This window comes from Streptomyces sp. NPDC020958 (assembly GCF_055562175.1).
The window spans coordinates 56,870-169,573 of sequence record NZ_JBVHFU010000015.1 but is presented as its reverse complement, the minus strand read 5'-3'; the positions used below and the strand labels follow the sequence as shown (position 1 = coordinate 169,573).

General features: G+C 71.6%; 103 protein-coding genes and 3 pseudogenes (1 of these 106 running past the window's edge). 46 read left to right on the top strand and 60 right to left on the bottom strand.

What is annotated here, in order from left to right; all coding sequences use genetic code 11:
• Positions 1-1,243: the 5' portion of a UDP-glucose dehydrogenase family protein gene (locus tag ACZ3KP_RS33400; RefSeq protein WP_467504080.1), read on the bottom strand. It extends 62 nt beyond the left edge of the window; 1,243 of the gene's 1,305 nt are visible here — the first part of the coding sequence; its start codon is at positions 1,241-1,243; its stop codon lies off the left edge, out of view.
• Between the two features lie 402 nt (positions 1,244-1,645).
• On the opposite strand from ACZ3KP_RS33400, the gene ACZ3KP_RS33395 reads away from it, so the two are divergent.
• On the top strand, positions 1,646-2,965 hold the full coding sequence (locus tag ACZ3KP_RS33395) for a glycosyltransferase family 2 protein (protein WP_467504079.1): 1,320 nt from the start codon (positions 1,646-1,648) through the stop codon (positions 2,963-2,965).
• Complete coding sequence (locus ACZ3KP_RS33390) at positions 2,958-4,151, top strand: glycoside hydrolase family 26 protein (RefSeq protein WP_467504078.1); 1,194 nt, start codon at positions 2,958-2,960, stop codon at positions 4,149-4,151. The genes ACZ3KP_RS33395 and ACZ3KP_RS33390 overlap by 8 nt, the downstream gene beginning before the upstream one ends.
• A 4-nt stretch (positions 4,152-4,155) precedes the next feature.
• Here ACZ3KP_RS33390 and ACZ3KP_RS33385 read toward each other — a convergent pair whose 3' ends face one another.
• Positions 4,156-5,154 (bottom strand): glycoside hydrolase family 26 protein, encoded by a 999-nt coding sequence (locus tag ACZ3KP_RS33385; protein WP_467504076.1) that lies wholly within the window; start codon positions 5,152-5,154, stop codon positions 4,156-4,158.
• Between the two features lie 254 nt (positions 5,155-5,408).
• Complete coding sequence (locus ACZ3KP_RS33380) at positions 5,409-6,011, bottom strand: TetR/AcrR family transcriptional regulator (RefSeq protein ID WP_467504074.1); 603 nt, start codon at positions 6,009-6,011, stop codon at positions 5,409-5,411.
• Between the two features lie 107 nt (positions 6,012-6,118).
• On the opposite strand from ACZ3KP_RS33380, the gene ACZ3KP_RS33375 reads away from it, so the two are divergent.
• Positions 6,119-7,054 carry an alpha/beta fold hydrolase gene (locus tag ACZ3KP_RS33375; RefSeq protein ID WP_467504073.1) on the top strand — a complete coding sequence of 312 codons (936 nt, stop codon included), beginning with the start codon at positions 6,119-6,121 and terminating at the stop codon, positions 7,052-7,054.
• Positions 7,055-7,678: 624 nt separating this feature from the next.
• Here ACZ3KP_RS33375 and ACZ3KP_RS33370 read toward each other — a convergent pair.
• The 3 genes and pseudogenes from ACZ3KP_RS33370 to ACZ3KP_RS33360 all read right to left on the bottom strand — a co-directional run.
• Positions 7,679-7,981 carry a condensation domain-containing protein gene (locus ACZ3KP_RS33370; RefSeq protein WP_467504071.1) on the bottom strand — a complete coding sequence of 101 codons (303 nt, stop codon included), beginning with the start codon at positions 7,979-7,981 and terminating at the stop codon, positions 7,679-7,681.
• A 40-nt stretch (positions 7,982-8,021) separates the two neighbouring features.
• Positions 8,022-8,294: pseudogene (locus tag ACZ3KP_RS33365) on the bottom strand (hypothetical protein); the annotation flags it as partial.
• 11 nt (positions 8,295-8,305) lie between these two features.
• A pseudogene (locus ACZ3KP_RS33360) lies at positions 8,306-8,596 on the bottom strand (condensation domain-containing protein); the annotation flags it as partial.
• Between the two features lie 654 nt (positions 8,597-9,250).
• Here ACZ3KP_RS33360 and ACZ3KP_RS33355 point away from each other — a divergent pair.
• A complete protein-coding gene (locus ACZ3KP_RS33355) occupies positions 9,251-11,002 on the top strand; it encodes a non-ribosomal peptide synthetase (RefSeq protein ID WP_467504070.1) in 1,752 nt (583 codons plus the stop codon).
• A gap of 117 nt (positions 11,003-11,119) precedes the next feature.
• Positions 11,120-12,319 carry an MFS transporter gene (locus ACZ3KP_RS33350; RefSeq protein ID WP_467504068.1) on the top strand — a complete coding sequence of 400 codons (1,200 nt, stop codon included), beginning with the start codon at positions 11,120-11,122 and terminating at the stop codon, positions 12,317-12,319.
• Between the two features lie 159 nt (positions 12,320-12,478).
• On the opposite strand, the gene ACZ3KP_RS33345 is transcribed toward ACZ3KP_RS33350, so the two are convergent.
• A complete protein-coding gene (locus ACZ3KP_RS33345) occupies positions 12,479-12,766 on the bottom strand; it encodes an acyl carrier protein (RefSeq protein WP_467504067.1) in 288 nt (95 codons plus the stop codon).
• Between the two features lie 343 nt (positions 12,767-13,109).
• Between ACZ3KP_RS33345 and ACZ3KP_RS33340 the strand changes: the two genes are divergently transcribed.
• The 3 genes from ACZ3KP_RS33340 (at position 13,110) to ACZ3KP_RS33330 (ending at position 15,358) form a co-directional block, all read left to right on the top strand.
• Complete coding sequence (locus tag ACZ3KP_RS33340) at positions 13,110-13,700, top strand: HAD family hydrolase (protein ID WP_467504130.1); 591 nt, start codon at positions 13,110-13,112, stop codon at positions 13,698-13,700.
• Positions 13,701-13,741: 41 nt separating this feature from the next.
• The gene (locus ACZ3KP_RS33335) at positions 13,742-14,506 is read left to right on the top strand and encodes a hypothetical protein (RefSeq protein ID WP_467504065.1); all 765 of its coding nucleotides are present in this window, start codon (positions 13,742-13,744) and stop codon (positions 14,504-14,506) included.
• A gap of 150 nt (positions 14,507-14,656) precedes the next feature.
• The gene (locus ACZ3KP_RS33330; RefSeq protein ID WP_467504063.1) at positions 14,657-15,358 is read left to right on the top strand and encodes a sigma-70 family RNA polymerase sigma factor; all 702 of its coding nucleotides are present in this window, start codon (positions 14,657-14,659) and stop codon (positions 15,356-15,358) included.
• A gap of 123 nt (positions 15,359-15,481) precedes the next feature.
• Here the strand turns inward: ACZ3KP_RS33330 and ACZ3KP_RS33325 are convergent, their stop codons facing one another.
• The 11 genes from ACZ3KP_RS33325 to ACZ3KP_RS33275 form a co-directional block, all read right to left on the bottom strand.
• Positions 15,482-16,285: an ABC transporter ATP-binding protein gene (locus ACZ3KP_RS33325; RefSeq protein WP_467504061.1), complete on the bottom strand. Its 804-nt coding sequence runs from the start codon at positions 16,283-16,285 to the stop codon at positions 15,482-15,484.
• Complete coding sequence (locus ACZ3KP_RS33320) at positions 16,282-17,247, bottom strand: FecCD family ABC transporter permease (protein WP_467504128.1); 966 nt, start codon at positions 17,245-17,247, stop codon at positions 16,282-16,284. Before ACZ3KP_RS33320 ends, ACZ3KP_RS33325 begins: the two co-directional genes overlap by 4 nt.
• Positions 17,248-17,321: 74 nt before the next feature.
• The gene (locus ACZ3KP_RS33315; RefSeq protein ID WP_467504060.1) at positions 17,322-18,350 is read right to left on the bottom strand and encodes an ABC transporter substrate-binding protein; all 1,029 of its coding nucleotides are present in this window, start codon (positions 18,348-18,350) and stop codon (positions 17,322-17,324) included.
• Positions 18,351-18,421: 71 nt separating this feature from the next.
• On the bottom strand, positions 18,422-22,738 hold the full coding sequence (locus tag ACZ3KP_RS33310) for an amino acid adenylation domain-containing protein (protein WP_467504058.1): 4,317 nt from the start codon (positions 22,736-22,738) through the stop codon (positions 18,422-18,424).
• Positions 22,725-22,982: a phosphopantetheine-binding protein gene (locus ACZ3KP_RS33305; protein WP_132889514.1), complete on the bottom strand. Its 258-nt coding sequence runs from the start codon at positions 22,980-22,982 to the stop codon at positions 22,725-22,727. The genes ACZ3KP_RS33310 and ACZ3KP_RS33305 overlap by 14 nt, the downstream gene beginning before the upstream one ends.
• Positions 22,983-23,016: 34 nt before the next feature.
• Positions 23,017-24,609: a fatty acid--CoA ligase gene (locus ACZ3KP_RS33300; RefSeq protein WP_467504057.1), complete on the bottom strand. Its 1,593-nt coding sequence runs from the start codon at positions 24,607-24,609 to the stop codon at positions 23,017-23,019.
• Between the two features lie 85 nt (positions 24,610-24,694).
• Positions 24,695-25,228, bottom strand: coding sequence for a (2E)-enoyl-ACP glycyltransferase (scoD, locus tag ACZ3KP_RS33295; RefSeq protein WP_467504126.1), 534 nt, complete (start codon positions 25,226-25,228; stop codon positions 24,695-24,697).
• 5 nt (positions 25,229-25,233) lie between these two features.
• Positions 25,234-26,118: a (3R)-3-[(carboxymethyl)amino]fatty acid oxygenase/decarboxylase gene (gene scoE, locus ACZ3KP_RS33290; RefSeq protein WP_467504055.1), complete on the bottom strand. Its 885-nt coding sequence runs from the start codon at positions 26,116-26,118 to the stop codon at positions 25,234-25,236.
• A gap of 33 nt (positions 26,119-26,151) precedes the next feature.
• Positions 26,152-26,388, bottom strand: a complete 237-nt coding sequence (locus ACZ3KP_RS33285; RefSeq protein ID WP_358978867.1) for an acyl carrier protein — start codon at positions 26,386-26,388, stop codon at positions 26,152-26,154.
• Positions 26,385-27,470: a beta-ketoacyl-ACP synthase III gene (locus ACZ3KP_RS33280; protein WP_358978868.1), complete on the bottom strand. Its 1,086-nt coding sequence runs from the start codon at positions 27,468-27,470 to the stop codon at positions 26,385-26,387. Before ACZ3KP_RS33280 ends, ACZ3KP_RS33285 begins: the two co-directional genes overlap by 4 nt.
• A gap of 64 nt (positions 27,471-27,534) precedes the next feature.
• Entirely contained in the window at positions 27,535-28,938 is a 1,404-nt protein-coding gene (locus ACZ3KP_RS33275; protein ID WP_467504053.1) for an MFS transporter, read from the bottom strand.
• 523 nt (positions 28,939-29,461) lie between these two features.
• Between ACZ3KP_RS33275 and ACZ3KP_RS33270 the strand changes: the two genes are divergently transcribed.
• The 3 genes from ACZ3KP_RS33270 to ACZ3KP_RS33260 are packed head-to-tail and all read left to right on the top strand — an operon-like array spanning position 29,462 to position 32,495.
• On the top strand, positions 29,462-29,683 hold the full coding sequence (locus ACZ3KP_RS33270; RefSeq protein WP_358978872.1) for a hypothetical protein: 222 nt from the start codon (positions 29,462-29,464) through the stop codon (positions 29,681-29,683).
• Positions 29,680-31,986: a heavy metal translocating P-type ATPase gene (locus ACZ3KP_RS33265; protein ID WP_467504051.1), complete on the top strand. Its 2,307-nt coding sequence runs from the start codon at positions 29,680-29,682 to the stop codon at positions 31,984-31,986. Before ACZ3KP_RS33270 ends, ACZ3KP_RS33265 begins: the two co-directional genes overlap by 4 nt.
• Complete coding sequence (locus ACZ3KP_RS33260; protein WP_467504049.1) at positions 31,983-32,495, top strand: copper chaperone PCu(A)C; 513 nt, start codon at positions 31,983-31,985, stop codon at positions 32,493-32,495. Before ACZ3KP_RS33265 ends, ACZ3KP_RS33260 begins: the two co-directional genes overlap by 4 nt.
• A 19-nt stretch (positions 32,496-32,514) precedes the next feature.
• Here the strand turns inward: ACZ3KP_RS33260 and ACZ3KP_RS33255 are convergent, their stop codons facing one another.
• The 3 genes from ACZ3KP_RS33255 to ACZ3KP_RS33245 form a co-directional block, all read right to left on the bottom strand.
• Positions 32,515-33,267 (bottom strand): aspartyl/asparaginyl beta-hydroxylase domain-containing protein, encoded by a 753-nt coding sequence (locus ACZ3KP_RS33255; RefSeq protein WP_467504048.1) that lies wholly within the window; start codon positions 33,265-33,267, stop codon positions 32,515-32,517.
• Positions 33,268-33,789: 522 nt separating this feature from the next.
• A complete protein-coding gene (locus tag ACZ3KP_RS33250) occupies positions 33,790-34,092 on the bottom strand; it encodes a hypothetical protein (protein WP_467504046.1) in 303 nt (100 codons plus the stop codon).
• Between the two features lie 98 nt (positions 34,093-34,190).
• The gene (locus tag ACZ3KP_RS33245) at positions 34,191-34,883 is read right to left on the bottom strand and encodes a lytic transglycosylase domain-containing protein (RefSeq protein WP_467504044.1); all 693 of its coding nucleotides are present in this window, start codon (positions 34,881-34,883) and stop codon (positions 34,191-34,193) included.
• Between the two features lie 167 nt (positions 34,884-35,050).
• Between ACZ3KP_RS33245 and ACZ3KP_RS33240 the strand changes: the two genes are divergently transcribed.
• Both ACZ3KP_RS33240 and ACZ3KP_RS33235 read left to right on the top strand, forming a co-directional pair.
• Complete coding sequence (locus ACZ3KP_RS33240; RefSeq protein WP_467504042.1) at positions 35,051-35,437, top strand: BlaI/MecI/CopY family transcriptional regulator; 387 nt, start codon at positions 35,051-35,053, stop codon at positions 35,435-35,437.
• Positions 35,438-35,445: 8 nt separating this feature from the next.
• Positions 35,446-36,378, top strand: coding sequence for a M56 family metallopeptidase (locus ACZ3KP_RS33235; protein ID WP_467504040.1), 933 nt, complete (start codon positions 35,446-35,448; stop codon positions 36,376-36,378).
• A 35-nt stretch (positions 36,379-36,413) separates the two neighbouring features.
• Here the strand turns inward: ACZ3KP_RS33235 and ACZ3KP_RS33230 are convergent, their stop codons facing one another.
• The gene (locus ACZ3KP_RS33230) at positions 36,414-36,824 is read right to left on the bottom strand and encodes a (2Fe-2S) ferredoxin domain-containing protein (RefSeq protein WP_467504039.1); all 411 of its coding nucleotides are present in this window, start codon (positions 36,822-36,824) and stop codon (positions 36,414-36,416) included.
• A complete protein-coding gene (locus ACZ3KP_RS33225; protein WP_467504038.1) occupies positions 36,821-39,415 on the bottom strand; it encodes a heavy metal translocating P-type ATPase in 2,595 nt (864 codons plus the stop codon). The genes ACZ3KP_RS33230 and ACZ3KP_RS33225 overlap by 4 nt, the downstream gene beginning before the upstream one ends.
• A gap of 133 nt (positions 39,416-39,548) precedes the next feature.
• On the opposite strand from ACZ3KP_RS33225, the gene ACZ3KP_RS33220 reads away from it, so the two are divergent.
• From ACZ3KP_RS33220 to ACZ3KP_RS33205, 4 genes are all read left to right on the top strand, one after another.
• A complete protein-coding gene (locus ACZ3KP_RS33220) occupies positions 39,549-39,941 on the top strand; it encodes an ArsR/SmtB family transcription factor (RefSeq protein WP_467504037.1) in 393 nt (130 codons plus the stop codon).
• A 127-nt stretch (positions 39,942-40,068) separates the two neighbouring features.
• Positions 40,069-40,728, top strand: coding sequence for a zinc ribbon domain-containing protein (locus ACZ3KP_RS33215; protein WP_467504035.1), 660 nt, complete (start codon positions 40,069-40,071; stop codon positions 40,726-40,728).
• Between the two features lie 112 nt (positions 40,729-40,840).
• Positions 40,841-42,532 (top strand): adenosine deaminase family protein, encoded by a 1,692-nt coding sequence (locus tag ACZ3KP_RS33210; protein WP_467504034.1) that lies wholly within the window; start codon positions 40,841-40,843, stop codon positions 42,530-42,532.
• Positions 42,533-42,541: 9 nt separating this feature from the next.
• Entirely contained in the window at positions 42,542-45,784 is a 3,243-nt protein-coding gene (locus ACZ3KP_RS33205; protein ID WP_467504032.1) for an ATP-binding protein, read from the top strand.
• Here ACZ3KP_RS33205 and ACZ3KP_RS33200 read toward each other — a convergent pair.
• From ACZ3KP_RS33200 to ACZ3KP_RS33190, 3 genes are all read right to left on the bottom strand, one after another.
• On the bottom strand, positions 45,762-46,556 hold the full coding sequence (locus ACZ3KP_RS33200; protein ID WP_132889533.1) for an ABC transporter permease: 795 nt from the start codon (positions 46,554-46,556) through the stop codon (positions 45,762-45,764). The two genes, ACZ3KP_RS33205 and ACZ3KP_RS33200, sit on opposite strands and share 23 nt — an antisense overlap.
• Entirely contained in the window at positions 46,553-47,575 is a 1,023-nt protein-coding gene (locus tag ACZ3KP_RS33195) for an ATP-binding cassette domain-containing protein (protein ID WP_467504030.1), read from the bottom strand. Before ACZ3KP_RS33195 ends, ACZ3KP_RS33200 begins: the two co-directional genes overlap by 4 nt.
• An 84-nt stretch (positions 47,576-47,659) precedes the next feature.
• Positions 47,660-48,163, bottom strand: a complete 504-nt coding sequence (locus tag ACZ3KP_RS33190) for a hypothetical protein (protein ID WP_467504029.1) — start codon at positions 48,161-48,163, stop codon at positions 47,660-47,662.
• Positions 48,164-48,351: 188 nt separating this feature from the next.
• Here ACZ3KP_RS33190 and ACZ3KP_RS33185 point away from each other — a divergent pair, with 188 nt between their 5' ends.
• The 4 genes from ACZ3KP_RS33185 to ACZ3KP_RS33170 all read left to right on the top strand — a co-directional run bounded on the left by ACZ3KP_RS33185 (position 48,352) and on the right by ACZ3KP_RS33170 (position 52,051).
• Complete coding sequence (locus ACZ3KP_RS33185; RefSeq protein ID WP_467504028.1) at positions 48,352-49,716, top strand: alkaline phosphatase; 1,365 nt, start codon at positions 48,352-48,354, stop codon at positions 49,714-49,716.
• A 106-nt stretch (positions 49,717-49,822) separates the two neighbouring features.
• The gene (locus ACZ3KP_RS33180) at positions 49,823-50,218 is read left to right on the top strand and encodes a peptidoglycan-binding domain-containing protein (RefSeq protein WP_467504027.1); all 396 of its coding nucleotides are present in this window, start codon (positions 49,823-49,825) and stop codon (positions 50,216-50,218) included.
• 104 nt (positions 50,219-50,322) lie between these two features.
• Positions 50,323-50,808 (top strand): cation:proton antiporter regulatory subunit, encoded by a 486-nt coding sequence (locus ACZ3KP_RS33175; RefSeq protein ID WP_467504025.1) that lies wholly within the window; start codon positions 50,323-50,325, stop codon positions 50,806-50,808.
• 7 nt (positions 50,809-50,815) lie between these two features.
• The gene (locus ACZ3KP_RS33170; RefSeq protein ID WP_467504023.1) at positions 50,816-52,051 is read left to right on the top strand and encodes a cation:proton antiporter; all 1,236 of its coding nucleotides are present in this window, start codon (positions 50,816-50,818) and stop codon (positions 52,049-52,051) included.
• Between the two features lie 61 nt (positions 52,052-52,112).
• Here ACZ3KP_RS33170 and ACZ3KP_RS33165 read toward each other — a convergent pair whose 3' ends face one another.
• The 8 genes from ACZ3KP_RS33165 to ACZ3KP_RS33130 all read right to left on the bottom strand — a co-directional run bounded on the left by ACZ3KP_RS33165 (position 52,113) and on the right by ACZ3KP_RS33130 (position 61,051).
• Positions 52,113-53,141, bottom strand: a complete 1,029-nt coding sequence (locus ACZ3KP_RS33165; protein WP_467504124.1) for an alpha/beta hydrolase — start codon at positions 53,139-53,141, stop codon at positions 52,113-52,115.
• Positions 53,142-53,455: 314 nt separating this feature from the next.
• Positions 53,456-53,989: a Pycsar system effector family protein gene (locus ACZ3KP_RS33160; RefSeq protein WP_467504021.1), complete on the bottom strand. Its 534-nt coding sequence runs from the start codon at positions 53,987-53,989 to the stop codon at positions 53,456-53,458.
• Positions 53,990-54,066: 77 nt separating this feature from the next.
• Positions 54,067-55,413, bottom strand: coding sequence for a DUF4407 domain-containing protein (locus ACZ3KP_RS33155; RefSeq protein ID WP_467504019.1), 1,347 nt, complete (start codon positions 55,411-55,413; stop codon positions 54,067-54,069).
• Entirely contained in the window at positions 55,406-56,479 is a 1,074-nt protein-coding gene (locus tag ACZ3KP_RS33150; RefSeq protein WP_467504017.1) for a hypothetical protein, read from the bottom strand. Before ACZ3KP_RS33150 ends, ACZ3KP_RS33155 begins: the two co-directional genes overlap by 8 nt.
• Positions 56,476-58,764 carry a hypothetical protein gene (locus ACZ3KP_RS33145; protein WP_467504015.1) on the bottom strand — a complete coding sequence of 763 codons (2,289 nt, stop codon included), beginning with the start codon at positions 58,762-58,764 and terminating at the stop codon, positions 56,476-56,478. Before ACZ3KP_RS33145 ends, ACZ3KP_RS33150 begins: the two co-directional genes overlap by 4 nt.
• Positions 58,757-59,533 carry a hypothetical protein gene (locus ACZ3KP_RS33140; RefSeq protein ID WP_467504014.1) on the bottom strand — a complete coding sequence of 259 codons (777 nt, stop codon included), beginning with the start codon at positions 59,531-59,533 and terminating at the stop codon, positions 58,757-58,759. Before ACZ3KP_RS33140 ends, ACZ3KP_RS33145 begins: the two co-directional genes overlap by 8 nt.
• Positions 59,534-59,668: 135 nt before the next feature.
• The gene (locus ACZ3KP_RS33135) at positions 59,669-60,382 is read right to left on the bottom strand and encodes a Crp/Fnr family transcriptional regulator (protein ID WP_467504012.1); all 714 of its coding nucleotides are present in this window, start codon (positions 60,380-60,382) and stop codon (positions 59,669-59,671) included.
• 213 nt (positions 60,383-60,595) lie between these two features.
• Positions 60,596-61,051 (bottom strand): ATP-binding protein, encoded by a 456-nt coding sequence (locus ACZ3KP_RS33130; RefSeq protein WP_467504010.1) that lies wholly within the window; start codon positions 61,049-61,051, stop codon positions 60,596-60,598.
• A gap of 153 nt (positions 61,052-61,204) precedes the next feature.
• Here ACZ3KP_RS33130 and ACZ3KP_RS33125 point away from each other — a divergent pair, with 153 nt between their 5' ends.
• The 3 genes from ACZ3KP_RS33125 to ACZ3KP_RS33115 all read left to right on the top strand — a co-directional run bounded on the left by ACZ3KP_RS33125 (position 61,205) and on the right by ACZ3KP_RS33115 (position 63,338).
• Positions 61,205-62,119, top strand: coding sequence for a helix-turn-helix domain-containing protein (locus tag ACZ3KP_RS33125; protein ID WP_467504008.1), 915 nt, complete (start codon positions 61,205-61,207; stop codon positions 62,117-62,119).
• Positions 62,076-62,198 carry a DUF397 domain-containing protein gene (locus ACZ3KP_RS33120; RefSeq protein WP_467504007.1) on the top strand — a complete coding sequence of 41 codons (123 nt, stop codon included), beginning with the start codon at positions 62,076-62,078 and terminating at the stop codon, positions 62,196-62,198. The genes ACZ3KP_RS33125 and ACZ3KP_RS33120 overlap by 44 nt, the downstream gene beginning before the upstream one ends.
• A gap of 264 nt (positions 62,199-62,462) precedes the next feature.
• The gene (locus ACZ3KP_RS33115) at positions 62,463-63,338 is read left to right on the top strand and encodes a hypothetical protein (RefSeq protein ID WP_467504006.1); all 876 of its coding nucleotides are present in this window, start codon (positions 62,463-62,465) and stop codon (positions 63,336-63,338) included.
• A gap of 24 nt (positions 63,339-63,362) precedes the next feature.
• Here ACZ3KP_RS33115 and ACZ3KP_RS33110 read toward each other — a convergent pair whose 3' ends face one another.
• Both ACZ3KP_RS33110 and ACZ3KP_RS33105 read right to left on the bottom strand, forming a co-directional pair.
• On the bottom strand, positions 63,363-64,082 hold the full coding sequence (locus ACZ3KP_RS33110; protein WP_467504004.1) for a TIGR03943 family putative permease subunit: 720 nt from the start codon (positions 64,080-64,082) through the stop codon (positions 63,363-63,365).
• Positions 64,079-65,125 carry a permease gene (locus tag ACZ3KP_RS33105; protein WP_467504002.1) on the bottom strand — a complete coding sequence of 349 codons (1,047 nt, stop codon included), beginning with the start codon at positions 65,123-65,125 and terminating at the stop codon, positions 64,079-64,081. Before ACZ3KP_RS33105 ends, ACZ3KP_RS33110 begins: the two co-directional genes overlap by 4 nt.
• 171 nt (positions 65,126-65,296) lie before the next feature.
• Here ACZ3KP_RS33105 and ACZ3KP_RS33100 point away from each other — a divergent pair, with 171 nt between their 5' ends.
• Positions 65,297-67,246 carry an NAD-binding protein gene (locus tag ACZ3KP_RS33100; protein ID WP_467504000.1) on the top strand — a complete coding sequence of 650 codons (1,950 nt, stop codon included), beginning with the start codon at positions 65,297-65,299 and terminating at the stop codon, positions 67,244-67,246.
• A gap of 133 nt (positions 67,247-67,379) precedes the next feature.
• Here the strand turns inward: ACZ3KP_RS33100 and ACZ3KP_RS33095 are convergent, their stop codons facing one another.
• Positions 67,380-69,197, bottom strand: a complete 1,818-nt coding sequence (locus ACZ3KP_RS33095) for a S9 family peptidase (RefSeq protein ID WP_467503998.1) — start codon at positions 69,195-69,197, stop codon at positions 67,380-67,382.
• 120 nt (positions 69,198-69,317) lie between these two features.
• On the opposite strand from ACZ3KP_RS33095, the gene ACZ3KP_RS33090 reads away from it, so the two are divergent.
• Positions 69,318-70,109, top strand: coding sequence for an SURF1 family protein (locus ACZ3KP_RS33090; RefSeq protein ID WP_467503996.1), 792 nt, complete (start codon positions 69,318-69,320; stop codon positions 70,107-70,109).
• A gap of 40 nt (positions 70,110-70,149) precedes the next feature.
• Here ACZ3KP_RS33090 and ACZ3KP_RS33085 read toward each other — a convergent pair whose 3' ends face one another.
• The 5 genes from ACZ3KP_RS33085 to ACZ3KP_RS33065 form a co-directional block, all read right to left on the bottom strand.
• Positions 70,150-71,286 (bottom strand): hypothetical protein, encoded by a 1,137-nt coding sequence (locus ACZ3KP_RS33085; RefSeq protein WP_467503995.1) that lies wholly within the window; start codon positions 71,284-71,286, stop codon positions 70,150-70,152.
• 116 nt (positions 71,287-71,402) lie between these two features.
• Entirely contained in the window at positions 71,403-72,077 is a 675-nt protein-coding gene (locus ACZ3KP_RS33080) for a SigE family RNA polymerase sigma factor (RefSeq protein ID WP_467503993.1), read from the bottom strand.
• Between the two features lie 544 nt (positions 72,078-72,621).
• Positions 72,622-73,692 (bottom strand): aspartate-semialdehyde dehydrogenase, encoded by a 1,071-nt coding sequence (locus ACZ3KP_RS33075; protein WP_467503991.1) that lies wholly within the window; start codon positions 73,690-73,692, stop codon positions 72,622-72,624.
• Entirely contained in the window at positions 73,689-74,960 is a 1,272-nt protein-coding gene (locus ACZ3KP_RS33070) for an aspartate kinase (RefSeq protein WP_046732250.1), read from the bottom strand. The genes ACZ3KP_RS33075 and ACZ3KP_RS33070 overlap by 4 nt, the downstream gene beginning before the upstream one ends.
• A gap of 187 nt (positions 74,961-75,147) precedes the next feature.
• Positions 75,148-75,816, bottom strand: coding sequence for a TetR/AcrR family transcriptional regulator C-terminal domain-containing protein (locus tag ACZ3KP_RS33065; protein ID WP_467503989.1), 669 nt, complete (start codon positions 75,814-75,816; stop codon positions 75,148-75,150).
• A 72-nt stretch (positions 75,817-75,888) separates the two neighbouring features.
• Here ACZ3KP_RS33065 and ACZ3KP_RS33060 point away from each other — a divergent pair, with 72 nt between their 5' ends.
• Complete coding sequence (locus ACZ3KP_RS33060; protein ID WP_467503987.1) at positions 75,889-77,274, top strand: FAD-dependent monooxygenase; 1,386 nt, start codon at positions 75,889-75,891, stop codon at positions 77,272-77,274.
• Positions 77,275-77,305: 31 nt separating this feature from the next.
• On the opposite strand, the gene ACZ3KP_RS33055 is transcribed toward ACZ3KP_RS33060, so the two are convergent.
• The 3 genes from ACZ3KP_RS33055 to ACZ3KP_RS33045 form a co-directional block, all read right to left on the bottom strand.
• Positions 77,306-77,968 (bottom strand): DUF5063 domain-containing protein, encoded by a 663-nt coding sequence (locus ACZ3KP_RS33055; protein WP_467503985.1) that lies wholly within the window; start codon positions 77,966-77,968, stop codon positions 77,306-77,308.
• Positions 77,961-78,560 carry a recombination mediator RecR gene (gene recR / locus ACZ3KP_RS33050; protein WP_358978940.1) on the bottom strand — a complete coding sequence of 200 codons (600 nt, stop codon included), beginning with the start codon at positions 78,558-78,560 and terminating at the stop codon, positions 77,961-77,963. Before recR ends, ACZ3KP_RS33055 begins: the two co-directional genes overlap by 8 nt.
• Positions 78,561-78,667: 107 nt before the next feature.
• On the bottom strand, positions 78,668-79,012 hold the full coding sequence (locus ACZ3KP_RS33045) for a YbaB/EbfC family nucleoid-associated protein (protein WP_467503983.1): 345 nt from the start codon (positions 79,010-79,012) through the stop codon (positions 78,668-78,670).
• A 296-nt stretch (positions 79,013-79,308) separates the two neighbouring features.
• On the opposite strand from ACZ3KP_RS33045, the gene ACZ3KP_RS33040 reads away from it, so the two are divergent.
• Positions 79,309-80,061: an SLATT domain-containing protein gene (locus ACZ3KP_RS33040; protein ID WP_467503982.1), complete on the top strand. Its 753-nt coding sequence runs from the start codon at positions 79,309-79,311 to the stop codon at positions 80,059-80,061.
• Positions 80,062-80,298: 237 nt separating this feature from the next.
• Positions 80,299-81,453, top strand: a complete 1,155-nt coding sequence (locus ACZ3KP_RS33035; protein WP_358978943.1) for a Gfo/Idh/MocA family protein — start codon at positions 80,299-80,301, stop codon at positions 81,451-81,453.
• 19 nt (positions 81,454-81,472) lie between these two features.
• On the opposite strand, the gene ACZ3KP_RS33030 is transcribed toward ACZ3KP_RS33035, so the two are convergent.
• Together ACZ3KP_RS33030 and ACZ3KP_RS33025 are read right to left on the bottom strand one after the other, a co-directional pair.
• The gene (locus ACZ3KP_RS33030; RefSeq protein ID WP_467503981.1) at positions 81,473-83,002 is read right to left on the bottom strand and encodes a substrate-binding domain-containing protein; all 1,530 of its coding nucleotides are present in this window, start codon (positions 83,000-83,002) and stop codon (positions 81,473-81,475) included.
• Positions 83,003-83,136: 134 nt separating this feature from the next.
• Positions 83,137-84,927 carry a serine/threonine-protein kinase gene (locus tag ACZ3KP_RS33025; protein ID WP_467503980.1) on the bottom strand — a complete coding sequence of 597 codons (1,791 nt, stop codon included), beginning with the start codon at positions 84,925-84,927 and terminating at the stop codon, positions 83,137-83,139.
• 208 nt (positions 84,928-85,135) lie between these two features.
• On the opposite strand from ACZ3KP_RS33025, the gene ACZ3KP_RS33020 reads away from it, so the two are divergent.
• From ACZ3KP_RS33020 to ACZ3KP_RS33000, 5 genes are all read left to right on the top strand, one after another.
• The gene (locus ACZ3KP_RS33020; RefSeq protein ID WP_467503978.1) at positions 85,136-86,491 is read left to right on the top strand and encodes an aminotransferase class III-fold pyridoxal phosphate-dependent enzyme; all 1,356 of its coding nucleotides are present in this window, start codon (positions 85,136-85,138) and stop codon (positions 86,489-86,491) included.
• Positions 86,492-86,616: 125 nt separating this feature from the next.
• The gene (locus ACZ3KP_RS33015) at positions 86,617-87,315 is read left to right on the top strand and encodes a GntR family transcriptional regulator (RefSeq protein ID WP_467503976.1); all 699 of its coding nucleotides are present in this window, start codon (positions 86,617-86,619) and stop codon (positions 87,313-87,315) included.
• A complete protein-coding gene (locus ACZ3KP_RS33010) occupies positions 87,312-89,795 on the top strand; it encodes a dolichyl-phosphate beta-glucosyltransferase (RefSeq protein WP_467503974.1) in 2,484 nt (827 codons plus the stop codon). The genes ACZ3KP_RS33015 and ACZ3KP_RS33010 overlap by 4 nt, the downstream gene beginning before the upstream one ends.
• Positions 89,796-89,873: 78 nt before the next feature.
• Positions 89,874-90,524, top strand: coding sequence for a hypothetical protein (locus ACZ3KP_RS33005; RefSeq protein WP_132889559.1), 651 nt, complete (start codon positions 89,874-89,876; stop codon positions 90,522-90,524).
• Positions 90,525-90,663: 139 nt separating this feature from the next.
• Entirely contained in the window at positions 90,664-90,918 is a 255-nt protein-coding gene (locus ACZ3KP_RS33000) for a hypothetical protein (protein ID WP_467503972.1), read from the top strand.
• Positions 90,919-91,020: 102 nt separating this feature from the next.
• Here the strand turns inward: ACZ3KP_RS33000 and ACZ3KP_RS32995 are convergent, their stop codons facing one another.
• The 3 genes from ACZ3KP_RS32995 to ACZ3KP_RS32985 form a co-directional block, all read right to left on the bottom strand.
• Positions 91,021-91,434, bottom strand: a complete 414-nt coding sequence (locus tag ACZ3KP_RS32995; protein WP_467503970.1) for a PIN domain-containing protein — start codon at positions 91,432-91,434, stop codon at positions 91,021-91,023.
• A complete protein-coding gene (locus ACZ3KP_RS32990) occupies positions 91,431-91,694 on the bottom strand; it encodes a hypothetical protein (RefSeq protein WP_361336105.1) in 264 nt (87 codons plus the stop codon). The genes ACZ3KP_RS32995 and ACZ3KP_RS32990 overlap by 4 nt, the downstream gene beginning before the upstream one ends.
• Before the next feature lie 74 nt (positions 91,695-91,768).
• Positions 91,769-92,101, bottom strand: coding sequence for a hypothetical protein (locus ACZ3KP_RS32985; RefSeq protein ID WP_467503968.1), 333 nt, complete (start codon positions 92,099-92,101; stop codon positions 91,769-91,771).
• 502 nt (positions 92,102-92,603) lie between these two features.
• Between ACZ3KP_RS32985 and ACZ3KP_RS32980 the strand changes: the two genes are divergently transcribed.
• Together ACZ3KP_RS32980 and ACZ3KP_RS32975 are read left to right on the top strand one after the other, a co-directional pair.
• The gene (locus ACZ3KP_RS32980; protein ID WP_467504122.1) at positions 92,604-93,005 is read left to right on the top strand and encodes a Scr1 family TA system antitoxin-like transcriptional regulator; all 402 of its coding nucleotides are present in this window, start codon (positions 92,604-92,606) and stop codon (positions 93,003-93,005) included.
• Positions 93,002-93,247 (top strand): DUF397 domain-containing protein, encoded by a 246-nt coding sequence (locus tag ACZ3KP_RS32975; RefSeq protein ID WP_467503966.1) that lies wholly within the window; start codon positions 93,002-93,004, stop codon positions 93,245-93,247. Before ACZ3KP_RS32980 ends, ACZ3KP_RS32975 begins: the two co-directional genes overlap by 4 nt.
• Positions 93,248-93,293: 46 nt before the next feature.
• Here ACZ3KP_RS32975 and ACZ3KP_RS32970 read toward each other — a convergent pair whose 3' ends face one another.
• On the bottom strand, positions 93,294-93,695 hold the full coding sequence (locus ACZ3KP_RS32970; protein ID WP_467503965.1) for a hypothetical protein: 402 nt from the start codon (positions 93,693-93,695) through the stop codon (positions 93,294-93,296).
• Positions 93,696-93,819: 124 nt separating this feature from the next.
• On the opposite strand from ACZ3KP_RS32970, the gene ACZ3KP_RS32965 reads away from it, so the two are divergent.
• Entirely contained in the window at positions 93,820-94,458 is a 639-nt protein-coding gene (locus ACZ3KP_RS32965; protein ID WP_467503964.1) for a helix-turn-helix transcriptional regulator, read from the top strand.
• 32 nt (positions 94,459-94,490) lie between these two features.
• Complete coding sequence (locus ACZ3KP_RS32960) at positions 94,491-94,973, top strand: DUF3291 domain-containing protein (RefSeq protein WP_467503962.1); 483 nt, start codon at positions 94,491-94,493, stop codon at positions 94,971-94,973.
• Between the two features lie 188 nt (positions 94,974-95,161).
• Here the strand turns inward: ACZ3KP_RS32960 and ACZ3KP_RS32955 are convergent, their stop codons facing one another.
• Entirely contained in the window at positions 95,162-96,982 is a 1,821-nt protein-coding gene (locus ACZ3KP_RS32955; RefSeq protein WP_467503961.1) for a bifunctional metallophosphatase/5'-nucleotidase, read from the bottom strand.
• Between the two features lie 184 nt (positions 96,983-97,166).
• A complete protein-coding gene (locus ACZ3KP_RS32950) occupies positions 97,167-98,450 on the bottom strand; it encodes an adenylosuccinate synthase (protein ID WP_358978978.1) in 1,284 nt (427 codons plus the stop codon).
• Positions 98,451-98,647: 197 nt separating this feature from the next.
• On the opposite strand from ACZ3KP_RS32950, the gene ACZ3KP_RS32945 reads away from it, so the two are divergent.
• Complete coding sequence (locus ACZ3KP_RS32945; protein WP_467503959.1) at positions 98,648-99,493, top strand: diacylglycerol kinase; 846 nt, start codon at positions 98,648-98,650, stop codon at positions 99,491-99,493.
• Between the two features lie 179 nt (positions 99,494-99,672).
• Here ACZ3KP_RS32945 and eutC read toward each other — a convergent pair whose 3' ends face one another.
• Both eutC and ACZ3KP_RS32935 read right to left on the bottom strand, forming a co-directional pair.
• On the bottom strand, positions 99,673-100,506 hold the full coding sequence (gene eutC, locus ACZ3KP_RS32940; protein WP_467503958.1) for an ethanolamine ammonia-lyase subunit EutC: 834 nt from the start codon (positions 100,504-100,506) through the stop codon (positions 99,673-99,675).
• 5 nt (positions 100,507-100,511) lie between these two features.
• Positions 100,512-101,894 (bottom strand): ethanolamine ammonia-lyase subunit EutB, encoded by a 1,383-nt coding sequence (locus ACZ3KP_RS32935; RefSeq protein WP_467503956.1) that lies wholly within the window; start codon positions 101,892-101,894, stop codon positions 100,512-100,514.
• Between the two features lie 160 nt (positions 101,895-102,054).
• On the opposite strand from ACZ3KP_RS32935, the gene ACZ3KP_RS32930 reads away from it, so the two are divergent.
• Positions 102,055-103,566, top strand: a complete 1,512-nt coding sequence (locus ACZ3KP_RS32930; protein WP_467503955.1) for an APC family permease — start codon at positions 102,055-102,057, stop codon at positions 103,564-103,566.
• Between the two features lie 28 nt (positions 103,567-103,594).
• Here ACZ3KP_RS32930 and ACZ3KP_RS32925 read toward each other — a convergent pair whose 3' ends face one another.
• A complete protein-coding gene (locus ACZ3KP_RS32925; RefSeq protein WP_467503954.1) occupies positions 103,595-104,089 on the bottom strand; it encodes a GbsR/MarR family transcriptional regulator in 495 nt (164 codons plus the stop codon).
• 73 nt (positions 104,090-104,162) lie between these two features.
• Between ACZ3KP_RS32925 and ACZ3KP_RS32920 the strand changes: the two genes are divergently transcribed.
• Genes ACZ3KP_RS32920 through ACZ3KP_RS32910 form a run of 3 tightly spaced genes read left to right on the top strand, consistent with a single transcriptional unit; the run spans position 104,163 to position 106,891 of the window.
• Positions 104,163-105,050 carry an ABC transporter ATP-binding protein gene (locus tag ACZ3KP_RS32920; RefSeq protein ID WP_467503952.1) on the top strand — a complete coding sequence of 296 codons (888 nt, stop codon included), beginning with the start codon at positions 104,163-104,165 and terminating at the stop codon, positions 105,048-105,050.
• Positions 105,047-106,615, top strand: coding sequence for an ABC transporter permease (locus tag ACZ3KP_RS32915; protein WP_467503951.1), 1,569 nt, complete (start codon positions 105,047-105,049; stop codon positions 106,613-106,615). The genes ACZ3KP_RS32920 and ACZ3KP_RS32915 overlap by 4 nt, the downstream gene beginning before the upstream one ends.
• Before the next feature lie 57 nt (positions 106,616-106,672).
• On the top strand, positions 106,673-106,891 hold the full coding sequence (locus ACZ3KP_RS32910) for a hypothetical protein (RefSeq protein ID WP_467503949.1): 219 nt from the start codon (positions 106,673-106,675) through the stop codon (positions 106,889-106,891).
• On the opposite strand, the gene ACZ3KP_RS32905 is transcribed toward ACZ3KP_RS32910, so the two are convergent.
• From ACZ3KP_RS32905 to ACZ3KP_RS32895, 3 genes are all read right to left on the bottom strand, one after another.
• Entirely contained in the window at positions 106,881-108,083 is a 1,203-nt protein-coding gene (locus ACZ3KP_RS32905; protein WP_467503948.1) for a cytochrome P450, read from the bottom strand. The two genes, ACZ3KP_RS32910 and ACZ3KP_RS32905, sit on opposite strands and share 11 nt — an antisense overlap.
• A gap of 169 nt (positions 108,084-108,252) precedes the next feature.
• Complete coding sequence (locus tag ACZ3KP_RS32900) at positions 108,253-108,435, bottom strand: DUF397 domain-containing protein (RefSeq protein WP_467503946.1); 183 nt, start codon at positions 108,433-108,435, stop codon at positions 108,253-108,255.
• A complete protein-coding gene (locus tag ACZ3KP_RS32895; protein ID WP_467503944.1) occupies positions 108,435-109,286 on the bottom strand; it encodes a DUF5753 domain-containing protein in 852 nt (283 codons plus the stop codon). The genes ACZ3KP_RS32900 and ACZ3KP_RS32895 overlap by 1 nt, the downstream gene beginning before the upstream one ends.
• Positions 109,287-109,509: 223 nt before the next feature.
• Here ACZ3KP_RS32895 and ACZ3KP_RS32890 point away from each other — a divergent pair, with 223 nt between their 5' ends.
• From ACZ3KP_RS32890 to ACZ3KP_RS32880, 3 genes and pseudogenes are all read left to right on the top strand, one after another.
• Positions 109,510-109,926, top strand: coding sequence for an ATP-binding protein (locus ACZ3KP_RS32890; RefSeq protein WP_467503942.1), 417 nt, complete (start codon positions 109,510-109,512; stop codon positions 109,924-109,926).
• 33 nt (positions 109,927-109,959) lie between these two features.
• A complete protein-coding gene (locus ACZ3KP_RS32885; protein WP_467503940.1) occupies positions 109,960-110,874 on the top strand; it encodes a hypothetical protein in 915 nt (304 codons plus the stop codon).
• A 67-nt stretch (positions 110,875-110,941) separates the two neighbouring features.
• Positions 110,942-111,683 (top strand): annotated as a pseudogene (locus tag ACZ3KP_RS32880) (pyridoxal-phosphate dependent enzyme).
• 37 nt (positions 111,684-111,720) lie between these two features.
• Here the strand turns inward: ACZ3KP_RS32880 and ACZ3KP_RS32875 are convergent.
• Positions 111,721-112,566, bottom strand: a complete 846-nt coding sequence (locus tag ACZ3KP_RS32875) for an MHYT domain-containing protein (protein ID WP_467503939.1) — start codon at positions 112,564-112,566, stop codon at positions 111,721-111,723.
• Positions 112,567-112,704 lie beyond the last annotated feature (138 nt).

Genomic DNA, 112,704 nt, shown 5'->3' with positions numbered 1-112,704 from the left:
CGTTGCGGCCGTCGATGACGTACGGCTGCGCCACCGTGTCCCGCAGTACGGCGGGGTCCAGGGCCTGGAACTCCTGCCACTCGGTGAGGTGGAGGACGACGTCGGCCTCGGACAGGGCGTCCTGGGCGGAGTGCGCGTAGGCCAGGGTCGGGAACGCCTTGCGAGCGTTGTCCATGGCCTTGGGGTCGTAGACGCTGACGCTGCCGCCCTGGAGCTGTATCTGCGCGGCCACGTTGAGAGCCGGGGAGTCCCGGATGTCGTCGGAGTCGGGCTTGAAGGCGGCGCCCAGGACGGCGATCCGACGGCCGAGGAAGCTGCCGCCGGCCGCTTCGCGTGCCAGATCCACTACCCGGCTGCGGCGGCGCATGTTGATGTGGTCGACCTCGCGGAGGAAGGTCAGTGCCTGGTCCACGCCCAGCTCTCCCGCCCGGGCCATGAAGGCGCGGATGTCCTTGGGCAGGCAGCCGCCGCCGAATCCGACGCCGGCGCGCAGGAAACGGCCGCCGATGCGGGTGTCGTGGGACAGCGCCTCGGCGAGGAGGGCCACGTCGGCGCCCGTGGCCTCGCAGACCTCGGCCATGGCGTTGATGAAGGAGATCTTGGTGGCCAGGAAGGCGTTGGCCGAGGTCTTCACCAGCTCCGCCGTCGGGAAGTCGGTGACGACGACCGGGGTTCCGTTCGAGATGACGGGGGCGTAGACCGCCCGCAGGCGGGCCTCCGCGGTCGCCGACCGCACACCGAACACCAGCCGGTCCGGCCGGAGGGTGTCCTCGACGGCGAAGCCCTCCCGGAGGAACTCGGGGTTCCAGGCGAGTTGGGCGTCGTCGGGCAGCATCGCCGCCAGTCGCTCGGCGGTGCCGACCGGGACGGTGGACTTGCCGACCACGAGCGCGTTCCGACCGGCCAGAAGGGGGGCGAGGCGCTCGATGACAGCGTCGACGTGGCGCAGGTCCGCCGCGTTGCCGCCGGGAGACTGCGGGGTGCCGACGCAGGAGAAGTGGATTTCGCCGAATTCGGCGACTTCCTCATAGGAGGTGGTGAAGCGCAGCCGCCCGGTGGCCACGTGTTTGGCCAGAAGCTCTTCCAGGCCGGGTTCATAAAAAGGGACCCGACCGGACCGCAATGCCGCGATCTTGTCCGGGTCGGCGTCGAGCCCGAGAACCTCGTGGCCTATTTCCGCCATACAGGCGGCATGCGTGGCACCGAGATATCCGGTACCGATGACTGTCACACGGGCAGACACTGAATCGCCTTCCGCACATGGTGCTCAGCGACCCCTTCGGGGGTCTGTGGAGAGCGGAACCATAACCCGGGGAAGAGAGCGAATCGACCGCGTCGCCCCAGGTCACGCAAACGTCACCCGAGCGTGATCTTCCACGCCTTGAACGTGTAACCCTCACACATCTTTCACATCTCCATTGAATAACGAATGATCTTCATGTGCCTATTTGAGGTGTTTTTCATGATTTAGCACACTGTAACTCCTGCTAGTTTCCCGCCAGTTGGCGAGATCGCCGTCGATGTCACCGACACCAGGGGTAGGAGGGCGACCGGGGCCGCACAGCGCCGGCGGACCAGTCGGCACACCCTGCCGGCACACGACCTTCCGTGCCTGAATCTCCGATTCCACGGCTCAGGGAAGGTCATGCTCGCGTATCTGCTCGAATTGAGGGAATGGCGGAACAACGGGGTCGTCTACCCGTTCGCCGTTTTCATGACCATGGTCTGGTCGCTCTGGATCATTCGTATTCTGCTGGCCCGCCGCTACAAACCATGGAAGCGGCCCTGGCAGACGACGACCTCTGTCATCATTCCCGTCGTCGACGAGCCGGAAGACCTTTTCCGTTCCGTGCTCCAGCGCATAACCGAGCAGCGGCCGACCGAAGTCATCGTCGTCATCAACGGCCGACGCAACCCGGTCCTGGAGGACATCTGCACCGACATGGGTGTCGACTGGCGCTGGACCGAGACACCCGGCAAGCGCAACGCGCTGCGTGTCGGCCTGGCGGAGGCGACCGGTGAGATCGCCGTACTCGTCGACTCGGACACCATCTGGACCACGGACACCCTGGCCGAACTGGTGAAACCTTTCCGCGATCCCGAGGTCGGCGGTGTCACCACCCGGCAGCGGATCCTCGACCCCGGGCGCTCGGTGCTCACCCGCTGGGCCGACTGGCTGGAGAGCGTCCGCTGCCACTACTCGATGCCCGCGATGAGCGTGGTCGGCACGGTGGGCTGCCTGCCCGGCCGGACCATCGCCTTCCGCCGGAGCATCCTGGAGAACTGCATGGGGGACTTCCTCAGTGAGAAGTTCCTCGGCGTCTTCCTGGAGGTCAGCGACGACCGGACGCTGACCAACTACACCCTCAAGGCCGGGTACAAGAGCGTCTACCAGTCCACCTCGCTGGTCTACACCGACGCCCCGCTGGAATTGCGGAAGCTCGCCAAGCAGCAGTACCGCTGGGCGCGCGGCTCGCAGTACAACACCCTGCGGATGTTCTGGTGGATGCTGCGCCACGCGAAGATGCTCTGGCTGTTCTACATCGCCGACATCCTGGTGCCCTTCGTGCTGCTCGGCACCTTCGCGTCCTGGGCAGTCGCCGCCTGGCAGCGCGACAAGCCCGGCATCTACAACCAGCTGCCGCTGCCCCACACCCCATGGCACGCGCTTCTGTTCGTCCTCGGCCTGGCCGCCCTCATGTCCCTGATCTCCATGGCCATCCGCTTCGGCCGGCACTTCGCCTACCGGCCCAAGGACATGCTCTTCCTGCCGGTCTTCATGATCATCAACACGCTGCTCCTGCTTCCTGTACGCCTCCTCGGCTTCTTCCGCATGGCCCACAACGCGAGCTGGGGAACCCGCGCCGACAGCTTCGCCGGTGAACGCACCCGCAGCCCGCTCGTCGTGGTCCCCTACCTGCTGGGCGCCGCCCTGCTCTTCGGATCGGTGATGATGAGTGTCTAGCGCAGACGCAACCCCCGGCCGGGCTCACGCCAAGCCCCTGCACTGGTGGAACCGCGGCAGCGGTGTCCGGCTGCGGCTGTGGATGGCCGTCAACGTCGTCGTCCTGTCGCTCCTCAGCTACGGCGTCTACCTCCTCGTCAACTCCAGCTCCGAACCGGTGTACCAGGGACTCGGTGTCCCCGCGGCGGAACCCGGCATCAAGGACCGGCTCACGTCAGGTGCGTCCGCGGCCGGCACCCCCGTTCCGAAGAAAGGTTCCTTCATCGCTCCCGAAGGCAAGTACTTCGGGCTCAGCAGCACCCAGATCCCCTGGTCTTCCAAGAAGACGGACACCCTGGCGAAGGCAGCCGGGCAGCGGCCGACCATGTCCGAGTACTTCGTCAACTGGGACGAGGACTTCGACCCCACCGCCGTCGACGCCTCCTACCGGCAGGGCATGCTCCCCGTGATCTCCTGGCAGCCCTGGGCCGGCCGGAAGTACGGCACCGACCAGCCGAAGTACGCCCTCGCGAAAATCGCGGACGGCACGTACGACGCGTATGTCACGCGCTTCGCGAAAGCCGTCGCCGCCCACCAGTGGCCCGTGGTCATCCGTTTCGCGCACGAGATGAACGGCGCGTGGTACCCGTGGTCGGAGCGGCGCAGCGGCAACCACAAGGGCGACTACGTGAAAGCCTGGCGACACGTCCACGACCTGTTCCAGCAGGCCGGCGCAGACAACGTCATCTGGCTGTGGAGCCCCAACATCCTGCGCCCGGTGCCCAAGGTCAGCCTGGCCGACCTGTACCCCGGCGACGATTACACCGACTGGATCGGCACGGTCGGCTACGCGGTGCACGAGAAGACCGCGGCCGCCGTCTTCGACCCGACGCTGAAGAAGCTGCGCAAGCTCACCGACCACCCCATCGTCATCACCGAGGTCGGCGCGCAGCCCGGCGCGTCGAAGGCGGCGTGGATCAGTGACTTCCTCGACTGGCTCGGCAAGAGCGGGCAGGACGACGTCATCGGCTTCATCTGGTTCGAACGCGACCGGGAACAGGGCGGCGGTGCGGACTGGCGCTTCACCGAGAACGCAGCGACGCTCAAGGCGTTCCGGCACGGGCTCGCGGACATCACCCTGACCGGGGTGGCCGACACGTCGGCGCCGGGAGCACCGACGGCCGCCACCACCGTTACGACCGGGTGATCCGCTACGGCTGGGGGATTTTCGCCAGCCGTACGGTGTCCAGGCCGCCTGCGAACGCGCGGGTGGTCCCCGGGGTCTGGGTGAAGCGCCAGTCCTGGTGACCGCCGTCGGCACGGCTGCGCTCGAACCACACGAAGCCGATCACCTCCCGGTGCGCGACGAACCAACGGAAGAAGGCTGCTATCCAGGCAGCCTTCTTCCGGCCCGGTCGCGCACCGGTCTCGGCGATCACCACCGGGCGATCGGTCAGACCGCGCAACCGGGCGAGTGTCGCGTCGAACACCGCACCCGCCGTGGACTCGTCGTCCTGATAACCCGTCATCCCCACCAGGTCGACGTACGCGTCTCCGGGGTACAGCTCGCGCAAGGACACCGCGGGCGCGTCCCGCACCACGTTCGGACTCCACAGCCAGACGACGTTGTCGGCCCCGGCCTGCTGGAACAGGTCATGGACGTGTCGCCAGGCCCTCAGGTAGTCGCCGCGGTGGTTGCCGTTGCGCCGCTCCGACCACGGGAACCACGTGCCGTTCATCTCGTGGGCGAAGCGGATCACCACCGGTCGCCCCTGCGCGCGTACCGCCTGCGCGAAGCGCGTCACGTAGGCGTCGAAGCCGCCCCCGGCGATCCGTGCCAGCGCGTACCGCGGCTGCCGTGTCCCCGCGCCGGAGCCGGCCCAGGGCTCCCAGGTCAGCAGCGGCGCCGCCCCCTGCGCGTACGACGCCCTCACCGCAGCCGGACGGAAGTCCTCCGTCCACTTGACGAAGTACTCCAGCATGTTCGGCGCGCTCCCTGCCTTCCGGGCCACCGCGGCCGTCTCCGCCCGGGACCACGGGGCCTGCAGGGTGCTCACCCCGAAGTACCGGCCTTGCGGTGCAGTGATCAGCCGTACCGCGTCATCCACCGGTTTCGCGGACCGGGCCTGCCCGGAGACACAGCCGGTGAGCAGCAGACCCAGGGCCAGCATCGGGACCGCCACGAACCGCGCTGCATGTCCTGCCGTCACCACGACATGGTTGCATCTCAGTCCCCCGTTGCTCGCACCGCCTTCCTGCGGAGACCGTCGGTCGTGCAGGCGGTGACCGCCCGGCGGGCTGCACAGCACGGCCCCCCGGGTGCCTCGCGACCCGCATCATGCGGAGGCCACTTCACAGGCAAGGTCCGTCTACGTCTCGTGGGCGTAGCAGAGTCTCCTGGCACGGCCGGCAAGGCGGGATTTCCATGCGCGTGTTCTGGCCCCGGGGTGTCGGCGTCCGCGCGTCAAGGCCGGAAGATGCGGTCCAGGTGGTAGTGGAGGACGGCCGTGGCCGATTCGGCGTCGCGCTGGCCCACCAGGACGCTGGTGCCGAGCCCTGCGGACATGGCCAGCAAGCCGACCGCTTCGGCGTGGGTGTCCGTGCCGGCCCTGAGCAGTCCGGCGTCCGCCGCCTGCTGCAGTAGTCCGGTGAGGGCGGTCTCGGCGGTGTCGGGATCCTTGATGAAGGGCTGGGCTGCGAGGGCCTCGTCGGTGACCGACAGCACGGCGTACGAGGTGTAGAGGTGATGGAACAGGCGGCTCTCCTCGTCAACCGGTAGGGCCGCCGTCAGCAGTGCCTCGATCACCGCCCGCGGCCCGGGGTTGTCACCGGCGGCCTGCACCTGGGCGGTCACCCGTTCCCCGAACCTGTCGGCCAGATGCCGCAGTCCGAAGAGGAGCAGCTTCTCCTTGGACTCGAAGTAGTACTGCACCAGCCGCAGCGAGACGCCCGCCTCGGCCGCCACGTCCCGCATACCCACAGCGTGCAGCCCTTGTCGGCCGGCGGCCCGGACGAGGCCCTGCGCGATCTCGGTGCGCCGCTCTGTGTGATCCACGCGCTTGGGCATGGTTCGCCTCTCCGCTCCTCGGATCGTGTCTCCGGTTTTTGATGATACAGCCGTACCACGTTTGTGGTACGTTCGTATCACAAAGACCGACTGTCCAGGAGGTGGCCGTGCCCGAGCCCACAACAGCCCGTTCCCAGCCCGATGTCGGCCGCTTCGTCAGCGATGCCTGGCGTGCGCGCTACTTCGCGGCCTGCGACACGGTCTACGCCCTGGGCGCGCCCGCGTCCTGGGAGGAGGACGTGGAGACCTCCTTCGGGACCACGCACGTCTACCGCTACGACCCCCAGGACCCGGCCGCCCGCGAGCGCACCCCCCTCGTCCTCGTCCACGGAGCCGGCTCCTGCTCCGCCATGTGGTACCCGAACACTCCCGACCTCAGCGCCGAACGGCCCGTCTACGCCATCGACACCCCGGGTGACCCAGGCCGCAGCGTGCAGCGCGCACCCCTCCACGAGCCCGAGCGTGCCGCGCAGTGGCTGGACGAGACGCTCGTCGGCCTCGGGCTCGACCATGTGCACCTGCTCGGCTCGTCGTACGGCGGCTGGCTCGTCCTGAACCAGGCGTACCGTGCGCCGGAACGCCTCGCCTCGGTCACGCTGCTCGACCCCGGGGGCCTGGAAAAGGTGGGACTGCGCTTCTTCGTGTGGATCTTCGCCAGTCTGTTCGCCACCTTCGCCCCCAAGGCGCTGCGGCCACGGCTCGCGTCCTGGTTGGAACAACCCGTCCTCGTCGTCCCGGAACTGCGCACCATGATCCGCACCGGCGTCCGCGCCTACCGCATCCGCCGACCCGCGCCTCACCCCCTCACCGACGCCGAACTGGGGTCCATCCGCACGCCGTTGTACCTGATCCTCGGCAGGCGCAGCCTCCTGGTGCACCCTGACCGGCAGGTCGAACGGGTGCCCCGGCTGATCCCCGGCGCAAGGGCCGAGATCATCTCCCGGACCGGCCACGGCCCGCAGATCGACCACGCGGAGCTGACCAACCGGAAGATGCTCGACTTCATGAACGCCGCCGACCTCGGCCTGCCGACATCTCGCTGAGGACCGCCCCGCGGGTCACGAGCGAAGCCAGAGTCGGACCGCGGCACCGCCCCGCGCCCCACGAGGACGGCCGAATCACCCAGGGCGTGGGGCCCGATGCCTATCCACGGGCGGTCGCCCGAGAATCCCGACTCCTCGCTCTCCCGCCCGGGCATTGGCGAAGCGACCTCTTCGCCATCGACGGCCTGGACGAGTTCGCGCGGGCACACGGCATCATCCACGACAGGGAACGAACCGGCCTTGCCTACGACGTCCACGACGTCCACGATGTCCTCTGGAGCCTGGCGGACCGGACCAGAATCCCCGCAGCCAGTACGTGAGCATCGATCTACGCCTCGCCTGCGGATGTTCTGTCAAGGATCGCCCCACCTTCGCTGCGCAGATGCGAGAGCAACGGGGTTGGGACCCGGCGGTCAGCGGCGACTGGGGTCATCACACGGACGCGAACGGCACCGCGTACACGTTCCGAGCCCGGCGCAAGAGCCTCAGTTCCTGAACTGCCACGGCAGCGAATGTGCTTCTGTGAAGTACCGTGTGATCGCGACGGCGCGCCCTGCGCTGCGCGAACGCCATCATTCACAGGTAAGGGCTGTCCCGTAATCCCCGGCGGGCGCACGACGGCAGCTACGGTACCTCGCAGCGTTGTCGGGCTCGCCCGAATACGCCCAGTATGAGGACGACCCTCCGCCTTGGGGTGTGTCCGAAACGCCGGGGCGGCTTCAGCCGGGCGACCACATCGTCGAACTCGGCGCTCTGGTGCTCCAGCGCGTCCAGAGCCTGGTCGCGCATCTGCATCAACGCGTCCAGCAGCGTGCTGTCCGAGGTCACCCGGGAGCGCAGCACCACGGTGTTCAGACACGGACCGAGCAGTTCGGCGAACAGGGGCTCGTCCCGGTTCGCCGTCGGGGGAACCGAAGGTGACGTCATCCAGGCCGGCCCACCGGTGCAGGGTCACCGCCAGGGCGGTGGCGGCCACCATGAACCAGCTGACGCGGCGCTCGGACTGCACTTTCTGAAGCGAGTCCAGCAGCCCTGCGGGCAGCGAGACCTGGAACGCCCCGTTCGGCTCCGGTCGCTCCGGTACGGGCAGTGGGGTGTCCGGGGACGCTCCCCGCAGCGTGGACTCCCCGTACAGCAGGTCGGTGTTCCAGGCGTCGGTATCACGCTGACGCTGCTGGAAGGCGGCGAACTCCCGGTACTGGATGACCGGTCGAGGGCTGTCCGGCCTGGTGTAGGGCACAGCAGCAGCACCTGCCGATCGTCGCCCAGCCCGCCGAGGGCGGCGCGCAGCAGTTGTCCGGATTCGAGGTCGAACGGCCGGCGGACGGCGGCGTCCAGCCAGTCCATCATGCCGTCCGGGGCCTCGCGCAGGTCGAGTACCTCCAGCTCCGGCAGCCACGGTTCGCGCAGCCGCACCGACAGACCGTCGTCGTCTTCGATGAAACGGGTGCGGAGTATCTCGTGCGCGGCCACCAGCCGGCCCAGCGCAGCGCGCAGCCGACCGGGGTCCAGGCGGCCCGCCACCTCCCAGGCGAGCGGCACGTGGTTGCGCACCTCGGGATCGATCAACTCGGCCAGTCAGATGCGCCGTTGGAAAGCGGACATCGCCAGGGGCGCATCTACGGCGGCGGCATCGGGCGGCGACATCCTCGACACGGAGTCCATGAGCGCGGCTTCTCCTCATTCGGCGGCGTGAGATGCCTGCGCAGACACCCTGTCCGCAGGCCGGTCCGCAAGGGCACGCGGCCCCGGACAGACGTTCTCGTCGGCGGTGCAACCCTGCGCGATCAGGGGGGTGGCGTCCCGCCAGGTGGTGTAGCGGATCAAGGCGCCGGAATCCGCAGGCCATTGCCGCATCGGCGCGGCTCGGGACCGCGCATGGCGCTGACGGCAGGTCAGCCGCTTCGCGACCCGGGAGCCGTGTCCCACGGGGTGACCGACGCCCGGCTTACCGGAACACGTCGAGCAAGGTCGCTTACACCACGAAGCGGGACACGACCATCAGGATCCCCCCGAACCTGTGATCAGGTTACAACCCGGCTGCGAGCAGGGCATTGTCGTGTGCGACACGAAGACCGCCAACTACCGTTCACGCAGGAGCTTTTGATGATCATTTATTGACTAGGTCTCTCCTGCTGTGATCCGATCGAGTGTCTTTGACTGATCCACTTTGAGTGATCCACCCGCGGGATGAGCATGTCGGACGAGGGTTTGTTGCACGCCCAAGTTCTCGGTGGAGCGCAGGCGGCCACGGCCTGGCTCAACAGTGACGGCACGTCGCTGACCTACCAGGAGCTGGAGGAGCGGTCGGGGCGCCTGGCGAGACGGCTGGCCGAAGCGGGCGCGGGCCCTGGTGAGCGGGTCGCGCTGTTCCTGGAGCGCGGGGCCGACATGGCTGTCGCGATGCTGGGTGTGCTGCGGGCCGGCGCGGCGTTCGTGCCACTGAGTCTGGCGGAACCCGCTCCTCGGCTGGCACGGATACTGACGGACTGCGCGCCGGCCGCGGTGCTGGTGCACGACGCGACCGCGGCCCGGTTCCGGCACGACGGTGTCCGCACACTCGGCGTGGACGCGGACGGGGAGCACGGAGCGGCCGTGGCGGGCTCCCCGGAGGATCCCGCTTACGTCATCTACACCTCGGGCTCGTCCGGCGCGCCCAAGGGCGTGGTCGTCGAACACCGCAACCTGACGCCACATCTGGACTGGCTCGCCGAGCGGCTGCCGCTCGAACCGGGTGACCGGCTGTTGCAGGTGGCGCCCTACACGTTCGACGCCTCGCTGACCGACTTCTTCTGGCCGCTCCGGGCGGGTGCCACGGTGGTCTCGGTCGCCGAGGGCGACCACCTGGACCCGATCGCCATCGCCACCGCGCTGGTCGAGCAGGAGATCACCGCGGTCCGGCTCCCCCCGGCGATTCTGCCGTTGCTGCTCGACGAGCCGCGCTTGAGGGAAGCCCGCGGCCTGCGGTACCTGATCAGCGGCGGGGACCGGCTGCCGACGTCAACGGCACGCCGGGTCGCCGAACTGCTGCCCGGGGTACGGGTGTTCAACCGGTACGGGCCGACCGAGGCCGCCGTGGCGGTCACGTACCACGAGTTCGACGCCGGCACGGACACCGGGCCGGATGTGCCGATCGGCCTGGGTGTCACCGGGGCCGAGCTACATGTTTCGCCCGACGGGGAACTGCTGATCGGTGGCGCGTGCGTGGCGCGCGGCTACCTGGGCGATGCCGCGCTGACGGCGGAACGCTTCGCCTGGCTGCCGGACCTGGGCAGGGTGTTCCGCTCCGGAGACCGTGTCCAGAAGAACGCCGCGGGCGTGTTCGAGTTCCTGGGCCGGGATGACGAGCAGGTTCAGATCAACGGGCACCGGGTGGAGATCGGCGAGGTGCAGTCGGCTCTGCGCACGCATCCGCACGTCGTGGACTGCGTGGTCCTGCCGCAGGAACAGGCCCTGGCCGGGTACGTGGTGGCCGAGGTCGGCCCGCGGTCGGCCGATGAGATCCACGAGTATCTGCGCGCCAGGCTGCCTGGCCACATGGTGCCCAACGTCATCACGTTCGTTGACCGGTTGCCGATGACCGAGCGGGGCAAGGTGGATCTCGCGGCCCTGCGCGCCCTGCACGCCTCGCCCGCCGCGGCCCCGGTCCCTGCCGCTGACACGGTACCTGCGTCGGACCCGGTGCCTGCGTCGGACCCGGTACCTGCCTCGGACCCGGTGCGGGAGGTGGTCGTACGGGTGTGGTCCGAGCTTCTGGGCGGTATCGAACTGCGGGAAGACGACGACTTCTTCGAGCGCGGCGGGCATTCGCTGCTCGCAGTGCAGACGGCAGGCCGGATCCGTAAGGCGCTGGGCCACCGCATACCCCCGCGGATCATGTTCGAGAAGACGACCCTGGGCGAGTTCACCGAGGCGGTCACGGAGATCGTCTCCCCGGCCGCCGGGTGATGGTGCCCTCGGGGACTCGGTGGGCCGCCGGTTGTACGTCTGGGATCGGAGTCGAGGCACGGGCGGTGCGCGGGTGGTCCGCTCCCGGTCCGTGCCTGGGCCGGAGGGAGAGTTTCTGTGCCGACTGAGCTGAGTTCCGAGGCCGCCGAGACCACTGACAAGAGGTCCATTCGGTACGCACTGCTGATCTCGCTGGCCACGGGGATCGGTTATCTGCCGTTCGCCCTGACGATCCCGATCCTGCCCGGCCACGTGACGGACCGGCTGCACGGCGGTCCGGCGGACGTCGGTGCGGTCGTCAGCAGTTACGCGGTGACGTCGCTGCTGTCGCGGCCGGTGTCGGGCGCTTTGATGAACCGTCTCGGCACCCGGGCCCTTGCCATCGGCGGCGCGGTGCTGACGGCGCTGGCCACGGTGTGCTACCCGCTGGCCGGGTCGGTCGGCCAACTGGTGCTCCTGCGCCTGGTGGTGGGTGTCGGTATGGGAGTGATGCAGGCCGCGACCGGGGTCTGGCCGGTGCAGCTCGTCGCCAAGGACCGGCAGAACTGGGCGTTGGGGCTGGGCGGTACGGTCAACTACCTGGCCCTGGGGCTGGGCGCTCCGCTGGGAACTCTGCTCGCCGGCTGGACCGGCACGGCAGAGACGTTCGTGATCGCCGGGCTGGTCACCCTGATCGTCATCCCGATCGCCGCGTACGTCCCCGAAGTACCCATCCCTCCGAAGACGGAGAAGGTTGACGTCGATCGGCGCCAGGCGCTCCTGGGCACCGTGCTGCCGAGCGTCGCACTGGTCTTCACCGCGTTCGGCTTCGCGGCGGTCGCCAGCTTCGCGGTCGCGAAGTTCGACGCCCTGGGTATCGCCGGCGGAGCGGCCGTGGTCACCGCGTACTCCCTGACCGTGGTGGTGCTGCGCATAGCGGGTACGTGGATCCGCTGGGAGGTCACGCGGCCGGTGGAACTGGTGGCCCTGTTCGTGGTCGAGGCGGTAGGGATCGCGCTCGTCGGTCTGTCGCACGGGCTGGCCATGGGTGTGGTCGGCGGTGTACTCACCGGCGTGGGCATGTGGCAGATCTACCCGGCGCTGGGGGTGTTCGTGGTGCGCTCGGTCAGCGAGCGCGGGCGCGCCATGGCGCTGTCGGTCTTCGGCGCCTGCTTCACGGTGGGGGTCGCCATCGGCAGCGGTTCCCTCGGGCTGATCGCCCAGGCCGCCGGGTACCGGGCGATGTTCCTCGTCTGCGCGGCCTGCATCCTTCTGGGCCTGCTGGTGGCGGTGACGGCGTCCCGCGTGCAAGGACCGGCGGCAGCCGTTCGAGCGTGATTTCATGGCATCGGTCGATCGCCCGCCTTTTGCCCGTTCCATCACGCGAGTGCGTAAAACTACGCCAAGAAGGCTTTCAAAACCCACTCGGCCGCATTTAGTCAGTGTTATGCGGATCGATTTGCCACTGCATTCCGACGCTCGGATCACGTAAGCTGATCATGCTGACGAAGACGCAATATCCTTTGCACGTACAGCGTGTTTGTATCTGATTCTGAACCGATCACGGGGAAGCATCTTGAAGTACGTCAAGCTGGGCTCGCCCGGCATAGACGTGTCGCGGATCTGCCTGGGGCCCCTGAGCTTCGGCACACCGGGCAAAGGGGTCCACAATTGGGCTCTGGACCTGGATACCTTCACACCCAGAGCCTGTTCGACGCGTGCGATCATCCGCGTTGCCAGCAGAGAGTGCCCTCCGAGGAGGAAGAAATCCGCGTCCGGGGTCACCTCGGTACCCAGGATCTCGGTCGCAGCTGCATCCGCGCGACCTCAATCATCGAAATGGCGAGAAGTGACGATGTGTCGATTCGCTTACAAGATCGACGCGAGGCTAGCAAGATCAACATCTCGCCCGCAAGGCCGTTAAGGAAAAGGAGCCTTACATCTCAAGGCGAATGGATGGGACTGCCCGGTCCGGCAAGGACCCGGCGGCCCGATATCGCCGGTGGCCCGTCCGGTGTGCAGCCGAGGCTCCGGCTCCGCGCTGGGCAGCCGGACTGGGCGGGTGACGACACCACCAGTCTCTCCCGACAATCTCCGTGCTGTCCGCTTCGACTCCGGCGGGGTGCTGATGCGCCCGATCGGTGGCCGGCGGCGGCCATCAGCGCGGGCGACGACTTCCGGGCTCGGGATCGGCCAGTTCTTCGAGGCGTATGCAATCTCCGCCGTCCTCGGCTGCAACGACCCGGACCCACGCATGTACCACCACGCCAGCGCCGCGCTGGATCTTCTCCCCGCCCAGTGCCTGTTCGTGGATGACGATCCGGACCTGGTCGCCGCGGCTGTCCAACTCGGCTATGCAGGACGTGCGCTTTGCCGGGACTCGGCCGTCTCGGACGTGCCCTCCATCACCTCCCTGACGGAACTCCTGGATTTCTTCCGACGACGGAATTGCGGGTGGGCCGGCCCGGGTCCGCCCAGGTCGGCAGCGGCGAGGTCACCGGGGTCGGGGTGCGCGGCGGGTCGTCCACGTCCGCGCCCCAGCCTGTGCGCCACCCGCGCCGGGCGCCACCGCGTCACCTCCGAACGGGGGGCCTCCGGCGCAGTCGTCCGAAACGCCCCTTCAATAAGTCGGTCCCTGCGCGCGTTGAGTTCCCGGGTTTCGCCGAACGGTGGATCACACTTCGGATTGAGCATGAGGCCGGGCCATTTTGCGTACTGATCGGTGGGGGCACGACGTCGAATGCGAGGATGAAGCCTGTCATGGCTACCGGGTGGTGCACACGTTCGGTACGGGCCGCGCTGTTCGCGGCCGTCTGCGTGCTGCTCTCCGCCCTGGCCCACACGATGATGTCCGGTTCGTCTGTGCCCTGGTGGGCCCTGGGGGCGGCGTCCCTCGGGGCCGGCGGGGTCGGCTGGGCCCTGGCCGGCCGTGAGCGCGGGCTTCGGGTCATCGTGCCGGTGGTGGTCGCGGTCCAGGGGGCGCTCCACTGGAGCTTCTCCCTCGCACAGGGCGCGGGGCAGCCGACGGCGCCGCCCGGGGGGAACGACACGGGTTCCCTGGGCATGAGCTCGGTGGGCATGAGCTCGGTGGGCATGAGCTCGGTGGGCATGGGCTCGGCAGACATGGGCGCGATGGGCATGGGCTCCGCGGGTGGTCACTCCATGGGCATGCACATGCATGCCATGGGCATGGATCACTCGGTCCACCTGGGCTCCGGCACCCCCGCTGTCCTCCAGCAGTGGCTGGGCGGCACGTCGATGACCGGCATGTACGTGGCCCACCTCGTGGCGGCCCTGGTCTGCGGCCTGTGGCTCGGTTACGGCGAGCGGGTCGTCTTCCGGCTGATGCGCGCCGTGGCCGGCTGGCTGGCCGCGCCGCTGCGGCTGGTGCTCGCCCTGCCGGCGTTGCCGCGACGCCCGCGTGCCCTCGTACGGCGGCGCCGTACGCGCCGGTGGCCGCGGCGTCTGCATCTCGTAAACGCGATCACTTCACGGGGCCCGCCGCTCTCCTTCGCTGTCGCCTAGAACAGCCGGTTTCCCGGGGCCGTTGCCGACCGTCGTCGACGCGGGGCCGCCCCGGGCAGCGGTCGTGCCCGCGCGCGGCCGCGCCCCCCTCACTGCTGGAACGGCGGGATCCCGTGCCGCCGTTCCTCGCACGATCGCGAAGGACACGAGGTGCCTGTTCCTGCCCTGCCCGCATTACGCGGGACACGTGGAAAACGTAGGAAGCACAACAACACGCAAGAAACCGACGACCTGATCACCACCTGGGCGCTGGCCGCCCGCGGCGGGGACGAGGACGCCGTCGAGCGGTTCGTCCGGGCCCTGCACTGCGACGTACTGCGCTATGTCGCACATCTGAGTGCGGATCCCCAGTCGGCGGACGACCTGGCCCAGGAGACGTTCCTGCGGGCGCTGGGCAGCCTGCATCGGTTCGAGGGACGTTCCTCGGCCCGTGCCTGGCTGTTGTCCATCGCGCGCCGGGCGGTGATCGACGACTTCCGGCGTGCCGCCTCGCGGCCCCGGCTGTCGGACCGTCATGACTGGCGCCACGCCGCGGAAACGGCTCAGCCGCTCGATGTGCCGGGGTTCGAGGAGGGCATCGCGCTCCTCGAACTGCTGGGCATGCTGCCGGACGACCGCAGGGAGGCGTTCATCCTCACGCAGGTGACCGGGCTGCCGTACGCGGAGGCGGCCGATGTCGTCGGCTGTCCGATCGGGACGGTGCGCTCCCGGGTGGCTCGGGCCCGCGCCGCTCTGGTGGATCTGCTGGCCGAGCCGGAGGAGGCGGCGGGGACACCGACGGAGGGCCGGGTTCCGTCGGCGGCCGTTCTGCCGCGTTCGGCGGTGGGCGTTCCGGTCGCGGTCGCGGCCTGAACGGCAGACGCCGGTGTCCGCCGCGACCGCGGGCACCGGCCTCACCGGTACGGCGCGCGGACCGCTCCGCCCGACGGTGGGACGGTCCGCACGTCCTGCGGCCTGCCGGTGCCGCCCGTGCCGTCAGCCGGCCCTGGCCTCCGCCACGGGTTGCAGGGCGAGTGGCTGGGCGCCGTAGGTGATGCGGACGACACCGTCGGCGTGCCGTTCCGCGGTGGCGGCCACTCCGAAGACGTCACCCAGCAGGCCGGGGGTGAGCACGTCCAGGACCGGCCCGGCGGCGACCACCTGTCCCGCGTGGAGGGCGACGAGGTGGTCGCACAGGCGGGCCGCGAGGTCCAGGTCGTGGAGTACGGCGAGGGTGGTGATGCCGGTGGAGCGGATGAGGTCGAGCAGTTCGAAGCGGGCGCGGATGTCGAGGTGGTTGGTGAGTTCGTCCAGGACGAGGAGGCGGGGGCGCTGGGCGAGGGCCCGGGCCAGCAGGACCCGCTGGCGTTCGCCCCCGGACAGGGAGGTGACGTCCCGTTCGGCCATGTGCCGGATCGCGCACAGGTCGAGGGCCTCCGCCACGGCGTGGTGGTCGTCGGTTCCGTCCCGGCCGAGGAGGCCGTGGTGCGGGGTGCGGCCGAGCGCGATGAGTTCGGCGACGCTCAGGCCGGCCGGCTGGCCGCTCGCGTCCTGGAGGACGGCCGCGGTACGGCGGGCGGCGGTGCGCGCGGGCAGCGCCCAGACGTCGTCGCCGTCCACGCGCACCACCCCGCGGTGCGGGCGCAGGGAGCGGTAGACGGTGCGCAGCAGGGTGGACTTGCCGCTGCCGTTGGGCCCGATGAGGCCGACGATCTCGCCCGGCCGGGCTTCCAGGTGCACGTCGTGGAGGATCGGCCGGTGGCCGAGTTCGACGTGGATGCGTTCCACGGTGAGCTTCATACGCTGTCCAGGCTCTTGTTGCGGCGCAGCAGCCACAGGAAGAAGGGCGCCCCGAACAGGGCGGTGAGGATGCCGAGAGGCAGTTCGTCGGGGCGGTTGACCGTGCGGGAGAGCAGGTCGACGACGACCAGGTAGACGGCGCCGACCAGGGCCGCCCGGGGCAGCAGGCGGCGGTGGTCGGCGCCGGTGGTCAGGCGCACGAGGTGCGGGATCATCAGGCCGACGAAGCCGATGCCGCCCGCGACCGCGATCACCGTGCCGGTCACCAGCGAGGAGAGCACCAGCAGTACCGCGCGCAGCCGGTGCACGTCGACGCCGAGAGCGGTCGCCGACTCGTCGCCGACCAGCAGGGCGTTGAGGCGCCGCCCGAACAGGGTCAGGGCCACGGTCGTGGTGAGGACGGCGGTGGCGACGAGGGGCAGCTGGCCCCACCGGGCGCCCGCGACACTGCCCAGCATCCAGAACATCACCGTGCGCAACTCGGTGGGTGTGGCGCGCAGTTGGAGGTAGCTGGTGGCTGCCAGGAAGAGGTAGCCGACGGCCACCCCGGAGAGGACCAGACGGGTGGGGGCGAGCCGGCCGCCCTTGCGGCCGAGTAGGAAGACCAGGGCGACGGCCGCACCGGCACCGAGGAAGGCGGCCGATGACACGCCGAGGCCGCCGAGGGCGCCGCCGGTGGCCGTGATGACCACGACGGCCCCGAGGGAGGCACCGGAGGAGACGCCCAGGACGTAGGGGTCGGCGAGCGGGTTGGCGACGACCGCCTGCAGCACGACGCCGGAGACGGCCAGTCCCGCGCCGACCAGGGCGGCCAGGACGACGCGCGGGGTGCGGAAGTTCCAGACGATCTGGTCGGTGGCCGGGTCCGCGGCGGTACCGCTGCCGGTCAGGTGATGCCAGACGATCCGCCAGACCTCGGCGACCGGGATGGTGACGGCGCCGATGCTGATCGCCACGATCATGACCGCGATCAGCGTGGCCGCCAGCAGCGCCAGCACCAGCTCGGGGTTGAGCCGCTTCCGGTGGCCCGGCGGGGTCAGAGCGCGTCCGGGTGCAGCATCCTGGCGATCTTCTCGACGGCCAGGTCGTTGCTGGGGCCGAGATAGATCGAGTCGGAGAGCACGAGGGAGCGGTTGTTCTTCGCTGCCGGCCACTGGGGGAACTCCTTGAGCAGTTTGCGGGCGTACGCCTCGGCATGCGGGTCGTTGTAGCTGATGACCACGAGGGCATCGACCGGCTCGGCGGCGACCTTCTCCTTGCTGAGGTCCGCGAAGGTGGTCCGGGAAGCGGAGGCGAAGGCGTTGCGTGCGCCTGCCCGGGCGAGGATGTCGTTCCAGATGCCGTGGGCCGCGACGGAGCTGAAGTCGTTCCCGCCCATGCTCATGTTGGAGAAGACCACCATCACGTTCGGGGTGGTCTCCCCCTTCACCTTGGCCCGCACGGCGGCGATGTGCCTGCGGGACGAGGCGATGAGCTGCTCGGCGCGGTCGCCGACGTGGAAGATCTTCCCCAGGTCGCGCGCCAGCCGGTAGCTGTCGTCGATCGTCATGCGGGAGGTGTCCTGGTCGCATCCCTGCGGGGAGACGTAGGTGTTGGCGCCGACCGCCCTGAGGTCCGCGCGGGTGGCGAAGCCGTTCTTCGCGTCGAAGCCGTAGGACGTGGTGGACAGCACGAGGTCCGGGCGCAGGCCGAGCATCGTCTCGCGGGGGATGTCGGAGGCGTCGTTGAGCGTGACGTTCCCGGTCGGGAGTCTCCTGATGGCCGCGGCCCGGCCCGCGACCTCCGAGCGGCCGTAGGACTGCTCGTTGGCCACGATGCGGTCGCCGAGGCCCAGGGCCAGCAGCGTGGACACCTCGGCGACGGAGGCTCCGTTCATGACCACGACCCGCTTGGGTGCCTGGGTGTAGGTGGTGGTCTGTCCGCAGTTCTTGAGGGTGACCGGGTAACCGGGGGCGCTCGCGCCCGCCGCGGCGTTCGCCGCGGGGGGCGACGAGGCCCCGCATGCCGTGGCGGCCAGGCACAACGCCCCGGCCAGGGCCACGACAGCGGGCCTTTTCGTCTGCACACTTGCTCCTCGGGGGTGGAATGGACTCCGCTCAAGTAGTCGGAGCGGAACCCACCCGGGTTCCCGGGAGCTCAGACGTCCCCTCGCGCGGGGGGCGGGAGTACTCCCTTCTCGACGCAGTGGTCCAGGTACCGGAAGACGAGGGCACGGTCGGCCCGCGGGCAGACGATGCCGGTGCCTTCGAGGCCGCGCAGCACGTTGTCCGCCCGGACGTGGCCCAGCCCCAGCTCCGGTCCCTCCTCGCCGTCGGCGGGGAAGGAGTCGAAGAACGCCCCGGTCGTCACGGCCACGTCGGCGGCCCGCGGCAGTTCCCGGCGCCATTGCGCCGTCGGGATCCGCTTGACGGGGTAGCCGTACTCCTGCACCCAGTCGTACACGTCGGCCAGCCGCACCGGCGCGACCGGGGCGTGGTTGAAGACGGTGCCGGGAGCGGCGGTCAGGGACAGCCGTACGACGGCACGGGCGACGTAGTCCGCCGGGGTCCACACCTCCGCCTCGAACAGCTCCGGCACGATCCCGGCGGGGACTCCGGAGGCCAGCACGCTCCACAGGAAGTCCCGCGGGTTCACCTGCCCGGTGTCCGGCGCTCCCGTCACCCTGCCCAGGCGGTGCACGGTGACGGGGAACCCGCGCTCGGCCGCCTGTTCCAGCAGCCGCTCGGCCGCCCACTTGGACTGCTGGTAGCCGCTGACCAGCCCGGGATGCGGCGGCAGGAACGCCTCCGGGACCTCCGGGGCCCGGTCCCTGGCCGGGGCGACGGACAGCGTCGACACCAGGTGCAGCGGGATCGTGCGGGCGGAGGCCAGCGTCAGCAGTTGGCGGGTGGACTCGGTGTTGGCGGCACGCAGGCTGGCGTAGTCCCGCAGGATGCTGACGGTCGCCGCGTTGTGGACGATGGCGTCGCAGGTCCGGGCCAGTTCGGCGAACCGGCCGGCGCCGAGGCCCAGGTGTGGGCGGGCGAGGTCGGCGGGGAGGGCGGTGACGCGGTCGGCGCCCGCGGGCAGGGGGATCCGCTGGGCGGCCAGGGCCGCCCGGATGCGGTCGGCGGCCTCGGCCGGTGTCGCGGCCCGGACCGGGCAGACGATCTCGGCGTCGGTGACCCGGAGCAGCTCCGCCAGCAGGTGGGGACCGACGAATCCGGTGGCCCCGGTCAGCAGGACCGTGCGCGGGCCGCCGCTGGTGGGGGTCCGCCCGGCGGGCCGGACGTCGTCGCCGAGCACGGCGTCGGCCAGCACCGCGGCCGGCAGGGCGAGGCCGGTCACGGGGGTGGCCGCGTGGCCGGTCGCGGGGGTGGCCGCGTGGCCGGTCGCGGGGGTGGTCGCAAGGCCGGTCGTGGGAGCCTGCGCGTGGTGCTCCAGGCGGCGCGCGAGTCCGGCGGCCGTCGGGTGCTCGAACAGCCAGGCCACCCGGACGTCCCGGCCGAGTTCGACGCCGAGCCGGTTGGCGACCTGGATCGCCTGGAGCGACTGGGCCCCGAGGTCGAAGAAGTCGTCCTCGGGCGCCACCCGCTCGACGCCGAGGACCTGCGCCCAGGTGCGGGTGATGGTCGCTTCCAGGGAGCCGTCCCCCGCCGCCGGGGCCGCTCGGTCCTCGGCGACGGCGCTGAGGGCCCTCCGGTCGATCTTCCCCGTACCGGTGCGGGGCAGCCGGTCCGTGAACACCACGGCCGAAGGGATCATGGCCGGCGGCAGGGCCGCCCGGAGCCGCTCGCGCAGCTCGCCGGCGGTGGGCCGCGGGTCGTCGGCGACGATGTGGGCGGCCAGCCGTCGGGTTCCGTCCGGCAGCACCTGCCCGACCACGGCGGCCTCGCGGACGCCCGGCTGGGCGAGGAGGACGGTCTCCACCTCGGACGGGTGGACCCGATGCCCGCTGATCTTGAACTCGTCGTCCGCCCTCCCCAGGAACCGCAGTTGGCCGTCGCTGCCGAGCCGCACCAGGTCGCCGGTGCGGAACGCGCGCGGCGCTCGGGGCAGTTGGGGCAGCGGCCCGAAGCGGGCGTCGTCCGGCGCGTCCGCGTCCCGGTACCCCCGGGCCAGGGCGCCGCCGAGGAGGTGGAGCTCACCGCCGACGACCGCGGCGCGGGTGCCGGGCAGGGGGCGGCCGATCGGTACGTCGTCGGGCGTGTCCGGGTCCTCGTGGAGCGCGGCGACCGTGGCCACCACCGTCGCCTCGGTCGGACCGTAGGTGTTGAACAGCCGTACCGAGGGACCGACCGCACCCCGCCAGCGGGCCACGCGTTCGGGCAGGGCGGCCTCTCCGCCGATGATGACGGTGCCCACCCCGGCGGGGAGAGCGGCGGCGCCGGTGGAGACGGCGTGGGCGAGTTCGTGCCAGTAGGCCGTGGGGAGGTCCAGCACGCTGATCCGCAGCCGGTCGACCGCGCGCAGGAAGAAGGGCACGGACTCGGTCATCTCGTCGGTGCGCACCACGAGGGTGGCTCCGGTGCACAGCGTCAGGAAGATCTCCTCGACGCTGGCGTCGAAGTGCAGGGGGGCGAACTGGAGGACGCGGTCCTCACGCCGCAGGCCGTAGCGGTGCGCGGCGCCGGTGACGAAGGTGGCGAGCGCTCCGTGACCGATCTCCACGCCCTTGGGCCGGCCGGTGGAACCGGAGGTGTGGATGAGGTAGGCGAGGTCGTCCGCGGTCGCGGCCGGGGCGAGCGGGGCCTCTTCCCCGTCGTCCGGCGCGTCGAGCAGGAGGACCGGCCGTCCCGCGAAGGAGGGGGCGTGCGGGCCGCTAGTGACGACCAGGACGGGCTGTGCGCTGTCGAGGAGCGCCCGGGTGCGCGAGTGCGGCGCGGCCGGGTCGAGCGGGCAGTAGGCGGCGCCCGAGATCAAGGTGGCGAGGATGGCGGTGACGGCGTCGATGCCGCGTGGCAGGGCGAGTGCCACCACGGTGCCGGGGCCGGCGTGCCGGGCGGCGAGGCGTCGGGCCAGCCGCCGTGCCGCGCCGAACAGTTCGGCGTACGTGACGGTCCGTCCGTCGTGTTCCACCGCGGTGGCGCCACCGCGCCGCGCGGCGTGGTCGGCGACGAGGCTCAGCACGGGCCGGGCGGGCCCGGGCAGCGGTCCGCCGTCGAGGACGGTGACGGGCCGGCGCCCGATCGGCCGGTCCGGTGCCGCGACGGCTTCCCGGAGCAGGTCGAGCAGCCCTTCCTGGTGGGCCCGCACGTCGGTTTCGTCGTAGAGGTCGGGGTTGGCGTCCATGGCGATCCGCAGGCCCGTGCCCTCGGCCCGGTCGTACACGTTCACCGCGAGGTCGTCGACGGGGCCGGCGGAGACGTTGTGGACCGTGCTGCGGTGTCCGGCGAACCGGAGGTCGTACTCGAACGGCATGATGTTGACGCCGGGCCCGGACAGCCGCCGCCTGCCGCCGACCAGTTTCAGGTCGCGCCGCAGTTGCTCGTAGCGGTAGCGCTGGTGCGGGCGTCCGGCGCGCAGTTCCGCGGCGACCCTGGTGGCCAGGTCGCGCAGGCTGTCGTCCTCCCCCACCGCGACACGCAGGGGCAGGATGTTGCGCACCATGCAGGGCACCCGCAGGGACGCCGATCCGAGGCGGCCCATGGCGGGGAGGCTGAGGACGGCCTCCGGTGCCCCGCTGACCCGGTGGACGTAGGCCGCCGTGACGGCCAGCAGGGCGTCCGGCCAGGTCACCGACAGCTCACGGGCCACGGCCCGCAACCGCTCGGTCTCGGCGGTGCCCAGATCCACGGTCCGGCGCAGGAAGGTGCGGGCCGGCAGCGCCTGTCCGGGGGTGAGAGCGGCCACCCGCGGGCGGTCGCCGAAGCGTTCGGTCCAGTACGAGCGGTCCTCGGCGAAGCGTGCCGAGGCGCGGTAGGCGTCCTCTTCCTCCCGCACCGTTGCCAGGGCTCCGAAGCCGCTCTCGCCGAGCGGGGCGTCCTCGACCAGGGCCGTGTAGACCTGCGCGACCCGACGGGCGACCAGGGACAGGCCGAAGCCGTCGAGGGCGATGTGGTGGACGCGGTGGTACCAGAGGTAGGCGTCGGGGGCGATCCGCAGGAGGGCATGGCCGAAGACCGGGCCGCGCTCCAGGTCGACGGGGCGGTCCAGGTCCTGGGCCATCCAGTCCAGGGCGGCGCGGTGCGGGTCGGCCGCCGTGGTGAGGTCGGCGAGGTGCGGGGCCCACTCGATGCCGGGGACGCTCACCTGCCAGGGCCGGCCGGTCTCGTCGGTGGTGAAGCGGACGTTGAGGGCTTCGACCTCGCCGACCGTGTGGCGCAGCGCCTTCTCGAAGACCGTCGGCTCCACCGCACCGTGGATGTGCACGTACTCGGCCGTGTTGTAGGCGGGGCTGTCCGGGTCGAGTCGCTGGCCGGTCCAGATCCCTTCCTGGGCGGCGAGCAGGGCGTGCCGCTCAGGCGTCGGCATGGGGTGCTCCCGCCTGGCGTTCGGACAGCAGCTGCCACCACTGGGCGAAGGAGGTGCGCTCCGCGAGGTCCAGGAAACTCACGTCCACTCCGGTGCTTCGCCACTGTTCGGCCAGGGTGGTGATGCGGAGCGAGTCCAGACCCGCGTCCAGGGGGTTCTCGTCCAGGTCCACGTCGTCCGGTTCCTGGTGCAGGTACTCCGCCAGGTCCGCGCGGAAGGCTTGCAGCGTCAGGGGCTCAGGCATGGTGTTCTCTCTTGGTAGCCGCACGGGATGCGAGTCAGTTGACCTTGCGGTCGGTGCCGGTCCAGAAGCGTTCGCGCAGCTCGCGGCGGAGGATCTTCCCGCTGGGGTTGCGCGGCACGTGCTCGATGAACTCGTAACGGGCGGGGAGCTTGAAGGAGGCCAGGCGGTCGACGAGGAACCGGTGCAGTTCCCGTGGCGTGGGCTGCCGGCCGGCGGCGGGGACCACGAAGGCGTGGACGCGCTCGCCCCAGCGCTCGTCGGGGGCGCCCACGATCACGGCCTCGGCCACCCCGGGATGGCGTTCCAGGGCGTTCTCGATCTCGGCGGGGTAGACGTTCTCGCCCGCGACGAGGATGGCGTCCTTGATGCGGTCCTGGATGAAGACGTAGCCGTCGTCGTCGACGTATCCGGCGTCGCCGGTGTGGATCCAGCCGTCGACGAGGGTTTCGGCGGTCCTGTCGGGGAGTCCCCAGTACTCGACCATGCGGGCGGGGGTGGCCAGGCAGATCTCGCCCACGGTGCCCGGCGGCAGTTCCTTGCCGTCGCCGTCGACGACCTTGCAGCCCACTCCCGGGTAGGGGTGCCCGGCGGCCTTCATCCGGGGATGGCCGGGCACGTGGTCCGCCGGTGGCAGGCAGACGGCGGTGTTGCCGGTCTCGGTGAGGCCGTAGATCTGGGCGAACTCGCTGCCGAACAGGGCGAGGCTGGCTTCGAGCAGGGCCTCGGAGATGGGCGAGCCGCCGTAGACGATCTTGCGGAGGGTGGTGAAGTCGGCCGGGGTGACGCCGGGTTCGGCCAGCATCATGCGCAGCATCGCCGGGACCACGCAGGCCGTGGTGACACCCTTGCCGCGGATGAGGTCGATGGCGTCCCGGGGTGCGAAGGCGCGCAGGACCGCCACGGTCGCGCCGGCGTTGAAGTTCTGGGTGGCCCACCACAGGCCGCCGACGTGGAAGCCCGGGATGCCGACCAGCGCGATGTCACCGTCGCGCCAGTCGATCCAGTCCAGGTCCTCGCTCGCCAGGGCGTCGCGGATGGCGAAGAAACTCCGGTGCGCCAGGACCACGCCCTTGGGCAGGCCGGTGGTACCGCTGGTGTACAGCTGGGCGACGGGGGTGTCGGGAGTGGCCGGGACCGCCGGGTCGGTGTCGGGACCGGCGGCCTTCCAGGCGCCGAACCCGTCGGCGGTGCCGAGCCTGACCACCGTCTTCGGCGGCCCGTCCGGCAGCCGGTCCAGGACCGGGGCGAACCCTTCCTCCAGGAAGAGCACGGCGCTGCCGGAGTCCCGCAGGATGTGGCTGACCTCGGGTGCGGTCAGCCGCCAGTTGATGGGCACCAGGACGGTCCCGCTCTTGGCGCAGGCGAAGAGGATCGTGTAGTAGTCCTCGGACTCCTTGCCCAGGTAGGCGACGCGGGCGCCGGGGGTCGCACCGGCGGCGCGCAGCGCGTGCGCGACGCGGTTGCTCTCCCGGTGCAGTTGGGCGTAGGTGAGAGCGCGGTCCTCGCAGACCACGGCGGTGACGTCGGGTCGGTGCGCGGCGTGGAAGCGCGCGGTCTCCACGAGGGTGGTCAACTGCGGGTGGTGGAGCCGTTCGCCCGGTGTCCCGGGCGCGGACGGTTCGGCCATGTGCGGGGCCTGCCTCTCGGTCTGCTCGCGGACTGCCGGGCATGCCGCCGCGGGATGCGGCGGCATGCCGTGGATCAGGCGCTGCTCAGGGTGCGTTGACGAAGGCGAGCTTCACGGCGCCGTCGCACCGGCCGCCCGCGTCGTCCCAGTAGCGGTAGACGGTGTCGGCGACGAGCAGCGGCTGCCCGCCCGGCGCCCGCCGCTCCACGGAGAGGAACTCGATCTCCCCGGAGAAGGCACGGGCGTTGATGGGACGCCGGAAGGTGCCGCTGAACCGGGCGATGAGGATGTCGGGCAGCTGGTGGCGCCAGTAGTCGTCCATGGTCCAGCCCGCGAACTCGTCCAGCAGCCGTTCCTTCACCGTCTTGGCGACGGCGTAGTACATCATCTGGTTGTAGCTGATGTTGACTTCGACGGCGTTGAGGTGGCCGGTGTCGTCGATGTAGCAGGACTCCGGGATGGCCAGCTCGCAGCGGGCGGCCACGCGGCCCGTCCGGGTGCTCACCGTCGCGGACTTCAGGTACTTGCAGTGGGGTTTGTACGGCCGCAGCACCTGGGGCAGGAGTTCGCCGTCGGTGTCGTAGTCCCGTGGCGGGTGCTGCTGCAGGGGTGTTTCCACGGTGGTCACACGGCCTCGTCGTAGAGCTTGCGCTCGTCGTGGACGGTCACCCGGAAGGAGACGGTCGGCTCCGGGGTGGTGGTGTGCCGGGCGCGGTGGATCAGGCTGCGGTTGTCCCAGACCAGCAGGTCGCCCTTCTCGAAGGTCTGCAGGTGGATGTTGCGGTGGGCGAAGGTGTCGTCGAGCTGGCCCGTGGCCTCGAACAGCCGGTGCAGCAGGTCGCTCTCCAGCGGCTTGCCGTGCTCGTCCTGGAGGCCGAGGGTGAAGCCCTCGCTGATGTACAGGATCGTCTCGCCGGTCATCGGGTGGGTGAACGTGGTCGGCTTCACCGCCGGCGGGGTCTTGGTGTCGACCTCTTCGATGATCTCGGAGAGGGGCCGGTAGACGTCCGTGGGACGGATCTTGAAGTACTTCCGCACGGAGTGTTCGGCGAAGGTACCCGCCAGTTCCTTCTTGAGGTCCTCGGGAAGCGCCTCGTAGGCCTTGCCCATGTCGATGAAGTACGTGCCGCGGTTCTTCTCGGGGATGACCTGGGGGTAGATGAAGGTCAGGCCGAAGGGGTCGGGCATGAACTGGTAGTCGGCGTGCCAGAACTTCCCGGTCTTCGGGACGCCGATCTGCTTGCCGTCCTCGGGCACGTTGGAGGAGACGAATATCTCCTCGACCTCGGGGTGCTTGTACATGGGCTCGTAGTACGTCTCGGGCCGGCCGAACCGCCGGCCGAGTTCGAGGAACTGGCGGGGCGTCAGGTCCTGGTTCTTCAGCACGACGATCTTCTTGGTGTAGACCGCCGCCTTGACGGCGTCGATGTCCTGCTGGGAGGCGGCCGCGTGGTCGAACCCCGCGACGGTCGCGCCGATGTCCTGCCCGTTGCGTTCGGTGATCTCCATGTCCCTGCTCTCCGTGGGGTGTTAAGGGCTGGGTTACCGGTCGAGCTTCGATTCGATGAGCTTGGTGGTGGCGGCCAGGCTGAGGTCTTCCTGGAGTTCTTTGTCGTCGATGTGCACGCCCAGGTCGCGCTCGATGCGCAGGCTGATCTCGACCAGGGTCAGCGAGTCGACGTCGAGTTGGGCGAAGGTGACGTCGGGGCTGATCCGGTCCCGGGGCGCGTCGTGGAGTTGCGTGACGATCTCGACCAGTCGGTCGTAGGTGGTGCTCATACGGCCTGCGTTCCTCCTGAGTCGTGCGGGTGGCTGGTCCGGGGCGGGGCGGGCCAGGTCAGGAGGCAGGACCCCCAGGTGAGGCCACCGCCGAACGCGGTGAGGAGCAGGCGTTCGCCCGGCTGAAGGATGTGCTGGGTGTCCGCGTCCGCCAGAGCGAGCGGGATGGACGCGGCACCGGTGTTGCCCACGGAGTCGACGTTGACGACCAGTCGTTCCGCGGGCAGTCCGAGGTCGTCCGCCACCGTGCGCAGGATCCGCAGGTTGGCCTGGTGGGGGACGAGGTGGTCGACTTCGTCGACCTTGCAGTCGGCCAGGGCGAGGGTGGCACGGGCGGAGGCCGCCATGCGGGTGACCGCGTGCCGGTAGACCTCCTTGCCGCGCATGGCGAAGTACCGGTCCCGTGGATCGACCGGTCCGGGCGTGGAGCGCTGCCGGGAGCCGCCGGCCGCCACGGTGATCAGCTCTTCGCCGGTGCCGTCGCTGCCGAGGTCGAAGTGGCCGACGGCGCCGGCTTCGTCGGGGTCACCGGCGCGCAGGACGACGGCTCCGGCCCCGTCGCCGAAGATGATCGCGTTGGTGCGGTCCTGCGGGTCGACGATGGTGGAGTACGTGTCCGCGCCGATCAGCAGGACGCTGTCGGCCACCCGGGCCGTGATCAGGCCCGCCGCCGAGGCCAGGCCGTAGACGAACCCGGTGCACACGGCGCCGACGTCGAAGGCCGCCGCTCCGGTCAGGCCGAGTCTGCTCGCCACCAGCGGGGCGGTGGCGGGGCACGAGCGGTCCGGGGTCGTCGTGGTGACGATCACGGCGTCCACGTGGTCCCTGTGCGCGGCGGCCAGCGCCCGGCGGCCGGCTTCCACCGCCAGGTCCGAGGTGGCCTGTCCGGGGTCCGCGATGTGGCGGCGGCCGATTCCGGTGCGGGTCCGGATCCAGGCGTCGGTGGTGTCCAGCCGTTGGGAGAGTTCTTCGTTGGTCACGACCCGCGGGGGCAGCCAGCCCGCGAGGCCGCACAGCACCGCGGCACGGTCGGCACGCGGGCGTGTCGGGAAACTGACCGGTCGGTCAGTGAGAGTGGACACAGGGGCTCCTAGGGGGAATGGCCGGGAGGCGAGGGCCGAAGGCCCTGGGGAGGGGACGCGGCGGTCAGTGCGCCGGACGCCCCCGAAAGGGCAGCAGGGCTACGGCGCCGAGGCCGATTCCGGCCGTGATGACGTACACGGCCTGCCTGACCCCGTCGAGCAGTCCGCCCGTGGTCGGAGCGTGGGTTCCGGTGCCGGCGACGGCGACCAGGACGGCCAGTCCCACGGCGCCGCCCACCTGGAGCGTGGTCGAGGCGAGCCCCGACGCGACGCCCTGGTTCTCGGCCGGGACACCGGTGGCGGCCGCGATCCACATGCCGGTCCAGGTCGCGCCCTGGCCCAGGCTCAGCAGGACGATGCCGGGCAGCAGGCGCGCATAGGAACCGTGGTCGCCGAGCGCGAGCGCCAGCAGCAGGGCGCCGACGGCTCCCAGCGCCATGCCGCACAGCAGCGCGGTGCGCAGGCCCAGCGCGGACACGGCCCGCTCGCCCGCCTTCGTCCCCACGGCCACCACCAGGGCCGGCACCAGGAAGGCGGCTCCGGTGGCCATCGCGCTGTAGCCGTGCACGGTCTGGAAGTAGAGGGTCAGGAAGTAGGGGAGCGAGCTGAAGGTGGCGCTGAACAGTGCGGTCAACGCCATGGCGCCGAGCAGGCCGCGGTGGCCGAACAGGTGACCGGGCGTCAGCGGGGCGCCGACCCGGGTCTCGATGACGGCGAACAGGGCGAGCGAGACCGCCGAGAGGGCCGCGCAGCTCAGGACGGTACGGCTCCCCCAGCCGGCTTCCGGCGCGTGGATGAGGACGAACACGAGCAGGGTGATGCCCACGGTGGCGGTCAGCGCGCCCGGGAGGTCGAAGTCCCGCTGTCCGGGCGGCGGACCGTCCGCGGGGAAGAGGAGGGATCCCGCCAGGGCGACGGCACCGGCCAGCGGGACGTTGACCAGGAAGACCGCGGGCCAGCCGAAGGCGTCCACGAGCACACCGCCCAGCAGGGAGCCGAAGCACAGCCCGCCGGCGCCGGCGGCACCCCAGGCCGCGAGCGCCCGGTTACGGCTCGGCCCCTCGTCGTACAGGGTGTTGATCAGCGACAGGGCGGCCGGGAACAGCAGCGACCCGCCGATGCCCTGGACGGCGCGGACCGCGACCAGCACGCCCGCCGACTCCGCAAGGCCGCCGACCAGCGAGGAGACCGCGTACAGCAGGGCGGCCACGACGAAGACCCGCCGCCGGCCCAGCAGGTCGGTCGCCCGTCCGCCGAGCAGCAGGAACCCCCCGGTGGTCACGACGTAGGCGCTGACGACCCACTGGAGGTCCTGTCCGGAGAAGCCGAGCCCGCGGCCGATGCTGGGAAGGGCGACGTAGACGATGTTGTAGTCGAGCGAGATGACCAGTTGCGCGGTGGCCAGGACCAGCAGCGGCAGTCCGAGGCGCCGGCGTGACGGTATGGACGGTGATTTCACAGCAGGCATTGCGCGACCGTTCCCCCTAAGAATCCGTCCCATGATTCAGGACGGCGGCTCACCCCGGGATCGTGGCTCACTTCCGCCCGCCTCGACAAGCTCTCTCCCCCCGGTTTCGGACTGGCTTGCGAACCGGTTGCCGGAATCGCTCTCCTGTTCTTTGAAAGATGAACTTGCGAATCGTGGGTTCGTCGCGCGACGAAAGAGAAAGTACAGGTGAATACCGGGCCGCCCAGCTCACGAAGGTCGGCGGAGCGCTACCGGAACGGATGAGAAATCACCGCCCCCCATCGAGGGGTCGGCCGGGCGCGCCCTCCGGTTCCGGCCTTTCCAGCCGATCCGCCGGGCGTCACGGATGGCCGATTTCGGTATCGTGCCGGTCGACACCTGGTGCGATATTTCGAAAACCGAGAAACGGCCTCTTGAAAAGGAGTCGTACGACAGGCCTTTTCAGTTCCCGTCGACATCGAGGTTTTTTGTCACACTCGCGGGGGCGGTCATCCGGATCCATACCCCCCTACCGTATGGCCCCATGGAAAGTTCGAAACGCGGTCTGCCCCTCCCCCCGGCACTGCTCGGATTCCTCTTCCTGCTCGTCGCGCTGACGTCGTTGTCGTACGGCGTCGGCCGTGTGGCGGGCCCGGTGGCCCCGGGCATGCACCGGACGGCGCCGGCCGAGCAGGACCGGGAGCCGGGGATGTCCGACATGCACGGCCTGGGTGCGGTCGGGGCCGGGGCGGTGGTGAGCCGATGACGGACACCGACCGCCGTGCGACGTCGGACGGGACGGTGACGACCACCGATCTGCTGGTCGGCGGGATGACCTGTGCCGCCTGCGTGGGCCGGGTGGAGAAGAAGCTGGGCCGCCTGACGGGCGTGTCGGCCGCGGTCAACCTGGCCACCGGCCGGGCCCGGGTCACCCATCCCGGCACGGTGTCCCCGCAGGAGCTGATCTCCGTGGTGGAGGGCGCCGGTTACACCGCCCAGCTGCCAGCAGCGGAGAAGGCGGACGGGGCGGACCCGGGATCCAGTTCGCCGGGCGCCACGGGCCCGGACGACGTGCAGCGCCTGCTGATCACCGCGGCGCTCTCGCTGCCCGTCCTGGTGCTGTCGATGGTTCCGGCCCTGCAGTTCACCAACTGGCAGTGGCTGTGCTTCAACCTCGCCGCGCCGGTGGTCGGATGGAGTGCCGGCCCCTTCCACCAGCGGGCCCTGAAGGGGCTGCGGCACGCGACGGCGACCATGGACACCCTGGTCTCCCTCGGCGTCCTGGCCTCCTTCGCCTGGTCGACGTACGCCCTGTTCCTCGGGGGCGCCGGACAGCCCGGTATGCGCATGCCGTTCAGCGTGCTGCCCGGGGCCGGTTCGGGCAGCGCGCATCTGTACCTGGAAGCCGCGGTGAGCGTGCCGCTCTTCGTGCTGGCGGGCCGCTACCTGGAGGATCGCGCCAAGCGCGGCACCGGATCGGCCCTGCGCGCCCTCGCCGAACTCGGCGCCAAGGACGTCGAGCTGACCGCGGCGGAACGCAGTCGCCGGATCCCCGTCGCCGAGCTGCGGGTCGGGCAGGAGTTCGTGGTGCGGCCGGGCGAGAAGGTCGCCACGGACGGGGTCGTGACCGAGGGCAACTCCGCCCTGGACCTGGCCCTGGTGACCGGCGAGAGCACCCCGGCCGAGGTGGGTCCCGGCTCCGCGGTGGTGGGCGCCGCGGTCAACGCCGGCGGACTGCTGGTCGTACGCGCCACGGCGGTCGGCGCGGACACCCAGCTCGCCCGGATCACCCGGCTGGTGACCGACGCCCAGGCGGGCAAGGCCCGTATGCAGCGGCTCGCCGACGCCGTGGCGGGCGTCTTCGTACCGGCCATCGTCACCGTGGCGTGCACCGTCCTCGGCTTCTGGCTCGGCGCCGGCGCGGACGGCGCGGCGGCCGTGACGGCGGCGGTCGCCGTCCTCGTCGTCGCCTGCCCGTGCGCGCTCGGCCTGGCCATCCCGACGGCCTTCCTGGCGGCGACCGGGCGCGGTGCCCAGCTCGGCGTGCTCATCCGGGGCCCCGAGGCCCTGGAACGGCTGCACGGCATCGACACCATCGTGTTCGACAAGACCGGCACCCTGACCACCGGACACATGACGCTGGCCGAGACGACCGTGGTCGAGGGGGCGTCGGCCGACGAGGTGCTGCGGCTGGCCGGGGCGGTCGAGTACGGCTCGGAGCACCCCATCGGCCGGGCGGTCACCACCGCCGCACGTCAGGCGGCCGAGGACGGGAAGCTGCCACCGGTGACCGGCTTCTGTGCCGTGCCGGGGTCGGGCGTACGCGGCGACGTCGGCGGACACCGCGTGGCCGTCGGGCGTCCCGGGAGCCGCGCCACGCTGCCGAAGGCGCTGGAGGAGGCCCTCGACCGGGCGGAGGCCGCCGCGCGCACCGCGGTGGTCGTCGAGATCGACGACCGTCCGGCCGCCGTCCTCGCCGTCGGCGACACGCTCCGCCCCGCCGCCTACGCGGCCGTACGTCACCTGCGCGAGCTGGGCATCGAGCCGATCCTCGTGACCGGCGACAGCCCCGTCGCCGCGCGAGCCGTGGCCCAGCAGGTCGGCATCGACGAGGTGCACGCCGCCGTCACCCCGGAGGGCAAGGCCGACATCGTGGCCGGCCTCCAGGCGGACGGCTGCCGGGTGGCCGTCATCGGCGACGGGGTGAACGACGCGGCCGCCCTGGCCCGCGCCGACCTCGGGATCGCCATGGGCGACGGCACCGACGCGGCGATCGGCGCCGCCGACATCACGCTCGTGCGCGAGGACATGCGGGCGGTGGTGGCGGCCGTGCGCCTGACGCGCCGGACGCTGACCACCATCCGTGCCAACCTCGTCTGGGCCTTCGGCTACAACGTGGTCACCGTGCCGCTGGCGGCCACCGGCTGGCTCAACCCGATGTTCGCCGCCCTGGCGATGTCGTGCAGCTCCGTCCTCGTGGTGCTCAACAGCCTGCGGCTACGGGCCTACGCACCCACCACCCGGCGTTCCGGCACCCGCCCGACTCCCGCCCTGGAGGCCGCCCGATGAGCCCGGTACCGGACAGTCCGGCGTCCCCCTGGCGCCACGGCGTCACGGGCGCCCTGCGCGCGGCGCTGGTCCCGCTCGTCGCGTGCGCGGCGGCGCTGCTGCTCCTGACCGCCTACACCACCACGGGGGCGGCCGGCGATCCGCCCGCGAGGATCAGTGTCGGCAACGGCCGCATCTTCGCGCCGCTCAACGCCGCGACTACCGCGGCCTTCTTCGACATCACGAACACCGGGGCGGCGGCGGACACCCTGGAGTCCGTCTCCTCCCCGTCCCTGCGGGTGGCCATGCTCGGCCGGAACGTCTCGAAGGACGGCACCGGCCGCATGGAGCCGGTCCAGTCCCTCGTCGTCCCCGCACGCAGCGAGGTACGCATGACGCCGTTCACCATCGACGTGATGGTCCTCGACCCGCCCCTGCTGAACGTGGGCGACACGATCAGCGTCGACCTGTGGTTCCGGACCTCCGGACGGATAACGGTCGAGGCGGAGACGGTCCCGGCCCGGTGGTAGCCGCACGGACGGCGCTCCCTCACCCTTCTCCCATGAGCGTCCGGATGGCGGTGATCAGCGCGACGAGCGCCTGCCGTTCCGGAACCGTGGTCTCCGGGTGCCAGAGGTCTACCAGCAGGCAGGTGCGGGGACGGGTGCCGCGGTTCCACGCCTCGTGCTCGAAGGAGTAGTCGAACAGCAGGCACTTGCCCTCCTGCCACGTCCGTGTCTCGCCCGCGACGGTGATCCCGCACCCTTCGGGGATGTCGACGGCGAGATGCAGGTTGATGCTGAAGTTCCACAGGTCGCAGTGCGGGGCGATGGACGCGCCCGGCAGCAGGGTCGAGAAGTGGCACTCCAGCAGCGGGCACAGCTTCCCGGTGTCCACCGCCTCCCGCTTCAGCACGTCGAAGGCGGTCGGGACCGATTCCGCCGACTCGCCCACCAGGGCACCCTTGCGGAAGAGGTAGAGGGCCTGCCAGTCCGACTGGCGCGTGAGGTAGTGCTCGTAGTCGGAGAACGCCGTCCTGCGATCGGCCCAGGCGTCCTCCAACTCCTTTTTCACAGCCGCGTGATGGGCCTCGAAGGCGTGCACCACCGGCGCCAGCTCCGGGTGACCGTACGGGTCGTGCCAGGGTTGCTGGGAAATGCCGGGCAGGATCCATTTGGCGCCGCCCTGTAAGGGGTGCCGCAGCTGCTTCCCGGCCGCCATCATCTCCTCGACCCGGGCGATCGAGTCCGGACCGTACTCACTCCTGATCGCCGCGAAGGCGTTCTCCATCTCAGGCGTCATGACGTCCCTCCAGATTTCCGAAGCCCGCGGCTCCCGCGCGCCGTGCGCAAAGCACCCAGGACGTACCCCGCTCGTCCGGGTGGAAATCGCCGGAACCGCCTGCGCGGGGGCGCATTTCCGGCTGCCGTGCCGCAGGTCACTTCACGTGCTTCGAATGCTTCGGTAAATCACCGGAATACCGGAACCGGACGACACGGACAACCGACTTCCTGAGGGGATGTCCGGTGCGGCGCGCCCCGCCTCAGGCGACCTGTTCCGGGTGCCCGTGTCGGACCGCGCGCAGGAGGGTGCGCAGGACGAGTATGCGCGGGACGACCGGGCGAGGTCGCCTTCGAGGTCGTCCAGCGCCTGGCGGACCGCAGGACCGGAACTCGACGGCGTTCGTCCGGTGGTACTGCTCCGGCATCGCGCTGCCCCGGCTCCTTGTCGCGCCCGCCCGCCGTCGGTCGACTCGGCCGGACGGCAGGCCTGTTCGGTGATCACTCTCCAGGAGAACTTGAGCGAGCCGGAGGAGCGGGACGCTCAGGACCCGGGGCCGGGGCGGCCGTAGCGGGCGGTGATCCACGCGGCGCCGCGCTCGGCCAGAACCCGCCTGCGGCCCCACCGCGAGCGCCGCACCCCGGACGCCGCGGACGGCGGCCCCGGCGGAGCGGCGGCCACCTTCGCGAGCCTGTCGGCCGCCCGGGCCAGTTCCGCCCGCAGGCGTCGGCGACGGCCCGCGGAGCCCGCCCTCAGCAACGCCGAGTACAGGCCTTCGACTTCGGCCAGGGCGGCCCCCAGCCGCAGGTTCGCCTCACGCTCGCGCCGAATGTCTCTGTGCGGCATGCACGTCCTTCCTCCCCCGACATCAGGACCGGATCACGCCGAGTTACATCATTGCGCAACCTTGCAACCATAGCGGGTGGCGGGTCAGGGGTGGCCGGTCAGTCGGAGTTGACGGCCCGCCCGGCCTTGGCCCAGTTCGCGTGCAGTTCGTCGAGGTAGGACCGGGCCTGGCCGCCCGGGGTGGCGCCGCGGGCGAACGCGAGCATGTTGGCCGGGCCGGTGTTGTAGCCGAGGGCCAGCAGGTCGTTCCTGGTGTACGGGGCGGCCCAGGTGGCGGGCAGCCGGGCGGCCAGGTCGTGCAGGTACCAGGCCTCGGCCTCGATCGCGAGGTCCCGGTCGTCGGGCAGCCGCTCCCAGCTCCGGTCCGCGAAGTCGCGGCCCTGCTTGACCTCGTCGAAGGTGGCGCGGTGCATGTCGGCGATGCCGAAGGCCGCGTCCGGCTTGAGCTTCTGCCAGGCCCGTTCGAACGCCGGGTCGTGCGGTTTGTACGCCTCGTTGTAGAGGATCGCCATGACCAGTTGGCCGCTGACGGCGGCCTGCCGGGCCCGGCTGCGCACCTGGGGGGCGTAGTCGGCGGGGTCGTACGGGGAGGGGGAAGAGGCGGGAGAAGAGGTGGCGGAGGAGGAGGCGGTCGCCGCAGCGGACGGGGACGCGCCGGGCGTGGCGTGGCCGGCCGGGGGCGTCGAGTCGCCCTGCGGGGTGTGGGCGGCCCGGACGATGATGTACACGGCGAGGGCGAGGACCGCCACGACGATCCATCGCCTGCGTGTCGACGCCCGGGGACCGGACATTCCTGACCCTCCTCCCACCTGGTCCCGCACCCTTCTACCGGAGACGGACTAAGAACCGTGTGAGGCGCCCCGTTCACCGCTTTGTACGATGTGACGCTCCCCGGCACGAGAGCACGAGAGCACGCGGAGCTGGGCACGAGAGGCCGGGCGGGAGAGGGAGACTTCAGGTGGCGGAGCCGGATGATCCGCGCGGTCGGCGCAGGCCGCAGGGCGCGCTGGAGGCCCAGGTGCTCGCGGCGCTGCACCGGGCCGAGGGGCCGGTTCCGGCGAGCTGGGTGCAGGAGCGTCTGACGTCCGACCTCGCCTACACCACCGTGATGACGGTGCTGGCCCGGCTGCTGACGAAGAAGGCCGTCACCCGCAGGCGCGAGGGCCGGTCGTTCGTGTGGATGGCCGCCGCCGACGAGGCCGGGCTCGCCGCGCTGAAGATGCGCAGGGTCCTGGACGGCGAGCAGGACCGGCGGGCGGTGCTGGCGAGCTTCATCACCACGCTGCCGGAGGACGACGAGCAGCTGCTGCGGGACCTGCTGCGGCACGCGGACGGCGAGGACTGAGCGCGCCCGTGGGCATCTTCGTCTTCCTGCCGCTCGTCCTGCCCCTGACCGCGTGGCCGGTCGCGCGGCTGGCCGAACAGCGCCTGCACCCGCGCTCCGCCACCACCCTCCTCACCTGGGTGGCCGCCGTGACGGCCCTGTGCAGCACGGTGTGCCTGGCGCTGCTGATGGTGGTCGGCACCGCGCAACTCCCCGGCAATCCACTGCCCGACGGCTGGTCGGACCCCGAGGTGGGCGACAGCGTGCCGCGCCACGAGATCGTGGGGAAGGCGGCCATCCCGGCCCTGCTCGCGGTCCTCGCCGCCGGCGCCCGGGCGCTGCTGCGGCACCACCGGGTACGGGGAAGGGCCCACGCGGCGCTGAACGGCTTACCGGCCACCGAGGTCGCGGTGCTGCCGGACGCCCGGCCCTACGCCTACGCGCTGCCGGGCGGCCCCCGTGACCGCATCGTGGTGTCCACGGCGATGCTCGCCCACCTCGCCTCCCGGGAGCGCCGGGCCCTGTTCGCCCACGAACGCGCGCACCTCGCGGCCCGTCACCACCGGCACCTGCTGCTCGTCCGGCTGGCCGCCTGTGCCAACCCGTTCCTGCTTCCGCTGCGGACCGCGGTGGCCTACACGGCCGAGCGCTGGGCCGACGAGGAGGCCGCGGGGACCGTGCGCAGCCGCAGGACCGTCGCCCGCGCGATCGGGACGGCGGCACTCGTCTCGCGGGGCACGCCCGCCCCCACGCTGGCCGGCCTGGCCGCGCCGGGCCCGCTCCCGCGCCGGGTCGCCGCCCTGCTCGCCCCGGCACCCGCCGTGCGCAGCTGGCCGTCCCTCTTCACCACCGCGGGCCTGGCCGTGTGGACGGCCGCGGCCGGGGCCCTGCTGTCGGCCATGTTCTCCGCCAACTCGGCACTGACCCTGCTGCTCCTCCTGTACGCGGCCACGCCCCTGTAGCGGAGCACGACACCGGCACCGGGGCCGCTGCCGGTTCAGCCCTCGACGCCTCGGCGGATCCGGCGTGACGGGCTGAACCCGTACAGGTCGAGGATCTCCGGCGGGTCGCTCAGACCCGGGCCCCCGGCCCGGACCCAGGACACGATGTCGGCGGTCGCCCCGGGGTCGTTGACCAGGCCGAGCCACACCGGCCGCCCGCCCGCCGCGCGCCCTGCCGGTGACGGCTGGACGACGATGACGTCGGCCTGTTCGCAGGCGTCCAGGCAGTCGACCACCCGGACCTGGGCGGTGCCCGCCAACCCGGCGCGCAACGCGGCCAGTTGGGCGGCGTGGTCCACGCCGGGCACCTTGGCGGTGCCGCAGCAGCAGCCTCGGCACACGGTGACCGTGCACCGGGGCGCCGACGCGGGCACCGACCGGGCGGCGGGCGTCCCGCGGCGGCTCACCGGGCCGCCCGCTTCCAGGCGGCCTCGCGCAGCAGGCGCAGCCCGTTGAGGCCGACGATCACGGTGGAGCCCTCGTGACCCGCGACGCCGAGCGGCAGGGGCAGTGTTCCCGCCAGGTCCCAGACCACCAGGGCGGCGATGAACACCCCCGCGATCACCAGGTTCTGCACGACGAGCCGACGAGCCCGCCGGGACAGTCCGACCACGGCCGGGACGGTGGCGAGTTCGTCCCGGACGATCACCGCGTCGGCGGTCTCCAGCGCCAGGTCCGAGCCCGCCCGGCCCATCGCGATGCCGCTGTGGGCGGCGGCGAGCGCGGGCGCGTCGTTGACGCCGTCGCCCACGACCATGACCTTGCGTCCGGCTGCCGCCAGCTCCCGGACCGCGTGCACCTTGTGCTCGGGCAGCAGTCCGGCACGCACGTCCTCGATGCCGACCTCGGCGGCCAGCCGGGCGGCGGCCCGCGGGTTGTCGCCGGTCACCAGGAGCGGGGCCGCCCCGGTGAGCGAGGCGAGGGAGGCGACGGTGGCCGCGGCGTCCGGACGCAGCCGGTCGGCGACGCCGAGCACACCGACCGGCGCCCCGTCCAGGGTGACGAGAACGGCGGTACGGCCGCCGTCCTCAAGCCCGCCGGCGACTTCGACGGCCGCGGCGCCCCCGGCGACTACGGCGTCCTCAGCGGCCCCGGTGACTCCGGCAGCCCCTGCGACGCTGGCGACCCCGGCAGCCCCTGCGACGCTGGCGACCCCGGCAGCCCCTGCGACGCTGGCGACCTCGGCGGTCCTGGTGACCCTGGCGGCCCCTGCGACGCTGGCGACCCCGGCAGCCCCTGCGACGCTGGCGACCCCGGCGGTCCTGGTGACCCTGGCGGCCCCTGCGACGCTGGCGACCCCGGCAGCCCAGGTGACTCCGGCAGCCTCGGGGACCCCGGCAGCCCAGGTGACTCCGGCAGCCTCGGGGACCCTGGCAGCCCCCGCGGCCTCGGTGGCCTCGGTGGCCTCGGCGGCCTCGGTCACCGGGGTGGCATGGGTGACCCCGGTGACCCCGGCGGCCCGGGTGACCCCGGTGACCCCGGCGGCCCGGGTGACCCTGGCAGTCTCGGTGCCCCCGGCAGCCCCCGCGGACTCGGCGGCCGGGGTGACCCCGGCAGCTGCGACTCCGGGAACCCCGACCCCGGCGGCCCCGGTAACCCCAGGGGCCCCGGTAACCCCAGGGGCCCCCGTGGCCGGGGTGGCCTCCGTGGCCCCGGTGGTGGAGCCGTCGCCGTCCTCCACACCCGCCCCGGCGAGCAGTCGCGTCGGCGACCCGACCCCGATCCTGCGCCCGTCCACGGTGGCCCACACGCCGACCCCCGGGGCGGAGCCGAAGTGCTCGGCCGTCGGCAGGGCGAGGCCCCGCTCCCGTGCCGCGTCCACGACGGCGCGGGCCAGCGGGTGTTCGCTGGGGTGCTCGGCCGCGGCGGCCAGGGTGAGCAGCGCGGCCTCGTCCAGGCCGGAGCCCGGCAGCGGCCGGACGTCAGTGACGCGCGGGGTGCCCTCGGTCAGCGTGCCGGTCTTGTCCAGCGCGACCGCGTCGACCTCGCCGAGCCGCTCCATGACCACCGCGGACTTGACCAGCACCCCGTGCCGGCCGGCGTTGGCGATCGCGGACAGCAGCGGCGGCATGGTGGCGAGGACGACCGCGCACGGCGAGGCGACGATCATGAAGGTCATGGCCCGCAGCAGCGAACCGGTCAGCGCGGCGCCGAACGCGAGCGGGACCAGGAAGACGGCGAGGGTCGCGGCGACCATGCCGAGCGAGTAACGCTGTTCGACCTTCTCGATGAACAGCTGGGTGGGCGCCTTGGTCTCCGACGCCTCCTCCACCATGCGCACGATCCGGGCGATCACCGAGTCGGAGGCGTCGCGCTCGACCCGGACGCGCAGTGCGCCGGTGCCGTTGAGCGTGCCCGCGAAGACCTCGTCGCCCTTCTCCTTGGCGACCGGGAGCGGTTCGCCGGTGATGGTCGCCTGGTCGACGTCGCTCGCCCCGTCCAGGACCCTGCCGTCGGCGCCGACCCGCTCGCCGGGACGGACCAGGACCGTGTCGCCGACACGCAGTTCCGCGACGGCCACCGCGGCCTCGGTGCCGTCGGCCGCGACCCGGGTGGCCAGGGCCGGGGCCAGGTCGAGCAGGCCGCGCACCGAGTCGGCGGTGCGGGCGGTGGCCAGTGCCTCCAGGGCGCCGGAGGTGGCGAAGATGACGATCAGCAGCGCGCCGTCCGTGACCTGCCCGATCGCCGCCGCTCCGAGCGCCGCGACGACCATCAGCAGGTCGACGTCGAGGGTCTTCTCCCGCAGGGCCTGGAGCCCGGCCCAGCCCGGTTCCCAGCCGCCGGCCGCGTAGGTCAGCGCGTACAGCGGGCCCCAGGCCCAGGCCGGGGCGCCGGTCAGCTGGAGGGGCAGCGCGACCAGGAACAGCACCAGGGCCAGCGCCGCCCAGCGCGCCTCGGGCAGCGCGAGGACCCGCGTACGGCGCCGGGGTGCGGCGGTTCCGCGCGCGTCGGCGGTCCGGTCGGGCGTGACCGGCGGCGGGGCGAGGGTGGAGGTCATCAGGGGGGTCCTTCATGGGGGGGCATGACGGAGGTGCGGGCCGCCGGAGGCCGGGGACCGCTCCCTCCACCGTACAGGACCACATGAAGACTCATTCATGCGTTCATGTCTGCTGGTCCGTAGGATGAAACCCATGGGCCATGGAGCTGACGGACGGACCACCACCCCCGCCACCGCACGCGAGCGCCTGGAGGCCGTCGGCGCCGGCGATGTGGCCGCCACGCTCCAGGCGCTGGCCACCCCGTCCCGCCTGCGCATCCTGGCCCGCCTCCAGGAGGGTCCGTGCGCGGCGACGGAACTGGCCGACGCCGTCGGCATGGAACAGTCCGCCTGCTCCCACCAGCTGCGCCTGCTGCGCAACCTCGGCCTGGTCACCGGTGAGCGCCGGGGCCGCTCGGTCATCTACGCGCTGTACGACAACCACGTCGCCGAACTCCTGGAGCAGGCCCTCTACCACGTCGAGCACCTGCGCCTGGGCCTGCGCGACACCCCCGCCACGGCGGACCCGGCGGCCACGGTGGGCTGAGCGTCGGCACCGACGCCGGACACGAGTACCGACATGGCCTGATGTCATCGGCCATGGCCAGAACCAGTACCGTTTTCCCAGCGTCGTACGGCATGTGTGCCGTTGGACTGATCTGTGGGGGGACCACATGAGCGGCGAGATCTACTTCAGCAACAACTACCGGGATCTGTGCGAGCGGAACGGGACCGGGGCGGGGTTCCAGTTCGAGTTCTCGTGCGCGCGGTGCTACGACACCTGGCGCTCGCCGTTCGAGCCGTACGGCGGGGAGCGGGCGGCCACCTGGCTGCGCAAGGGCGTCGACGTCGCGTGGGGGCTGCTGGGGCGTACCGGCACCGGTCTGACCTCGGCCGCCGACGGGCTCGCGGGGGCCGGTTACGGGCGCGCCCGCGACCAGGCCTTCGAGCGGGCGATCGGCAACGCACAGGGGCACTTCAACCGCTGCGCACGCTGCACCGACTACGTGTGCGGCCGTTGCTGGAACGCGGCCCAGGGCCTGTGCCTGCGCTGCGCGCCGGACACCGCGGCCGAGGCCATGGCGGCCCAGCAGCGCGGCCTCAACGACATGGCCGCACAGCGGGCGTACGCCGCGGGACAGCAGGCCGGGCAGGGGTACGACCCCGACACGCCCCGGCAGTTGGTCTGCCCGCACTGCCGTACCGAGACCCACGGCGCCGCCTTCTGCTCCGGCTGCGGCCACCAACTGGCCCAGTCCGCACGGTGCGCCTCGTGCTCCGCGGCCGTACCGGACGGCGCGGCGTTCTGCCCGGGGTGCGGCTCCCGCCGGTAGTGGGCAACCACCGGCCCGTGCGCCGGGGGGGGTGCGCCCGCTCGGGTGGCGTCGGCGGGCGTGGGGCGTGGCTGGGGCGTCGCGGCCGGACCGGTCCGACGACCATCCTCACGTGACGACCCACGACGGTACGCGCACCGCGCCCACCGCGCGCTCCCCCCGCCGCACGGCCCTGGCCGCCCTGTCCCTCCTGCTCTCCCTGGGCCTCGCCCCGACGGCACAGGCACAGGCACAGGCACAGGCACAGACACGGGCACAGACACAGACACCGGCCCACCCCTCGGCCCTCCCCACTCCCCGCGCCACCCCCCGGCCCCCCACCCCCGCCGAAGCCCCCGCTGCCGCGTACCTGCGGTCCGTCCGGCGGGACCCGACCCTTCTGCGGCGCTTCTTTCTTCGGCTGCCCAAAGGGGGTGACCTGCACAACCATCTCTTCGGTGCGGTGCGTACCGAGTACCTGATCGAGCTGGCCGGCGACGACGGGCTGTGCGTCGACACGGTGACGCTGACCGCTGTCGTACCGCCGTGCGGTCCCGGCGCCCGCCCTGCCGTGGACGCCCGTACCGACCGGGGTTTTCACGACGCGATCCTGCGTGCCTGGTCGATGCAGGACTTCCCGCCGGACCGAAGCGGTCATGACCACTTCTTCGCCACCTTCGACAAGTACGGCCTGGTCGCCTCGCGGAACCAGGGCAGGGTGCTCGCCGAGGTCGCCGACTCGGTCGCGGCGCAGTACCAGTCGTATCTGGAGACGATGGTCAACCCGGCCTCCGACGCCGCCGCCCGGCTGGGCGACGAGGTCGGCTGGGACCCGGACCTCCGTGCCCTGCACGCGAAGCTCGTCGCGGACGGCGGGCTCGACCGGCTGGTGGCCGACGCGCGGACCGAGACGGACGGCGTCGACGCGGAGTTCCGTACCGCCGCCCGCTGCGGCACCCCCCGCCCGCGCCCCGGCTGCGCGCTGACCGTACGCCGGATCTACCAGGCCTTCCGCGGCGAGCCCCCCGAGCGGGTCTTCAGCCAGCTGGCACTCGGCATGCGGCTGGCGGAGCGCGATCCCCGTTTCGTCGCCGTCGACCTCGTCCAGCCCGAGGACGGGACGGTCGCGCTGGCGGACTACGGCCTGCAGATGCGCATGGTGAGGTATCTGCGGACGGTCTACCCGCACGCCCATGTCACCCTGCACGCGGGCGAGTTGTGGTCGGGCCTGGTCGAACCCGCGGACCTGCGGTTCCACATCGCGGCAGCCGTGCGCGTGGCGGGCGCCGATCGCGTCGGGCACGGCGTCGACCTCGTCCACGAGGCCGACTGGCGGGGCACGGCGCGTGCGATGGCCGCCCGGGGCACCGCCGTCGAGGTCCCGTTCACCAGCAACGCCCAGATCCTCGGCGTGCGCGGCGCCGAGCACCCCTTCGACACCTACCGGGCCTACGGCGTCCCGGTGGTCCTGGCCACCGACGACCCCGGCGTCTCCCGCACCGACATCAGCCGTGAGTACCAGTACGCCGCCGCGGCCTACGGCCTGACGTACCCGGACCTCAAGGACCTGGCCCGGGCCTCCCTCCAGTACGCCTTCCTGCCGGGCCGGAGTCTGTGGCGGGGCAGCCCGGCCCGGGACGGATACCGGCCCGTGGCAGCCTGCGCCGGGCGGCTCCCGGGCACCGGACTCCCGCCGGGGACCGGATGCCGCCGACTGCTGGACACCAGCGCGCGGGCCGCCGTCCAGTGGCGCCAGGAGGCCGCCTTCGCGTCGTTCGAAAGTACCTTCGGCCGGGGACGGCGGCAGAGACCGCGCCCGCACTAATCTGCACGGGTGACCACCGAGTTGATCCTGTTGCCCCGCGTCGTCTGCCGTGGCCGGGAGATCACCGCACCCCGGCTGCGCGGACTGCTGGCGCTGCTCGCGGCGGACCTGCGCGCCGGGTGCAGCACCGGACGGCTGGTGGAGGGGCTGTGGCCGGACGAGTTGCCGGAGCGGCCGGGCAAGGCGGTGCAGGTCCTGGTGTCGCGGCTGCGGTCGCAGCTGGGCGCCGAGCTGATCGTGAGCACGCCGACCGGGTACCGGCTGGCGCTGGACGGGACGCAGGTCGACGCCGTCGCGCTGACGCTGCACGAGGCGGCGAGCGCCGAGCGGGCACGCGCCGGGGACCACGACGGAGCCCTCGCGCAGGCGGAGGCGGGACTGGCGCTGTGGGACGGGAACGTCGGCGCCGGCGCCGACGAGCACCTGCACGATCCGGTGGTGGCGCTGCGCGTGGCACGGGTGCGGGTGCACCGGGCGCTGACGCGCGCGCGGGCGCTGGCGCTCGCCCGGGTGGGACGGCGGGCGGAGGCCGCCGCGCCGCTCGCCGAGCTGGCCCGGGAGCTGCCGCGCGACGAGGAGGTCCTCGCCGAGCTGCTGCGCTGCGAGGCGGCCACCGCGGGCCGGGCGCAGGCGCTGACCCGGTACGACGCCTACCGCCGCCGCCTGCGCGACGAGCTGGGGGCGGATCCGGGGCCCGGACTGCGCGCCGTCCACCAGGAGTTGCTGCGCGCGGAGGTACCGGCGGCCCGGCACGGCGTGCCGCACGAACCGAACCCGCTGCTGGGGCGGGACGCCGATGTGGCCGCCGTGGCCGGGCTGCTGCGGGCGGCCCGGGTGGTCACCGTCGTCGGCCCCGGCGGGCTGGGCAAGACCCGGCTCTCGCACGCGGTGAGCCGGGCGGCCGAACAGCCCGTCGTGCACTTCGTGACGCTGGCCGGTGTCACCGCGGGCGACGACGTGGCCGACGAGGTGGCCTCGGCCGTCGGCGGCCCGGACAGCCGGCCGGCCGCGGGCGGCAAGGACGCGGTGAGCACCGTCGTCGCGGCGCTGGGCACGGGTCCCGCGCTGCTGGTGCTGGACAACTGCGAGCATGTCGTCGCCGCCGCGTCCGCCCTCGTACAGGCGCTGGTGTCACGGTCGAAGGAGCTGCGGGTACTGGCCACCAGCCGGGCTCCGCTGGGGCTGACCTCGGAGTCCGTCTACGCCCTGCCGGAGCTGTCCCCGGAGACCTCCGCCGAGCTCTTCCGGCAGCGGGCGCGGGCCGCGCGACCCGGTGTGGAGCTGCCCGAGGCGCAGGTGGCCGAGATCTGCCGGCACCTGGACGGGCTGCCGCTGGCCGTGGAGCTGGCGGCGGCCCGGGTGCGGGTGCTGTCCGTCGCCGACATCGCCCGTCGGCTCCAGGACCGGTTCGCGCTGCTGCGCGGCGGCGCCCGGGACGCGCCCGAGCGGCACCGCACGCTCCAGGCGGTCGTCGAGTGGAGCTGGCACCTGCTGGAGCCCGAGGGCCGGGCGGCGCTGCGCGCGCTGTCGGTGTTCCCCGGCGGGTTCGACGCGCATGCCGCGGAGTACGCCCTCGGCGAGCACGAGAGCGGGAGCGGAGGCGAGGGCGGGGGCGAGAGCGGGGACGGGGACGGGGACGGGAGTGCGCTGGATCTGCTGGAGCAGTTGGCGGCCCAGTCCCTGATCAAGGTGGGGGAGAGCCCCTCCGGAGTCCGCTTCCACATGCTGGAGACGCTGCGGGAGTTCGGCGCCGCGCGCCGGGACGAGGCGGGCGAGGGCGCGGTGGTCACGGACCGTTTCCTGTCCTGGGCACGGGACTTCGGCCGGACGTACCACGACGCGTTGTTCGGCGACGACGCGGTGGCCTCCTTCGACCGGGTCCGTGCCGAGCAGGACAACCTCGTCCTCGCGCTGCGCCACGCCCTGGCCCGGAACGACGGCCCCGCCGTCGCCTCGCTCACCGCCGTCCTGGCCTCCCTGTGGTCCGTCGGCAACAGCTACACGCGGTTCGTCACGCTCGCCGCCGAGACCGGCGGGCCGCTGTCCCGGTTCCGCCCGGGGCCGGAGCACCCCGAGGACGTGGAGGCGCTGCGCAGCGCGGCGGCGATCTGCACGGCCGGGCTCTTCATGGGCTACGGCCCGCACGCCGTACGCCAGTTGGTCACGCTGCGCCGGCTGCCGCCCGCCCCGGCGGACACCGTGATGCGGGCACTGGCCACCGTGCTGTCCGCCGTCCCTGACATGCGTCCGCCCGACTGGGCCCGGCTGCGGGAGTTGTGCGACGCCGGCGAACCGCTGCTGGCGGGCATGGCGGCGGGCGTCGCCAGCTATCTCTGGGAGGCCGCGGACGACACGGACCGCGCGCTCCACGACGCGCGCCGGATGCTCGCCGCGGTGGCGCCGCTCGGCAATCCGATCATGCTGCTGCTCGCCCATGGACGGATCAGCGAGCTGTGCCTGAAGACGGAGCGCGGCGCGGAGGCGTACGACCACCTGCGGGCCGCGGACGGGATCGGCGAGGTCGGTGGCTGGTCGGACGCGATCGGCATCCGCTACGGGCTGGTGTCCGCGTGCCTGCAACGCGGGGACATCGACGAGGCGGAGTACTGGCTGGGTCTGGCCGCCCCGGACCGGCAGCCGGAGTCGGCCAAGCCCTTCGGCCCCGAACTGCTTCAGGCCCGTGCGGAGATCGCGCTGGCCAGGGGGCTGACCGAGGTCGGTCTCGGGCTGTGGCGGCAGGCGGCCGGAGGGATCCGGGAGGCCAGCCGGCTGGCGGCGGACGATCCCTTCCTGGAGTCCTGGGCGCTCCAGGTGCAGGCGGCGGCGCTCGCGGCGCACGCCCAGCACGACCGGCTGGAGCCGGTGACCCACCTGGCGGACGGCCTGCGGCAACGCCTGCTCGACATGCTGACCGGCTCCGGCTCCGGCTCCGGCTCCGGCATCGGCTCGGATTCCGGTGCGCCGGGCGCCGGGGATCTGCTGGAACTGCCCGTCTACGGCTCGGCGTTGCTGGCGCTCGGTTACGCCGGGCTGGCCCGTGGTGACAAGGCGGCGGTACGGCTCCTCGCGCTCGCGGAGCGGCTGCCGGTGATGCGGGACCTGCCCACGCTGTCCTCGGCGCGGTCCCGGCAGACGGCCGAGAACGCGGACGGGGCCGCGTACGCCGACGCGAGGTCGGAATACGCGGCCCTGGGGCGGGATCAGCTGCGGTCGGCGGCGCTGCACGCGCTCACTGCCGGGGCTCGCGGTTGAAGGTCGCCCTGGACCAGAGGTAGCCCAGCACGATCAGCACGGCGCACCAGCCGAGGGCCAGCACCGCGTTCTTCGTGCCGATCTCGCTGCCCAGCAGCAGCCCGCGCAGGGTCTCGATGCAGGGCGAGAACGGCTGGTACTCGGCGAACCAGCGGAACCAGCCCGGCATGGCGTCCACCGGCACGAACGCGCTGGACAGGAAGGGCAGCATCACCAGGGGCGTCCCGATGTTGCTCGCGCCCTCGGCGTTGGGGCTGATCAGGCCGATGCCCACGGCCAGCCAGGTCAGCGCGACGCTGACCAGGGCCATCAGCCCGGCCGCCGCGAGCCATTCCACCGGAGAGGCGTCGGGCCGGAAGCCGATGGCCAGCCCGATGCCGAGGACCAGCACCAGGGCCATCATGGTCTGGATCACGCTGCCGATCACGTGGCCGACGAGGACGGAGGCGCGGGAGATCGCCATGGTGCGGAACCGGGCCATGATGCCCTCGGTCATGTCGGTGGCCACGGACACCGCGGTGCCGAGCGAGGTCATGGCGACCGTCAGGAACAGGATTCCGGGGACGAGGTAGTCGACGTACTCGGACCGGTCGGCGTGGCCTCCGGTCATGCCGGCGCTCATCACGTTGCCGAAGACGTAGACGAACAGGAGCAGCAGGATGACCGGGGTGAGCAGGAGGTTCAGGGTGAGGGAGGGGTAGCGGCGGGCGTGCAGGAGGTTGCGCCGCAGCATGGTCAGGTTGTCGCGGAGCGCGAGGCCGGGGGTGCTCATCGGGCGGTCTCCTTGTCGGTGGTGGCGGCTGCGGTGGTGGTCGCTGCGGTGGTGGTCGCTGCGGTGGTGGTCACGTCGGCGGACACGGGGCTGCCGGTCAGGGCGAAGAACACGTCGTCCAGGTCCGGGGTGTGCACGGAGAGTTCGTCGGCCTCGACGCCGGCGGCGTCCAGCCAGTCGAGGATGGCGCGCAGCTCGCGCTGGCTGCCGTCGCTGGGGATCTGGAGGGTGAGCGCCTCGTCGTCCCGGGCGGCCTCGCGCAGTGCGGTCGCCGCCTGCTCGTGGGCGACCGGGTCCGAGAACCGCAGCCGTACGTGGCCGCCCGGGACGAGCCGCTTGAGCTCCTCGGCGCTGCCCTCGGCGACGATCCGGCCGCCGTTGAGCACCGCGATGCGGTCGGCGAGCTGGTCGGCCTCTTCCAGGTACTGGGTGGTGAGGAAGACGGTGGTGCCGCCGGAGACCAGTTCGCGGATGATCTGCCACATGGTGTGGCGGGAGCGCGGGTCGAGGCCGGTGGTGGGCTCGTCGAGGAAGATGATCCGCGGGCTGCCGACCAGCGTCATGGCGATGTCCAGCCGTCGCTTCATGCCGCCGGAGTAGGTGGAGGCGGCCTTCTTCGCGGCGTCCACCAGGTCGAAGCGCTCCAGGAGTTCGGCGGTCACCCGGCGGCCCTCGGCGCGGGACAGGTGGTGCAGGTCGGCCATCAGGAGCATGTTCTCCTCGCCGGTGATCAGCCCGTCCACCGCGGAGAACTGGCCGGTGACGCCGATCGCGGCCCGTACCGCCTGGGCCTCGGCGGTGAGGTCGTGGCCGGCGATCCGGGCCTCGCCGCCGTCGGCGGAGATCAGCGTGGAGAGGATGTTGACGGCGGTGGTCTTGCCCGCGCCGTTCGGTCCGAGGAGGGAGAAGATCGTGCCGGCCGGCACCTGGATGTCGATGCCGTCGAGGACGACCTTGTCCCCGTAGGACTTGCGCAACCCGGTGGCTGCGATGGCGAGTTCGTGCTCTGTCGAGGTCATGCCGCAGAGCTTGCGGCCGGGCAGATTCAGTTCGGCTTCAGTCCGGTTTCAGCACCTGTTCCAGGCCCTCGTGGTGGCCGCCCTCTAGGGCACGCTCGGGCCCGCCGGGCCGGTCAGCTGGACGATGTCGCCGCCCAGCTTCGGGCGGAACGCCTTGAGCGTCTCCGGCCGGCCGCTGACCACCCAGCGGGTGCCGACCAGGTAGGTGCCCCGGTACGAGCCGGCGCTGTCCAGCCACACCTCCAGGAGCCTGTCCTCGGGGAACGTGGTGATGAGGTAGTCCCCGGCCGCCGTGTGGCAACTGCCCTCGCGCAGCTCCTCCGCCTGCACGCGGATCGTGGCCGTGCAGCCCGTCAGCCCGGCGATGACCTCGACCTTGGCGGGCGCCACCACCCCGGCCTGCTGCGCGGAGACCGTGGAGGCTCCGGCGGACGGCTTGTCCTCGGCTCCCTCGTCCCCTCCCCCGCCGCAGGCCGCGGTCAGCGGCAGCAGGGCCAGGCTCCCGGCGACGGCGGCACCCCGGGCCAGCCGGGCGGACAGGGGCGTGGCGGCGGGACGGCCGGGGCGGGTACGCCGTTGCTGGGGCACGGGGCGGCTCCGTATCGGGGGGTCTCGTACGACCAGGTGTACAGCGAGGAGTACGCCCGGGAGGCCGACGGCGTTCACCGCGCGCGTTGCCTTTCCGATACTCCGTTACGACCAGTCATTTACCCGGACTTTGCGTCGCCATGGTGATCTGGCCGGACGTTGCACAGACGCCCCGAGGAGCCGTACCCATGCCCAGATCCACCCGCCGTCGCCTCATGACCGCCACCGCCGTGATCGCCGCGGCCACCGCTGCCGTGGCCGTGACCACCGCCGCCGGTGCCTTCGACAGCGCCCAGCAGGCCAAGAACGCCGTCCAGGGCGGCAAGGCGAAGAACGTCATCCTGCTCATCGGCGACGGCATGGGCGACTCGGAGATCACCCTCGCCCGTGACTACACGGTCGGCGCGAACGGCCGCCTGAACATGGACAGGTTCCCGCTCACGGGCACCTACACGACGTACGCCGTGCACGCGGACGGCACCCCCGACTACGTCACCGACTCCGCCGCCAGCGGCACCGGCTGGGCGACCGGCGTGAAGACCGTCAACGGCCGCATCTCCAAGACGCCCGGCACCGACAAGGCCGTGCGGACGATCCTGGAGCTGGCGCAGAAGAACGGCTACGCCACCGGCAGCGTGACGACGGCCGAGCTCACCGACGCCACCCCGGCCGTGCTCGCCTCGCACGTCACCGACCGCTCCTGCCAGGGCCCGGCCGACATGGCCAAGTGCGCGAAGGACACCATCGCGGCGGGCGGCCCCGGCTCGATCGCCGAGCAGTCCGTGAACCACAAGGTCGACGTCCTCATCGGCGGCGGCAAGCAGCGCTTCGACCAGAAGGTGACCGACGGCCGGTACAAGGGGCTGACCGTCACCGAGCAGGCGCAAAAGCTCGGCTACCAGGTCGTCACCGACAGCGCGGGTCTGAAGGACGCCAAGGCCGGCAAGCCGGTGCTCGGCCTGCTCGCCTCCGGCAACGTGCCGGTGGAGTGGACCGGCAAGGCGGCGGCCGTCGGCGGCACCGACCCGCAGCGCTGCGTCACCTCCAACCCGAACCGCCCGGCCACCACGCCGAGCCTCGCGGACTCCGCCAGCAAGGCGATCCAGCTCCTGGAGGCCAAGCAGAAGGCCGGGCACGCGAAGCAGGGCTTCTTCCTCCAGATCGAGGGCGCCTCCATCGACAAGCAGGACCACGCGGCCGACCCGTGCGGCCAGATCGGCGAGACCGCCGCCTTCGACAAGGCCGTCAAGGTCGCCCGCGCGTACGCGGCCAAGCACCCCGACACGCTGGTCGTCACCACCGCCGACCACGGCCACACCAGCCAGATCGTGCCGCTGGAGGCCACCCCGCCCGGTCTGTCCTCGACCCTGGTCACCGACGAGGGCCAGCAGCTGAAGGTCAACTACTCGTCCAACACCCCGGGCCTGTCCCAGGAGCACACCGGTACGCAGGTCCGGATCGCCGCGCAGGGGCCGCTCGCCTACCGCGTCCTCGGCGTCACCAACCAGACCGACCTCTTCACCACGATCCGCGAGGCCCTGCGCCTGCGCTGACCGCATCCGCCGGACCGGGGAGGGCGGCCACCACCGCTCTCCCCGACTCGCGGACCCCAGCACGTGCGCGCGACCATGGGCGGAAGCCGCCCTCGAAGGAGCAGGCATGAAACGGAACCGACTGCTCACCTCGGCCGCGACGCTCGCCGCGACCGCCGTGCTCGGCCTGGCGGCGCCGCACCCCGCCGGCGCCGCCACCCCCGGCCCCGGCCCCAGCCCCGACCCCGGCCGTTCCTGCGCCTACGTGCCCTCGGACGTCCGGCCGACCCTCAGGTACGGCGTCACGGGCGCGGCGGTCAGCCAGGCGCAGTGCCTCAGCAACGCGTGGGGCGGCCTGCCGCCCAAGCTCGCGCCCGACGGTGTCTACGGCACCGCCCTGCTGAAGAAGATCGAGTGGATCCAGACCTGCCACGGCCTGCCGGCGAGCGGAGTCGTCGAGGGCCGTACCTGGCAGTCCCTGTACCACCCGGCCCTGGACTGCTACGTCCCGTACCCGGCCTGAGGCAGTCACCCGCACCTCTCGTCGACCCCGCTTCGCGAACGCACCCGTTAGGGTGGTTAAAGAATTCGCAAAGGACGAGCTGGGACGAGACGAGGGAGACAGCCTTGGGGGCGCCACGCCTGAGCAGGACGCCGTTGCCGGGAATCGGGGTCCGCTACGACCTCACCACGAAGGAGCAGAACAGGCTCTCCGTGGTCGCGCACCGGGACGGCTCGCGCATCCTGAGCGCCTACCGCCAGGAGGACCCCGACGCCTGCGCCCTGTCGGTGCGGCTGTCCTCCGGGGAGACGGCCGCGCTCATCGACGCGCTGATGCCGACGCACCACAGCCCGAACCTGCTGTCCACCACCGACCTCGGCCTGGTCGCCGAACGCATCGAGCTGGGCGCGACCTCGTACTGGAACGGCCGGCTCCTCGGCGAGACGCGGATGCGGACCGAGACGGGCGTCTCCATCGTGGCGGTGCTGCGCCGCGCCGAGGCGGTCCCCTCGCCCGCGCCGGACTTCCGGCTCGCCGGCGGGGACACGCTCATCGTGATCGGCACCCGCGAGGGCGTCGACGCGGCCGCCGCGATACTCGGGCGGGAGTGAGGTTGCCGTGCACGACTCCGCCGTCTTCCTGATCGAGTTCGGGGCGATCATCCTCGGCCTCGGCCTGCTCGGCCGCCTCGCCGGACGCTTCAGCTTCTCGCCCATCCCCCTCTACCTGCTCGCCGGGCTCGCCTTCGGCAAAGGGGGCCTCTATCCGCTCGGTACCAGCGAGGAGTTCGTCGCGATCGGCGCCGAGATCGGCGTCGTCCTGCTGCTCCTGATGCTCGGTCTGGAGTACACCGCGAGCGATCTCGTCTCCAACCTGAAGACCCAGTACCCGGCGGGGCTGGTGGACGCCGCGCTCAACGCGCTGCCCGGTGCCGCCATGGCCCTCCTGCTGGGCTGGGGGCCGGTGGCGGCCGTGGTGCTGGCCGGGGTCACCTGGATCTCCTCGTCCGGGGTGATCGCCAAGGTCCTCGGCGACCTGGGACGGCTCGGCAACCGGGAGACCCCGGTGATCCTGAGCATCCTGGTCCTGGAAGACCTCTCCATGGCCGTCTACCTGCCGATCGTCACCGCGCTGCTGGCCGGCGCGGGCCTGGCCGCGGGCAGCCTGACCCTCGCCATCGCCCTCGGGGTGGCCGGACTGGTCCTGGTGATCGCGGTCCGCTACGGCAGGCACATCTCCCGTTTCGTCTCCAGCGACGACCCCGAGAAGCTGCTCCTGGTGGTGCTGGGGCTGACCCTCCTCGTCGCGGGCATCGCCCAGCAGCTCCAGGTCTCCGCCGCGGTGGGCGCGTTCCTCGTCGGCATCGCGCTCTCCGGGGAGGTCGCGGAGGGCGCCCACCACCTCCTGGCACCCCTGCGTGACCTCTTCGCGGCCGTGTTCTTCGTCTTCTTCGGCCTGCACACCGACCCGTCGAGCATCCCGCCGGTGCTGCTGCCCGCGCTCGCGCTCGCCATCGTCACCGCACTGACGAAGATCGCCACCGGCTACTGGGCCGCGAAGCGCGCCGGGATCTCGGCGAAGGGCCGCTGGCGGGCGGGCGGCACCCTGGTCGCACGCGGCGAGTTCTCGATCGTCATCGCCGGCCTCGCGGTCACGGCAGGCATAGAACCCTCCCTGGGCCCCCTGGCCACCGCCTACGTCCTGATCCTCGTCATCCTCGGCCCCCTCACGGCCCGCTACACCGAACCGGTGGCCCGCCGCCTGACCCGCCGCTCCGAGCCGACAGCACCCGCCCCGCTCCCGGAACCGAGGATCCCCGACCCGGACACGGTGGGCCGCCCCACCTCCGGCTAGAGCCCTGGCCGGACAGGTTCGCCGGGGCGGCCGCCCCTCGCCGACGCGGCCTGACCAGGCATCAGTGTCGTGCGAACCGGCGCAGGGCGTCGAGTACGGGCGGCGCGAGCGTGTTCGGGTGGTCGGTGTCGTGGAGCAGATGGTCCACTCCGGGCAGTGTCACCCGACCCGGTCCACCGGCATGCCTGTGACGGAGGGCGGTCGTCAGGGCGGTCGTTGTGAAACAGGGGACTTGGGCGTCGTTCGTGCCGCACGTCAGCAGCACCCTGGTTGCGGGCCGGAGTGCGGCGACGGTGTCCGGTGGGTAGACGGCGTCGTCGCTTGACACGAACCGGGCGTTGACGCCTTGGAACGCCTCGAAGAGTTGGGCGATCGCGGAGGGCAGGTCGGTGGTGTCGACCGGTCGGTGTGCACGCAGGGAGGTGATGGCAGCGTCGATGGCCGCGTCGATGGTGCGTTGCTGCTCCGGTGTGAACTGGCCCTGCCGGGTCGCTTCGGCGACCTGGGCCTTGAGTTGGAGTGCGACCACGTCAAGCAGCCGGACCGCCTGCGGTTGCAGAAGCGCCAGGCCGGCCGGGCGAGGGCGGGCGGTGCCGCCCAGCAGCAGTGCCGTCATCGCCCCCTCGCTGTGCCCGACGACCAGCAGCGCGCGCGGGTCGGTCTCCGGCTGATCGCGCAATGACGCATAGGCGGCCCGTGCCTGGCGGACGAATGCCGGGTAGTCGAGTTCTTCCGGATGGTCCCGGTAGGCGCCGAGTCCGGTGCGGCCGGTGCCGTACTTGTCGAACCGTAGCGTGGCGATTCCGTCCCCGCCGAGCGCGTCGGCCAGCTGTGCCAGGGTGTCCGGTGTGAAGCCGGGCGGCTGGTTGCCGTCGCGGTCGGTGGGTCCGCTGCCGGGCAGCAGCAGTGCCGCCCGCAGCCGTTTCCCGGGACGATGCTCGGGAACGTGCAGGGTGCCGTACACGGTCGTACCGTCGGCGGTGAAGACGACCTCGCGATCGGCAGCAGGGACGAGAGCGGGCGTCGCCTCGGCCGGGGTGGCGGTGACGACAGCCAGGGCCATCAGAGCCGCCGTTAAGTGGCGCAGCACGGGTCTACCTCCGGGTAAGGGCGTTCTAGACCAGGCGACCGTAGCGCGGGGGTCGTCCACTTGGAGCACGAGACGTGTGGTCGCGCCACGGACGTTGGCCTGCGGGATGGTCAGGTTGCCCTTGGTGGCGTTGTCGGGGTTGCCGCGCAGGAGGATGCCCAGTGCGGCGGCGGTGAGGGTGGCGGCCAGGTCGGCGGGAACGCCGAGGGCGTCGGCGATCGCGTGGTCGACGGCGGCCAACGCGGCCGTCACCGTGGCAGCGCAGAGCGACCAGGCAGAGGCCGCGCTTGCTGCCGACGATCGTTCCTTCATTGCTAGGACGACGCTCCGGTCACTATGCCCAGCAGGGTCAGCGTGAGGAAGGCGGTACCCCAGGCGACGGCATGGCGTACGCAGCGGTATTTGGTCCAGGCGATCTGGGACAGCGCGGCCAGTTGGCCGAGGTCCCGGGTCACGGGGTCGGTGCGGCGAACCGTCCGTTCGAGCTGGGCGACCGACACCGCGAGCCGCGCGTCGCCGAAGTAGTGGGTGCGGGAGCGGCGCGGGGTGCCGAGCCGTGGGGTCACCGCAAGTCCCAGCAGCGCGAGTGCCGGTACGCAGGCGCCGCAGCCCGACCAGAGGAGGAGCTGCGGGAGGAGCGGGTACTGCCGCGGGGTGACGAGTCCACTGCCGATCGCGCCGAGCAGGGCGGTCAGGGCCGCGCCCAGCGACGCCAGCATCAGCCCTGCCTTGCTGTCTGCCCGTACGAGTTCCTCACGGACCTCGGTGAGCAGGGCCCTGGCGAGTTCCGCGGCGCGGCCGTTCGCGGTGCCGGAGTTCGTGCCGGTGCCGCCTGTGCGTGTGGTCATGTCTCCCCCTCGTGTGCGTCGGTGCCGGACGGCCGCCCCGGCGTGCGGGGCGGCCGTGGTGCTGTGGTGCCGGGCGGTCAGACCGTCGAGGAACGGCGGATCTCGTCCTCCAGCGCGTTCACGGCCTGCCGGACCCGGATGTTCATCGCCGCCGTGTGCTCCCGCAGTGCCGCTTCGGACTCGGCGCGGTGGCGCCGGACCTCCTGTTCGATGGCGTCCTGGGCGATCTCCAGGTTCGCCATGGCCCGGCGCTCTGCGAGCCGGACCTCCTCGGCGTGGATCTTCACCGCGCTGTTGCTCTCGGTGGTGAGCATCCGGTCGTAGGAGGTTTCGCCGCTCAGGTACTTGACCAGCACGGGGAGCACGTCGAGGAGGACGAACAGCAGGCGGACCAGCCAGATGCCCACGAACAGAACGGGATTCCCGCTCGCGAGTCCGTCGAGCGCCCGGATCCGCTCCAGGACGCCGATCTCCTTCTGCTTGGCGCGCTCCTCGGCCAGCCGGTGCTCGATGGCGTCGGCGCGGGCCTTGAGGAAGGTGCCGCGCGACGAGGCCAGCTCGCTCTCGATCGTCGAGATCCGGTTGTTCATGCCGGCCAGGCGGGTCTCGTTCTCGCTGGTGCGGTGGGTCCTGCGGTAGTCCTGCGCCTTGTCGCGCAGGCGCAGGCACTCGGAGGTCCGCTGGTACAGGCCGGTGGCGGCGACGCGGATCAGCCGTCGGCACTCGTCCCGGACCTCGGAGTCGATGGACTCCAGCCGGGAGGTGTCCCGGTCCACCCGTTTCTGCAGGGCGCCGGCGTCCGAGCGCAGGGCGGTCAGTTCCTCGGCCCGTTCGCCGGGCGTCGCGCCGAAGGACAGGACGTAGGTCCGGTCGCAGCCCTGGGGAGTGACCGCACGCATCGTGGACGGCACGGGGTTGCAACGGACCAGGTTCGTGCGCAACGCGTCGATCGTGCCGCTGCGTTCGTCGGCGACGCGTTCCACGATGGCCGTCTGGAAGATGCGCAGTACCAGCGGCTCGGCGATCACCACGCCGAGCAGAAGGGCGATCAGCAGCCGGGTGACCAGCGGTCCGGTCCGGCGCCGCGTGTTCGGTGCGGGCGTGACCAGCCAGCGGTCGAGGTTGAGTACGACCAGCATCCAGATGGCTGTCGGGACCACGGCCATGAGGGAGAAGCCGCCGAGCGCCTCGGTGGCGAAGTTCCACATGGAGAACGCCGCGATGACGGAGGTGCCGAGCACCACGCCGCCGAGGGCCGTGTACTTGCTGCGCTCGTACCTCACCCTGCCCAGCAGTTCCTCGTCGACGCCGGTCAGGGCACGCAGCCCGCGCCCGACGTCGGCGGCGGAAGGACGACGGTGAAAACGTCCCGCTCCGGTGGTACGACCGGACGTTCTCGGGTGGTTCGTCGGGAAGTCAGTCAACGAGATCGTCCTCGTCCTTGACGAAACCGCCCTGCGGGTCGCGCGCACCGTTGCGGCCCGCCGCCCCGCGGCCGGAGCGCGCCTGGCCCGACTCGACCATGCGGGCCGCGTCGGCGGCGGCTCCCCCGCCGGATCCTCCGGGGCCGCCCATCATCCGCAGCACCTGGTCCAGCATCTGGTGGTGGTCGACGTACTCGCTGCCCGCCGACTGCCGCAGCACGGTCAGCAGCACCTCGCCGAACGTCTGCGCCTCCGCCGTCTCCCTCGTCCGCGCGTGGACCCGGTCGTCCGTATCGGTCCGTCGGCGGTGCGCCGTGTCCTCCTCGGCGATCCGGTGGATACGGGCCGCGACATCGGTGATGTCGATCTCCTGGCGGGCGATCCCGAAGGCGTCCACGTGGTCGGATCCCTGGGCGAGCAGTTCCGCGATCCGGCGCGCGTCCTGGGCCTCGAAGTCACGCCGGCCCCTCCGGAGTTCCCAGGAGCGCCGCTCGTCCCGCAGCTTCTGCTCCCAGACCCGCAGGTCGTCCGAGGCGTAGACCTCGGCGCTGACGAACTCGACGCTCATGCCCGCGACGCGCGGCGGCACGATCGCGCTGTAGGCGGTCATCCGGTGACCGACCTCGTCACGCACCGCGTTGATCTCCTCCACGCGGTGCCCGGCGCTCACCCTCGGCAGATCGCTGTCACCCATCAGGTAGGCGCGCAGCGGGACGGTCACGTCGACGATGCCCTGCCGCGCGACGACCGCCGGGTCGGTCACCTGGCAGGTGAAGGACGCCCGCATCGTGAAGTTGTCCGCCTCACTCAGCGACGGCAGCGGGCGCTCCACGTCGACCAGGCGGGCCCGGGTGTCGACCAGGCTGACCGAGGACGCGTCGAGCACGTCGGCGTGGGACGCGTCGAAGACCATGCCCTCCGGGAAGGTGCGGTAGTTCCCGCCGACCCTGAAGACGTGCACCGCGCCGGGCGGCAGCGGCGGCACGTCCTCGCGGCGACGGCGCCGAGACCACCAGGTGCCCTGGACCGGGGCCAGGATGTGCTCGGCTATGACCGGATAGTTCACTTGCTTCGGCCTCCTTGGGCGGAAGGGAAGGGGACGGTGGGCGACAGGGCCCCGGTGGTGCGCCGCGCGCTCGCCGGGCCGCGCCCGCGCAGTGCTCCGAGGAGCACCTGGGCGAGGTGGCCGGCGCCGGGGATCGCGTAGTCGGGATGTCTCAGGGCGATGGACAGGTGGCGGTGGAGCGCGGCCCACTGCCTCGGGGTGACGGCGGTCCGCAGGACGTCGCCGAGTTCGCCCACCGCGGCGGTGACGGAGGGGTCGTCCCGCAGCTGCACCAGCGTCCGGCACAGCGCGGTCACCGCCCGGCTCCGGTTGCTGCTGTGCAGGACCTCGGCCCACAGCAGGCCGAGGTGCCGGACGCTGTCGGGGACGGTGCGCAGCAGTGCGGCGGCGAGCGGTTCGGCGGCCTCCAGCCGGGTGGCCTCCAGGAGCTGGACGGCGATCCGCAGGGCGACCGACCGCTCCCGTGACTCCGGTGCCGCCCTGGCGATCAGGGTGCGGACGAACCGCAGGATCAGCAGCACGCGTTCGGGATCCTGCTCGGCGGTCTGGAGCAGCAGGACCAGGGACCGCCGGGCGGAGAAGGCGACCCGCTCGCCCCGGTTCGCCAGGAACCACAGCTGCTTGAGCGCCTCCAGACGGTAGAGCGAGCCCAGCCGGCCCGTCAGCGCCATGGCCGCCGTCACGGCCCGCCCGGCGCCGCGGTTGTCCACCCAGCTCAGGACGGTGTTCAGGGCCTGCGGAGCGAGATCCTGGCTGTCGCACATGAACTGGAGTGTCAAAGCGGTGGTCACCCGCTGACTGGTGACGCCGTCGGACCACGCCTTCAACAGGTTCTCGTCGACCTCGACCAGCGCGTACCGGGCCAGGAGGGCGACTCCCCGGGCCACTTCGGTCCGGGTGTCCAGGTCGCCCAGCAGGGCCAGTTCACCCAGCCAGCGGCGCAGCGGGTACCAGAGTTCGTAGCCGTAGAGCTCGTGGAGTTCACCGATGACGAGTTCGCGGACCCGCGGCGAGGTGAAGACCAGGCACCGTTCGGTGCGTCCGCTGTCCCGGCCGGGGCCGAGCCGGTACTCGGTGGTCACGAGTCCCTCGGCCCGTTTCCGCCACCGGGCCCGGGACTGGTCGGTCACCGCGCCGCTCAGCGGTGTTCCGGTCGGGACGTCCGGCTCCGCCACGGGGTCCTCGCCGCTCTGCACCCAGCTGCGCACATGGGCGGCGAGAGCGGCGTACTCCTTCTCGAAGGTCCGCTCGGGGATGCCCTCCAGGAAGGCCAGGGCCGCAAGCGACAGCAGGTCCTCCGCGCCCGGCGGCGTGCGGAACCACTCCCGGACCTGCTCCCTGTGCCGGTCCCGCAGGACGTCCAGCGCCTTCTCGACGCCGTCCCGGGACAGCGCCACGGCCGCGTCGACGACGTCCGCCGGCCTGCGCTGCTCGCCGACGCGGTCCAGCAGCTCCTTCTCGGTGCCGGGGGTGGGGCCGGGCGGTGGCGGGCACGGCAGGAGGTCGCGGCAGTGCCGGAACAGCGCCTCCGGGTCCGGGGCCTGCCACCGCACGCAGTGCTCCCGGAGCGCGAGCCTGCGACGGGTCGAGTCCGACGCCGTGATCACCAGGTACGACCTCTTGCGGCGCAGTTCGGCGCCGAGCCGCCCGATCTCGTACTCCTGTACGGCATCGGCGCCCAGTTCACCGACGTAGCCGAGGATGACGTACCCCTGCCCCGGCTTGAGGTCCTGCGCGGCGGCCAGCTCGGCGAGGGCGTTGGCGGGCGACAGGCTGCGCAGCCGTGCCGTCTCGCCCAGGATCCGCCTGAGCAGGGCGAGGGCGCCCGCGCCCCGGCCGCAGTTCTCCTGCCCGGTCAGGACCACGAAGGCGTTCTCACGCAGCTTGCCGAGTGCCTCGTCGAAGCAGGGCTGCGGCGGGAGGTAGAACCGCAGGGCCCGCTCCGCCTCCTCGGGTTCGATGGTGCCGGTGGCCAGTCCCGGGGACGGGGCGGTGCCGAAGCCGAACGCAGCTCCCGAGGCGTCCACGCCCCCGTAGAAGTTGTTGTTGACGAGCTGGTGCACGAGGCGGAGGTCCTCGTACCCCCGGTCGTCCTCCTCGCGCTCGTCGAGTTCCCTGCGCCGCTCGACGGCCGTGTCCCGTACGGAGTCCGCGCCGGGCCCCTCCGTTGCGGTTCCCGGTGCGGTGCCGCCCGCGCTCTCCTCGGCGGGCGGCACCACCTCCGCGTCAGGAGCGGGGGCGGGCGGTACAACAGCCCCGTCCTCCGGGCCGGAGGTGTCAGCCACCGGCACTCCCGAAGCCGAAGACGGCGCCCCGGGCGTCCACGGACCCGGCCACGTTGGTGACGTTGATCCGCTCCGCCCGGTACGCGTGCGAGGCACCGGTTCCCGCCCCGTCGCCCGCCACGCCCGCGGCGGCCGGCCCCGACCGGTCCGCCGCGGGCTCCCCCGGCACCGGAGCCACGGGCATCTCCGTCTCCGCGGCTCCGGGGTCATGTGCGGCACGTGCCGCGGTACCGAGCGCGGGCACCCGCAGCCAGGCCGACGCCTCGTACTCCTTCACGCGCACGGTGACGTGGGTGAAGTCGGCGGCGGACAGGGTGGTGTGACCGCCCGCCACCGTGGACCGGAAGAAGTCCTCGGACAGCAGCTGCACCAGGTCGGCGCCGGGGTTCGCGGCCAGGGCGTCGTAGAGCTGCTGCGCGCTCAGCAGCCGGGCCGTGGCCACCACGGCCGAACCCGCGAAGCCGTTTTCGGCCAGCTCCACCAGTCCCTGGTGGAGCACGGCCCGCAACCGCATCCGCGCCTCGGGCACCCGCTGCGCGTTGTACTCGCGCAGCTCGGCCACGAGATGGCGGATGTAGTCGTCCGCCAGCCGCGGCTCAGTACCGTCCAGGGGACGCACCGCGAGCTGTTCGTCGCCCTTGCGCTGGATCTGCCACCGCGCACGGTCCATACCGGCGCCCCTGGCGGCCCGGTCGAGCAGGCGCGGCAGGTCGTGCTGGATCTCGGACTGCCTACGGTCGTTCTTGCTGCCGTAGGACTGCGCGTCCACGGCTATACAGGCGCAATGACGGAACCCGGACCACTCAAGCACCGGATCATTCCTCTCTGGGCAGGGCGTGGGCGGACACCGCCCACTAAGTGCTGCTCAGAGAGGCTAGGAGAGCGTTCGCGAGGTGATCCCGTATCAATACGGGTTGTCGGCAACAACTTTGGCGAATTCGAGCAGTTTCGGAACGTCACAGATGGTTATGTTTCGGTAACTGCGCTCCACCAGTCCCATGGCCGCCAGTTCGGCCAGGCGCTTTTCGGCCGTGTTGAGTCGGAGGCCGGCGAGTGACGCCAGTTCGTTCTGGGTGAGCGTCACGCCGAGGTCGCACCGTTTGCGGTCGCCGTCCGGCGCGGGCTGCGCATAGGCCTGGCTCAGTTCGGCGAGGACCCGGGCGAGGCGGAGCAGCGAGTCGTACGCCTGGAAGTCGATCCGGCGACGGTTGGCCCAGCGCAGCCGGGCCGACAGCATGTGAAGGATCGCCCGCATCGCGTCCGGATGCCCGGTGAGGAAGGTCTCCAGGGCCTTGACCTGGATGATCCGGGCGGTCACATCGCTGCACGCCACCACCGTGCCGGATCGGGGGCGCTCCTCGAAGGCCGCCATCTCACCGACCAGCTCGCCCGCTATGCGGACCGCGAGCAGCATGTCGTAACCGCTCTCCGAGCTGGCCACCACCTTCACCACACCGTCGGTGATCAGCAGGACGTGCCTGCTCTCGTCGCCCTGCTGCAGCAGGGCGCGATGCGGCGGATAGGTCATCGGAGTGCCCTGCGCGAGCAACTCTTCGCGGGTCGCTTTTCGCAACCGACCGAGAAAGGTGGACGGCGCCCACGCATTGTTCACCAGCACCCCCGACGTTCTCCCTCGCGGCGCCCCCCGCCGCCCAGGTGACAGACCATGCTGCCGTCGAGTGGGGTACAGGCAAACAGAGAAGACAGCATGTGGCCTGTTTTCTCTCTCCGCAGCCGGAATTGACCGAGTGAGTGTTCTTTCATGGAACATTCGTTTGGACAATTCCGGTCGCCCCGGTTTTTTCTGAAGCCGCAAGCCGCCCGCTTCCGTTCATTCGTCCTGAGTGACGGCCGCCTCCGCCCACACCGTCTTGCCCACCGGCTGCCGGAGCACGCAGCCCCACCGCACCGCCACGGCGTCCACCAGGAGCAGGCCGCGCCCCGACTCAGCGTCGGGGGCGGACCGGGGCGCGGAGGCAGGTGGCCGCCTCTCAGCCGCGGCGTCCGCGACCTCGACCCGGACCAGGGCCGCGGCCACGTCGCGGACCAGCCGGAGACCGAAGGTGTGCCCCGGCACCCGGCCGTGCCGCACCGCGTTGGCGGCGAGTTCGGCGACGACGAGAGCGACCGCGCACGACGCGTCGGACTCGGCGGGGAACCCCCACTCCGCCATCCGTCGCACGGCATGGTGCCGGGCGTGCCGCGCCCCTCGCGCCGAGGACGCGAACTGCACGCTCCCCCGTGGTTCCTTGGGTTCCTTCTCCGATGTGACCGCTTCTGTCAGCACAGCGCGCCCGTCCTTGCCTGTACGCGAGTCGTTACGTTCTGTACTCAAGGGTCGTCACGGCGCCCTAGGCTTGGAAGGTGACACAGCCTTACTTCTCTGTTCGTAAGGGACGGAAGTGACGCCTTGGCCAACGGAATTGACTCCAGTACGTCGATGGCGGCGCTGTTCGGCGCACGGGTACGGAGACTCCGCGTCGCCGCCGGACTGACCCAGGCCGAACTCGGCGCCGCCGTGCACGTGGTGAGCACCCGGATCACCCAGATCGAACGGGCCTCGGGAGCGAAGCCGACGCTCGAACTGGCGCGGGCGCTGGACGCGGTCCTGGGCGCCGACGACCTGCTGGTGGAGCTGTGGCCGTACGTGTACCGGGAGGCGTTCCCGGACTGGTCGCGGAAGTTCATGGCGTATTCGGAGCGGGCGGTGGTCATCCGGCAGTACGCGGCGCACGTGGTGCCAGGCCTGTTGCAAACGGAGGATTACGCGCGGGCGGTGCTGAGTCTGGACGCGCTTCTCGACGGCGAAGAACAGTTGGAGGAGCGCGTCACGGCCCGAATGGCCCGGCAGGAGCGTCTGAGTTCGCTCGATCGACCGGAGTTGTGCGCGATTCTGGACGAGGCGGTACTGAGGCGCCCCATCGGCAGTCCCGGCGTGATGCGACAGCAGTTGACGCGCCTGATCGATGCCGCAGCGGAGCGCCACATCACCGTCCAGGTGCTGCCGTTCGACCAAGGCGGCCACGAAGCGATGGGCGGCTCGCTGACCATCCTGACTCTGCCGGACGGCTCGGAAGTGGCCTACACGGAAGGCTCCGACTACGGCCAACTCATCGAAGAACCGGCCAATGTCCGTCGATACAAGGTGATTTACGATCGGCTGCGGGCGGCAGCGCTGCCCCCACTCATGTCGCTGAACATGATCCGGTCCACCGTGGAGGGCAATTACCGTGGCGCGAATCTCCCGTCCCGATCTGAACGGCGTCGACTGGCGCAGGAGCAGCTACAGCAATCAAGCGGGGGGCGACTGCGTGGAGGTGGCCGACGGGTTCCCCGGCGCCGTCCCCGTCCGTGACAGCAAGGTCCCGCACGGTCCGGCTCTGTGCTTCGACGCCACCGCCTGGGCCGCTTTCATAGGCGGGTTGAAGGGCTGAGGGCCGCCGCCCCGGGCTCGCCGAACCCTTGTCCGCGAGGGTCCGGTGGGCCGCTGACCTCCCCAAAGAACCGGGGGAAAGAACTACCCGCCCACCCACCCTCCCCGGCCGCACGGCCCGCGTCACCCGTCCGGGTGACCGGCTTGCAGGGGCGGGACACGGACCGTTACGTTCGCCGCGACAACCGCACACAGACGACGGCCCCCGGCCGGGACTGGCATCCCGAACGAGGGCCTGACCGATCAGGAAGTGAACACCTTCCCGATGGCTGACCCGCAGTCTAACGCGCCCTCGCGCGCCTGCGCCGGACTCCCGACCTCCGGCGTGATCCACGTCCGCACCCGGCTCTCCGCCGACTTCACCGTGATCTCCAACGCCCTCGCCCAACGGCCCGGCAGCGCGGTCACGGTGGGCGTCGCGCTGTACGTCCTCTCCCTGCCCGACGGCGCCCCGGTGAGCATCGCCGCCCTGTGCCGTCACTTCACCGAGGGCGAGATCCTGATCTCCCGGGCCCTCAGGGAACTGGAAGCGGACGGCTACCTGGAACGCCGCCGCGAGCGAACGCCCACCGGCCAGATCCGCACCCGGACGTACTTCTACGACGTCCCCGGCGGCGATCCCGCCCCTCCCGAACCGCCGAAGCCGCGGCGCCCCCGGAAGCCACCCGCCGCCCGACCAGTCGTACCGGTGTCCGAAGCAGTACAGGAAGCGGTGCGAGCACCCGTACCGGCGAAGGCAGAGGCACCGGTTCCGCTCGCCGACGCCGACCCCAAGGCCGTCTCCGTACTCGCCGGCCTGCGCCGGATCGACCCCCGCCTCACCCTCTCCGAGCGGGATGCCGTCCGCCTCGCCCCGGCCGTCAGCCGCTGGCTCGCGGCGGGCGTGCAGCCCACACAGATCGTCGACCACCTCACCGCAGGCCTCCCGGCCCACCTCCTGACCCGCCCGGCCGGCATCCTCGCCTACCGACTCAAGGAGACCCCCCTGCAAGCACCGGCGAGCATCACGGCGCCGCCGACCGCCCGAACCGTCGTACCCATGTGGAACTGCGACGGCTGCGACCGAGGCTTCCGCGCACCGGAACCCGGCCACTGCCGGGACTGCCGACACCAGGGCCGGCACCTCTCCGACGTCGCCTGAGCCAGTGGCCCTGAGTGGGGCCCGTCAGTTGTTCCAGCTCTCGTCATACGGGTCGGCGGGGACCGGGATCGGTTTGGCCTGGGTGACCTTGAGGTAGGGGATCGGGCCGTTGTTCACCGGGTCGTGGGTCACGCGGGCGGTGTAGGTGCCCGTCACCTGGAGCCAGGCGTCCGGCTGGAGGACCGGGGGGATCTTGCCGGTCAGGGCCACCTTCACCGGCTGGGCGTCCGCCGCACAGCAGTTGAGGGCCATGCGGACCAGGTAGGGGGCGCCGCTCTTGTCCAGGGCCACGAAACCCGCGAAGCGCACGCTCCTGCCGCCGAAGGAACGGCCGTGGTCGTAGACCGCCCGTCCCGCGTAGTCGACCAGGTTCAGGGGGATGGGGTCCGACTTCGGCAACTTCATGTAGCCGTAGGGCTGTTGCAGGGCCGTACCGGCGCGCACCGCGCTGTAGGAGCCGAGGGCGGGCGGGGCGACGAGGATCAGGGCGAGGAGGGGGAGGACCAGGAGCCAGGAGATGCGCGGCTCGCGGTGAGCGTGGTCCTGGGTGGGCTTGGTGCGGGTTCGGGCTCGCCACTCGTACCACGCCGTCGCCAGCGCCGCGACGATCAGGACCGCGCCCGCCGCCAGGATCAGCGGTTGCAGGCCCGCCTTGACGTAGCGCAGGTACAGGTTGGTCATGCCCGCGTGCAGGAGGGCCGCCCCGACCAGGAACAGCACCGCCGCCTGAGCCTGCCGGTTCACAGCAGCACCGCCCCGGTGACCAGCGCGCCCGCGATGGCGGCGACGAACGTGGCGGGGGCGAAGCGCAGGGCGAAGCCGCGGCCGAAGGTGCCCGCCTGCATGGCGAAGAGTTTCAGGTCGATCATCGGGCCCACGATCAGGAACGCCAGCTTGGCGGTGAGGGAGAACTGGGTCAGGGAGGCCGCCACGAACGCGTCCGCCTCGGAGCAGATGGACAGCAGCACCGCCAGGATGGACAGCGCGAGGATCGCCACCACCGGGTTGGCGGCCGCCGTGCGCAGCCACTCCGCCGGTGCCACCGCCTTCAGCGTCGCCGCGGCCATCGCACCGAGCACCAGGAACCCGCCCGCGTGCACGGTGTCGTGGCGGACCGAGGACCAGAACGCCTCCATCTTCGTCTCGCCCTCGTGGTGCGCGTGCGCGGGCGGCCGCAGCCAGTCGGTGCGGCCAACCCGCTGCCACAGCCAGCCCATGACGCACGCGACCAGCAGGCTGCCGGCGAACCGGGCCAGCACCATCTCGGGGTTGCGGGGGAACGCCACCGCCGTCGCCGTCAGCACGATCGGGTTGATCGCCGGGGCGGAGAGGAGAAAGGCGATCGCCGCGGCCGGAGTGACGCCCCGGCGGACCAGGGCACCCGCCACCGGGACCGACGCGCACTCGCAGCCCGGCAGGATCGCACCGGCCAGGCCCGCGACCGGAACCGCGAGGGCGGGGCGGCCGGGCAGGGCGCGGGCGAAGAAGGACGGCGGCACGAACACCGCGAGGGCCGCGGAGAGCAGGACGCCGAGGACGAGGAAGGGGAGCGCCTGGACGACCACCGCCACGAACACCGTCATCCAGCTCTGCATCACCGGCTTCGCCAGCGCACCGCGCACCGGCCCCTGGAAGACCACGACCAGGAGCAGCACCAGGGTCAGGACGAGGGGGGAGTTGAGGTGCCAGCCCTCCTGCTCGGAACGGCCGGGGCGACCGGCACGGCCGGGGGGCTCGTCGTGGGCGGCGGCCGACCCGGGCGGGGCGGCTTTCTCGGTGATGGCCACGGGACGGATACCTCCGGCACTTCGGTCAGATCCGGGATGATGCTCCCTCCCCCTCCCTACGGGAGGCCGGGGGCGGCTGTTCACTTCGTTGCTGGAACCATGCGTCCCGTTGAGGCAGTCTTTTCCCTCGTGGCGAGCGTTCCGTATCAAGGTGGTGGGGGTCCGGCACCCATGGTGGTGTGCGGGGACGACGGGCTCGCGCACCGGCTGGCCGCCGAGTTGCGCACGGTGTACGGCGAACAGGTCACCCTGGTCGTGCCGCCGAACGGCCGCACCGCCCGGCCGCCGGTCGTCGGACGGGCCCGCGCCGCCTCCGCCGCGCTGATCGACCGGGTGGTGAGCGCCGCCGTCGGACGGGCGACCGCCAACGGCACCGGCAGCACCGGCAACGGGGGGAACGGCGGCGGCAACGGCGGGTCCGGGAGCACCGGCGGTTCCGGAGCGGTCGCCGGGGAAGGGCCGCGCGGGGAACGGGTGTTGGAGGCCCTCGAAGCCACCGAGTCCGTGCTCGCCGAGGCGGGCGTGGAGCGGGCCCGCGCGCTCGCCCTCGTCTACGACGACGACGAGACCAACATCCGCGCCGCCCTCACCGCCCGTCGGCTCAACCCCAGGCTGCGCCTGGTCCTGCGGCTCTACAACCGGCGGCTCGGCCAGCACATCGAGGAACTCCTCGACCAGGCCGCCACGTTGGCGGTCGGGGACGCGGACGGCGAGGCCGGGGACGCGGCCACGATCGTGCTTTCCGACGCCGACACCGCGGCCCCCGCGCTCGCCGCCACCGCGCTCGCCGGGCACGGCAAGGTCATCCAGACGGACGGACTGGTCCTGCGGGCGGTGGAACTGCCGCCCGGTTCCGGGGCCGACCGGCGGGACGCCGACCTGGGGCTGTTCCCGCTGGCGTTGCTCTCCGCGAACAGCACCGGTCCGCTGCCGTCGGGGCCGTCCGGGGGCGGCGCCGACCAGGGGCCCCGGCTGCTGCCCGACGAGGCGGAGGTACGGGCCGCGGACGGCCGGGGCGTGCTGGTGCTCGAACAGGTGTCGTCGTCCGCGGGGGCGGCGGCGCCCGGCGGCCGGGGGCGCGGCAACGGCGTCGGGGCCGACGTCGTACCGGCGCTCGCCTCCCTGTTCTCACGGCGGCTCAGGTGGTCGCTGGCCGGACTCGTGGGGTGTGTGGTCGCGCTCGCGGTCGCGCTGTCGATCGTGACGGGCATCCATCCGGTACGGGCCTTCTACTACACGCTCCTCGACCTGTTCGCCATCGACAATCCCGCGATCGGGGAGTCGCTCGGGCGGCAGATCCTGCAACTGCTGTCGGGGTTGATGGGGTTGCTGCTGCTGCCGGTGCTGCTGGCGGCGGTGCTCGAAGCGCTCGGCACGTTCCGGACCGCGTCCGCGTTGCGGAAGCCGCCGCGCGGGCTGAGCGGGCACGTGGTGCTGCTGGGGCTGGGGAAGATCGGGACGCGGGTGCTGACCCGGCTGCACGAACTGCACGTCCCGGTGGTGTGCGTGGAGTCCGATCCCGACGCGCGCGGCCTGGCGGTGGCGCGCCGGCTGCGGGTGCCGGTGGTGCTCGGGGACGTCACCCAGGAGGGGGTCCTGGAGGCCGCCAAGATCCATCGGGCTCAGGCGCTGCTCGCGGTGACCAGCGCGGACACCACGAACCTGGAGGCCGTGCTGTACGCGCGGTCCGTACGGCCGGACCTGAAGGCCGTGCTGCGGCTGTACGACGACGACTTCGCGACCGCCGTGTACCGGACGTTGCGGACGGCGCACCCGCGGGCGATCACCCGGAGCCGGAGTGTGTCGTATCTGGCGGCGCCGTCCTTCGCCGGGGCGATGCTCGGGCGGCAGGTCCTCGGGGCGATCGCGGTGGAGCGGAAGGTGTTGCTGGTGGCGGTGCTGGGGGTGAGTGGGCATCCGCAGTTGGAGGGGCGGACCGTGGCGGGGGCGTTTCGGGCGGGGGCGTGGCGGGTGCTGGGGTTGGAGGGGCGGGCGGGGGTTGCGGACGGGGGGTATGTGATGCGGGGCGGGGATCGGGTGGTGGTGGCCGCTACTCGCCGGGGGTTGGCGGAGTTGTCCGGCCGGGTGCCGCCCACCCACCCGCCCGACTCGCTCGGTTGAGAGGTGGGGGTGGGTGGGCGGGCGTTGGCGGATGGCTGCGGGTGAGTGGGGGCTGAGCGCGCAGTTCCTCCCCCAGCCTTCGGCCGGGGGTACCCCCAGCGCCCCTAAAAGGGGCGCTTCGGGCGGCGTGGGTCTAGAGGGGGGCCTCCGCCTTCTCCTTCAGGTGGCGTTGCGCGAACTCCATCTCCAGCCTCAGTTGCTTGATGCGCTCGTCCACCACCAGGGAGCCGTGGCCCGCGTCGTAGCGGTAGACCTCGTGGGGGGCCGAGCGGGCTGCCAGGCGGGTCACGTAGTTGTCGATCTGGCGGATGGGGCAGCGGGGGTCGTTGAGACCGGCCGAGATGTAGACGGGGGCCTTCACGTCGTCGACGTACGTCAGGGGCGAGGACGCGGCGAAGCGGTCCGGGACCTCCTCCGGGGTGCCGCCGAGCAGCGTGCGGTCCATCGCCTTCAGTGACTCCATCTCGTCGTGGTACGCCGTGACGTAGTCGGCGACCGGGACGACGGCGATGCCCACCGCCCAGGACGCGGGCTGGGTGCCGAGGCCGAGGAGGGTGAGGTACCCGCCCCAGGAGCCGCCGGTCAGGATCAGCCGGTCCGGGTCGGCGAGACCGGACTCGACCGCCCAGTCCCGTACCGCGGCGACGTCCTCCAGCTCGATCAGGCCCACCCGGTGCTTCAGGGCGTCCGTCCAGGCGCGGCCGTAGCCCGTGGAGCCCCGGTAGTTGATGCGGACCACCGCGTAGCCGTGGTCCACCCAGGCCGCCGGGCCCGCCGCGAAGCTGTCGCTGTCGTGCCAGGTCGGACCGCCGTGCAGGTCGAACACCGTGGGGAGCGGGCCGACGGCACCGGCCGGCTTCTGGATCAGGGCGTGGATGGGACCGCCCGGCCCCTCCACCCACGCGTCCGAGACCGGGACGGACGGGGGGCACTTCATACCGGGCGGGTCCAGGACGACCTCGCCCGTCGTGGAGCGGACCACCGGCGGCTCGGCGGCCGACGACCAGAGGTACTCGACCGTGCCGTCCGGGCGGGCCGTGGCCCCGGAGACCGTTCCCGGCGGGGTGGGGATCCGGGTCAGTTCCTGCGTGCCGAGGTCGTAGCGGAACAGTTCGCTGCGGGCCTTGTGGCTGTGCGCGATCAGCAGCGCGCTGCCGTCCGGGTACCACTCGGCGCTCACGTCACCGGGCAGGTCCAGGATCAGGTCTGTCTGCTCGCCGGTCACGACGTCCCAGACCAGCGGCTCCCAGCGGCCCCGCCGCTGATGGCCGATGAGCAGCCGCGGATCGCCCTCGACCGGGGCGAAGCCCAGCACCTCCAGGCCCAGTTCCTCGGCGCCGCCCCGGGTGTCGTCCAGCTCCGCGACGGTCGTGCCGTCGGGGCGGAGCACGCGCAGCGCCGAGTGCATCGCGTCACCGTGCTCGGTGTGCTCGATCGCGAGCAGCGACCCGTCGTGGGAGAGGTCTCCGACGCCCGCCGACTCGGCGTGCCGGTAGATCTCCGACGGCTCCTCGCCCGTCCTGACCAGGTAGATCGTCGTACCCTCGGCATCCGTCGAGCGGCCCACGACGGCTGTGCGGCCGTCCCGGCCGAGGGCCAGGCCCGAGGGGTACGACGGCTCCAGGCCCGGCGCCGCCTCCTCGTCCGCGCCGCCCTCGAAGGGCTGGCGGCGCCAGACGCCGAACTCGTCGCCGTCCTTGTCGTCGAACCACCAGATCCACGCGCCGTCCGGGGAGAGCAGCCCGTCCGTCGTGCCGTTCGGCCGGTTCGTCGCCTGGCGCTGCTCCCCGCTCGCGCGGTCCCAGGCGTACAGCTCGTACGTCCCCGTCGCGTTCGACACGAACAGGGAACGGTCGGGGGCGTCCTCCGCCCAGTCCGGCAGGGAGACCCGAGGGGCGCGGAAGCGCTTCTCCCAGTCCGGCATGTCGCTCTCACTCATGGCCGCAGTCATGGCCCCATAGTGCCTGCCCCCGCCCACAATGCGCTGCTCTCGCCCTCAGCCTGTGGATAACTTTGCGCGCGCCGACCCCCACTCCCATCCCCCCGCAAAGCGCCCCGTACCGTGGACAGGGTGTACCGGTTCCTGCTGACACCCCGCTGGTGGGGCATCAACGTCTTCGTGCTGCTCGCCATCCCGTTCTGCATCTTCATGGGGTCGTGGCAGCTGAGCCGCTTCGAGGCGCGGGTGGAAGCGCACCGCACCGCCGACGAGCAGGTCGTGACGGCCAGGACGGAAGCGGCCCGGCCGCTGGCCGACCTGCTCCCCGTCGACCAGTCCACCTCCGGCAAGCGGGCCACCGTCAGCGGCCGGTACGCCAAGCAGCTGCTGGTGCCCGACCGGCAGCTCGACGGCCGTGCCGGCTACTACGTGCTGACCCTGCTGCGCACCGACTCCGGCAGGGCCCTGCCCGTGGTGCGCGGCTGGCTGCCCGGCAAGGCCGACGCCGCCGAGGCGCCCGCCCCGCCCACCGGCGAGGTCACCGTCACCGGCGCGCTCCAGGCCTCCGAGACACCGGGGGACAACGGCGTCAGCGCCCAGGGCGGCCTGCCGTCCGGGCAGACGGCGGCGATCAGCGCGGCCTCCCTGGTGAACCTGGTGCCGTACCCGGTGTACGACGCGTGGATCACCCTGGACAAGGCCGACGCGGGGATGACGGCCGTACCGGCGACCGCGCCGGACAACTCGGGGCTCGACCTGAAGGCGTTCCAGAACCTCGGCTACACCGGTGAGTGGTTCGTCTTCGCGGGGTTCGTGGTGTTCATGTGGTTCCGGCTGCTGCGCCGGGAGGCGGAGTTCGCCCGGGACGCGGAGCTCGGGCTGATCCCGGAAGACGAGGCGCAGCAGCCGACGGCCACGGTCTGACCGGCCCCGGTACGGACGTCCGGGGCCTCGGCCGTGGGCGTCACTGCGCCGACAGGACCCCGGTCCAGTAGACCGTGCCCGCGCACGCGTTCGACACCGTCGCCGAGCCGGTCGGGGAACCGGCCTCCGGGGTGTACGAGACCGCGACGCTGCCGTCGGCCGTACCGTCCTCGGTGAGCATCTGGGTGGTGACGCCCTCCGTGCCCGAGGTGGTCGTACCGGTGCTGCTGCTCGCGTCCGCGGAGGGGCTCGGGGAGGGCGTGCCGCCGGGGTCGGTGGCGCCGCCGGTACCGGAACCGCCGGTCGGGCAGGTGGCGGACGGGACGAAGGCGAACTTCTCCGCGTAGGCGGCGCCGGGTGCCAGGACCAGGCCGGTGAGTTCGGTGGTCGGGTCCGGGAGCGCGGCCGCCGAGTCGCCCGAGGCGTGCCGGACGGCGACGACCTTGGTGGCGTCGGCCGCGCCCTGCGCGAGGACGCCGACGCTGCCGGGGCCGCCGACGGTACAGCTCGTCGACGAGACGTTGGCGACGCGGAAGGTGCCGTAGACGGCGCCCGTCGAGTCGGGGGCGCCGACGGTGGCCGTCGGGGTGCCGAGCTGGGCGGAGGTGCAGACGGGGGCGGTGCCGGCGGCGCTCGCCGTGGGGACGATCTTGGTGCCGCCCGTGCTCCCGGTGCTCTCGTCCTTGCCGCTGCCCTTGGTGCCGCCGGGGCTCCGGCTGGCCTCCGGGCCGCCGGAGCTGCCCGCGGTGCCGGTGCCGCCGTCCGGGTTCTTGCCACCGGCCGAGCCGCCCTGGGCCTGGGAGGCCTGGCCGGCCATGGAGGTGTTGGGGTCGGTGCCGCCGGAGTTGGAGACGTGGACGAGGGCGGGGATCGCGGTGCCGATGAACAGGGCGGCGGCCGCCATCCCGACGGCGGCCTGGCGCTTGCGGGCCCGGCGGGCGGGCACGGCACGGCGCAGCCGGTCGAGGGCGCCGTCACGGGGCGCGAGGTCGTCGACCGCGGTGTGCAGCAGCCGCCGCAGCGCCAACTCGTCGGCACCGAGCCCGTCCGGGTCCGCGGGGAGGCCGCGGTCGGTCCGCTCGGGGTCGTCACGGAGTTCTTCGTCGGGGGCGTTCCGGAGTTCTTCAGAGCCCTGGCCGAGGCCCTCCGGGCCCTTTTCGTCGGGGCCGTGGTTCACAGTTCCGTTCCCAGCGTGCGATTGCTTGTGCTCTTGCTCGTGGCGTGGTGGCATCGGCTCGTGCCAGGCGTAGGGCTCGTGCCGGTCATGTGAGTCCCGCCCCTCCGCTTCCTCCCTCATACCGACGCCTCCATCGCGACCCGCAGCGCCGCGATGCCGCGCGAGCCGTACGCCTTCACCGAACCCAGTGAGATGCCGAGCGTCTCGGCGACCTGGGCCTCGGTCATGTCGGCGAAGTAGCGCAGCACCAGGACCTCGCGCTGACGGCGCTGAAGTCCCTTCATCGCCTTGATGAGGTCACGCCGCTCCAGCTGGTCGTAGGCCCCCTCCTCCGCGCTCGCCATGTCGGGCATCGGCTTGGAGAGGAGCTTGAGGCCGAGGATGCGGCGGCGCAGCGCGGAACGGGAGAGGTTGACGACCGTCTGCCGGAGATAGGCGAGGGTCTTCTCCGGGTCGCGGACGCGTTTGCGGGCGGAGTGGACGCGGATGAACGCCTCCTGCACGACGTCCTCGCAGGAGGCGGTGTCGTCGAGGAGGAGCGCGGCGAGGCCGAGGAGCGAACGGTAGTGCGCCCGGTAGGTCTCGGTCAGGTGGTCGACCGTCGTACCGGCCGCCGCCGTCTCCTCCGCGCCGTCGCGCTGGCTGGGTATGCGGGTGGGCCGCGCTGCGGGCATGGGCGCGATCACCGGCATGCCGCCGGGCGCGCCGGGCACGCGGGGGCGCAGGCCGACGCGGGGCGGCCGTAGGGCCGTCGCGCCGCGGGGCGCACTGAGTTCGAGAACCTCTGCCACGCAAGTTGGACACACTCACCCCCGCCGGGGTTGTACGTGCCGAGCATCACTTTCCCACCACCCGCGTAGACCGCACCGGAGGCGCCGACCCCACCGGGCGCATCGGACCCGCGGGCGCCGAGCCCACGCGCCGCGTCGGGCCGCCCTGCCGGCCGGCGCGCCGTTGCCGTCGCGCACGGTGCCGCTCTTCGCGCGTCCGGCAGTACACCCGACGGTGCCTCAAGTGCCGTCATGCGTCCCGCTCTTCCCCTATGTCCCATATGAACGGGCGTCCCCACGCCCCGATCACGGCGTCCCCACGCCAGGATCATGCGTCCGCACGCCCCGGAGGCCGCCGCGTAAGCGCCCGGTAAGAGGGCGATCGCAAAGACGCTCCCCGCCGCCCGCGTGGTTGCGGAGGACGGGGAGGAAAATCTTCGAACGCCGAGGCCCCCCGGTTCAAGAGGTCCGGACCATGCTCCCGACCACACTTCTTAGGGGAATTCTCACCATGGGCCCGCTCCCATCGAGGGCGTTCCCCCTGCTCACCGGCCGTTCACGCCCGCTATGCCGTTCCTGAACGGCCGGTCAGCTCGGCCGCCACCAGCTCGGCGATCTGCGCGGTGTTCAGCGCGGCCCCCTTGCGGAGGTTGTCCCCGCAGACGAACAGTTCGAGCGCGGTCGGGTCGTCGAGCGCCCGCCGCACCCGCCCGACCCAGGTCGGATCGGTGCCGACCACGTCCGCGGGCGTGGGGAACTCCCCGGCGGCCGGGTTGTCGAACAGGACCACACCCGGGGCGGTGTCGAGGATCTCCCGGGCCTTGTCGACGGTGACCTCGCCCTGGAAACGGGCGTGCACGGTCAGCGAGTGGGTGGTGACCACCGGCACCCGCACGCAGGTGACCGCGACCGGCAGCTTCGGCAGCCCGAGGATCTTGCGGGACTCGTCCCGCACCTTCATCTCCTCCGACGACCAGCCGTCCTCCCGCAGCGACCCGGCCCACGGTACGACGTTGAGCGCGACCGGCTCCGGGAACGGCCCGGTGTCGTCGCCCACGGCCCGCCGCACGTCCCCGGGCTTGGTGCCCAGCTCCGTACCGGCGACCAGCGACAGCTGCGCCCGCAGCGCCTCCACGCCGGCCCGCCCGGCCCCGCTCACCGCCTGGTACGACGACACCACCAGCTCGCGCAGCCCGAACTCGGCGTGCAGCGCGCCCAGGGCGACGATCATCGACAGGGTGGTGCAGTTGGGGTTGGCGATGATCCCGCGCCGCCGGTTGCGGGCGCAGTGCGGATTGACCTCGGGCACCACCAGGGGCACCTCCGGGTCCATCCGGAAGGCGCCCGAGTTGTCCACCACGACCACGCCCCTGGCGGCGGCGACCGGCGCCCAGCGCGCGGACACCTCGTCGGGGACGTCGAACATGGCGACGTCGATCCCGTCGAAGGCCTCCTCCGACAGGGCGACGACCTCGACCTCCGCCCCGCGCACGGTCAGCTTGCGGCCGGCCGAGCGCGGGGAGGCGATCAGGCGGATCTCGCCCCAGACGTCCGCCCGCTGGGACAGGATCTGGAGCATGACCGTGCCGACGGCCCCGGTCGCCCCCACGACCGCGAGCGCCGGCTTGGCAGTCATCGGCCGGTGCCTCCGTAGACCACGGCCTCGTCGGTGTCCGAGTCGAGTCCGAAGGCGGAGTGCACGGCGCGCACGGCCTCCGGCACGTCGTCGGCGCGGGTGACGACCGAGATGCGGATCTCGGAGGTCGAGATCAGCTCGATGTTCACCCCGGCGTCGGACAGTGCCTCGAAGAAGGAGGCGGTGACGCCCGGGTTGGTCTTCATGCCCGCGCCGACCAGCGAGATCTTGCCGATCTGGTCGTCGTAGCGCAGCGAGTCGAAGCCGATGCCCGGACGGTTCTTCTCCAGCGCGTCGATGGCCTTGCGGCCCTCGGTCTTGGGCAGCGTGAAGGAGATGTCCGTCAGGCCGGTGGCCGCGGCGGACACGTTCTGCACGACCATGTCGATGTTGATCTCGGCGTCGGCGATGGTCCGGAAGATGGCTGCGGCCTCGCCCGGCTTGTCCGGCACACCGACGACCGTGATCTTGGCCTCGGAGGTGTCGTGCGCGACACCGGAGATGATGGCCTGCTCCACCTTCTTGTCCCCAATCGGCTTGCTGCTGACCCACGTGCCCTGCAGCCCGCTGAAGCTGGACCGCACGTGGATCGGGATGTTGTAGCGGCGGGCGTACTCCACACAGCGGTGGAGCAGCACCTTGGAACCGGAGGCGGCGAGCTCCAGCATGTCCTCGAAGGAGATCCAGTCGATCTTCCGCGCCTTCTTCACCACGCGCGGGTCGGCGGTGAACACACCGTCGACGTCGGTGTAGATCTCGCAGACCTCGGCGTCGAGCGCGGCGGCGAGCGCCACGGCCGTCGTGTCGGAGCCACCGCGCCCCAGCGTGGTGATGTCCTTCTTGTCGGCGCTGACGCCCTGGAAGCCGGCCACGATGGCGATGTTGCCCTCGTCGAGCGCGGTGCGGATGCGGCCGGGCGTGACGTCGATGATCCGGGCTTTGTTGTGCACGGAGTCGGTGATGACGCCCGCCTGGCTGCCCGTGAACGACTGGGCCTCGTGGCCCAGGTTTTTGATCGCCATGGCCAGCAGTGCCATGGAGATGCGCTCTCCGGCGGTCAGCAGCATGTCGAACTCCCGCCCGGCAGGCATCGGGGATACCTGCTCGGCGAGATCGATCAACTCGTCCGTCGTGTCGCCCATCGCGGAAACGACGACAACCACCTGGTTGCCGTTCTTCTTCGCTTCCACGATCCGCTTGGCGACGCGCTTGATGCCCTCGGCATCGGCAACGGAGGAGCCTCCGTACTTCTGCACGACAAGGCCCACGTGCGCTCCTCGCTCGGTTCGTTTGTGTCGGCTCAGTCTAACGAGCGTCCGAATTCCACCAGACTGCTCCCGCATGGTGAGACATCGCACGGGGGGTGTTCGGCGGCCGCTCGCGTCCGGAACGGAACCTGCCCAGCGCACGCCCCGTCACGCGGAAAGTGCCCTGGCTCACAGAGCGGCGAGTGGCTCAACCCGGGTCGAGCCGGGGCGCCACCCCGTACCGCGCCCCGATCCCCGCGATCACGACCGCCAGGCCTTCCTCGAACTGGCGGTCGTAGTCATCGAAGAGGAGCTCGCCGGCCGCCGCGGCGAGGGGGTGGTCGGACAGGCGGCGGGCGCGGTCGGCGATGTCGGTGCGGGCCTTCTCGTCGCCCGGCAGGGGGCGCATGCCCTGTTCCTCGGTGACGAAGCCGATGGTGTAGGCGTGGGCCGTCCGGCCCGCGTCGACGGCCTGGGTCAGGGTCAGCCCGGCGGCCGTCAGCAGGCGCAGGTTCGCCTCCATGGCCGGTGCGTGGTCGGTGCCGGTGAAGCGTGAGCCGCTGTAGACCTTGGCGCCGTCGCGGTAGCCGAGCAGCGCGGCGCGCAGGCCGCGGTTGTCCTTCAGCAGGCGTTCCTGCCAGGTGTCGGCGGGGTCGAGTTCGGTGCCGGCCACCATCCGCCGGAACATCTGCGTCGCCATCTCGTCGAGCAGTGCCTGCTTGTCCCTGAAGTGCCAGTACAGAGCGGGCGCCTTGACGTCCAGCTCCTTCGCGATGGCGCGCAGGGTCAGCCCGTCGAGGCCGACCTCGTTCAGCAGCCGCAGCGCCGTGTCGGCGACCCGTGCACGGTCCAGGGGGGCTCGTCGTTCCGTACTCACGCTTGACAGCTTAACAGCGTTAAGGACACTCTGTGGGCCAACGGCGCTTAACGATGTTAAGGAGATGTGGCCATGAGTACGACGGATGTCCTGATCGTGGGCGCGGGCCCCACCGGACTCGCCCTCGGCATCGACCTCGCCCGGCGCGGGGTCGACGCCCAGCTCGTGGAACGCGCGGACGCCCTGTTCCCGGGCTCGCGCGGCAAGGGGATCCAGCCCCGCACCCAGGAGGTCTTCGACGACCTGGGCGTCATCGACGCGGTCCTCGCGGCGAGCGGGCCCTACCCGAACCGGATGGTCTGGCGGGACGGCGAGCAGGTCGGCGAGCAGTCGATGTTCGAACGGTTCGAGCCGGACGCGGGCACGCCCTACCCCGCGCCGCGGATGATCCCGCAGTGGCGCACCCAGGAGATCCTGTACGCCCGGCTCACGGAACTGGGCGGGAAGGCCGCCTTCGGGCGCGAGGTCACGGGCCTGGAGCAGGACGCGGACGGCGTGGACGTGGCGTTCGCCGACGGCACGACGGTCCGCGCGCGCTATGTGGTGGCGGCCGACGGCGGACGCTCGGGCATCCGGCGGGCCCTCGGCGTCGGCATGACCGGCGAGACCGTCGACCCGGCGCCGTTCGTGGTGGCGGACCTGCGGGTGCGGGGTCTGGACCGGGCGTACTGGCACGCCTTCCCGGCCGCGGACGACAGCGTCCTCGGGATCTGCCCGCTGGCCGGCACCGAGGAGTTCCAGCTGGCCGCGCGGCTGCCGGTGGGCGCGGAGCCGGATGTGACCGAGGACGGGGTGCGCGAACTGGTCGCCCGGTACACCCACCTGTCCGCCGCGGACGTGACCGAGGTGCGCTGGGCCTCGGAGTTCCGGCCCCGGGCGGCGCTCGCGGACCGGTTCCGGGTGGGCCGGGTGTTTCTCGCGGGCGACGCCGCGCATGTGCACTCGCCGGCCGGCGGGCAGGGCCTGAACACCAGCGTCCAGGACGCCTACAACCTCGGCTGGAAGCTGGACGCGGTGCTGCGGGGCGCCCCCGAGTCCCTGCTGGAGACGTACGAGGAGGAGCGGCGGGCGAACGCCGCGGCCATGCTGGAGCTGTCCACCGGCGTGCACCGCGGCGAGGTCCAGCGGGGCCGGGCCACCGTCCAACTCGGCGTCGGCTACCAGGAGTCGTCGCTCAGCGCCGAGACCCGGGCCGACCCGGGACCGGTGCGCGCGGGCGACCGCGCCCCGGACGCCGCGGTCCTCGGCGGCCGCCTCTTCGACCTCTTCCGGGGACCGCACTGGACCCTGCTGGGCGCGACCGCTGCCCCGCGGGCGGACATACGGACCCTGGCGTCCGCCCCCGAGTCGTACGGCCCCGGTGTCTTCCTGATCCGCCCCGACGGCTACGTCGGCTGGGCGGGCGAGACGGTGACGGACGACCTGGCGGCGTACCTCGACGGCGTCGGCATCCGCTGAACCCCGCGCCCTCACCGGGCCCGGGGGCCGCCTACCTGGTCGAGGTGCGCTCTCCCAGGCCGCCGATCTCCTGCTGCATGACCTGGCCCGCCTCGAACTCCAGGGTCTCGTCGCCGATGGTGGCCTGGTCGGTGTCCAGGCCGTCCAGTTCCTCCAGGGGCTGGTTCAGGCGTACATGGATGAGGACGGACTGGAGGGCGCGCAGGACGGCGGAGGCGGTGGGGCCCCAGTTGGAGAAGTAGGAGAACTGCCACCACCACAGGGCCTCCGTGGTGCGGCCCGCGCGGTAGTGGGCCATGCCGTGGCGGAGGTCGGTGATGATGTCGGCGAGGTCGTCCGAGATCCGGGCCGGTACGGGGGCCTTGCGGGGCTCGTACGGGTCGAAGACCTCGGAGTAGACGTCGATCGGGTCCAGGAGGCGCGCGAAGTTTTCGCGGAGCTGGTCGACATCCGGCTCCGGGCCCAGGTCCGGCTCGTAGCGCTCGTCGGGGACGATGTCCTCGTGCGCGCCGAGGCGGCCGCCGGCCAGCAGGAGCTGGGAGACCTCCAGGAGGAGGAAGGGGACCGCCGAGTCCGGCTCGTCGCCCTTCGCCACCTCCGTGACGGCCACCAGGAAGCTCTCCACCTGGTCCGCGATCTGGACCGCGAAGTCGTCCGGGTTCAGCGTCGTGTCGTGCAGCGTGGCGTCAGACATCTAGGAGTCGTCTCCCCTCGAAGGCGCGCCCGAGGGTGACCTCGTCCGCGTATTCCAGGTCGCCACCCACCGGGAGGCCGCTGGCCAGGCGGGTGACCTTCAGGCCCATGGGTTTGATCATGCGGGCGAGGTAGGTGGCCGTGGCCTCGCCCTCCAGGTTCGGGTCCGTGGCCAGGATCAGCTCGGTGACCGTGCCGTCGGCCAGCCGGGCGAGGAGCTCCCTGATGCGCAGGTCGTCGGGGCCGACGCCCTCGATCGGGCTGATCGCCCCGCCGAGCACGTGGTAACGGCCCCGGAACTCCCGGGTCCGCTCGATCGCGACGACGTCCTTGGGCTCCTCCACCACGCAGATCACCGTGAGGTCGCGGCGGGCGTCACGGCAGATGTTGCACAGTTCCTCCTGTGCCACGTTGCCGCAGGTCGCGCAGAAGCGGACCTTCGCCTTCACCTCCAGCAGGGCCTGCGCGAGACGCCGTACGTCCGTGGGCTCCGCCTGAAGGATGTGGAAGGCGATCCGCTGCGCGCTCTTCGGACCGACGCCGGGCAGCCGCCCCAGCTCGTCGATGAGGTCCTGGACCACGCCTTCGTACAACGGACTGCCCTTCCTGGAGTCATTCGGTACGTACCGTAGTTGGCTGCCGCCCGTCCTAGGAAGGCGGTACCGGTGTCGCGTGGGCGACGAACATCAGAACGGCCAGTTCAGAACGGCAGCCCGGGGATGCCGCTGCCGCCGCCCAGGCCCTGGGCCAGCGGGCCCAGTTTCTGCTGCTGGAGGGAGTGCGCGTTCTCGTTGGCCGCCTGCACGGCCGCGACGATCAGGTCGGCGAGGGTCTCGGTGTCGTCCGGGTCCACCGCCTTCGGGTCGATCTTCAGCGCGCGCAGCTCGCCGGAGCCGGTCACGGTGGCCCGTACCAGCCCGCCGCCCGCCTGTCCGTCGACCTCCGTGTTCGCCAGCTCCTCCTGGGCCCGTGCCAGGTCCTGCTGCATCTTCTGGGCCTGCTGGAGCAGCTGCTGCATGTTGGGCTGGCCACCACCGGGGATCACGATCAGCTCCTGGATGTCGGTTCTCGGTTGTCCCGTTGTGCATGAGCCTACGTGGTCGACGCAGCCATCGCCCCGCCACTCTTTCGAGTGAGAATCACCGGAGGCCTATACCTGATCAAGGGCCACTTCTGGGCGGAAAAGACGCGAAAGCCAAGCCTTCGCCACCCATTGGGCGGTAGGAAGGGTGCCCGTCGTCAGCATCCATTGTCAGGTCCCGTGCGGTGGCCGGCGTCGTGTTCAATGCCATGGCCCGTGTCACGGAACGTGACCGGTTGGGATCAGTTAGGGAGTGCCTGGTGGGTCAGCCGGAGATGCAGCCCGAGGGACCGCGTCAGGACGGGCGGGGCGAGGGTGCGGCCGGACTGCGGCCGGGCGATCTGGCCGGGCGGGCGTTCCCGCTCGGGGACTGGGGGGAGCCGGCCGAGCGGCTCGACGAGCTGTACCGGTGGGTGGAGCGCGGGGCGCTGGAGACGGCCGCGTGGTACCTGGCGGACCGGGTGTGGAAGCGGCGGGGGGCGCGGGCGCTGCGCGGCGGGGCGGCCGTGGGGGCGGTGCTGGGGGCGGCACTGCCGCTGCTCGACCTGACCGGGGTGGTCGGCGGGGTCGCGCCCTGGGGGTATCTCGCGCTGCTGACGGCGGTGGCGTGCGTGGGGGTCGACCGGTTCTTCGGGGTGACGTCGGGCTGGATAAGGGACATGGCCACCGCACAGGCCGTGCAGCGGCGGCTCCAGGTGCTCCAGTTCGACTGGGCGTCGGAGAGCGTGCGGGAGGTGCTGGGGCCGGCGGAGGGGACGGCGAGCGAGGCGGCGGAGCGGTGCCTGGCGGTGCTGCGGAGGTTCTCGGAGGACGTGACCGAGCTGGTCCGTACGGAGACGGCCGACTGGATGGTGGAGTTCCGGACCGGGTCGGCGCCGCTGGCGATCCAGGCGGCGGGGGCGGCCGGGCCACGGGGGGAGGCGGGGCAGCTGCACGGCCGCTTCCCGCTGCCGCCGGGGACGAACGGGGCCCGCCCGAACATGCCTCGGCAGCGGCCTCCGGAGCCCAGATGAGGTAAGGGTGGCGTGCGTCGCCGGTCTGCCGCGGGCACGACGGCGCGGCGGACGGGCGACGGCGCTCACCCGCCCCCCGGCACCCCCGTGCTCCCCCGCACCTCCACGGCCCGGCGCCTGTCCTCGCGGACCGCCAATTGTAAGGACGCCCGTATGTCTTGACATCGGTGGAAGCGGGCCCGCATCGTGGGCGGGCAGTCTCCGGAACGGTCCACAGCAGCGGTGGAAGGGCAGCCCATGGTGCGTGCGCTCGGCGTCGCCGTCGTCGGATTCGGCTGGATGGGACGGGTGCACACCCAGGCCTACCAGCGGATCCCCCACCACTACCCGCGGCTGGCCGTGCGCCCCGAGCTGCTGACGGTCGCCGAGGAGGTGCCGGGCCGGGCCGAGGAGGCCGCCGGTGTCTTCGGGTTCCGGCACACCACCCGGGACTGGCGCGAGGTCGCCGCCGACCCCCGGATCCACGCCGTCAGCATCACCGCGCCGAACTTCCTGCACCGTGAGATCGGCGTCGCCATGGCGGAGGCCGGCAAGCACATCTGGATCGAGAAGCCGGTCGGACTGACCGCCGAGGACGCCACCGCCGTCCGGGACGCGGTCCGCAAGGCCGGCGTCCAGGGCACCGTCGGCTTCAACTACCGCAACGCGCCCGCGGTCTCCTACGCCCGTGACCTGATCGCCTCCGGCGAGCTGGGTGCCGTCACCCATGTCCGCATCCGGCTCTTCAGCGACTACGCGGCCCACCCCGACGGCGCCCTGACCTGGCGCTACGAGCGGGCCCGCGGCGGCGGAGGCGTCCTCGGCGACCTGGCCTCGCACGGCGTCGACCTGGCCCGCCACCTGCTGGGAGACATCACCGCGCTCGCCGCCGACACCGCCGTCTTCATCCCCGAGCGCGCCCGGCCCACCGGCGCCACCGCCGGCCACGCCCTGGCCACCGGCGGCGCACTCGGCCCGGTCGAGAACGAGGACTACGTCAACTGCCTGCTGCGCTTCGCCTCCGGGGCGCGCGGCGTCCTGGAGGCCTCCCGGATCTCGGTCGGCGAGCAGAACAACTACGGCTTCGAGGTGCACGGCACCAAGGGCGCCGTCTTCTGGGACTACCGGCGGATGGGCGAGCTGGGCGTCAGCCGCGGCACCTCCTACCAGGACCAGCCCGTCAGCACCGTCTTCGTCGGCCCCGGCCACGGCGAGTACGCCGCCTTCCAGCCCGGCGCGGCCAACGCCATGGGCTACGACGACCTCAAGGTGATCGAGGCCCACACCTTCCTGCGCTCGATCGCCGAGGGCGCCCCGTACGGCGCGACCCTGGACGACGCCGTGCGCAGCGCGACCACCCTCGACGCGATGAGCCGCTCGGCCGCGTCGGGCACCTGGGAGAACGTCGGTTGAGGGCGGCCCACCCAGCGCCTCACGCGCACAATGTCATGCCCACCGGCGTGTAGCAGGGCACGTGCCCGTACGACCGGATCACCGCCTCCCCGTTCCCCTTCTCCACGTACGCCAGGAAACGCGACGCCAGCGAGTCCGAGACCGGCTGCCCGTACGTGTACGCGTACTCGATCTCCCGGTACGGATACGGGCTGGTGCCGCGTTCGATCGCCTCCACCGAGGGGGCGTGGCCGTCCAGGGAGAGGACGCGCAGCCCCTTCGCGTCGGCCGCCACGTTCAGCTCGGCGTAGCCGACCGCCCCCTCGAGCCGGGCCACCTCCGACAGCACCTGGTCGGTCGAGTCCAGCTCGCAGCGGATCACCTTCGCCGTCGGGTCGTCCTTGTGGACGCAGTCGACGGAGGAGTTGGCGATCTCACCGCGCCCCAGCACCCGCCGCTGGAACACCTGCCGGGTCCCGGAGTTGGCGTCCCGGCTGACCAGCCGCACCGGCAGGTCGGGGCCGCCCAGCTGCTTCCAGTCGGTGATCTCCCCCCGGTACAGCCGGCGCACGTCGGCCGCGGACAGGTCCGTCAGCCCCACGCCGTCATTGACGACCAGCGCGAACACCACCAACGCGACCCGGTTCTCATTCAGTTCGGGCATGCCGACGGGTTTGGGGCCGTCCGAGAGCGCCATCACCGGCGGGGAGCCGTTCTTCTTCCAGGCGGCGCCGGCACTGTCGAGGTCCCTGATCCCGGCCGTCGAGCCGTGTGCGTCGACGTGGATCGTGGCCCCCTCGCACTCCTTCTCGTACCCCCTGGCCGCGTCCTGCATCACGGGGGCGAACGCCGTGGAGCCGTACACCTGCAACGAGCCCTTCGCACAGCCCATCGGCGGCGGGTTGTCGTCGCGGGCGACGACGATCGTGGCAAGGGTGAGCACGCTCAGCGTCAGCATGATGGTGATCAGCCGGGAGGCGCGGCTGAACAGGGGCGTCGCGTCGTCCGGGGTGGCGCTGCGGTTGGTGTGCACCTCGCCGTCGTGCAGCCCGCCGATGAGTCTGATCTCCCGGCCGACGTCACCGCCGGAGAGCAGCACGAGCAGCTTGAAGTGCTCGCCGGCGTTGAGCGGGACGCGCGGGATGCGCAGGGTGTTGCCCGCGTAGCCGAAGCCGCGCTCCGCGGTGAAGTGCGGCATGAGGTGGTCGCTGTCGGTCGGCTGGGTGACCGAGACACCGCGGATGGTGCGGTCGCTGAACACCGCGGTGAGGCCGTGCAGTTCGGGGCTGGTGTAGTCGTCGCGGCCGATGCCCTGGGAGCCGTCGTTCTCGATGCGCAGCAGGACGAGGGTGGCGTCGGCCATGTCCGGGGCCTCGTCGAACAGACCGAGCCGCCTGCCGATCCGCCCGGAACGGGCGTCGTCGCCGATCGGGTTGTCCATCTGGACGCGGTAGCCGATCCGTTTGCGGCGCGGCACCCGGCGCTCGTACCAGAAGATGCCCGCCGACGCGACGATGCCGGCCGCCGCGGTGCCGACGGCCACGATGTTCTCCGCGCTCAGCCACTCCATGTGGGTGCCCCCGCCACTGCCCGGAGCCGGATGGTGGGGTCACCGTAAGGGGCAGGGAGGGGATACGAAGGGACAAAAGGGGCGGCCTTCCGGATGTTCTCCGAAGGTTCAACTACCGGTGTCAGCGCGCGAGTTCACCCTTTGCCGTACGTCAGGCTCTCGCCACCGCCCTTCGTCGCCCGCTTCAGCCTGCCGTCCGGCAGCAGGGTCACCTCGGTGGGGTCCCCGGCGGTGCAGGACGAGAGGGGCTTGCCCGACGTGACCTTGGACGGCCCTATGTCCAGCGGACCGCCGGCACCGGGGCGGTCGGCGAGCTTCGCCGTGAACTCGCAGCGGTAGCCGGGTCCGGCGGCGACCAGGGTGAGAACCGTGTCGCCCACCGCGCCCTGCCGGATGGTCAGTTCGCGGGTGTTGTGACCGGTGGAGTTGTCTATGGCGGTGGTCCAGGTGCCCAGGAAGGCGGTGGGCACCACCGGGCTGGTCGACGCGGAGGGCGACGGGGTGGGAGTCGGCTCCTCGGAGGTGGTCGGGGCGGCGGCCGAGGTGGTGGGGGTGGGCCCGCCGGGCGCCTTGGCGTCGTCACCGCTGGCGCCGTTGTTCAGGAGCGCGTAGACGGAACCGCCCGCGGCCAGCATCACGATCAGGGCGACGGTGACGAGGAGCGCGGTGGAGCGGGTGCGGCGGGGTTCGTCGGTGGAGTCGGGATCGTAGGGCGGGGGCGGCGGGGGCGGCGGGGTGTAGACCGGCGGGGTGGGGGCCGGGTCAGGGGTGACGACGGTGGTGTAGGGGTTGTACGGGGTGGGCTGGGGGTGGGGTTGCGGGTAGCCGTACGCGGGGTGGGCCGTGGTGTGTTCGGCGGGTGTGCTGTGGTGGGGTGGCTGCGGATGGGCCGTGGCCGGTCGCGCGCCCGCGCCGGCAGCCGCGGATCCGGCACCGCCCCGCACCCCCGGGCCGCTCGCCCCGTGCGCCTCCTGATCGGTGGAGGTCCGCAGGGCGCCGTACACCGTCGGGTCCTCCACCTCCAGCAACTCCACCGCGTGACGGCCCAGTTGGGCCACCAGGGAACCGGGCAGCCAGGGGTCCCTGGAGCGGCCCTGTTCGACCGTGTCGACCGCTCCCGTCCGGGCCAGGATCGCGTCCAGGGACGGGCGGGACGCCGGGTCCTTGCGCAGGCAGTCGCGGACCACGTCGGCGATGCCCTCGGGGAGACCGGAGAGGTCGGGGTCCTCCTGGGCGATGCGGAACAGCACGGCGTGTTCGCCGCCCCCGGTGGAGCCGAAGGGCAGCCGGCCGGTCGCCGCGTAGGCCAGCACCGAACCGAGGCAGAAAACGTCGGACGCCGGGGTGATCCGGTCGCCGCGCACCTGCTCGGGTGCCATGAAACCCGGCGAGCCGACCAGCGAGCCGGTCCGGGTGAGCCCCTCCCCCGGCGAGGTCTCCAGCGCCCGCGCGATACCGAAGTCGATGACCCGGGGCCCCTCGATCGTGAGCATCACGTTGGACGGCTTGAGGTCGCGGTGCACGATCCCGGCCGCGTGGATGTTGGCCAGCGCGTGCGCGAGCCCGGCCGCGAGGATGCGCACCGACCGCTCGGGCAGCGGCCCGTGGTCGTGCTCGACGACCCGCTGGAGGCTCGGCCCGGCCACATAGCCGGTGGCCACCCAGGGCACCTCGGCCTCGGTGTCGGCGTCCAGCACGGGCGCCGTCCAGAACCCGCCGACCCGCTGGGCGTTGCGCACCTCCTGACGGAAACGCGCCCGGAACTCCTCCTGCGCGGCCAGCTCCGCCCGCACCAGCTTCACGGCGACCGTACGGCCCCGCTCCGACCGGGCGAGATACACGCGCCCCATGCCGCCCGCGCCCAACCGCGCGAGCAGCCGGTAGCTCCCGATGTGCTGCGGATCCCCCGGCCCCAGCTTCTCCATGGCGATCCGCCCTCCTCCACAGGTGTGATCGAGCCGAGAATATTCCGGCCGTGCGGGGCGCCGAGCCCCGCCCTGTCTACGGTTCCGTAACAGGTACCGGACAGCCGGGCACATCCACCGGTTGTGGACAACGTGTCGCGGAATCCGCCGGAGCACGGAACATGTCGCCGATACCGCGCCCCCTCTCGGCGCTCCTACGCTCCCCGCCATGACCCCTCAGCCCCATCCCCAGGCCGGAGCCGCCGTGAAGGCGGCCGATCGTGCGCACGTCTTCCACTCGTGGTCCGCGCAGGACCTCATCGACCCGCTGGCCGTGGCCGGCGCCGAAGGGTCGTACTTCTGGGACTACGACGGCAGGCGCTACCTGGACTTCACCAGCGGGCTCGTCTTCACCAACGTCGGCTACCAGCACCCGAAGGTCGTCGCCGCCGTCCAGGAGCAGGCCGGGAGGATGACGACCTTCGCGCCCGCCTTCGCCGTCGAGGCGCGTTCGGAGGCGGCCCGGCTGATCGCCGAGCGGACACCGGGCGACCTGGACCGGATCTTCTTCACCAACGGCGGCGCCGACGCGATCGAGCACGCGATGCGGATGGCCCGGCTGCACACGGGCCGCCCGAAGGTGCTGTCCGCGTACCGCTCGTACCACGGGGGCACGCAGCAGGCGATCAACCTCACCGGCGACCCGCGCCGCTGGGCCTCCGACGGCGCCGCCGCCGGGGTCGTGCACTTCTGGGCGCCCTTCCTCTACCGCTCCCGCTTCTACGCGGAGACCGAGGAGCAGGAGGCGGCCCGGGCGCTGGAGCACCTGGAGACGACGATCGCCTTCGAGGGGCCGGCGACCGTCGCCGCGATCGTCCTGGAGACGATCCCCGGGACCGCCGGGATCATGGTGCCGCCGCCGGGTTACCTCGCGGGGGTCCGGGAGATCTGCGACAAGTACGGGATCGTCTTCGTCCTGGACGAGGTGATGGCCGGGTTCGGGCGGACCGGTGAGTGGTTCGCCGCCGACCTGTTCGGGGTCGTACCGGACCTGATGACCTTCGCCAAGGGCGTGAACAGCGGGTACGTGCCGCTCGGGGGCGTGGCGATCAGCGACCGGATCGCCGAGACCTTCGGGAAGCGGCCCTACCCGGGCGGCCTGACGTACTCCGGGCATCCGCTGGCGTGCGCCGCGGCCGTCGCCACCATCGGCGTGATGGCGGAGGAGGGGGTCGTCGAGAACGCCCGGCGGCTCGGCGCGGAGGTCGTCGGGCCCGCGCTCGCCGCGCTCGCCGAACAGCATCCGAGCGTCGGCGAGGTGCGCGGCACCGGCATGTTCTGGGCGCTCGAACTGGTGCGGAACCGGGAGACCCGGGAACCGCTGGTGCCGTACAACGCCGTGGGCGAGGCGAACGCGCCGATGGCCGCGTTCACGGCGGCCGCCAAGGAGCGCGGGCTGTGGCCGTTCGTGAACATGAACCGGACGCATGTCGTCCCGCCGTGCAACGTCACCGAGGCGGAGCTGAAGGAGGGGTTCGCGGCGCTGGACGCCGCGCTGGGCGTGGCCGACGAGTACACGGTGTGAGGTCACGGGCGGCCTTCCCCACGGAGAAGACGTACGGAGGCAACCCGAACGCGTAAGGTGGCGTGCTCGTAGATGTACATGTAAGCGAGCACGTCACCCGAACGCGTGAGGAGAGGCACCCGACGATGCCCGGCAACGGCGCTGTGACGCGCAGTACCCTGCGCCAGCAGATCGCGGACGCGCTCCGTGACGAGGTGCTCGCCGGGCGACTCCAGCCGGGTCGCGAGTTCACGGTCAAGGAGATCGCCGAACAGTACGGGGTCTCCGCCACGCCGGTCCGCGAGGCCCTGGTCGACCTGTCCGCGCAGGGCATCCTCGAAGCCGACCAGCACCGCGGCTTCCGCGTCCCCGAGTACACCCTGGCCGACTACCGGGGCATGATCGAGGCGCGCAGCATGGTCATCGACGGCATGTTCCACGCGCTGGCCGACGGCCGCCACCCCGCCTTCGAGGACCCCCAGGACCCGCGGGTCGTCGCCGCCCTGGCGACGGTCCGCCGCCGCGGCGAGGAGGCGCGGCGCGCCGCGACCGCCGGTGACCTCATCATCCTCATCGGCTACGACCTGCGGTTCTGGCGCGAGCTCTCCGCCCTGTTCGGCAACCCCTACCTCGGCGACTTCCTGCACCGGCTGCGGGTCCAGTCCTGGGTGTGCGCGGTCCAGCAGCTGCGGCGGCTGCCCGATCTACGCGGGTATCTGTGGGCCCGGCACACGGAGCTGGTGGACGCGGTGGTCCGCCGTGACGCGGAGACCGCCCGGGGGATCGTCGCCGCGTACAACACCCACTCCCTCGCCCTCATCGAGCGACTGTCGGAGAACGGATGACGGAGCCCATGGAACGGGCCGACGCGGAACGGGCCGACAGGGAACGGGCCGACAGGGAACCGGCCGACGCGGTGGAAGTCGACCTTTCCGTCGTCATCCCCGCGTACAACGAGGAGGAGCGGCTCGGGCCCACCCTCGACGCCGTCACCCGTTACCTCTCGGACAACGAGAGCCGTTTCGGCTGCTGGGAAGTGATCGTCTCCGACGACGGTTCGACCGACGGCACCCGCGAGGTCGCAGCCCTGGCGCACCCGCACGTCCGGCTGGTCACCGCCGACCGCAACCGGGGCAAGGGCAACGCGCTGCGCCTCGGCGTCGCCGCGACGACGGGCGCCCGGGTACTGGTCACCGACGCCGACCTGGCCGCCCCGATCGAGGAGCTGGAGCGGCTGGACAAGGCGCTCAGCGAGGGCAACGCGGCCGCGATCGGCTCGCGGGCGGTGCCCGGCGCGGAGATAGCCGACCACCAGCACCGGCTGCGCGAGCTGCTCGGCCGGGCCGGGAACCTGCTGATACGCGCGACCGCGGTGCCCGGCCTCAGGGACACCCAGTGCGGTTTCAAGCTGTTCGACGGCGACCTGGCCCGTGAGTCGTTCGCCGCGTCCCGCCTCGACGGCTGGGGCATCGACGTGGAGGTCCTCCAGCACCTGCACCGGGCCGACCACCCCATCGCCGAGGTCCCGGTCCGCTGGAGCCACCAGCCGGGCTCGAAGGTGGGCCCGCTGGACTACCCGCGGGTCCTCGGCGACCTGGTCCTGCTGCGGCTGCGCCGGCTGCGCCCGGCAGACCTGCTGGTCGCGGCCCTCTTCCTGGTCCTGTCCGTGGCGCTGTACGCGCACCGCTTCTTCGACCCCGGCCACCGCTACCTCGTCGACTCCATCCAGGACCAGAACCAGTGGGAGTGGTTCTTCGCGGTGACCGCGGACAACCTCGCGCACCTGCGCAACCCGCTCTTCTCCGACCTCCAGAACTTCCCCGACGGCGTGAACCTGATGGCCAACACGGTCATGCTGGGCATGTCCGTCCCGTTCGCCCCGCTCACCCTGCTCGCCGGACCGGCCGTCTCGCTCTCCGTCTGCATGGCGCTGGGCCTCGCCGCGACCGCCGTCGCCTGGTACTGGCTGATCGTGAAGCGGGTGACGCGGCACCGGGGCGCGGCCTTCGTCGGCGCGGCCCTCGCGGCCTTCGCGCCGCCGATGGTCAGCCACGCCAACGCGCACCCGAACTTCGTGATCCTGTTCATGGTCCCGCTGATCGTCGACCGCGCCCTGCGGCTGGCGACCGGCGCACGGGTCCGGCGGGACGGGATCGTGCTGGGCGTGCTGACGGCCTACCAGGTGTTCCTGGGCGAGGAGCCGCTGCTGCTGGCCGCGCTGGGGATGGTGCTGTTCGCCGGCGCGTACGCGGCGGTACGCCCCGACGTGGCGAAGGAGGCCTGGCGCCCGCTCGGCAAGGGGCTGCTGGTGGCCGGGGCGGTCTGCCTCCCCCTGGTCGCCTTCCCCTTGTACTGGCAGTTCACGGGCCCGCAGAGCTACCACAGCGTCCTGCACGGCGAGAACGCCGGAAACAGCCCGCTCTCCCTGCTGGCCTTCGCCGAGCGCTCGCTGCTCTTCGGTGACGCGGCCCGTGCCAACGAGCTCTCCCTGAATCCCACCGAGCAGAACGCCTTCTACGGCTGGCCGCTGGTCCTGCTCGCCTTCGCGATCGCCGTACGACTGTGGGAACGGCCGCTGGTCAAGGCGCTGGCGTTCACCTCGCTGGCCGCGGCGGTGCTGTCGCTCGGCCCGAAGATCCGGATCCCGCTGACCGACACGGTGTACCCGGGCCCCTGGGCGCTGGTGCGGAAGTTCCCGCTGTTCGAGTCGGTGATCGAGGGCCGGGTCGCGATGATCTGCGCGCCCGCGCTGGGCGTCCTGCTGGCCGTCTTCCTGGAGAAGGTGCTGTCCACCCGGCGGATCGGCATCCTCTACGCCGGTCTGCTCTCGGTCGCCCTCGCCCTGCTCCCGATCGTCCCCGCGCCCCTGAAGGCGGTCCCGCGGGAGCAGGTCCCGGCGTTCATCACGAGCGGGGCGTGGAAGTCGTACGTGGGCCGGGGCGAGTCCCTCGTACCGCTTCCGCTGCCCGATCCCGGCGCCGCGGAGGCGCTGCACTGGCAGACCGCCGCCGACCTCGGCTTCAAGGTGCCCGGCGGATACTTCAACGGCCCGTACGGCGATGATCGCATCGGAATCTACGGCGCCGTCCCGCGCTACACCTCCGACATGCTGCGGGACGTCCGCTACACCGGGAAGGTGCCGGTGATCGGCAGGAACTGGCGGGCGCAGGCGAAGAAGGACTTCGCGTACTGGAAGGCGGGCGTCCTGGTGGTCGCCCCGCAGCCCAACGACGACAAACTCCGGCAGGCCGTCACGGCACTGACCGGAAAACCCGGTAAGTGGACGGGCGGGGTCTGGGTATGGGACCTGCACGAGGGGAGCTGACCGCCCCCGCACCGACTACGCTTCCCTGACCACCTGGCGGAACACCACCTGTGAACGCGCTGATACGAGGAGCCCTCTTTGGCCTGTGACCTCTGGCTGGTACCGCTCGTCGACGTGTTGTGCCACACGCCGGACAACCCGTTCGCCGAGGAACTCGCGCAATACAACAAGGTGCTCGCCGAGGCCGGGCTGCCACCGGTGCCGGTGTACCAGTACATGCCGGGCCTGTCCGGCGAGGTGGCACCCGTGGCCGGCTTCGACTACGACGCGCTCCACTTCCTGCGCCGCGCGTACCTGCTCCAGGTCTGCGGCCTGCCCGTGTCCCCCGTGGACGACCTCGGCGGCGACTACGAGCAGCTCCTGGAGATGTTCGAGTCCACGGCCCAGCAGTCCCACCTCGTGTGGCACTACGACCACGCCGGCGCCTACGTCCCGGTCGACTTCCCCAGCCCGCTCTCCAGCGACGAACTCCTCGCGAGCGGCGGCCCGCTGGGATCCTCGCACGCGCTGCTGCGCGAGCTGGAGTACGTCGCCCCGTCGATCGGCATCGACCCGGCGAACCCCCCGGCCGCACCGCAACCGCCCGCCGTCCCGACCGACTTGGAGGAACCAGCGGTCCCGGCCCCCTACGACCCCAGCCCGTTCGCCCGGGAACGGCACGTATGGCTGGGCCTGCACGCGGCGGCGACCCGCAGCCTGGCCCAGGGGTCGATGATCGTCTTCAGCTGACGGTCCGTGAACCCGCCCCCGTACGGCGGAACCCCATATGGCTCCTCCGGGGAGCGCGGCGAGAGATGTCGATCTAGCCTCCGAAATGAGCGCTTATCAGATCTTTTGCCGCGCGCTCCAGTGAACCCAAGGAGGAGACATGCGCAAGCTTCAGAAGGCAGCTGTTGCGGTCGCCATCATCGGCGGCGTCGGTTTCATGGGCACCACCCCGGCCACCGCCCTCGCGCCCCAGGGCGGCCACCACGGCGGCGGTTGCCGGTCGCACGACCTGAACCTGGACATCCTTGGCGAGGTGGGCATCCTCAACGGCCTGGCCGGCAACCTCATCAACGGCGAGGGCAGCCCGGGCGCCCAGATCACCGACATGGGTTCCGACTGCGGCAACGGCTGGTAGGCCACCACGCACCCACTGAACCGGCCATGAGCCGCATGATCATCTCTGAGTGAAGTGGACAGGGCTCCGGACCGCGTCGGTCCGGAGCCCTGGGGTGTGCGGTCAGCCCTGCTGCGGCAGCCTGATGGTGCGCACGAGGGGCAGGTCGGCGTAGCGACCGGGATCGACGGTCACGACATGGCGGCCGTCGGGCCAGTCGAGCGTGGGCCGGGACAGATGGACCGCGTGCCCGAGCCGCCACTCGACACCGTCACGCAGCAGCGCGCCGACCGTGGAGGCACCCGCGAAGTCCAACTCCACGATCTCGACGGCCGGAAGCGCACCGACGTGCTCCGCGAGCCCCTTGCGCAGGCCGTCCGCGGCGGCCAGGCAGAGCGCGGGAACGTAGACATGCCGGGTCGGCCCGTGCTCCGTGTTCGCCACGAAGTGGAAGGCCAGCGAGTTCCCCGAGCCCAGCGCCAGCAGGGCGGACTCATCGAAGACGACCCCGGCGGATCCGGCCCTCGTAGCGCTCACAGGCTGTCCACCGGCCGACCGGCCTCCAGGTCCTGCCAGACCTTCTCCGCCCGGTCGTGGTCCTCCTTCGTGAACGTCACCCCGAAGTGCGTCTCGCAGTACGCCTTCGTCTCCTCGTACCGCCTGCGCAGCTCCTCCTGGGTGGGCGTGGCCCCCGCGAGCTCGGCGATCAGGTCGCGCATGGTCATCCCACGCTCCCTGGCGAGCACCATGAGGCGGTCACGGACAGCGGGGTCGACCTTGACGGTGGTGTCAGCCATGACGTAAGTATACTGCCGGTATACCGTCTCGGGCCGTTCAAGCAGGACAGTCATCGTGTTCCTTTCTTGTGGGGCTAGGCCGCCGCGAGGCGAACTTTTTGCATTTCACCCGCCGGTGGAGCGGATTCGTACGGCCTGTCGAATACCTCGCAGACCGTCGAGTACTGCCGGGTCACCGGATCCCGCGTCACCACCCGCCGCAGATAACCCCGTTCCTCCAGCTCACGCAGGGACGCGACGACCGACATGCACCCCTCCCGACGCCGCTCGGCGAGGATGCGTTCGGTGATCCAGGAACCGTCGGGCAGCCCCAAGAGGTACGTCAGTACGCCTACCGCGCCCCAGGACAGACGACGGTCCCCGAAACGGGTGCGGGCAAGAGCTGCGAAGGCACGCACGGGCGCCATACGATGAACGCGCATCGGAGGGTTGACTCCAGGTGTCGAGCCCCCGGGTGTTGGCGCACCGCGGGGGCAATCTGTTGATCGCGACTCTAGGGCCACACAAAGAGCCGAGCGCAAGCCACAATCCCTTTTTCGTATCGCGGCGTTGACGCAATTCACTCCGCCGAGTGAAGCGCGGTCCGCAGCAACCGCGTGTGCACGAAACGGCCGTGCGCGGAGGGCCGATAACGCCACGACAACGGCCATGTCATGTCGTCCAGCGCGGGAATCGGGATGTACGACACCCGCGCCGGATCCGCCGTCAGCCTGGTCACCTCCGCGGGCCACGGCAGATGGTCCGTGCTCCCGACCGGAACCAGGAAGTACACGCACCGCCGCCCACCGGCGACCTCGATGACGGGCCCGGGATCACCCCCGGTCAGCTCCGCGAGCCGATCGGCGAGCCGCTGCCCCGGCAGCTTCCCACCGGTCTCCGAGCAGAAGCGGGAGGAGCTGGTCGAGGCGGCTGGCCCGCCGGGCGCTGTTCAAGCGGGAGCCCGCCCCCATGATCGAGCTGATCCTCGAAGAGAGCGTGCTGCGCAGGCCGTTCGGCTCCTGGGACGTGCTCCGGGGTCAACTGCTCTCGCTCGTCGAGGACGCGCGGCGCGACAATGTCTGCCTGCACGTGCTGCCCATGGAGCGGGGGCTGCGGGGGACGTACGCCGGTGATCGCGGCCCCATGAAGATGGTGGTGACCGCGGAGCACCAACACGTGGTCTACATGGAGATCGAGGACCAGGGCATCCTGGTCAGCGAGCCGGAGGAAGTCTCCCAACTCGCCCACCGCCATGCGAAGATCCGCGCACAGGCCCTGAGTACCGACGACTCGGTGAGCCTCATCGAACGGTTGGCAGGAGAGAAGCGATGACCCGCACCGGAACCCTGCGATGGTTCAAGTCCAGCTACAGCGACAGCGGCGGCGGCGACTGCGTCGAGACCGCCTACACCTGGCGCAAGTCCTCCCACAGCGACGGCGGCGGCGGGAACTGCGTCGAAATATCCCCCTGCCCCCACGCCATCCACGTCCGCGACTCCAAGACGGCCCCCGACGCCCCCCACCTCACCGTCTCCCCCGCTTCCTGGGCCGCCTTCCTGGAGTCGGTCGGGTGAGCGTGGGCCGTTCCGTCGACGTCGGCATCCTGGCGGCCGTCGCCGCCTAACCGAAGACGGTGAACAGGGCGAGCGCGGGCCCGGCGGCGTAGACGAGTACCCCCAGCGCCAGTGCGGTCCACGGCCGCCGGGCCGCCAGCGCGCCGAGCACGACCGTGACCACCGCCGCGGCCAGCGCGATCCATGGTCCGAACATCGCCACGAGCATCCAGGCGCCGGAGGCGTCGCAGAACCGCGCGGTTCCGGCGGAGGTGCCGCAGCTGTCGCCGGCGAAGAGCATGCCGAAGGACAACAGCCCGTTGACCGCGACCGCGACAGCCAGCAGCAGCGCGGCCGTGACGGCGAAACCCACCCGTGAGGGCCGGCCCGGCGAAGGGCTCGGCGGCGGGAACCCGGGACCGTAGGACGGCGGGTACGGCTGCGGGTGCGAGGGCGGCGGAAAGCTCATGCCCCCAATGTCGCCCCCGCCCGCACGTTCCCGCCTGAGTACGGCTACTCACCTGGCTCGACCAGCCCACCCAGGCCGGTCACGCCGTTGTTTTGAGTACTCCCATTGGTCATAGACTCGCCGTGTGACTGCTGAGGATGACGCGTTCGCGGTGCTCGGCGTGCTGGGTGACCCCGTGCGCCGTCGGCTCTACCGCCACGTCGCCGCCACGCCGGGTGCGGTGGGGCGCGACGCGGCTGCGGAAGCCGTCGGGGTGACCCGGTCGTTGGCCGCCTTCCATTTGGACAAGCTGGTCGAGGCGGGGTTGCTGGACGTGTCGTTCCAGCGGCTCTCCGGGCGCACCGGCCCGGGGGCGGGGCGGCCGGCGAAGGTGTACCGGCGTGCCGAGGGCGAGCACTCCGTGTCCGTCCCGCCCCGGTCCTACGACGCGGCCGGCCGGCTGCTCGCCGAGGTGGTGGAGAACGCGGGCCTGGACCGGGAGTTGCAGGCCGCGGCGAAGGCGGCGGGTGCGGCGGACCCGGACGCGGGCGCGGACGACCTGGTCGAGGTGCTGCGGGGCCGCGGCTACCAGCCCTTCTGGGACGGGGAGACGCTGCGGCTGCGCAACTGCCCCTTCCACGCGCTGGCCGGGGAGTTCCCCGCGCTGGTCTGCGGGATGAACCTCGCACTTCTCGAAGGCCTGGCGTCCGACCAGTGGTCGCCGACGATGGACCCGTGTCCCGGTGGGTGCTGCGTGGCCCTCTCTAAAAACAAAAGCCATTGACTATAGAAGCGGGGACCGGCCATGCTGAGCCCATGACTGGCTTTCACCTCGCGCAAGTCAACGTCGGCCGCATTGTCGCCCCCCTGGACGGCCCCGAGTTGGCCGACTTCGTCGCCCTGCAACCGGAGATCAACGAACTCGCCGACCGCAGCCCCGGCTTCGTATGGCGCATGGTCGACGACGAGGGCGCGGACGCGACCGGCATCCGCCCCGACCGGAACGACGACCTCCTCCTGATCAACTGCTCGGTATGGGAGTCGCTCGAAGCCCTGCGGAACTTCACCTACCACACCGATCACCTGCGCGTACTGAGCCGCCGCCGCGAGTGGTTCAGCCGCATGGCCGAGGCCCACCAGGCCCTGTGGTGGATCCCGGCCGGCCATCGCCCGAGCGCCGCCGAGGCGTTGGAGCGGGTCGCGATGGTGCGCGAACAGGGCCCCGGGCCGTCCGCGTTCACCTTCCGCGAGAGCTACCCGCCGGAGAGCGTCGAATCAGCAGTCGGCAGTGGACGCTGACACCGCCCCACGCAGCCCCACGACTTCACCCGCCACCCCTCCCCGTCGTACCCGTCCCGCCCGGGGCGGCGCCACCTCCCTGGGTAGCGCCGCGACCCTGCGCACCGGAGGGTACGGCACGGTGCAGCAGTTGGGCTGAGGGCGAGTTCGTCGGCTTCGTGAACTCGCCCTCTGCGGCCCGTGCCGGTCTACGAGAAGACCGGCGTGCCGTTCTGGGTCAGCTTCCAGTTGGTGGCCGCGAAGGTCGTCGGGTCGATGGTGCCCTTGGCCGTGGCGTAGGCGATCATCAGGTCGCGGACCTGGTTGGTGGAGCTGTACGCGATCTCGGCGGACGCGATGTGCGGGTAGCCGGAGCCGCCGTTGGCGCGGTAGTTGTTGACGGCGACGACGAAGACCTGGTCGTCGGCGACCGCGGAGCCGTTGTAGGTCAGGTTCTTGATGCGTGAGCCCTCGGGCGCCGCGATGTCGATCTCGTAGTCGACGCCGGCCGCCATGTCGTACATGTAGTCCCAGAAGCTGTTGGCGTTGGTGAGGGTGGCGGTGTCCACCGGCGTGCCGGCCGGGACCTGGTGGTAGTACTTCGCCGCGTACTCCAGGTAGTCCTTGAGCTGGGCGCCGGTGAGCTTCTTGCCGTACAGGGTGTTCTCGTAGACGTAGAGGCCCGCGACGTCGCGGATCGTCACGTCGCCGGCCGGGATGGTGGCCGTACGGCTGAAGCACGCGGCCACCGAGATCAGCGGGAGCGCGGCGTCCGCCGCCGACAGGCCCGCCTTCACCGCGTCCATCTGGACCTGCTGGATGAAGTCGATGGCGGGGACGTCCTTCCAGCAGGCCTCCGCCGTCGTCATCGCCGCGGTACAGGTGCCGATCGCGGTGTTGACGTACTTGACCACCAAGTTGTGGTCCGCGGTGAGGAGTTCCGTGATCCGGGGGTCCTCGGCGACCGTGTTGCTGTTCAGGGTGGTGGCGGTCTTCTTGGTGATCTTCCAGGAGCCGTGCACGTGCTCCAGCTCGAAGTCGAAGCGGGAGAGGCGGTAGCCGTAGCAGTACGGCTCGGAGAGCAGGACGTCCTCGCCCGTCTCCGCGTTCTTCACCGTGTACGTCGGCACGTCGACGTGGGTGTGGCCGACGAGGATCGCGTCGATGCCGGGCACCTGCTCGGCGACCAGGTTCGACGCGTTCTCCACGTAGGGGAGTTCGTCGCCCCACGAGGTCGAGCCGTCCAGGCCCGAGTGGTCGGTGAGGAAGACGACGTCGCAGCCGAGGGCGCGCAGCCGCGGCACGTACTTCTTCGCCTGCTCGACCAGGCCCGTGAAGGCCATCTTCCCGGAGACGTTGTCCTTGTCCCACAGGGCGATGCCCGGGTTGGTGAGGCCGAGAATGCCGACCTTGATGTCCGGGCCGTGCGGGACCTTGACGCGCTTGACGGTGTAGGGCTGGAAGGCGGGCTTGAGCGTCTTGGCGTCCAGGGCGTTCGCGCCGAGCAGCGGGAAGTCGCACTGCTTCTCGAAGGTGCGGACGACCTCGATGCCGTAGTTGAACTCGTGGTTGCCGAGGGCGGCCGCGTCGTAGCGCATCTCGTTCATGGCGATCGCCATGGGGTGCTTGGGGCCGCGCTTGCCGTCCTTGCCGGTGATCGGGTCGACGCTCGCGAAGTAGGAGGCGAGGGAGGTGCCCTGGATGATGTCGCCGGCGTCGACGAGCAGGACCCGGTCCGCGCCCAGCTCCGTGCGGATGTTCTTCACCAGGGTGGCGATCCGGGCGATGCCGTACGTGTTGCCCTTGGAGTCCACGGGCGCCGCGTTCTTGTAGTAGTCCCAGTTGAAGACGTGGCTGTGCAGGTCCGTGGTGCCCAGGATGGAGAAGCTCCAGGTGAGGGGCTTGCACTCGGGCTTGTGCGGGGCGGCCTGCGCGGTACCGGTGCCGAGCGTCCCGGCGACCGCGACCGCGGCGCCTGTCACGGCCGACTTCTGCACGAACTCACGGCGGTTCAGGGGATGGGCGGGCATTCAGGTCTCCTGGGCTCGAAAGGCACGGTCGGACGGGCGGCGCGGCGGAACTACCCGCGTAGATGCTGGCGTTCGCCCGTTACCGGCGTAACCACGAGCAGCCCAAGGGCCGGTCAAGGATTCCCAAGACCGGCCCAAGAGAGCTGTGTGCACGAGCTGTGCACCTGCGCTGTGCACCCGGTTCCTACAGGAACGAGTTGATCTCGATCGTCTCGTCGCGGCCCGGGCCCACGCCGATCGCGGAGATCGGGGCGCCGGACATCTCCTCCAGCGCCTTGACGTAGTTCTGGGCGTTCTTCGGCAGGTCCGCGAAGGACTTGGCCTTGGTGATGTCCTCGGACCAGCCGGGCAGGGTCTCGTAGACCGGCTTCGCGTGGTGGAAGTCGGTCTGGGAGTACGGGAGTTCCTCGACGCGCTTGCCGTCGATCTCGTACGCGACGCAGACCGGGATCTGCTCCCAGCCGGTGAGGACGTCGAGCTTGGTGAGGAAGAAGTCGGTCAGGCCGTTCACGCGGGTCGCGTAGCGGGCGATGACCGCGTCGAACCAGCCGCAGCGGCGGTCCCGGCCGGTGGTCACACCGCGCTCGCCGCCGATCCGGCGCAACGCGTCGCCGTCCTCGTCGAACAGCTCGGTCGGGAACGGGCCCGCGCCGACCCGGGTCGTGTACGCCTTCAGGATGCCGATGACCCGGCTGATCTTCGTCGGGCCGACACCGGAGCCGGTGCAGGCACCGCCGGCGGTCGGGTTGGACGAGGTCACGAAGGGGTACGTGCCGTGGTCGATGTCGAGGAGCGTGCCCTGGCCGCCCTCGAAGAGGACCACCTTGTCGTCCTCCAGCGCCTGGTTGAGGACGAGGACCGTGTCGGCGACGTACGGAGCGAGCTTCTCCGCGTAGCCCAGCAGCTCCTCGACGACCTGCTCGACGCCGATCGCGCGCCGGTTGTACAGCTTGGTGAGGAGCTGGTTCTTGACGTCGAGGGCCGCCTCGACCTTCTGGGTGAGGATCGACTCGTCGTACAGGTCCTGGACCCGGATGCCCACGCGGTTGATCTTGTCCGCGTAGGTCGGGCCGATGCCGCGCCCGGTCGTCCCGATCTTCCGCTTCCCGAGGAAGCGTTCCGTCACCTTGTCGACGGTCACGTGGTACGGCGTGATGATGTGCGCGTTACCGCTGATCAGGAGCTTGGACGTGTCGACGCCACGCTCGTTCAGACCGCTCAGCTCGGAGAGCAGGACCGACGGGTCGACGACGACACCGTTGCCGATGACCGGGACACACGTGGGCGAGAGGATTCCGGAAGGGAGGAGGTGGAGCGCATACTTCTGGTCGCCCACGACGACCGTGTGGCCGGCGTTGTTGCCGCCCTGGTATCGCACCACGTAGTCGACGGAGCCGCCTAGCAGGTCCGTCGCCTTTCCCTTGCCTTCGTCACCCCACTGAGCACCGAGCAGCACAAGTGCGGGCACGCGCGTACACCCCTTCCGGGCGGGGCATGTCCAAGGTCAGGGGCGTGCGCGTAATGTTCAGCGCCGCGTACCACCGCGACCGTCGTTGGCCGCACAACCGTCGGACCGGATGCCCCGGAATAGACGAAGCCCCTGGCGCAATAGCGCAAGGGGCTCTTGCACAGTGATGCTACCCGAGGAAGCGAGGCAGGACCGAGGTGGCGACTTTCGCGACGTCCGATCAGCTGCTGGTGATCATCGATCCGGCGGCCAGGGAAACGGACAACGAATCCGTCCGGATCGCGAAAGACGTGCTCAGCGCGGGTGCGGCCGCCAAGGTGTGCATGCCGGACGGGCCCGAGGAATTCGCCCGCGTGCTGTCCCGCCGGGGCTCACGGCGGCCGGTGGTCATCGGTGACGACCGTGCCCTGGTCCGTGCGGTGACCCTGCTGCACCGCCGCCGGGAGCTGGCCGGATGTGTGCTCTCCGTGGTCCCGGTCGGGGGCGCGCAGAGCGTGGCGCACACCCTCGGGGTGCCCGCCGGTGCGGTGGCGGCGGCGCGGGCGGTGCTGGACGGGGTGGAGCGCCGGATGGACCTGCTGGTCGACGACAGCGACGGGGTGGTGCTGGGCGCGCTGCGCATCCCGCCGGTGACGGCCGAGCCCCAGGTGCCGGAACCGTCGCCGGAGGGCGCGATACGGCCGTGGCTGCGGCCGTACCAGACCCTCGTACGGTCGCTGTCCGCCCGCCCGGCCCCGGTCGTGCCCCGGCCGGGGCACGCGCGGCTGCGGGTGGAGGTCGACGGGCGGACGGTGGTGGACCTGGACCAGCCGGTGGAGGGCGTGTCGGTGACCCCCGGTGCGTGCGGGGTGGCCGAGGTGGAGGTGCGACCGCTGTCGGTGGGCGCCGAGGCGACGCCGCTACGCGCGTCGGGCCGGACGGTGACGGTGGCGGGCGCGGACTTCCGGTACCGCGCCGACGCGGGGGTGGCGGGGCCGGTACGACGCCGGACGTGGCGGGTGCTGGAGGGTGCCTGGGGGCTGACGGTGCCGAGTTCTTCGTGACGGGGGGCTGGAAGCCGGTGGTGTCGAGGGTGCGGTCGAAAGGCTTCGGGATGTGGAGGTCCTCGCCGAACGGCTGGGTGCAGTGCGCGTCGTAGCCCGCGGCTGAGGGCGCCCAGAACACGGTCGACTGCTTCGCTTGCATATCGAGAAGCAGGTAGACGATGCAGACCAGCCACCACTCAGAGTATCCGGCCGGTCACGTCTCCGTGATCGGTTTCGTCCTTCAGCTGCACCCCGGTCCGCCCCAGCTCCCGCGCCCGCCCCATCAGCCCCGCCAGCTTTCCCGCCGCCGCCTCGTGGGCGAGGCCACGCGGTGGGCGGATGTTGCTCAGGCAGTTGCGGTCGGCGTCGGTGGTCACGCCCGGCACCGGCCGGTAGGTCAGGTACGCGCCCAGTGAGTCCGCCGCCGACATGCCGGGCCGTTCGCCGACGAGGACGACCACCAGGGCCGCGCCCATCGCGTGGGCGATGTCGTCGCCGAGGGCCACGCGGGCCTGTTCGGCCAGCACGACCGGGGCGATACGCCAGTCGGCGAGGCGGGCCGCCGTGGCCCGCAGCACCGCCGCCGCGTGCTCGTGCACGGCCCGGCTGGACAGTCCGTCGGCGACCACGAAGACGACGTCCCAGTCACCGGCCGGGAGGTGGGCGCGGTCCACGGGGTCGAGGCGACGCCCCAGGTCCGGCCTCTGCAGATACGTCAGCCGCTCCCCGGCCGCACTGCGCACCCGTACCGTCGGCAGGCCCGCCAGGCCTGCCGCGACCCGGTCCGGCTCGAACGGCGAGTGCACCGCGTCCCGCGCTGCCGCGTGCGCGGCCTGGAGGGCCAGGCGGTGCCGGGTGGGCAGGGCGGAGCCGGCGCGGCCGAGGCCGATCCTGGCCTGGGTGCGGCGGCGCAGCAGCGGCCACAGCTCGTCGAGGCCACCGGGAGCCGCCCCGGCCGCGCCCGCCACCGCGCCCGTCCCGCCCGCGTCCGCCCGTCGGGCCACCTCGGTCACGTCTGCCATATCAGTCATATCGGTCACGCGACCAGTTCCCTTCCGATCGCGGTCAGCGGGTGGCTTTCGGCCTCGCGCAGGGTGCCGGTCTCGTCGAGCAGCCCGGTCGATCTCAGCCACGTCTCGAACTCCGGTGCCGGGCGCAGGCCGAGCACCTCACGCAGGTAGAGCGCGTCGTGGTAGGAGGCGGACTGGTAGTTGAGCATGATGTCGTCGCCGCCCGGGGTGCAGATCACGAAGGAGGCGCCCGCGACGGCGAGCATGGTCAGCATGGTGGCGATGTCGTCGTCATCGGCGTCGGCGTGGTTCGTGTAGCAGATGTCCAGGCCCATCGGCAGGCCGAGGAGCTTGCCGCAGAAGTGGTCCTCCAGGGCGGCCCGGAGGATCTGCCGGCCGTCGTAGAGGTACTCGGGGCCGATGAAGCCGACGACGGTGTTGACCAGCAACGGGCGGTAGCGGCGGGCGACCGCGTACGCCCTCGCCTCCACCGTCTGCTGGTCCACCCCGTGGTGCGCGTCCGCGGACAGCGCGCTGCCCTGCCCGGTCTCGAAGTACATGACGTTGTCGCCGACGGTGCCGCGGCCGAGCGAGAGCGCCGCCTCGTACGCCTCGTCGAGCAGGCCGAGGGTCACCCCGAAGGACGCGTTCGCGGCCTGGGTGCCGGCGATGGACTGGAAGACGAGGTCGACCGGTGCGCCGCGCGCCATCAGGTCCACGCTCGTGGTGACGTGGCAGAGCACGCAGGACTGGGTGGGGATGGCGTAGCGGCTGATCACGCCGTCCAGGAGGTCCAGCAGGTCGCGGACGGCGCGCGGGCTGTCGGTCGCCGGGTTGATGCCGATCACCGCGTCGCCGGAGCCGAGGAGGAGGCCGTCCAGGAGGGCGGCCGCGACCCCGGCCGGGTCGTCGGTCGGGTGGTTGGGCTGGAGCCGGGTGGCCAGCCGGCCGGGCAGCCCGATCGTCGAGCGGAACGCGGTGACCACCCGCACCTTGCGGGCGACGGCCACCAGGTCCGCATTCCCCATCAGCTTGGAGACCGCGGCGGCCATCTCCGGCGTGAGGCTGGGCGCCACCGCGGCCAGCGCCCCGGTGTCCGCCGCCAGCAGCCACTCCCGGAACTCCCCGACGGTCAGCCCGGCGACGGGGGCGAAGGCGGCCGCGTCGTGCGTGTCCAGGATCAGCCGGGTCACGTCGTCGTCCTCGTACGGGATCACCGGCTCGGTCAGGAAGGTCGCGAGCGGCACCTCGGCGAGCGCCCAGCGCGCCGCGACCCGCTCCCGCGCGCTCGCGGCGGCAAGGCCGGCCAGCCGGTCGCCGGAACGTTCGGGGCTCGCGGCGGCCAGCAGACGGGCCAGGGAGCCGAAGCGGTGCCGTTCGCCGCCGAGGGTGGCCGTGTAGGTGGTCATGGCGGCGACCGTACGAGCCGGGTGTTGCCGGCAGGTTGCGTCAGATTTCTAAAGGTCTAATTGACAAACATTTAACGCCCCGAGGTCGTCCGCCGACTCATACGAACTCCAGAGTTCCGGTCCAGTACAGACAGCGGACAGCAGGAGAGGGGTCACCCCGATGGCAGTGGACGAGGGAGTCGCCGCGGCGACCGGAACAAGCGGTGAGGGCACGGTCCACCGACTCAAGCCCAACGCTGTGGGCCTGCTGGGCGTGGTCTTCATGGCCGTCGCGACAGCGGCCCCGATCACCGCGATGACCGGTAACGTCCCCTTCATGGTGTCGTCGGGCAACGGCATCGGGGCACCGGCGAGTTATCTCGTCGCAATGGTCGTCCTGGCAATCTTTTCCGTCGGCTTCACCTCGATGGCGAAGCACATCACCTCGACGGGCGCCTTCTACGGCTTCATCTCCTTCGGCCTCGGCCGCACCGCGGGACTGGCGTCCGGGCTGCTCGCCACCTTCGCCTACGCCGTGTTCGAGCCGGCGCTGATCGGCATCTTCTCGACCTTCGCCACCGGAACCCTCAAGGACCAGACGGGACTTGACATCCCGTGGTGGGCCTTCGCACTGGTGATGCTGGCCGTCAACGCGACGGGCACCTGGTTCGGCGTCTCGGTCGCCGAGAAGCTCCTCGTGGTCCTGCTCGGCACCGAGGTGACCGTCCTCGCGGCGATGGCGATCTCGGTCGCCCTGCACGGCGGCGGCCCGCACGGCTTCACCTTCGCCCCGGTCGACCCGGTCAACGCCTTCAAGGGCACCTCGGCCGGACTCGGCCTCTTCTTCGCCTTCTGGTCGTGGGTCGGCTTCGAGTCGACGGCGATGTACGGCGAGGAGTCCCGCGACCCGAAGAAGATCATCCCCAGGGCGACGATGATCTCGGTCCTCGGGGTCGGCGTCTTCTACGTCTTCGTCTCCTGGATGGCCATCATCGGCAACGGCGAGACGGAGGCCGTCAAGGTCGCCTCGTCCGCCAATCCGCTCGCCCTCTTCTTCAACCCCACCGAGCACTACGTCGGCCACTGGGCGGTCGACCTCATGCAGTGGCTGATGATCACCGGCTCGCTCGCCTGCGGCATGGCCTTCCACAACTGCGCGTCCCGCTACATGTACGCCCTGGGCCGCGAAGGAGTCCTCCCCTCGCTGCAGAACACCATCGGCCGCACCCACGCTCGGCACGGCTCCCCGCACATCGCCGGCCTGGTGCAGACGGTGGTGAGCGCGGTGCTGATCGTCGGGTTCTGGCTCACCAGCAAGGACCCGGCCAACGCCCTCTACGTCCTGCTCGCCATCCTCGGCACCATGGCGATCCTGATCGTGCAGGCGGTCTGCTCGTTCGCGGTGCTGGTCTACTTCCGCAAGAACCACCCGGAGAGCCGGCACTGGTTCAAGACCTTCGCCGCCCCGCTCGTCGGCGGCGTCGCGATGCTCGCCGTGGTGCTGCTCCTGGTCTCCAACATGAGCGTCGCGGCCGGCTCGGAGTCCGGCTCGCTGCTGCTGAAGGCGACACCCTGGCTGGTGGCGCTGGTCGCGGCGACGGGCGTCGGCTACGCGCAGTACCTCAAGCGCCGGTCTCCCGAGCGGTATCTGCTGCTGGGGCGGACGGTCCTGGAGGAGACGAAGGAGCGGTAGGCGGCACCTGGCACCTGACACCTGCCGCTCAGGCCTGCCCGAAGGTCTTCTCCCGGTGCACCCGCCACCGCTCCATCATGGCCGCGATCTCCCCTTCGACGAACTCGAAGAAGGCGAGCGTCTCGGCCATGCGGCGGCCGGCCGGAGTGTGTTCGCCGAGGCTGCTGACCCCCTCGCGCAGAGCCCCCTCCCACCGCTTGATGAGGGTCTCGCGGTTGGTCAGGGCCTCGTACCACTGGTCGCCGTGCACCCGGTACCGCTCCCGCCGCGAGCCCGGCTCCCGCTCCCTCGCGACCATGTGCGTCATCGTCAGGTAGCGCACCGCCCCGGACACCGCCGCAGGGCTGATCCGCAGCAGTTCGCCCAGCTCGGCGGAGGTCAGCGCGCCCTCGTCGGAGGAGAGCAGAGCGGCGAAGACCCGGGCGGGCATGCGCTGCATCCCGGCCTCGACCAGCTGCGCCGCGAAGGACTCGACGAACTTCGACACGGCCTCCGCGTCCCGGCCACCGGCTGTATCCGTCATGGACTCACCCTATCCGAGCTTCAGATATTTCCTTAACTTCACAAATTTCTGAAAGAAGCGTACGTTCTGAGCCATGACGAAGGCCATCACGGTCGCCGGGCTCCACAAGTCCTTCGGCCGCGCCCCCGCCCTCACCGGCCTCGACCTGACCGTCGAGGCCGGTGAGGTGCACGGCTTCCTCGGCCCCAACGGCGCCGGGAAGTCCACCGCGATCCGGATCCTGCTCGGCCTGCTGCGCGCCGACTCCGGCGCCGCCCAGGTCCTCGGCCGCGACCCCTGGAAGGACGCGGTGGAGGTGCACCGCCGGATCGCCTACGTCCCCGGGGACGTCACCCTGTGGCGCAACCTCTCGGGAGGCGAGGTCATCGACCTGTACGGCCGCCTGCGCGGGGGCCTGGACGCGCGCCGCCGCACCGAGCTCGTCGACCGCTTCGAGCTGGACCCGACGAAGAAGGGCCGCACCTACTCGAAGGGCAACCGCCAGAAGGTCGCCCTGGTCGCCGCCTTCGCCTCCGATGTGGACCTGCTGATCCTCGACGAACCCACGTCCGGCCTCGACCCCCTGATGGAGGAGGTCTTCCAGCACTGCGTGGCGGAGGAACGCGACCGGGGCAGGACCGTGCTGCTGTCGTCCCACATCCTCAGCGAGGTCGAGGAACTCTGCGACCGCGTCAGCATCATCCGCGCGGGCCGCACCGTCGAGTCCGGCTCCCTGGCCGACCTGCGCCACCTCACCCGTACCAGCGTGACCGCCGAACTGGCGGGTCCCCCCAACGGCCTGGCGCACCTGCCGGGCGTCCACGACCTCGACGTGCGGGGCCACCGGGTCCGGCTCCAGGTCGACGCCGACCACCTCACGGCCGTACTGCGCTCGCTCGGCGAGTCCGGCGTGCGGTCCCTGACCTCCACTCCCCCCACCCTCGAAGAGCTGTTCCTCCGCCACTACCAGGAACAGGCATGAGCACCCTCGCCGGCACCGGCACCCTGCTGCGCCTCGCGCTGCGCCGCGACCGGGTGACGACCCCGGTGTGGCTCGCGGTGAACGCGCTGATGGTCCTCTCCATGCCGAACACCCTGCGCGGTCTCTACGGCACCACCGCCGAACGCGCCGACCTGGTGCGGCAGTTGGGGACCAACGCTTCGTACCGCGCGCTGATCGGGCCGCTCCACGACACCTCGCTCGGCGCGCTGACCGCCTGGCGGGTGGGGGTCTACGCCGGGCTGTTGGCGGCCGTCACCAGCCTGCTCGTCGTCGTACGGCACACCCGCGACGAGGAGGAGACCGGCCGTGCGGAACTGCTGGCGTCCGGTGCGGTGGGCCGCCGGGCGTCGCTGACCGCGGCCCTGCTCGCGGCGGGGGGCACCGACGCCGTCCTCGCGCTGCTGATCACGGCGGGCCTCGCGAAGCAGGGGGTGGCCGGTGCCCTGTCCCTCGGGCTCGGTCTCGGCGCCGTCGGCATGGTGTTCGCGACCACCGCGGCGGTCGCGGCCCAGCTGACGGAGAGCGCACGACTGGCGCGGGGACTGACGGCGGCGGTCCTGGGCGCGGCGTTCGTCCTGCGGGCGGCGGGCGACTCGGCGCGGGCGGACGGTTCGTCGCCGTGGACCTGGCTCTCGCCGCTGGGCTGGCTGGAGAACCTGCGCCCGTTCGCCGCCGAACGCTGGTGGGTGCTGCTGCTCTTCGCGGCGGCGGCGGTGGCCCAGGGTGCGCTCGCGTACGGGCTGGCCGGCCGCCGGGACCTCGGCATGAGCTTCTTCCCGTCCCGGCCGGGGCCGGCCACCGGGCGCCTCGGCTCCGCCGCCGCGCTCGCCCGGCGGCTCCAGCGGGGCGCCGTGCTCGGCTGGTCGCTCGGCTTCCTCCTGGCGGGCGTGGTCTTCGGCGGTCTGGCGCGGGGCGCGGCCGACCTGGTGGGAAACAACGGGAACACCCGCGAGGTCGTCGAGCGGATGGGCGGGCACAACGGGCTCACCGACGCGTTCCTCGCCGCGATGGCCGGCATCCTGGGCCTGGTCGCCACGCTGTACGTCGTCGCCTCGGTGCTCCGCCTGCACGGCGAGGAGACCTCGGGCCGCGCCGAACCCCTCCTGGCCGCCCCGGTGAGCCGGCTGCGCTGGGCGGCCGGCCATCTGACGATCGCCTTCGGCGGCTGCGCCCTGATCATGCTCCTGGCGGGCCTCGGCCTGGCCGTCGGCTACGGCGGGCGGCCGGGCGCCGTCCTGGGCGCCTGCCTGGTCCAGCTCCCGGCCGTGTGGGTGATCGGCGGGGTGACGGTGCTGCTGTACGGCGTCGCGCCCCGCCTCGCCCCGGCCGCCTGGGGCGTCGCGGCGGCCGTCCTCCTCGTCGGCTGGGTGGGCCCGGCGCTGAACGTCCCCCAGGCCGTCCTCGACCTCTCCCCCTTCGGCCACCTCCCCAAGCTGCCGGGCGGGCACCTGACCTGGACCCCGCTGTCGGCCCTGCTCGCGCTGGCCGTCGCCTCCACCACGTGCGGCCTGACGGCGCTACGGCGACGGGACCTGACCTCCTGATCCCCTGACCGCGGCCCGGTGGGAACCTCGGCCGGCCCGCGGGCGTCCCTCTCAGGCATGGGACAACGCGCGCAGGCCGCGGCGGGCTGCCTGACCGCGGCCGTCGGCGCGGGCGCGGGGCTCGCGGTGTGGACCGTCGACGTCCGGTCACGGACATGGCGCTTCGAACAGGCCCCGGACTGGAGCGTCCTCTACGCCGAACTGCCTCTGGCCGTACTGGGCGGAACCGCCGCCGCGCTCGTCGTGTGGGCCCTGGTCCACCGGTTCAGACCGTGACGGCGAGCCCCTCCAGCCCCCGGATCACGAAGTTGGGCTTGCGCTCCGGCTCCGCCGCCAGGCTCAGGGTCGGCGCCCGTTCCAGCAGGGCCGTCATGGAGGCGGCCAGTTCGATACGGGCGAGGGGAGCGCCGATGCAGTAGTGGATGCCGGCGCTGAAGGAGATGTGCGGGTTGTCGCGGCGGGTGAGGTCGAGTTCCCCGGGCCGGTGGAACACCGCGGGGTCGTGGTTGGCCGAGCCGAAGAGCATGGCGATCTCGGCGCCGCGCGGGATCGTCGTCCCGTCGACCTCGATCTCGTCGAGCACCCAGCGTTCGAAGAGCTGGAGCGGGGTGTCGTAGCGCATCAGCTCCTCGATCGCGGTGGGGACCAGGGAGTGGTCGGCGCGCAGGGCGGCGAGCTGGGCGGGGTTGCGGAACAGCGCGTACCAGCCGTTGACCGTGGCGTTGACGGTCGCCTCGTGCCCGGCGTTGAGGAGCAGGACCGCGGTGGAGATCATCTCCTGCTCGGTGAGCCGGTCGTCCTCGTCGTGCGCCTCGATGAGTCCGGAGATCAGGTCGTCGCCGGGCCGCCTGCGCCGCTCGGCGATCAGCTCCCGCAGGTACGCGGAGAACTCGACCGAAGCCCGCACCGCCCGCGCCGCCGTCTCCTGCGGCGGGTTCAGCTCGTACATCCCGCAGATGTCCGCCGACCAGGGCCGCAGCGGGGCACGGTCCCCCTCCGGGATGCCGAGCATCTCGGCGATGACGGCGACCGGCAGCGGCTCCGCGACGTCGGTGAGGAGGTCCCCACCGCCCTTGTGCACCAGCGAGTCGACCAGTTCGGCGGCGAGTCGGGTGACGTACGGCTTGAGCCGCTCCACCGTCCGCGGGGTGAACGCCTTCGACACCAGGCGGCGGATACGGGTGTGGTCCGGCGGTTCGAGGTCGAGCATGCCGTGGTCGTTGAGCGTGTGGAACGGCTCGTACTCCGGCGGCGGCGCGGTCCGCCCGAACTCCTCGTGCGTGAACCGGTGCTGGTACGTCCGCCCCAGCCGCCGGTCCCGCAGCAGCGCCGAGACGTCGGCGTGGTGCGGGACGAGCCACTGGTTCGTGGGCTCGAAGTACTGCACCCGGCCCCGGGCGCGGAGTTCGGCGTAGGAGGGGTACGGGTCGGCCAGGAAGTCCGGGTCCCAGGGGTCGAAGGCTGCCATGGACGGACGTTAGACCGACCGTCCCCCTCCTGACCAGGGGGTCTCACCGCTCAGGCACGGAGCACGATGTGGAGGCGCTCTGCACCGCGGCTTGCCGAGCAGTACCGCGTCGGCCGCGACGTGGCGCGGCGTGCGGGCATGTGCGGCCAGGCCCGGTTACCGGACCTGCTCACCGACCCGAGGCGGCCTTGAGGTGCTCGACGAGAGCGGCGAAGGCAGGGGCGGGGAAGGAGAGGGTGGCGCGAGTGGGGGCCTTGGAGTCGCGGACGGCTATGCGAGTGGGGAGCATGGCGATCTCGACACAGGTGTCACCCTCGCCACCATCGGAGTATGTGGATTTACGCCAGTTCATCACAGTTCCTTCGACACGCGGTGGATGAAGTCGCGGGACGCCACCGGGTCCAGCGCCGCATTCGCCACCCTACGCATCAGCGCGCGCAATTGATTCAGCTGGGGTTCGGCATCGATGAACGCGACGCCAGTGGGTGAGTCACGCAGCCCGGTGTCCAGCTGGGACACCGGCCCTCCCACATACATCACCGAGGCCCCGGAACCGGCGAAACCGTCCTGATCGGTGGGGATGACCCGCACAGTGGCGCGCCCCTGCTCCACCAGGTCGAGGATCTGCCGAAGTTGGGCCCGCGAGGACTCACGGTCGGAGACGCGGAGACGCAGTGCCATCTCATGGACAATCGCCTCGTACGAGGTGGGGTTGTCACCCTCGATGACCGTACGACGCCTCATGCGGTACTCCACCTTGACGTCCACCGCGCTCTCAGGCAGCCCAGGGTTCATGTAGGCGAACACCGCGCGGGCGTAGTCCGGCGTCTGAAGGAGCCCCGGAATCCGGGTGATGACGACATCTTGCAGGTTCGTCGCATGATGTTCCGCCTCAGCGACGTCCAGGTTCACCTGTGGCAGGACTCCGCGGTACTCCTCCCACCAGCCCCGCGTCCGATCGGTCGCCATCGTGACCAGCGCCTCGATCAATGGCTCGTCCGCGCAGGCGTAGTTGGCGGCGAGACGGCGCACACGTTTGGCGCTCACCCCTACGGTACCGGACTCGATCTGGCTCATCTGGACGGCGTCGGCTTCCAGCAGGGCGGCCGCCTCCTTGGCCGTCATGCCCGTCGCCTCGCGCAGTTTCCGCAGCTCGGCGCCCAGCCTCAAGCGTCGGGCCGTGAGATGCCTCTTCGGCGGCAACCGGGGCCTCCTCGCTTCAACTGCCCGTCCACATACCTCGTTCGAGCGCCAGAATACGGCAGCGGGTTGCACTTTCCTAAGCATAGGAAATACCGTCAGTCACGCAACGCACACGCTGCGGAACCCCGGGACCCCGGAAGCGCACTGCTCCGCCCTGCCCGGCGGCTGCGGCAATGCCACCGCCCGTTGACCGCATCCCCCGCCACTGGAACGGAGTTCACGCATGCCCGAAAGCGACTCCTGGGAGTACTCCCTCTACCTCCCCAACGACCCCCGAGCCGTCCCGATCTGCCGCCGCACCCTGCGGCTGATCCTCACGATGCACGGCCTGATTCCGCTGGTCGACACGGCGGAATTGCTCGCTGCGGAGCTGGTCACCAACGCCGTACGGCACACCAAGGGGCCGGTGGCCCTGCGGGTGCGGCGGGCGGGTGGGGTGCTGCGGGTCGGAGCATGGGACGCGAACCCCGAGCCCCCGGTCTTCCCGAACGAGTTGCGCGTGTCCACCGACGGCGACGAAGCGGACGGCGGCAGAGGACTCGCCCTCGTCCAGGCCTGCTCCGATCTGTGGGGGTGGCAGCCGCTGTCGCGGTTCGGAAATCGAGGCAAGTACGTGTGGTGTGACCTTCTCGCGGCATAGCTCGTTGATCACGTCATATGGGAAGGAGAGCCGATGGTGAGCTCGTCGCATGAAGGCCTGCACCAGCTCTGTCAGAAGGACCCGGCGGGATTCACCCGCACCCTCCAGCGCGTGCTGCGCATCCCGATCCCGGAACCGCGTGAGTTCGCGGTGCTGAACGCGGATCTGACGGAGATCGAACCGGTCGAACGGCGAGTGGACACCCTCTTACGGCTGGAGACGGACGAGGGCTCGTATCTGCTGGTCGTCGAGTCCCAGGGGAGGCGGGACGCCAACAAGCGGAGCAGCTGGGCGTACTACCTCAGCTACCTGTACGCCAAGTACGGCTGGGAGCCCGTGCTGATCGTCCTGACGCAGAGCACGTCCACGGCCCGTTGGGCGGCGCGGCCGATTCGCCTCGGGCTGCCCGGGTGGCACTCGCTCACGGTGCGGCCGCTCGTGCTGGGGCCGGAGAACGTCCCGCTGATCACCGACGAGGCGGAGGCGTCGCGGGACGTGTTTCTCACGGCGTTCTCGGCGATGACGCATCGTAAGGGCCCTGGCGCCGCTGCCATACTGAAGCCGCTGGCGGCAGCCTTGGAGACCACTGACACCGAGAGCGCGGGAATGCTCGCGCAACTCGTCGAATCGTGCCTGGTCGATGTGGAGGCCAGGCAGACGTGGAAGGAGCTGATGATGGCGGTCCACTACTTCTTCCGGCATGAGGTCGCCGAGAAGGTCCGCGAAGAAGGGCGTGAAGAAGGCCGGGAAGAAGGCAAGGAACTGGGCCGGGCCCAGGCCAAGGCCGAGATGGTGTTGCAGATCCTGGACTGGCGGGGCCTCGTGGTGCCGGATGCCCTGCGGGCGCATGTGCTGGCCTGTACCGACCTTGCACAGCTTGAGAGCTGGGCACAGCGGGCGGTCCACGCACACGAGGCGGACGACCTGCTCGGCGACGACGCCGGCTGACCTGGCCGCAGCCTGAGGGTGAGCCGCCTGTTCGGGTCGGCCCGCGTCCGCCGGACGACGCCCTGCGCTGCGGCGCCGTGCAGGAGACGCGTCTCGCCAGTGCGAAACGCTGGAGCCCGGCCTTGGGTGCACGGTGAGCATCAAGCTCGAAACGGCGAACCCGGTCCGCAGCTTCAAGGCGCGCGGCACCGAGGTCGTCGCCAGCCTGCTCGCAGGCCATGCCTCGCGAGCCGCGGTGTGCGCGAGCGCGGGCAACCTCGGGCAAGCCAGCGACTCGCGCCAAGCTTGATCGCATCCGCGCGCTGGGCGCCGCGTTGGAGCTGGTGGACGCCCCACTGTCGTTCGACACGGTCCTGATCGCTCCGGGTGGCGGGGCGCTGGCCACCGGCGTGGGTCATGTGGTGAAAGCATCGGCACCCTCAGTCGAGGTGATCTGCGTCCAGCCGCTCGGCGCACCGGCGATGACGCACTCGTGGCGCCGGCGGCGTGTCGTCACCACCGACTCGACCAACACCATCGCTGACGGCGTCGCCGGCCGACGTCCCGTTGCAGCTGTCCTGGACGACCTCCTCCTGGTCGACGACGACGCCGTCCTGGTCCAGTAGGCATCGATCGTCGCCGGTATGCGGATGTTCCTCGACCACGCCGGCCTCGTCGTCGAACCGTCAGCCGCGCTCGGCATCGCTGCGATCCTCGAAGACCGTGCCCGCTTCGCCGGCCGACACGTCGTCACCATCTTGTGCGGCAGCAACGTCGACGTAGACGCCTACCGCCAATGGGTCGGCGCGGCTCCCATCCACAGGCTTTGACGATTCCTCCCGAACGACGCGCCCCGAGGGGGGGATTTCAGGGCGTGTAGCGCCGGTCCGTCAGGGGTCGGGGGTGGTCCGTGGGGGGCCAGGGCTGGGGCTGAGGTATGGGGGAGACGGGGGTGTTCGGGGCGGTCCGGTCGCGTTGGCCGCCCACCACCTCCGGGTCGAACATGACGACCGCCGCGGCCAGGATCAGGGCCGCCACCGGGCCGGCCAGCATGACCAGGAGGAAGGCGAGCAGGCTCGTGGAGGACTGGCTGCCGGAGTGCATCTGGGTGAGGTGGACGCTCACCGCGGCCATGCCGGTGTAGTGCATGGTCGACACGGCCGCGCCCATCACCAGGCTGGCGCCGACGGTCGCCCAGACCGCGCTGATCGACACCGCCGCCCAGAGCGCGGCGGTCGCGGCGACCACGGCGATCACCACGGAGACGGCGACGACCGTGGTGTCGTAGTGCACGGTTCCGCCGGTGTTCATCGCCGTCATGCCGAGGTAGTGCATCGCGGCCACGCCGAGTCCGGTGAGGACGCCCGCGGCGCCCAGGGTGACGGGGCCCGCACCCCGGTAGCCGACGAGGAAGACGCCCACGGCGACGACCGCGATGGCGACGAAGAGGCTCAACAGGGTCCGGCCGGTGTCGTAGCTCACCAGGGCACCGTCCACGCTGAACCCGATCATCGCGATGAAGTGCATGGTCCAGATGCCGCAGCCGAGGGAGACCGCGCCCAGAGCGAGCCAGCCGAATCGTTTCTCCCCGCGCCCGCGGCCGAGCGAGCGGGTCGTGCAGCGCAGCGCCAGCACCGCACCGAGGCAGGCCATGAGGTATGCGGCTATGGGGGTGATCACGCCGTAGTGGAATTCGGACACGTCAGCGGTCATCGCGGCAACTTTCTTCACGCGAAGCAGGGACGGCGACACCCCCACCCGGCAACGCGGGCATGCGAGCGGGAGGGAGTGCACGGAGAGCGGAACAAGCCAACTGGCCGATTCCCTTCACCATCCAAACACAACTTGAGC

Coding starts and splice junctions, on each gene's coding strand:
- ACZ3KP_RS33395 (WP_467504079.1), top strand. CDS start 1,646: ATGCTCGCGTATCTGCTCGAATTGAGGGAATGGCGGAACAACGGGGTC.
- ACZ3KP_RS33380 (WP_467504074.1), bottom strand. CDS start 6,011: ATGCCCAAGCGCGTGGATCACACAGAGCGGCGCACCGAGATCGCGCAG.
- ACZ3KP_RS33370 (WP_467504071.1), bottom strand. CDS start 7,981: ATGACGTCACCTTCGGTTCCCCCGACGGCGAACCGGGACGAGCCCCTG.
- ACZ3KP_RS33355 (WP_467504070.1), top strand. CDS start 9,251: ATGTCGGACGAGGGTTTGTTGCACGCCCAAGTTCTCGGTGGAGCGCAG.
- ACZ3KP_RS33340 (WP_467504130.1), top strand. CDS start 13,110: ATGCGCCCGATCGGTGGCCGGCGGCGGCCATCAGCGCGGGCGACGACT.
- ACZ3KP_RS33335 (WP_467504065.1), top strand. CDS start 13,742: ATGGCTACCGGGTGGTGCACACGTTCGGTACGGGCCGCGCTGTTCGCG.
- ACZ3KP_RS33325 (WP_467504061.1), bottom strand. CDS start 16,285: ATGAAGCTCACCGTGGAACGCATCCACGTCGAACTCGGCCACCGGCCG.
- ACZ3KP_RS33320 (WP_467504128.1), bottom strand. CDS start 17,247: ATGATCGTGGCGATCAGCATCGGCGCCGTCACCATCCCGGTCGCCGAG.
- ACZ3KP_RS33310 (WP_467504058.1), bottom strand. CDS start 22,738: ATGCCGACGCCTGAGCGGCACGCCCTGCTCGCCGCCCAGGAAGGGATC.
- ACZ3KP_RS33305 (WP_132889514.1), bottom strand. CDS start 22,982: ATGCCTGAGCCCCTGACGCTGCAAGCCTTCCGCGCGGACCTGGCGGAG.
- ACZ3KP_RS33300 (WP_467504057.1), bottom strand. CDS start 24,609: ATGGCCGAACCGTCCGCGCCCGGGACACCGGGCGAACGGCTCCACCAC.
- scoE (WP_467504055.1), bottom strand. CDS start 26,118: ATGGAGATCACCGAACGCAACGGGCAGGACATCGGCGCGACCGTCGCG.
- ACZ3KP_RS33285 (WP_358978867.1), bottom strand. CDS start 26,388: ATGAGCACCACCTACGACCGACTGGTCGAGATCGTCACGCAACTCCAC.
- ACZ3KP_RS33275 (WP_467504053.1), bottom strand. CDS start 28,938: ATGCCTGCTGTGAAATCACCGTCCATACCGTCACGCCGGCGCCTCGGA.
- ACZ3KP_RS33270 (WP_358978872.1), top strand. CDS start 29,462: ATGGAAAGTTCGAAACGCGGTCTGCCCCTCCCCCCGGCACTGCTCGGA.
- ACZ3KP_RS33265 (WP_467504051.1), top strand. CDS start 29,680: ATGACGGACACCGACCGCCGTGCGACGTCGGACGGGACGGTGACGACC.
- ACZ3KP_RS33260 (WP_467504049.1), top strand. CDS start 31,983: ATGAGCCCGGTACCGGACAGTCCGGCGTCCCCCTGGCGCCACGGCGTC.
- ACZ3KP_RS33255 (WP_467504048.1), bottom strand. CDS start 33,267: ATGACGCCTGAGATGGAGAACGCCTTCGCGGCGATCAGGAGTGAGTAC.
- ACZ3KP_RS33250 (WP_467504046.1), bottom strand. CDS start 34,092: ATGCCGCACAGAGACATTCGGCGCGAGCGTGAGGCGAACCTGCGGCTG.
- ACZ3KP_RS33245 (WP_467504044.1), bottom strand. CDS start 34,883: ATGTCCGGTCCCCGGGCGTCGACACGCAGGCGATGGATCGTCGTGGCG.
- ACZ3KP_RS33225 (WP_467504038.1), bottom strand. CDS start 39,415: ATGACCTCCACCCTCGCCCCGCCGCCGGTCACGCCCGACCGGACCGCC.
- ACZ3KP_RS33220 (WP_467504037.1), top strand. CDS start 39,549: ATGGGCCATGGAGCTGACGGACGGACCACCACCCCCGCCACCGCACGC.
- ACZ3KP_RS33215 (WP_467504035.1), top strand. CDS start 40,069: ATGAGCGGCGAGATCTACTTCAGCAACAACTACCGGGATCTGTGCGAG.
- ACZ3KP_RS33200 (WP_132889533.1), bottom strand. CDS start 46,556: ATGAGCACCCCCGGCCTCGCGCTCCGCGACAACCTGACCATGCTGCGG.
- ACZ3KP_RS33195 (WP_467504030.1), bottom strand. CDS start 47,575: ATGACCTCGACAGAGCACGAACTCGCCATCGCAGCCACCGGGTTGCGC.
- ACZ3KP_RS33185 (WP_467504028.1), top strand. CDS start 48,352: ATGCCCAGATCCACCCGCCGTCGCCTCATGACCGCCACCGCCGTGATC.
- ACZ3KP_RS33180 (WP_467504027.1), top strand. CDS start 49,823: ATGAAACGGAACCGACTGCTCACCTCGGCCGCGACGCTCGCCGCGACC.
- ACZ3KP_RS33160 (WP_467504021.1), bottom strand. CDS start 53,989: ATGACCACACGCACAGGCGGCACCGGCACGAACTCCGGCACCGCGAAC.
- ACZ3KP_RS33125 (WP_467504008.1), top strand. CDS start 61,205: ATGGCGGCGCTGTTCGGCGCACGGGTACGGAGACTCCGCGTCGCCGCC.
- ACZ3KP_RS33115 (WP_467504006.1), top strand. CDS start 62,463: ATGGCTGACCCGCAGTCTAACGCGCCCTCGCGCGCCTGCGCCGGACTC.
- ACZ3KP_RS33100 (WP_467504000.1), top strand. CDS start 65,297: ATGGTGGTGTGCGGGGACGACGGGCTCGCGCACCGGCTGGCCGCCGAG.
- ACZ3KP_RS33095 (WP_467503998.1), bottom strand. CDS start 69,197: ATGACTGCGGCCATGAGTGAGAGCGACATGCCGGACTGGGAGAAGCGC.
- ACZ3KP_RS33075 (WP_467503991.1), bottom strand. CDS start 73,692: ATGACTGCCAAGCCGGCGCTCGCGGTCGTGGGGGCGACCGGGGCCGTC.
- ACZ3KP_RS33060 (WP_467503987.1), top strand. CDS start 75,889: ATGAGTACGACGGATGTCCTGATCGTGGGCGCGGGCCCCACCGGACTC.
- ACZ3KP_RS33055 (WP_467503985.1), bottom strand. CDS start 77,968: ATGTCTGACGCCACGCTGCACGACACGACGCTGAACCCGGACGACTTC.
- ACZ3KP_RS33035 (WP_358978943.1), top strand. CDS start 80,299: ATGGTGCGTGCGCTCGGCGTCGCCGTCGTCGGATTCGGCTGGATGGGA.
- ACZ3KP_RS33030 (WP_467503981.1), bottom strand. CDS start 83,002: ATGGAGTGGCTGAGCGCGGAGAACATCGTGGCCGTCGGCACCGCGGCG.
- ACZ3KP_RS33025 (WP_467503980.1), bottom strand. CDS start 84,927: ATGGAGAAGCTGGGGCCGGGGGATCCGCAGCACATCGGGAGCTACCGG.
- ACZ3KP_RS33020 (WP_467503978.1), top strand. CDS start 85,136: ATGACCCCTCAGCCCCATCCCCAGGCCGGAGCCGCCGTGAAGGCGGCC.
- ACZ3KP_RS33015 (WP_467503976.1), top strand. CDS start 86,617: ATGCCCGGCAACGGCGCTGTGACGCGCAGTACCCTGCGCCAGCAGATC.
- ACZ3KP_RS33010 (WP_467503974.1), top strand. CDS start 87,312: ATGACGGAGCCCATGGAACGGGCCGACGCGGAACGGGCCGACAGGGAA.
- ACZ3KP_RS33000 (WP_467503972.1), top strand. CDS start 90,664: ATGCGCAAGCTTCAGAAGGCAGCTGTTGCGGTCGCCATCATCGGCGGC.
- ACZ3KP_RS32990 (WP_361336105.1), bottom strand. CDS start 91,694: ATGGCTGACACCACCGTCAAGGTCGACCCCGCTGTCCGTGACCGCCTC.
- ACZ3KP_RS32985 (WP_467503968.1), bottom strand. CDS start 92,101: ATGGCGCCCGTGCGTGCCTTCGCAGCTCTTGCCCGCACCCGTTTCGGG.
- ACZ3KP_RS32975 (WP_467503966.1), top strand. CDS start 93,002: ATGACCCGCACCGGAACCCTGCGATGGTTCAAGTCCAGCTACAGCGAC.
- ACZ3KP_RS32970 (WP_467503965.1), bottom strand. CDS start 93,695: ATGAGCTTTCCGCCGCCCTCGCACCCGCAGCCGTACCCGCCGTCCTAC.
- ACZ3KP_RS32960 (WP_467503962.1), top strand. CDS start 94,491: ATGACTGGCTTTCACCTCGCGCAAGTCAACGTCGGCCGCATTGTCGCC.
- ACZ3KP_RS32955 (WP_467503961.1), bottom strand. CDS start 96,982: ATGCCCGCCCATCCCCTGAACCGCCGTGAGTTCGTGCAGAAGTCGGCC.
- eutC (WP_467503958.1), bottom strand. CDS start 100,506: ATGACTGATATGGCAGACGTGACCGAGGTGGCCCGACGGGCGGACGCG.
- ACZ3KP_RS32935 (WP_467503956.1), bottom strand. CDS start 101,894: ATGACCACCTACACGGCCACCCTCGGCGGCGAACGGCACCGCTTCGGC.
- ACZ3KP_RS32930 (WP_467503955.1), top strand. CDS start 102,055: ATGGCAGTGGACGAGGGAGTCGCCGCGGCGACCGGAACAAGCGGTGAG.
- ACZ3KP_RS32925 (WP_467503954.1), bottom strand. CDS start 104,089: ATGACGGATACAGCCGGTGGCCGGGACGCGGAGGCCGTGTCGAAGTTC.
- ACZ3KP_RS32920 (WP_467503952.1), top strand. CDS start 104,163: ATGACGAAGGCCATCACGGTCGCCGGGCTCCACAAGTCCTTCGGCCGC.
- ACZ3KP_RS32915 (WP_467503951.1), top strand. CDS start 105,047: ATGAGCACCCTCGCCGGCACCGGCACCCTGCTGCGCCTCGCGCTGCGC.
- ACZ3KP_RS32910 (WP_467503949.1), top strand. CDS start 106,673: ATGGGACAACGCGCGCAGGCCGCGGCGGGCTGCCTGACCGCGGCCGTC.
- ACZ3KP_RS32905 (WP_467503948.1), bottom strand. CDS start 108,083: ATGGCAGCCTTCGACCCCTGGGACCCGGACTTCCTGGCCGACCCGTAC.
- ACZ3KP_RS32900 (WP_467503946.1), bottom strand. CDS start 108,435: ATGAACTGGCGTAAATCCACATACTCCGATGGTGGCGAGGGTGACACC.
- ACZ3KP_RS32890 (WP_467503942.1), top strand. CDS start 109,510: ATGCCCGAAAGCGACTCCTGGGAGTACTCCCTCTACCTCCCCAACGAC.
- ACZ3KP_RS32885 (WP_467503940.1), top strand. CDS start 109,960: ATGGTGAGCTCGTCGCATGAAGGCCTGCACCAGCTCTGTCAGAAGGAC.
- ACZ3KP_RS32875 (WP_467503939.1), bottom strand. CDS start 112,566: ATGACCGCTGACGTGTCCGAATTCCACTACGGCGTGATCACCCCCATA.